Origin of the sequence: Corallococcus sp. RDP092CA (assembly GCF_041903675.1) — a bacterium.
GTDB lineage: Bacteria > Myxococcota > Myxococcia > Myxococcales > Myxococcaceae > Corallococcus.
The window spans coordinates 1-111353 of record NZ_JAYESI010000024.1 but is presented as its reverse complement, the minus strand read 5'-3'; the positions used below and the strand labels follow the sequence as shown (position 1 = coordinate 111353).

Annotated in this window: 100 protein-coding genes and 1 pseudogene (1 of these 101 running past the window's edge); 45 read left to right on the top strand and 56 right to left on the bottom strand. The window is 72.6% G+C overall.

All coding sequences use genetic code 11. The features are described from left to right. A protein-coding gene (gene infC / locus U8525_RS24320) for a translation initiation factor IF-3 (RefSeq protein WP_374268715.1) crosses the window boundary here: on the top strand, nt 1–357 show its end. It extends 387 nt beyond the left edge of the window; 357 of the gene's 744 nt are visible here — the last part of the coding sequence; its start codon lies off the left edge, out of view; it ends in the stop codon at nt 355–357. A gap of 353 nt (nt 358–710) precedes the next feature. Here the strand turns inward: infC and U8525_RS24315 are convergent, their stop codons facing one another. The 4 genes from U8525_RS24315 to U8525_RS24300 form a co-directional block, all read right to left on the bottom strand. Further along, nucleotides 711–2072: a DHA2 family efflux MFS transporter permease subunit gene (locus U8525_RS24315; RefSeq protein WP_374268714.1), complete on the bottom strand. Its 1362-nt coding sequence runs from the start codon at nt 2070–2072 to the stop codon at nt 711–713. Between the two features lie 240 nt (nt 2073–2312). Beyond that, nucleotides 2313–2846: a hypothetical protein gene (locus U8525_RS24310; protein WP_374268686.1), complete on the bottom strand. Its 534-nt coding sequence runs from the start codon at nt 2844–2846 to the stop codon at nt 2313–2315. A gap of 13 nt (nt 2847–2859) precedes the next feature. Next, on the bottom strand, nt 2860–3243 hold the full coding sequence (locus tag U8525_RS24305) for a hypothetical protein (RefSeq protein ID WP_374268685.1): 384 nt from the start codon (nt 3241–3243) through the stop codon (nt 2860–2862). A 7-nt stretch (nt 3244–3250) separates the two neighbouring features. Then, nucleotides 3251–4144 (bottom strand): hypothetical protein, encoded by an 894-nt coding sequence (locus U8525_RS24300; protein ID WP_374268684.1) that lies wholly within the window; start codon nt 4142–4144, stop codon nt 3251–3253. Between the two features lie 355 nt (nt 4145–4499). Between U8525_RS24300 and U8525_RS24295 the strand changes: the two genes are divergently transcribed. From U8525_RS24295 to U8525_RS24280, 4 genes are all read left to right on the top strand, one after another. Further along, a complete protein-coding gene (locus tag U8525_RS24295; protein ID WP_374268713.1) occupies nt 4500–6458 on the top strand; it encodes a M3 family metallopeptidase in 1959 nt (652 codons plus the stop codon). A gap of 316 nt (nt 6459–6774) precedes the next feature. Further along, nucleotides 6775–8421: a DUF1592 domain-containing protein gene (locus tag U8525_RS24290; protein WP_374268683.1), complete on the top strand. Its 1647-nt coding sequence runs from the start codon at nt 6775–6777 to the stop codon at nt 8419–8421. Beyond that, nucleotides 8418–9746 (top strand): DUF1552 domain-containing protein, encoded by a 1329-nt coding sequence (locus tag U8525_RS24285; protein ID WP_374268682.1) that lies wholly within the window; start codon nt 8418–8420, stop codon nt 9744–9746. The genes U8525_RS24290 and U8525_RS24285 overlap by 4 nt, the downstream gene beginning before the upstream one ends. An 87-nt stretch (nt 9747–9833) precedes the next feature. Further along, nucleotides 9834–10487 (top strand): CAP domain-containing protein, encoded by a 654-nt coding sequence (locus U8525_RS24280; protein ID WP_374268681.1) that lies wholly within the window; start codon nt 9834–9836, stop codon nt 10485–10487. Here the strand turns inward: U8525_RS24280 and U8525_RS24275 are convergent. The 3 genes from U8525_RS24275 to U8525_RS24265 are packed head-to-tail and all read right to left on the bottom strand — an operon-like array spanning nt 10481 to nt 12392. Then, nucleotides 10481–11500 carry a hypothetical protein gene (locus U8525_RS24275; RefSeq protein WP_374268680.1) on the bottom strand — a complete coding sequence of 340 codons (1020 nt, stop codon included), beginning with the start codon at nt 11498–11500 and terminating at the stop codon, nt 10481–10483. The two genes, U8525_RS24280 and U8525_RS24275, sit on opposite strands and share 7 nt — an antisense overlap. Next, on the bottom strand, nt 11497–12174 hold the full coding sequence (locus tag U8525_RS24270; RefSeq protein WP_374268712.1) for a tetratricopeptide repeat protein: 678 nt from the start codon (nt 12172–12174) through the stop codon (nt 11497–11499). The genes U8525_RS24275 and U8525_RS24270 overlap by 4 nt, the downstream gene beginning before the upstream one ends. Before the next feature lie 5 nt (nt 12175–12179). Further along, nucleotides 12180–12392, bottom strand: a complete 213-nt coding sequence (locus U8525_RS24265; RefSeq protein ID WP_374268679.1) for a hypothetical protein — start codon at nt 12390–12392, stop codon at nt 12180–12182. A 114-nt stretch (nt 12393–12506) separates the two neighbouring features. On the opposite strand from U8525_RS24265, the gene U8525_RS24260 reads away from it, so the two are divergent. After that, nucleotides 12507–13121 (top strand): CAP domain-containing protein, encoded by a 615-nt coding sequence (locus tag U8525_RS24260; RefSeq protein WP_374268678.1) that lies wholly within the window; start codon nt 12507–12509, stop codon nt 13119–13121. A 22-nt stretch (nt 13122–13143) separates the two neighbouring features. On the opposite strand, the gene U8525_RS24255 is transcribed toward U8525_RS24260, so the two are convergent. From U8525_RS24255 to U8525_RS24245, 3 genes are all read right to left on the bottom strand, one after another. After that, complete coding sequence (locus tag U8525_RS24255) at nt 13144–13977, bottom strand: dienelactone hydrolase family protein (RefSeq protein WP_374268677.1); 834 nt, start codon at nt 13975–13977, stop codon at nt 13144–13146. 186 nt (nt 13978–14163) lie between these two features. After that, complete coding sequence (locus tag U8525_RS24250) at nt 14164–14982, bottom strand: FKBP-type peptidyl-prolyl cis-trans isomerase (protein ID WP_374268711.1); 819 nt, start codon at nt 14980–14982, stop codon at nt 14164–14166. Between the two features lie 202 nt (nt 14983–15184). After that, nucleotides 15185–15445: a GlsB/YeaQ/YmgE family stress response membrane protein gene (locus tag U8525_RS24245; RefSeq protein WP_374268676.1), complete on the bottom strand. Its 261-nt coding sequence runs from the start codon at nt 15443–15445 to the stop codon at nt 15185–15187. A gap of 98 nt (nt 15446–15543) precedes the next feature. Between U8525_RS24245 and U8525_RS24240 the strand changes: the two genes are divergently transcribed. After that, nucleotides 15544–16650: a GNAT family N-acetyltransferase gene (locus U8525_RS24240; RefSeq protein WP_374268675.1), complete on the top strand. Its 1107-nt coding sequence runs from the start codon at nt 15544–15546 to the stop codon at nt 16648–16650. A 3-nt stretch (nt 16651–16653) separates the two neighbouring features. Here the strand turns inward: U8525_RS24240 and U8525_RS24235 are convergent, their stop codons facing one another. Next, nucleotides 16654–18114 carry an MATE family efflux transporter gene (locus U8525_RS24235; RefSeq protein WP_374268674.1) on the bottom strand — a complete coding sequence of 487 codons (1461 nt, stop codon included), beginning with the start codon at nt 18112–18114 and terminating at the stop codon, nt 16654–16656. Nucleotides 18115–18336: 222 nt separating this feature from the next. Between U8525_RS24235 and U8525_RS24230 the strand changes: the two genes are divergently transcribed. Continuing rightward, on the top strand, nt 18337–19392 hold the full coding sequence (locus U8525_RS24230) for a DapH/DapD/GlmU-related protein (RefSeq protein WP_374268673.1): 1056 nt from the start codon (nt 18337–18339) through the stop codon (nt 19390–19392). Nucleotides 19393–19435: 43 nt separating this feature from the next. After that, complete coding sequence (locus U8525_RS24225) at nt 19436–19816, top strand: hypothetical protein (RefSeq protein ID WP_374268672.1); 381 nt, start codon at nt 19436–19438, stop codon at nt 19814–19816. On the opposite strand, the gene U8525_RS24220 is transcribed toward U8525_RS24225, so the two are convergent. From U8525_RS24220 to U8525_RS24205, 4 genes are read right to left on the bottom strand one after another with little or no spacing between them, the layout of a single operon-like run. Continuing rightward, nucleotides 19813–20961: a Rieske 2Fe-2S domain-containing protein gene (locus tag U8525_RS24220; protein WP_374268671.1), complete on the bottom strand. Its 1149-nt coding sequence runs from the start codon at nt 20959–20961 to the stop codon at nt 19813–19815. The two genes, U8525_RS24225 and U8525_RS24220, sit on opposite strands and share 4 nt — an antisense overlap. Continuing rightward, nucleotides 20958–22589 carry a GH3 auxin-responsive promoter family protein gene (locus tag U8525_RS24215; protein WP_374268710.1) on the bottom strand — a complete coding sequence of 544 codons (1632 nt, stop codon included), beginning with the start codon at nt 22587–22589 and terminating at the stop codon, nt 20958–20960. Before U8525_RS24215 ends, U8525_RS24220 begins: the two co-directional genes overlap by 4 nt. A gap of 19 nt (nt 22590–22608) precedes the next feature. Continuing rightward, nucleotides 22609–23370 (bottom strand): hypothetical protein, encoded by a 762-nt coding sequence (locus tag U8525_RS24210; protein ID WP_374268670.1) that lies wholly within the window; start codon nt 23368–23370, stop codon nt 22609–22611. A 4-nt stretch (nt 23371–23374) separates the two neighbouring features. Beyond that, entirely contained in the window at nt 23375–26224 is a 2850-nt protein-coding gene (locus U8525_RS24205) for an FG-GAP-like repeat-containing protein (RefSeq protein ID WP_374268669.1), read from the bottom strand. Nucleotides 26225–26329: 105 nt separating this feature from the next. On the opposite strand from U8525_RS24205, the gene U8525_RS24200 reads away from it, so the two are divergent. Then, a complete protein-coding gene (locus U8525_RS24200) occupies nt 26330–27253 on the top strand; it encodes a fatty acid desaturase (RefSeq protein ID WP_374268668.1) in 924 nt (307 codons plus the stop codon). Further along, nucleotides 27253–27879, top strand: a complete 627-nt coding sequence (locus U8525_RS24195; protein WP_374268667.1) for a hypothetical protein — start codon at nt 27253–27255, stop codon at nt 27877–27879. Before U8525_RS24200 ends, U8525_RS24195 begins: the two co-directional genes overlap by 1 nt. A 51-nt stretch (nt 27880–27930) precedes the next feature. Here the strand turns inward: U8525_RS24195 and U8525_RS24190 are convergent, their stop codons facing one another. The 3 genes from U8525_RS24190 to U8525_RS24180 all read right to left on the bottom strand — a co-directional run bounded on the left by U8525_RS24190 (nt 27931) and on the right by U8525_RS24180 (nt 30011). After that, nucleotides 27931–28329 carry a hypothetical protein gene (locus tag U8525_RS24190; RefSeq protein WP_374268666.1) on the bottom strand — a complete coding sequence of 133 codons (399 nt, stop codon included), beginning with the start codon at nt 28327–28329 and terminating at the stop codon, nt 27931–27933. 84 nt (nt 28330–28413) lie between these two features. Continuing rightward, nucleotides 28414–28905 carry a CinA family protein gene (locus U8525_RS24185; RefSeq protein ID WP_374268665.1) on the bottom strand — a complete coding sequence of 164 codons (492 nt, stop codon included), beginning with the start codon at nt 28903–28905 and terminating at the stop codon, nt 28414–28416. Continuing rightward, complete coding sequence (locus U8525_RS24180) at nt 28902–30011, bottom strand: GRAS family protein (protein ID WP_374268664.1); 1110 nt, start codon at nt 30009–30011, stop codon at nt 28902–28904. Before U8525_RS24180 ends, U8525_RS24185 begins: the two co-directional genes overlap by 4 nt. Nucleotides 30012–30410: 399 nt before the next feature. Here U8525_RS24180 and U8525_RS24175 point away from each other — a divergent pair, with 399 nt between their 5' ends. From U8525_RS24175 to U8525_RS24165, 3 genes are all read left to right on the top strand, one after another. Continuing rightward, nucleotides 30411–33188 (top strand): TonB-dependent receptor domain-containing protein, encoded by a 2778-nt coding sequence (locus tag U8525_RS24175; protein ID WP_374268663.1) that lies wholly within the window; start codon nt 30411–30413, stop codon nt 33186–33188. A gap of 1 nt (nt 33189) precedes the next feature. Next, on the top strand, nt 33190–34479 hold the full coding sequence (locus tag U8525_RS24170; protein WP_374268662.1) for a hypothetical protein: 1290 nt from the start codon (nt 33190–33192) through the stop codon (nt 34477–34479). A gap of 142 nt (nt 34480–34621) precedes the next feature. Further along, nucleotides 34622–35134 carry a hypothetical protein gene (locus U8525_RS24165; protein ID WP_374268661.1) on the top strand — a complete coding sequence of 171 codons (513 nt, stop codon included), beginning with the start codon at nt 34622–34624 and terminating at the stop codon, nt 35132–35134. On the opposite strand, the gene U8525_RS24160 is transcribed toward U8525_RS24165, so the two are convergent. The 5 genes from U8525_RS24160 to U8525_RS24140 all read right to left on the bottom strand — a co-directional run bounded on the left by U8525_RS24160 (nt 35103) and on the right by U8525_RS24140 (nt 42535). Continuing rightward, on the bottom strand, nt 35103–36479 hold the full coding sequence (locus U8525_RS24160; RefSeq protein WP_374268660.1) for a PAS domain-containing sensor histidine kinase: 1377 nt from the start codon (nt 36477–36479) through the stop codon (nt 35103–35105). The two genes, U8525_RS24165 and U8525_RS24160, sit on opposite strands and share 32 nt — an antisense overlap. A 188-nt stretch (nt 36480–36667) precedes the next feature. Further along, nucleotides 36668–38080, bottom strand: coding sequence for a sigma-54-dependent transcriptional regulator (locus U8525_RS24155; RefSeq protein WP_374268659.1), 1413 nt, complete (start codon nt 38078–38080; stop codon nt 36668–36670). A 30-nt stretch (nt 38081–38110) separates the two neighbouring features. Further along, complete coding sequence (locus U8525_RS24150; protein ID WP_374268658.1) at nt 38111–40531, bottom strand: ABC transporter permease; 2421 nt, start codon at nt 40529–40531, stop codon at nt 38111–38113. A 16-nt stretch (nt 40532–40547) separates the two neighbouring features. Then, complete coding sequence (locus U8525_RS24145) at nt 40548–41291, bottom strand: ABC transporter ATP-binding protein (protein WP_374268709.1); 744 nt, start codon at nt 41289–41291, stop codon at nt 40548–40550. After that, complete coding sequence (locus tag U8525_RS24140; RefSeq protein ID WP_374268657.1) at nt 41291–42535, bottom strand: efflux RND transporter periplasmic adaptor subunit; 1245 nt, start codon at nt 42533–42535, stop codon at nt 41291–41293. The genes U8525_RS24145 and U8525_RS24140 overlap by 1 nt, the downstream gene beginning before the upstream one ends. Before the next feature lie 220 nt (nt 42536–42755). Here U8525_RS24140 and U8525_RS24135 point away from each other — a divergent pair, with 220 nt between their 5' ends. From U8525_RS24135 to U8525_RS24120, 4 genes are all read left to right on the top strand, one after another. Further along, nucleotides 42756–43433, top strand: coding sequence for a hypothetical protein (locus U8525_RS24135; protein ID WP_374268656.1), 678 nt, complete (start codon nt 42756–42758; stop codon nt 43431–43433). Nucleotides 43434–43471: 38 nt separating this feature from the next. After that, nucleotides 43472–43822 carry a hypothetical protein gene (locus U8525_RS24130; protein ID WP_374268655.1) on the top strand — a complete coding sequence of 117 codons (351 nt, stop codon included), beginning with the start codon at nt 43472–43474 and terminating at the stop codon, nt 43820–43822. 121 nt (nt 43823–43943) lie between these two features. Continuing rightward, on the top strand, nt 43944–45560 hold the full coding sequence (locus U8525_RS24125) for an AMP-binding protein (RefSeq protein ID WP_374268654.1): 1617 nt from the start codon (nt 43944–43946) through the stop codon (nt 45558–45560). A 129-nt stretch (nt 45561–45689) separates the two neighbouring features. After that, nucleotides 45690–46058, top strand: a complete 369-nt coding sequence (locus U8525_RS24120) for a response regulator (protein WP_374268653.1) — start codon at nt 45690–45692, stop codon at nt 46056–46058. Between the two features lie 9 nt (nt 46059–46067). Here the strand turns inward: U8525_RS24120 and orn are convergent, their stop codons facing one another. From orn to U8525_RS24105, 3 genes are all read right to left on the bottom strand, one after another. Next, a complete protein-coding gene (gene orn, locus U8525_RS24115; RefSeq protein WP_374268652.1) occupies nt 46068–46619 on the bottom strand; it encodes an oligoribonuclease in 552 nt (183 codons plus the stop codon). A 151-nt stretch (nt 46620–46770) separates the two neighbouring features. After that, complete coding sequence (locus U8525_RS24110) at nt 46771–47226, bottom strand: archease (protein ID WP_374268651.1); 456 nt, start codon at nt 47224–47226, stop codon at nt 46771–46773. 45 nt (nt 47227–47271) lie between these two features. Beyond that, complete coding sequence (locus U8525_RS24105) at nt 47272–47958, bottom strand: phosphoribosyltransferase (RefSeq protein ID WP_374268650.1); 687 nt, start codon at nt 47956–47958, stop codon at nt 47272–47274. 122 nt (nt 47959–48080) lie between these two features. Here U8525_RS24105 and U8525_RS24100 point away from each other — a divergent pair, with 122 nt between their 5' ends. Further along, a complete protein-coding gene (locus U8525_RS24100; protein ID WP_374268649.1) occupies nt 48081–49001 on the top strand; it encodes a ribose-phosphate diphosphokinase in 921 nt (306 codons plus the stop codon). 11 nt (nt 49002–49012) lie between these two features. Further along, nucleotides 49013–49765 (top strand): enoyl-CoA hydratase, encoded by a 753-nt coding sequence (locus tag U8525_RS24095; protein WP_374268648.1) that lies wholly within the window; start codon nt 49013–49015, stop codon nt 49763–49765. A gap of 85 nt (nt 49766–49850) precedes the next feature. Here U8525_RS24095 and U8525_RS24090 read toward each other — a convergent pair whose 3' ends face one another. Next, nucleotides 49851–52604: a M1 family metallopeptidase gene (locus U8525_RS24090; protein ID WP_374268647.1), complete on the bottom strand. Its 2754-nt coding sequence runs from the start codon at nt 52602–52604 to the stop codon at nt 49851–49853. A gap of 98 nt (nt 52605–52702) precedes the next feature. On the opposite strand from U8525_RS24090, the gene U8525_RS24085 reads away from it, so the two are divergent. Further along, nucleotides 52703–53737, top strand: a complete 1035-nt coding sequence (locus U8525_RS24085; RefSeq protein WP_374268646.1) for a lysophospholipid acyltransferase family protein — start codon at nt 52703–52705, stop codon at nt 53735–53737. A gap of 221 nt (nt 53738–53958) precedes the next feature. On the opposite strand, the gene alr is transcribed toward U8525_RS24085, so the two are convergent. Then, entirely contained in the window at nt 53959–55170 is a 1212-nt protein-coding gene (gene alr, locus U8525_RS24080; protein WP_374268645.1) for an alanine racemase, read from the bottom strand. A 300-nt stretch (nt 55171–55470) separates the two neighbouring features. Between alr and U8525_RS24075 the strand changes: the two genes are divergently transcribed. The 3 genes from U8525_RS24075 to U8525_RS24065 all read left to right on the top strand — a co-directional run bounded on the left by U8525_RS24075 (nt 55471) and on the right by U8525_RS24065 (nt 58258). Continuing rightward, nucleotides 55471–56331, top strand: a complete 861-nt coding sequence (locus tag U8525_RS24075) for a sigma-70 family RNA polymerase sigma factor (RefSeq protein ID WP_374268644.1) — start codon at nt 55471–55473, stop codon at nt 56329–56331. A gap of 84 nt (nt 56332–56415) precedes the next feature. After that, nucleotides 56416–57072 carry a metallophosphoesterase gene (locus U8525_RS24070; protein ID WP_374268643.1) on the top strand — a complete coding sequence of 219 codons (657 nt, stop codon included), beginning with the start codon at nt 56416–56418 and terminating at the stop codon, nt 57070–57072. A gap of 115 nt (nt 57073–57187) precedes the next feature. Beyond that, nucleotides 57188–58258, top strand: coding sequence for a hypothetical protein (locus tag U8525_RS24065; RefSeq protein ID WP_374268642.1), 1071 nt, complete (start codon nt 57188–57190; stop codon nt 58256–58258). Nucleotides 58259–58265: 7 nt separating this feature from the next. Here the strand turns inward: U8525_RS24065 and U8525_RS24060 are convergent, their stop codons facing one another. From U8525_RS24060 to U8525_RS24050, 3 genes are all read right to left on the bottom strand, one after another. Continuing rightward, nucleotides 58266–59009, bottom strand: coding sequence for a YIP1 family protein (locus tag U8525_RS24060; RefSeq protein WP_374268641.1), 744 nt, complete (start codon nt 59007–59009; stop codon nt 58266–58268). A gap of 181 nt (nt 59010–59190) precedes the next feature. Next, on the bottom strand, nt 59191–61500 hold the full coding sequence (locus tag U8525_RS24055; protein WP_374268640.1) for a serine hydrolase: 2310 nt from the start codon (nt 61498–61500) through the stop codon (nt 59191–59193). Next, nucleotides 61497–62993 carry a GDSL-type esterase/lipase family protein gene (locus tag U8525_RS24050; RefSeq protein WP_374268639.1) on the bottom strand — a complete coding sequence of 499 codons (1497 nt, stop codon included), beginning with the start codon at nt 62991–62993 and terminating at the stop codon, nt 61497–61499. The genes U8525_RS24055 and U8525_RS24050 overlap by 4 nt, the downstream gene beginning before the upstream one ends. 501 nt (nt 62994–63494) lie before the next feature. Here U8525_RS24050 and U8525_RS24045 point away from each other — a divergent pair. Together U8525_RS24045 and U8525_RS24040 are read left to right on the top strand one after the other, a co-directional pair. After that, on the top strand, nt 63495–63824 hold the full coding sequence (locus U8525_RS24045) for a helix-turn-helix domain-containing protein (RefSeq protein ID WP_374268638.1): 330 nt from the start codon (nt 63495–63497) through the stop codon (nt 63822–63824). An 83-nt stretch (nt 63825–63907) separates the two neighbouring features. Beyond that, nucleotides 63908–64273 carry a response regulator gene (locus U8525_RS24040; protein WP_374268637.1) on the top strand — a complete coding sequence of 122 codons (366 nt, stop codon included), beginning with the start codon at nt 63908–63910 and terminating at the stop codon, nt 64271–64273. Between the two features lie 11 nt (nt 64274–64284). Here U8525_RS24040 and U8525_RS24035 read toward each other — a convergent pair whose 3' ends face one another. Both U8525_RS24035 and U8525_RS24030 read right to left on the bottom strand, forming a co-directional pair. Further along, nucleotides 64285–64893: a hypothetical protein gene (locus U8525_RS24035; RefSeq protein WP_374268636.1), complete on the bottom strand. Its 609-nt coding sequence runs from the start codon at nt 64891–64893 to the stop codon at nt 64285–64287. A gap of 102 nt (nt 64894–64995) precedes the next feature. Further along, nucleotides 64996–66486: an ATP-binding protein gene (locus tag U8525_RS24030; protein ID WP_374268635.1), complete on the bottom strand. Its 1491-nt coding sequence runs from the start codon at nt 66484–66486 to the stop codon at nt 64996–64998. Nucleotides 66487–66766: 280 nt separating this feature from the next. Between U8525_RS24030 and U8525_RS24025 the strand changes: the two genes are divergently transcribed. Further along, nucleotides 66767–67153 carry a serine/threonine protein kinase gene (locus U8525_RS24025; RefSeq protein ID WP_374268634.1) on the top strand — a complete coding sequence of 129 codons (387 nt, stop codon included), beginning with the start codon at nt 66767–66769 and terminating at the stop codon, nt 67151–67153. Here U8525_RS24025 and U8525_RS24020 read toward each other — a convergent pair. The 5 genes from U8525_RS24020 to U8525_RS24000 all read right to left on the bottom strand — a co-directional run bounded on the left by U8525_RS24020 (nt 67150) and on the right by U8525_RS24000 (nt 71267). Continuing rightward, complete coding sequence (locus U8525_RS24020) at nt 67150–68142, bottom strand: glycosyltransferase (protein ID WP_374268633.1); 993 nt, start codon at nt 68140–68142, stop codon at nt 67150–67152. The genes U8525_RS24025 and U8525_RS24020 overlap by 4 nt on opposite strands. A 2-nt stretch (nt 68143–68144) precedes the next feature. Continuing rightward, on the bottom strand, nt 68145–68546 hold the full coding sequence (locus tag U8525_RS24015; RefSeq protein ID WP_374268632.1) for a hypothetical protein: 402 nt from the start codon (nt 68544–68546) through the stop codon (nt 68145–68147). A 12-nt stretch (nt 68547–68558) separates the two neighbouring features. After that, nucleotides 68559–69233, bottom strand: a complete 675-nt coding sequence (locus tag U8525_RS24010) for a hypothetical protein (protein WP_374268631.1) — start codon at nt 69231–69233, stop codon at nt 68559–68561. After that, entirely contained in the window at nt 69230–70228 is a 999-nt protein-coding gene (locus tag U8525_RS24005) for a hypothetical protein (protein ID WP_374268630.1), read from the bottom strand. Before U8525_RS24005 ends, U8525_RS24010 begins: the two co-directional genes overlap by 4 nt. A 76-nt stretch (nt 70229–70304) precedes the next feature. Continuing rightward, a complete protein-coding gene (locus tag U8525_RS24000; protein ID WP_374268629.1) occupies nt 70305–71267 on the bottom strand; it encodes a hypothetical protein in 963 nt (320 codons plus the stop codon). A gap of 395 nt (nt 71268–71662) precedes the next feature. Here U8525_RS24000 and U8525_RS23995 point away from each other — a divergent pair, with 395 nt between their 5' ends. The 4 genes from U8525_RS23995 (at nt 71663) to U8525_RS23980 (ending at nt 76009) form a co-directional block, all read left to right on the top strand. Beyond that, nucleotides 71663–72709, top strand: a complete 1047-nt coding sequence (locus tag U8525_RS23995; RefSeq protein ID WP_374268708.1) for a pirin family protein — start codon at nt 71663–71665, stop codon at nt 72707–72709. 216 nt (nt 72710–72925) lie between these two features. Then, nucleotides 72926–73837: a DUF6310 domain-containing protein gene (locus tag U8525_RS23990; protein ID WP_374268628.1), complete on the top strand. Its 912-nt coding sequence runs from the start codon at nt 72926–72928 to the stop codon at nt 73835–73837. Between the two features lies 1 nt (nt 73838). After that, on the top strand, nt 73839–74591 hold the full coding sequence (locus tag U8525_RS23985; RefSeq protein WP_374268627.1) for a DUF5953 family protein: 753 nt from the start codon (nt 73839–73841) through the stop codon (nt 74589–74591). 194 nt (nt 74592–74785) lie between these two features. Continuing rightward, nucleotides 74786–76009: a glycosyltransferase family 4 protein gene (locus U8525_RS23980; RefSeq protein WP_374268626.1), complete on the top strand. Its 1224-nt coding sequence runs from the start codon at nt 74786–74788 to the stop codon at nt 76007–76009. On the opposite strand, the gene U8525_RS23975 is transcribed toward U8525_RS23980, so the two are convergent. Then, the gene (locus U8525_RS23975) at nt 75940–77133 is read right to left on the bottom strand and encodes a glycosyltransferase (protein WP_374268625.1); all 1194 of its coding nucleotides are present in this window, start codon (nt 77131–77133) and stop codon (nt 75940–75942) included. The two genes, U8525_RS23980 and U8525_RS23975, sit on opposite strands and share 70 nt — an antisense overlap. A gap of 394 nt (nt 77134–77527) precedes the next feature. Here U8525_RS23975 and U8525_RS23970 point away from each other — a divergent pair, with 394 nt between their 5' ends. From U8525_RS23970 to U8525_RS23950, 5 genes are all read left to right on the top strand, one after another. Next, nucleotides 77528–78460, top strand: a complete 933-nt coding sequence (locus U8525_RS23970; RefSeq protein ID WP_374268624.1) for a hypothetical protein — start codon at nt 77528–77530, stop codon at nt 78458–78460. Nucleotides 78461–78484: 24 nt separating this feature from the next. Then, nucleotides 78485–79507, top strand: a complete 1023-nt coding sequence (locus tag U8525_RS23965) for a Gfo/Idh/MocA family protein (protein ID WP_374268623.1) — start codon at nt 78485–78487, stop codon at nt 79505–79507. Next, the gene (locus U8525_RS23960; protein ID WP_374268622.1) at nt 79498–80331 is read left to right on the top strand and encodes a hypothetical protein; all 834 of its coding nucleotides are present in this window, start codon (nt 79498–79500) and stop codon (nt 80329–80331) included. The genes U8525_RS23965 and U8525_RS23960 overlap by 10 nt, the downstream gene beginning before the upstream one ends. Next, nucleotides 80328–81803 carry a YcaO-like family protein gene (locus U8525_RS23955; RefSeq protein ID WP_374268621.1) on the top strand — a complete coding sequence of 492 codons (1476 nt, stop codon included), beginning with the start codon at nt 80328–80330 and terminating at the stop codon, nt 81801–81803. Before U8525_RS23960 ends, U8525_RS23955 begins: the two co-directional genes overlap by 4 nt. Nucleotides 81804–81937: 134 nt before the next feature. Next, a complete protein-coding gene (locus U8525_RS23950) occupies nt 81938–82375 on the top strand; it encodes a tetratricopeptide repeat protein (protein ID WP_374268620.1) in 438 nt (145 codons plus the stop codon). 129 nt (nt 82376–82504) lie between these two features. Here the strand turns inward: U8525_RS23950 and U8525_RS23945 are convergent, their stop codons facing one another. The 7 genes from U8525_RS23945 to U8525_RS23915 form a co-directional block, all read right to left on the bottom strand. Continuing rightward, nucleotides 82505–83299, bottom strand: coding sequence for a hypothetical protein (locus tag U8525_RS23945; protein WP_374268619.1), 795 nt, complete (start codon nt 83297–83299; stop codon nt 82505–82507). A 38-nt stretch (nt 83300–83337) separates the two neighbouring features. Further along, nucleotides 83338–84405 (bottom strand): nicotinamidase, encoded by a 1068-nt coding sequence (locus U8525_RS23940; RefSeq protein ID WP_374268618.1) that lies wholly within the window; start codon nt 84403–84405, stop codon nt 83338–83340. 21 nt (nt 84406–84426) lie between these two features. After that, the gene (locus tag U8525_RS23935; protein ID WP_374268617.1) at nt 84427–86295 is read right to left on the bottom strand and encodes a hypothetical protein; all 1869 of its coding nucleotides are present in this window, start codon (nt 86293–86295) and stop codon (nt 84427–84429) included. 4 nt (nt 86296–86299) lie between these two features. Next, the gene (locus tag U8525_RS23930; RefSeq protein ID WP_374268616.1) at nt 86300–87103 is read right to left on the bottom strand and encodes a protein phosphatase 2C domain-containing protein; all 804 of its coding nucleotides are present in this window, start codon (nt 87101–87103) and stop codon (nt 86300–86302) included. Nucleotides 87104–87282: 179 nt separating this feature from the next. Next, nucleotides 87283–87972, bottom strand: a complete 690-nt coding sequence (locus U8525_RS23925) for an NUDIX domain-containing protein (protein WP_120555557.1) — start codon at nt 87970–87972, stop codon at nt 87283–87285. An 86-nt stretch (nt 87973–88058) separates the two neighbouring features. Next, entirely contained in the window at nt 88059–89060 is a 1002-nt protein-coding gene (locus U8525_RS23920; RefSeq protein WP_374268615.1) for a diacylglycerol kinase family protein, read from the bottom strand. Nucleotides 89061–89146: 86 nt separating this feature from the next. Further along, nucleotides 89147–90151 carry an SDR family NAD(P)-dependent oxidoreductase gene (locus U8525_RS23915; protein ID WP_374268614.1) on the bottom strand — a complete coding sequence of 335 codons (1005 nt, stop codon included), beginning with the start codon at nt 90149–90151 and terminating at the stop codon, nt 89147–89149. A gap of 279 nt (nt 90152–90430) precedes the next feature. Here U8525_RS23915 and U8525_RS23910 point away from each other — a divergent pair, with 279 nt between their 5' ends. From U8525_RS23910 to U8525_RS23895, 4 genes are all read left to right on the top strand, one after another. Beyond that, entirely contained in the window at nt 90431–91975 is a 1545-nt protein-coding gene (locus U8525_RS23910) for a PEGA domain-containing protein (RefSeq protein WP_374268613.1), read from the top strand. Nucleotides 91976–92018: 43 nt separating this feature from the next. Beyond that, a complete protein-coding gene (locus tag U8525_RS23905; protein WP_374268612.1) occupies nt 92019–93446 on the top strand; it encodes an IgA Peptidase M64 in 1428 nt (475 codons plus the stop codon). A gap of 141 nt (nt 93447–93587) precedes the next feature. Next, nucleotides 93588–95567 carry a lamin tail domain-containing protein gene (locus U8525_RS23900; RefSeq protein WP_374268611.1) on the top strand — a complete coding sequence of 660 codons (1980 nt, stop codon included), beginning with the start codon at nt 93588–93590 and terminating at the stop codon, nt 95565–95567. Between the two features lie 168 nt (nt 95568–95735). Next, nucleotides 95736–98084 (top strand): lamin tail domain-containing protein, encoded by a 2349-nt coding sequence (locus U8525_RS23895; protein ID WP_374268610.1) that lies wholly within the window; start codon nt 95736–95738, stop codon nt 98082–98084. On the opposite strand, the gene U8525_RS23890 is transcribed toward U8525_RS23895, so the two are convergent. Beyond that, nucleotides 98085–98618, bottom strand: a complete 534-nt coding sequence (locus U8525_RS23890) for a hypothetical protein (protein ID WP_374268609.1) — start codon at nt 98616–98618, stop codon at nt 98085–98087. A 218-nt stretch (nt 98619–98836) separates the two neighbouring features. Next, entirely contained in the window at nt 98837–99742 is a 906-nt protein-coding gene (locus tag U8525_RS23885; protein WP_374268608.1) for a LysR family transcriptional regulator, read from the bottom strand. Nucleotides 99743–99843: 101 nt separating this feature from the next. Between U8525_RS23885 and U8525_RS23880 the strand changes: the two genes are divergently transcribed. Then, nucleotides 99844–100557: a type 1 glutamine amidotransferase domain-containing protein gene (locus tag U8525_RS23880; RefSeq protein ID WP_374268607.1), complete on the top strand. Its 714-nt coding sequence runs from the start codon at nt 99844–99846 to the stop codon at nt 100555–100557. A 15-nt stretch (nt 100558–100572) separates the two neighbouring features. On the opposite strand, the gene U8525_RS23875 is transcribed toward U8525_RS23880, so the two are convergent. Further along, entirely contained in the window at nt 100573–101412 is an 840-nt protein-coding gene (locus tag U8525_RS23875; protein WP_374268606.1) for a class III extradiol ring-cleavage dioxygenase, read from the bottom strand. Nucleotides 101413–101541: 129 nt separating this feature from the next. Here U8525_RS23875 and U8525_RS23870 point away from each other — a divergent pair, with 129 nt between their 5' ends. After that, the gene (locus U8525_RS23870) at nt 101542–101967 is read left to right on the top strand and encodes a hypothetical protein (protein WP_374268605.1); all 426 of its coding nucleotides are present in this window, start codon (nt 101542–101544) and stop codon (nt 101965–101967) included. 191 nt (nt 101968–102158) lie between these two features. Here the strand turns inward: U8525_RS23870 and U8525_RS23865 are convergent, their stop codons facing one another. Continuing rightward, nucleotides 102159–102566 (bottom strand): FixH family protein, encoded by a 408-nt coding sequence (locus U8525_RS23865; protein ID WP_374268707.1) that lies wholly within the window; start codon nt 102564–102566, stop codon nt 102159–102161. A 111-nt stretch (nt 102567–102677) separates the two neighbouring features. Here U8525_RS23865 and U8525_RS23860 point away from each other — a divergent pair, with 111 nt between their 5' ends. Further along, a complete protein-coding gene (locus U8525_RS23860; protein WP_374268604.1) occupies nt 102678–103226 on the top strand; it encodes a hypothetical protein in 549 nt (182 codons plus the stop codon). A 5-nt stretch (nt 103227–103231) separates the two neighbouring features. Next, nucleotides 103232–103888 (top strand): SCO family protein, encoded by a 657-nt coding sequence (locus U8525_RS23855; RefSeq protein ID WP_374268603.1) that lies wholly within the window; start codon nt 103232–103234, stop codon nt 103886–103888. A 200-nt stretch (nt 103889–104088) separates the two neighbouring features. Here U8525_RS23855 and U8525_RS23850 read toward each other — a convergent pair whose 3' ends face one another. The 3 genes from U8525_RS23850 to U8525_RS23840 all read right to left on the bottom strand — a co-directional run bounded on the left by U8525_RS23850 (nt 104089) and on the right by U8525_RS23840 (nt 107406). Continuing rightward, a complete protein-coding gene (locus U8525_RS23850; protein WP_374268602.1) occupies nt 104089–104559 on the bottom strand; it encodes an NUDIX hydrolase in 471 nt (156 codons plus the stop codon). Continuing rightward, nucleotides 104556–105875, bottom strand: coding sequence for a DUF2380 domain-containing protein (locus U8525_RS23845; RefSeq protein WP_374268601.1), 1320 nt, complete (start codon nt 105873–105875; stop codon nt 104556–104558). The genes U8525_RS23850 and U8525_RS23845 overlap by 4 nt, the downstream gene beginning before the upstream one ends. A gap of 196 nt (nt 105876–106071) precedes the next feature. Further along, entirely contained in the window at nt 106072–107406 is a 1335-nt protein-coding gene (locus tag U8525_RS23840) for a hypothetical protein (protein ID WP_374268600.1), read from the bottom strand. A 343-nt stretch (nt 107407–107749) separates the two neighbouring features. Between U8525_RS23840 and U8525_RS23835 the strand changes: the two genes are divergently transcribed. Beyond that, nucleotides 107750–107956, top strand: a complete 207-nt coding sequence (locus U8525_RS23835; protein WP_374268599.1) for a hypothetical protein — start codon at nt 107750–107752, stop codon at nt 107954–107956. Nucleotides 107957–108239: 283 nt separating this feature from the next. Here U8525_RS23835 and U8525_RS23830 read toward each other — a convergent pair whose 3' ends face one another. From U8525_RS23830 to U8525_RS23820, 3 genes and pseudogenes are all read right to left on the bottom strand, one after another. Then, nucleotides 108240–108995 carry an immunity 52 family protein gene (locus U8525_RS23830; protein WP_374268598.1) on the bottom strand — a complete coding sequence of 252 codons (756 nt, stop codon included), beginning with the start codon at nt 108993–108995 and terminating at the stop codon, nt 108240–108242. Between the two features lie 13 nt (nt 108996–109008). Continuing rightward, on the bottom strand, nt 109009–110790 hold the full coding sequence (locus U8525_RS23825) for a Tox-REase-5 domain-containing protein (protein WP_374268597.1): 1782 nt from the start codon (nt 110788–110790) through the stop codon (nt 109009–109011). Nucleotides 110791–110931: 141 nt separating this feature from the next. Then, a pseudogene (locus tag U8525_RS23820) lies at nt 110932–111353 on the bottom strand (serine/threonine protein kinase); the annotation flags it as partial.

Below are 111353 nucleotides of genomic sequence, written 5' to 3'. Positions count from 1 at the left end.
GTCATCCAGTTCCGCGGGCGTGAAATCACGCACAAGGAGCTGGGCAGCGCCATCCTCGACGACGTCATCAAGGACCTGAAGGACGTGGCGGTGGCGGAGCAGCTGCCGCGCATGGAAGGCCGGCAGATGTTCATGATCCTGGCCCCCACGCCCAAGGTCGCGCAGAAGGCGCGTGAGCAGGCGCGGCAGGCCGCGGCGGCCGCCCGCAAGTCCCCGCCCCCGAGCGCTGGCAAGAAGCCCCAGGCGGCCGGTGCTCCCGATGCGGAGGGGGCCTCCACCGCTCCGGTGGAAGCCGAAGGCGCCAGCGGCGCCGACGACACGGACACCGCGCAGGACTCCGCGCCCGCGACGACCTGACCGTCGCGAGCGTCCCGCGTCTCCCCTCGCCGGGAGACGCGTACACGGGCGGTTCCCCTCGGGAGGCATCCCGGGGAGACCGCCCGCGTTCGTTTCCCAGGGCCTGACACCGCCACCTCGGGCAGTACCTGCCCCGCCAGCCGGCCGCGACGGCGGCGGCCCCGCGCCATAGGGAAGAACGTCTCGCCCACCGCGAGCATCGCGCTGGCACCGGCACGCCCGGCGACCCGCGCCTGCCGGGCGGGGCACGTCAGCGCGCCTGGGGTCCGCGCGGCGGCTCGAAGCCAGAGGACCGCCTGCCCCTCCGGCGGGGGCTCGCGCGGAGGTCCTGGCGGCGGCGCCTGACAGACGCCTCAGCCGCGCGCCGTGGCCCGACCGCCGATGTGCTCTCCCGCGTTCGGACGCAGCCGGCGGAAGAGCGGCCCGGCCAGCGACGACACGAAGCCGATGGCGAGGAACGGCAGGAGGAAGCGCTCCGGCGTGAGGCGCACGTCCCCGCCGCCGCGCGCCACGTGCAGCATCAGGCCGCCGAAGCTGATGCCCACGCTCAGCGCCATCTGCTGCGTCACCACCGCGACGGTGGAGGCGTTGCTCACCGCCTCCCTGGGGAGGTCCGCGTAGGCCATCGTGTTGGTGGCGGTGAACTGCAAGGAGCGCATGAAGCCGCTGCACACGAGCGCGCCGATGATGACCGGGATGGGCGTCCCGTATCCGAAGAAGGCGGGCACCGCCGTCAGCGCGGCGGTCAGCAGGTTGGAGGCGATGAGCGTCTGGCGGAAGCCCACGCGGCGGATGAGCGCGGGCGCCACCGGCTTGCACGCGAAGGCCCCCAGCCCCGTCCCGATGGTGACGAGCCCCGCCTCCAGCGGTCCCCAGCCCAGCGCCACCTGGAAGAGCAGCGGCAGCAGGAAGGGCGTCGCCCCCAGGCCGATGCGCACCAGCGCGCCGCCCACCATGCTGGCGCGGAAGGTGTCCACCTGGAACAGGCGCAGGTCGAGCACCGGGCGCGGCGTGCGCAGCGCGTGCCACACGTAGGCGGCGAGCGCCCCCACCGCCACCAGCACGATGCCCACCTGCACGGGCCAGGGCACCAGGCCAATGCCCACCGTCTCCGCCGCGCCCATCAGCGCGGTGATGGCGACCACGGCGATGGCGAAGCCCCGGGTGTCGAAGGGGCCGGGGTCCGGCTGCTTCAGCGGCGGCACGAAGCGCGCCACGGCCCACATGCCCAGCACGCCCACCGGCACGTTGATGAAGAAGATCCACGGCCAGTCCGCGACGCCCAGGATGATGCCCGCGAGCGGCGGGCCCAGCAGCGGCCCCACCAGCGCGGGCATGGTGAACCAGCTCATCGCGGCCACCAGCTTCTCGCGCGGCGCCGAGTTGACGACGATGAGCCGCCCCACGGGCGTCATCAGCGCGCCGCCCAGGCCCTGCAGGGTGCGGAAGACCACGAGCTGCGCCAGCGTCCGCGAGAAGCCGCACAGCACGGAGCCCGCGAGGAACACGACCATGGCGGTCATGAAGACGCGGCGCGGCCCGAAGCGGTCGGCGATCCACCCGCTCGCGGGCGCGAGCACGGCCAGCGCCAGGATGTACGACGTCAGCGCCAGCTTGAGGTGGACGGGGTCGGTGCCGAACGCCACGGACAGGGTGGGCAGCGCGGTGGACAGGGCCGTGGAGTCCAGGAACTCCATGAACAGCGCGCTGGCCACCGCGATGGATGCCAGCCGGGAGCCTCGCGTGGAGGGTGTGCTGGAGATCGCGGTGGAGGCAGGCGCGCTGGAGACGGACACGTCCTTTTCTATGCGCACGCCGCGCCATGCCTGTCACGCCTGAGTGAAGGCGCGACCGCGAACGGCAGAAGCCTGCTTACTCCCAACGCGAAGCGACGGGGCCGCGCGTGGAGCTGACGCCTGGCTGCCCGCAGGGTGGCCAACCGGGCGCGGCGGCGCTCAGGGCTCCTCGGGCGGTTCGCGCCTCGCGGCGTCAGCCAGGGTGCGCGCCTCTTCGCGCAGCTCCTCCAGCCGGACGCGGTGGCGCTGGAGCAGCGCGTCCACCTGCTCGACGCGGGCCTTGTCTCCGCGCGCCTTCGCCTCCTGCCGCTCCCCTTCCAGCCGCGACACGTCGCGGCCCAGCAGCGTGGTGATGTGCTGCGTCTTCTCCAGCTTCCAGCGCGCCGTCTGGGGCCTCTCCTGCTCGATGGGGTCGTTCTGCTGCGGCGGTGCGTTGGCCACCTCCGGCTCCGGCGGCACGTCCCCGGGCGCGGGCGGCACCACCGTGGCGTGGGGCGGCGCGGGGTCCGGCGTCCGCGCCGGCACCGCGCGCTCCGGCGACACCGGGGCCGCCGTCACCGGAGCAGGGACCGCCTGGGGCACATCCCCCCCGGAGGGGGCAGGGGCCTCCCGGGCCGGCCACAGCAGCACGGCGCCGAGCGCGATCACCAGCGCGCTCGCGCCTCCCAGCATCACCCGCTCGCGGTTCCGCATCGTCCACGGCTCCCTACAACCGAAGGCGCCAGCCGTCACCCTGGCGCTCCACCCGGAAGAGGAACGGCTCCGCGCGCTCCGTCCCTCCCTGCGACACGCGCGCCCGCACGACCACCGCGTTCGGGTCGCGGCCATCCACCTTCGCGTCCAGCACCTCCACCAGGTCCAGGCCATGCTCGCGCAGGACCTTCACCGTCTCCTCGCACGCGGGGACGCCCTGCCCCGTCACCAGCAGGGGGCCCAGCACCGCGCAGTCCCCGTCCGGCAGGGCCTGGAAGAAGCGGCGCACCACCGCCTCGCCGGCCTCCGCCCCGGAGGACCCCGTGGACGTGCAGCCGAGCGCGGCGAGCCACAGCCCCGCCACCCCCACCGCGTGTCTCACCGCGCGTCGTCTCATCCGGCCTTCAGTAGCAGTTGGGCGCGAACAGCTCGTCGTCCACCGCGGACACGAACTGATCATCGCAGTAGCCGGACGCCAGCACGTGGCCGTTGCGCACGCAGCCGTCGTGGTTGGTGGCGTCCAGCGTGTACTGCGTGTCGCCACCGCAGCCGCCGCCGCAGCGGCCGAAGCAGTTGCCCATCACCTTGGGGCGCGACCAGTGGTCCGGCTCGCCGCACACCCAGGTGCTGCCGTTCAGGTAGTACTCGTCGCCGTTGCACGACGTGTGGTCCCCCAGCTGGGCGATCTGCTGGTTCTTCGGGTTGTCGAAGCCGCCCTTGTTGCAGTCGTGCTTCGCGTACGAGTACCAGTTGTACGTGCCGCCGCAGCTGCCCGTGTTCTTGCCGCCGCACTTCGCGTAGCTGCACAGCATGGTGTAGCCGCGGCCCTGCTCGCCCATCACCGTGCGCTTGAGCGCGACGCTCGTGGGCTGCTGCGCCCACAGGCCCACCGCGCGGCGCAGGTACATGGCCTCCGGCGCCGCCGCGTCACCCTGCGGCAGGCCCTGGTTCAGCGCCCCGTAGAACGCGCTCAGCGCCTGCCGGTCCGCGTCCACCACCTGCGTGTCCTGCACGTTCGCGTCCGCGAAGCCGTCCAGCGTGGACACGCCCGACGCCGGGTCCATCAGCCCCGTCAGCGTCATGCCGTGCATGCGCACCTCCACGCGGTACACGCCGGGCTCCACCTCGCGCGAGGCGAAGGACACCGTCTGCCCGTCGTGCGCCCAGCGGCCCTCGGTCAGCCCCGCCCCGGTGGTGAGCGACAGCCCCTCGGGAGGCGCCGGGGGCGCTTCCGTGCCGGCCCCGCCACAGCCCCACAGCAACAACGCCGCGACCGCACCACCCAGTGCCTTGCGCATCCGTGTTCACCCTCCGGCCAGGACAACTTCCAAGAATTCGAGGTGAGCGCCGGATTACCGGGGGGCTGGATGGGACACAAGGCGGGGTGCGTCAGGGGGGCCTCCAGGCATCCGGCCGGTGCCGGGGGTCGCCGGGCGTTCACGGCGAACGGGCGCGGAGGGGTGGGGATGTGGCATGACGGCCCCCGCGAAGCAGGTCGTTCCCCTTGTGGAGGAAGTCCCCTTGAGAATCCCCGCACTGACTGTGTTGGCGGCACTCGCCGCGACGGGTTGCTCCAACGGCAGCGTCACCCAGAACCGCGAGGCCATGGCCCGCCTGGCGGCCAACGCCGCGGCGAAGCCCCAGCTGGCGCCCATGAAGGGCTCGGAGGCCCTGGCCGGCGCGCCGGACGCATACAAGGCCCTGTGCAAGGCGGACCTGGAGCGAGCCCAGGCGCAGGTGGAGGCGCTGAAGAAGCTGGATCCGAAGACGAACGGCCAGGGCGTCCTCAAGGCCTACGACGAGGCGCAGACGGCCCTCATCAACGCGGCCAACCGCTCCAGCCTCACGCACGAGGTGCACCCGGACGCCGCCATGCGCGACGCGGCCCGCGAGTGCGAGCAGCAGGTGGACGCGGCCAACGTGGCGCTGTCCCAGGACCGCGGCGTCTACGACGCGCTGTCGCTGGTGGACCTGTCCAAGGAGGACGAGGCCACGCGCTACTGGATGGACCGCACGCTCCTGGACTTCCGCCGCGCGGGCGTGGACCGGGACGAGGCCACGCGCGCCAAGGTGAAGGCGCTCAACGAGGAGATCCTCAAGCTGGGCCAGCAGTTCGGGCAGAACATCGCGGAGGACACGCGCAGCGTGGCCTTCACGCCCAAGGAGCTGGACGGGCTGCCGGAGGACTACAAGAAGGCGCACGCGCCGGGCGCGGACGGCAAGGTGGTCATCACCAGCAACTACCCGGACTACTTCCCGTTCATGACGTACGCGAAGAACGCGAAGGCGCGCGAGAAGCTCTGGCGCACCTACCGTCAGCGCGCGTTCCCCAAGAACCAGGCGGTGCTCGCGCAGCTCATCGAGAAGCGCGACGAGCTGGCGAAGCTGCTGGGCTATGACTCCTACGCGGCCTTCACCACCGAGACGCGCATGACGCGCACGCAGCAGGCGGCGGCGGACTTCATCGACCAGCTGGCGCAGGCCACGGAGGCCCGCGCGAAGAAGGAGATGGCGGAGCTGCTGGCGCGCAAGAAGAAGGACGTGAAGGGCGCCACCGCGGTGGAGCCGTGGGACCAGGACTACTACGAGGACCGGCTGCGCGCGGAGAAGTTCGGCTACGACTCGCAGGCGGTGCGGCCCTACCTGGAGTACGCGCGGGTGAAGGACGGCGTGATGGGCATCACCTCCAGCCTGTGGGGGGTGGCCTTCCAGCCGGTGAAGGACGCGAAGACGTGGCACGCCGACGTGGAGGCGTATGACGTCGTCGACAACGGCAAGCCGCTGGGCCGCATCTACCTGGACATGCACCCGCGCGACGACAAGTACAAGCACGCGGCGCAGTTCGACCTGATCACCGGTGAAGAGGGCAGGCGGCTGCCGGAGGGCGTGCTGGTGTGCAACTTCCCGCGCCCCGGCGACCTGATGACGCACGACGAGGTGGAGACGTTCTTCCACGAGTTCGGCCACCTGATGCACGCCATCTTCTCCGGCCACCAGAAGTGGACGCCCATCTCCGGCATCTCCACGGAGCGCGACTTCGTGGAGACGCCGTCCATGCTGTTGCAGCAGTGGGCCGAGCAGCCGGAGGTGCTCAAGAGCTTCGCCAAGCACCACGAGTCCAACGAGCCCATCCCCGCGGAGCTGGTGGAGAAGCTGCGCGCGTCGAAGGAGTTCGGCACGGGGCTGTGGGCGCGCCGCCAGCTCTTCCTGTCCGCGGTCAGCCTCCAGTACTACTCGCGCACGCCGGGCTTCGACACGGCCGCGGTGCTGGCGGAGCTCCAGAAGAAGCTGTCCCCCTTCCGCCACGAGTACCGAGACGGCACCCACTTCGAGCTCGCCTTCGGGCACCTGGATGGGTACTCGGCCGCGTACTACACGTACCTCTGGTCCTCCGTCATCGCGAAGGACCTGGAGTCGAGGTTCCAGGAGAAGGGCTACCTGGACCGTGACACGGCCATGCAGTACCGCAAGACGGTGCTGGAGCCCGGTGGCTCCAAGCCCGCCGCGGCGCTGGTGAAGGACTTCCTCGGCCGGCCCTACGGCTTCGAGGCCTACCGCGCGTACCTCGACGGCGCCCCGAAGACGACGGGCACCGCGAAGGACTCGCAGTAGCGCGGGTCACCGCCCCGGAAGCGGGCCGCGTCTCCCTGCCCGCTTCCGGGACGCCGCGCCGCCTGACCCGCCCTGCCGGGCAGGGGTCGGCGCGCGGTGCCTCCCCGGGCCCGGGGCCCGGCCCGGTCGCGGAACACTTCTTCCCTTCCCAGTCCCTCGCGCAGGCCCGTCTCCACCCTGGAGATGGAGCCGTGCGTCGGCCCGTCGTCACGCGGCGTTGGTGAGGGACTTGCTTCGGAGCGCGCTCGCCGGGGTCCGTTCACGGCCCGGAGGAGGCGTGCTCAAGGTGATGGCCTGCGGTCGGAGATGGCGGAGGGTGGGCCTCGCGGCGGCGGCGGCGCTGACCGTGGGGTGCAGCGAGTCTCCCCCCAAGGCGCGGGTGCTGCCGGGACCGGACGCGCCCGACACCACGCCCGTGGATCCAGCGGACGCGCTGTGCCGCTCGGCGGCGCGCGACCCGGGCCGCGTCACGCTGCACCGCCTCAACCGGGCTGAATACAACAACACCGTGCGCGACCTGCTGGGGGACACGAGCGCCCCCGCGAGCGACTTCCCGCCGGACGACCACGGCTTCGGCTTCGACAACAACGCGGACGTGCTCAGCATGTCCCCGCTGCTGATGGAGAAGTACTCGCACGCGGCGGAGGCGCTGGTGGAGGCCGCGTGGGCGCGGGGCGCGTTCAACACGTGCGCGCTCGACCCGGCCCAGCCGGAGGCGTGCGCTCGCGAGGTGCTCAGGACCTTCGCGCGCCGCGCCTGGCGCCGCCCCGTCACGTCGGAGGAGGTGGAGCGGCTGGTCGCGTTCGTCACGCTGGCCCGCCAGCAGGGCGATGCGCCGGAGGTGGGCGTGAAGCTGGCGCTGCGCGCGGTGCTGGTGTCGCCGCGCTTCCTCTTCCGCGTGGAGCTGGACGCCGCCCCCACCTCCACCGCGCCGCACCCCATCAGCGACCTGGAGCTGGCGAGCCGCCTGTCCTACTTCCTCTGGAGCAGCATGCCGGATGAAGCGCTGCTCCAGCTCGCGGAGGGCGGCCACCTGCATGAGCCGGAGGTGCTGGAGGCGCAGGTGCGTCGCATGCTGGCCGACCCCAAGGCCCGCGCGCTGGTGGACAACTTCGCGGGCCAGTGGCTCTACATGCGAGCGCTCGACTTCTCCCAGCCGATGTCGCGCTACGGCTTCGACGAGCCGCTGCGCGAGGCCATGCGCCAGGAGCTACAGCTCGTCTTCCAGGAGTTCGTCACCGGCGACCACCGCCTCAAGGACCTGCTGGACGCGCCCTTCACCTACGTGAACGACCGGCTGGCCACGCACTACGGCCTGCCCAAGCCGGGCACCTCCGCGATGACGCGCGTGGAGCTGAAGGACCACCCGGAGCGCGCGGGCCTCTTCGGGAAGGGCGCGCTGCTCACCGTCACCGCCAACCCGGACCGCACGTCGCCGGTGAAGCGCGGCGTCTGGGTGCTGGAGCAGCTGCTGTGCAAGGCACCGCCGCCGCCACCGCCGGACGCGGGCGGGCTGGCCCCGGCGGTGGACCCCACGCTCAACATCAAGGAGCGCATGGCGCAGCACCGCGCGAACCCGTCCTGCGCGGGCTGTCACTCGCTGATGGATCCGCTGGGCTTCGGCATGGAGAACTTCGACCCGGTGGGCCGCTGGCGCACGCAGGAGGAGGGCGGCGCGACGGTGGACCCCAGCGGGGAGCTGCCCGGAGGCAAGTCGTTCAACGGCGTGGTGGAGATGCGCGCGGTGGTGAAGCAGGACCCGGACCTGTCCGCGTGCATGACGCGCCACCTGCTCACCTACGCGCTCGGGCGCGGCGCGGACGAGCAGGACCGCTGCACCGTGCGGGACATCTCCCAGCAGGCCGAGGCCCAGGGCGGCCGTCTCACCGACTACATCCTCGCCATCGTCCGCAGCGACGCGTTCCTGCAGCGGCGCGGCGAGGCGGAGGCACCCAAGCCATGAGCCGCACCCCCACCCTCTCCCGACGGACGCTCCTGCGCGGCCTGGGCGCGCTGATGGCGCTGCCCCTGCTGGACGTGATGCGCCCCAGCGCGGCCCGCGCCGCCACGCCGGCCCCGCGCCGCTTCGTGGCCTTCTACACGCCCTGCGGCATCCACATGCCCAAGTGGACGCCCGCGAGCGAGGGCGCGGAGTACTCGCTGACGCCCACGCTCGCGTCGCTGGCGCCGGTGAAGAGCGACCTGCTGGTGCTGAGCGGCCTGGACAACCTGCCCGGCAAGCCGGACGGCGACGGCCACCACGCCGCCGCGACAGCCGCGTTCCTCTCCTGCGTGAAGGCGCGCAAGACGGAGGGCACCAACATCCGCACCGGCATCTCCATGGACCAGGTGCTGGCGAACGCGGTGGGCAAGGCCACGCGCTTCCCGTCGATGGAGCTGGGCATCGACCAGGGCAAGGGCATTGGCAACTGCGACTCCGGCTACGCGTGCCCCTACGCGAACAACATCGCCTGGGCGGGGCCGTCCACCCCCGTGCCCAAGGAGACGAAGCCCCGCGCCGCCTTCGAGCGGCTCTTCGCGGACTTCGACCCGAACGTCACCCAGGCGGAGCTGGCCAGGCGCAAGGCGTACGGCCTGAGCATCATCGACGCCGTGCGCGACGACGCGAAGGCGCTCCAGGCGAAGCTGGGCACCACGGACCAGCGCAAGCTGGACGAGTACTTCACCGGCGTGCGCGAGCTGGAGCTGCGCGTGAACGCGCTGGACGGCGCGGGCCCCACGTGCGGCGCCGTCGCCGCGCCCGCGGACACCGTGGACGTGCGCGAGAAGACGAAGGCGATGCTGGACCTCATCGTGCTCGCGTTCCAGTGCGACCTGACCCGCACGTGCACCTTCATGCTGGGCAACGCGCGCAGCGAGCGCGTGTATTCGTTCCTGGGGCTGACCGGCGAGCACCACGCGTACTCGCACCACCAGCGGGCCCAGGCCAACTACGACGCGCTGGCCAGGATCGACAAGTGGGAGGTGGAGCAGTTCTCCTACCTCCTCCAGCGCATGAAGGGCGTGCAGGAGGAGGGCGGGACGCTGCTGGACCACAGCGTCGCGTACTTCTCCAGCGAGATCGCCGACGGCAACATGCACGAGCACAAGAACCTGCCCATCCTGCTCGCGGGCCGCGCGGGCGGCGCCATCGCCCCGGGCCGGCACATCCGCTACGGCGGCGCGCCGCTGGCGAACCTCTACATCGCCCTGCTCGGCATGCTCGGCGTGCCCACCGCGACCTTCGGCGACGACGGGACGGGGCCGCTCACCGGGCTGGGCGCGTAGGGCAGGAGAGCGCTCGGGCCCACCGGGCGCCGCCTGCCCGGTGCGGTTCTCCTGCACGCGGGGCGCCGGTGCGGAATGATTCCGCGCATGGCTCCTCCTGTGTTCCGTCGTGGGCTCGCCGTGGTGCTGCTGGCCCCGTTGCTCGGCTGTGGCTCCAGCGCGGACGCGCGGCGGCCCGTCTCCGCCTCCACGAGGAAGGCCGCGACCACCGCTGTCGCGCGCAAGGCCCCCGCGGCCACGCCCGCGCCCGGGGAGGGCGCTCGCAAGCCGGTGCCGTCCGCCGCGGAGCTGAAGCGCGACATGGTGGCCGCGCACAACGAGGCGCGGGCGAGGGCCGCGCGCCCCACGCCGAAGCCGGCGCTGCCCGCGCTCACCTGGTCCGACGAGGCGGCGCGCAAGGCGGAGGCCTACGTGAAGGAGTGCCGCTTCGAGCACAACCCGGACCGGGGCGGCTTCGGTGAGAACCTGGCCGCCGCGACGCCGGACACCTGGACCACCGCGCAGGTGGTGAAGGGCTGGGCGGACGAGGCCGCCGACTACGACCACGCCTCCGGCAGGTGCAAGGCCGGGAAGATGTGCGGCCACTACACGCAGGTGGTGTGGCGCACCACGAAGGCGGTGGGCTGCGCGACGCGGCTGTGCACGAAGAACTCGCCCTTCGGCGGGGACGTGAAGACGTGGCAGCTCTGGGTGTGCAACTACGCGCCGCCGGGCAACTGGGTGGGCGAGAAGCCCTACTGAGCCGCGAGCGTGACGACCTCGATGCCGCTCGCCGTGCCCACGGCGAAGCGGCGGTGCGCGGGGTCCAGCGCGAGGGGCGGCGGGGTCGGCAGGTGGCCGCGCATGCTGCCCAGCGCCCTCCCCGTGTCCAGGTCCTCCCAGCGCTGGACGACGCGGCCGGTGGAGCGAGACACGAGCTTCGGGTGCTCGAAGAAGTCCACCACGTGCTCCGCGTCCACGACCATCAGCGGGCCCGCGGGCTCCTCCAGCGTCACCTCCGCCAGCACCTTCCGCTCCGTCAGCGAGTACGTGCCCAGGAAGAAGGTGGCGTCGTCGCGGGACTCTTCAATCCGCGCGAAGACGAGCGTGTCCTTCGCGCCGAAGGCCACGGACGTGAGGAAGAGGCCGTTCTCCACGCCGTCCATCAGCGCGGCGCTGTCCAGCGACGCGGGCGCCTCCAGCGCGCGGGGCACGTCGAACACCGACGCCGCGTCCACCGGGTGCCAGATCCACCCCGCGCTCGCCAGGTGGCGCCCGTCCGGGCTGAACTGGAGCCGCGAGTGGAAGATGTCCGTCGGGAGGTTGTCGCGCTTCGTGAGGCGCTCGCCCGTGGCGGCGTCCTCCAGCTCCAGCACGCAGTACGACTCCGGGCAGTGCGCCAGCAGCGTGCGTCCGCTGGGGAGCGTGTGCAGGGCCACGGGATAGTCGTGGGTGTCCGCGTGGTAGAAGTCGCGCGTGAGCTGCCGGACCACCTCCGTGCCGTCGAGCAGCAGCCCCGTGGTCCCCAGCGACTCGTACAGCACGCTGTAGCGGCCGTCCGGGGACATCACCGACCGGTCGAAGCGGTAGGAGTAGCGCACGTGCGGGTCGAAGGTGGCGCCATCCAGGTGGTAGCGCACCAGCCCCCCCACCGGGTCCACGAGCGCGTCGCCGCTCCAGCACAGGGAGGACACGGCGCCCGGGGTCTTCAGGGTCTGTCTCTGGAAATCCATGGCGCCGGGGACGGGGGTGCCCTGCGCGGGCTGACGGCTCAAGCGGGGATCATCGTCAGGAGCTGCTGGGCCTTCGCGCGCAGCTCCTTGTCGTTCCCCTGGAGGACCTGCTCCGCGTGATGGCGGGCCCTGGCGGGCTCGCCCAGGCGCAGCGCCAGCGCCAGGTTGAAGTGCGTGGCGGGGTCGTCCGGGTGCGCCGCCAGCACCGGGGTCAGCACGCGCGCGGCGAGCTCGGGGCCCTCCTGGGGCACATGCTCCAGGTAGTGCACCGCCAGGTCGTTGGGCGCGCCCGTGTCCGTGGGCGCCCGCGCGACGGCCTCCTCCAGCAGCGCGCGCACCCGGCCGCGCTGGCCCGCGATGTCCAGCGCCCGCGCGAGCTGCCGGCGGGCCTCCACCGACTCAGGGTCGCGCTGGAGGACCTCCTCGAAGAGGGGCAGGGCCTCCGCCAGCCTGCCGGCGAGCAGCGCGGCCATCGCGTGCAGGCCGATGAAGTTGGGGTTCTCCGGCGCCAGCTGGCGCAGCCGCTGCGCGGCGGCCAGGGCGTTCTGCGTGAGGCCCCCGAGCAGCGACAGGTTGAAGATCTCCTCCCAGAGGACCGCGTCGTCCGGCGCCAGCGTCAGCGCGTCCCGCAGCTCCTGGAGCGCGAGCCCCAGGTCCCCCGTCTCCAGATACGCCCGCGAGCGATCCCACTGCGCGCGGTAGGACTCCATCGCCATCGTGCTCAACCCCGGAACATCTTGTGGAACAGCCGCATGAACATGCCCGACCTGGGAGCGGTCTCCGGGCGGCCGGACTGCTGCTGCTGCGCCTCCGACTGGAGGTCCAGCTTCATCTTCAGCTTCTTGAGGTCCGGGTCGATGGAAAAGGTGCTGAACTCATCGTTCCCTTCAAGGGCTGTCTGGATCTTCCGCGCGCGGGATTCGTCCTGGCTCATGTCGCGTCTCCTGACCGGACCCCGACCCTACCACGGGGCCCTCGTCCCACCTCATCCCAGCGGCCCTCCTGTCCGCTTGCCCGCACACCCACCCGCGCGAGGATAATCCCTCCCATGCGACGCCCCTCCCTCCTCCGGTCCCTGTCTTCCGTTGGGCTGCTCAGCCCGTTCCTCCTGCTCGCCTGCATCCCGGACGGGGACTCGGACGACGCGACCGCGGACGCGGGCCGCCAGGAGGATGGGGGCACCGACACCGATGCGGGGACCGTGGAGCTGACGCAGTTCGCCCGGGACATGCTGGAGGCCCACAACGCCGCCCGCGCCGCCGCGCAGCCCACGCCGTCGCCCGCGCTGGAGCCGCTCACGTGGGACCCCACGGTGGAGGAGACCGCGCGCAAGTGGGTGGAGCAATGCCAGTTCAAGCACAACGACGACCGGGGCAACGCGGGGGAGAACATCGCCGCCGCCACGCCGGACTATCTGAACGCGAAGGCCGTGGTGAAGGGCTGGGTGGACGAGGCGGCGGACTACGACTACTCGAAGAACACCTGCAAGGCGGGCGAGCAGTGCGGCCACTACACGCAGGTGGTGTGGCGCAACACCCGACGCCTGGGGTGCGCCACGAAGCGCTGCACCGTCAACTCGCCCTTCAGCGGCGCGTCCACCTGGGACTTCTGGGTGTGCAACTACGCGCCCCCGGGCAACTACGTGGGCCAGCGGCCGTACTGAAGGCCGCCGGCCCCGCGCGACCTCAGCGCTTGAGCGTGCGCGCGAGGAACGCGGACGTCTCCGCCCAGGCGGACGCGGCGGCGCGCTCGTCGTAGCGGGCGCCGGAGGGGTTGGCGAAGGCGTGGTCCGCGTCGTACTCCACGATGCGGCTGCGCACGCCGGCCTCGTCCAGGGCCTTCTCGAAGGCCTGCACCGTCTCCGGCGGGATGGACTTGTCCTTCGTGCCGAAGAGGCCCAGCACCTGCGCCTTGATGGTGGAGAGCTGCTGCGGGTCCGTCACCGGGGGGCCGTAGTAGATGACCGCGGCGCTCAGCTCCGGGATGGCCATGGCGGTGCGCAATGACCAGCCCCCGCCGAAGCACCAGCCGATGCTGCCGGTGCGCGGGGCCTGGATGCGCGGGTCGCCCTTGAGGAACGCGTGCGCGGCCAGGAGCGTCTTCGTGGCCTGGTCCGGGTCCACCGCCTTCACCAGCGCGAGCGCCTCGTCCGGCTGGGTGCCCACCTTGCCGTGGTAGAGGTCCACCGCGAGCGCCGCGTAGCCCTCCGCCGCCAGCCGGTCCGTCCAGGCCTGGACGTGCTCGTTGAGGCCCCACCACTCGTGGATGACGAGGATGCCGGGCAGCGGGCCCTTCGCGTCGGGCGGCAGGCTCAGGTAGGCCTTGGAGCCGTCGGCCAACTCCACCTGCTGGCCCTTGCGCTCGGGGGCGGCGTCCGTGCGCAGGGTGTGCATGGCCTTGAACTCCTCCTCGGAGACGGCGCCCGTGGCGGACGGCGTGCGCGACACCTCCGCCGGCCTGCCCGTCGCGCAAGCGGTGAGCATCAGCGCCGCCGCCAGCCCCCACGTGAGCCTCTTCATGTCCGGCCTCATCGTCCGTGTCCTTTCGGGGCCCGGGCTGTCCGGGCCGCTTCGCGTGCCTGCCGGGCGTAGCGCGGTGGGGGGCCTGGCGCCAGCGCGCTGAGACGCGAAGAGGGCCGGCGCGAGGGGGGAGTCCCCCGCGTCCGGCCCTCGCTCTTCAGCGCTCCCGCGTGGGGGAGGCGGTGACTACTTCGTCGCCGGGGGCGGCTTGGCGGCCGGGGGCGGCTTCGCGCCGGGGGCCGGGGGGGTGCCCATCATGTTCGGCATGCCCGGGGGCGCCTCGGGGGGCTTCACGATCTCGAGCAGCTCCACCTCGAACACCAGGGCGGCGCCGCCGGGGATGTTCGGGGGCGCGCCGCGGTCGCCGTAGGCGATGTCGGAGGGGCACACGAGCTGCGCCTTGCCGCCGACCTTCATCTTCTGGAGGCCCTCGGTCCAGCACTTGATGACGCCCTGGAGCGGGAACTGCGTGGGCTCACCGCGCTTGTAGGACGAGTCGAACTCCTTGCCGTCCGCGAGCGTGCCCTTGTAGTGCACCTTCACGATGTCGGTGGCCTGGGGCTGGGGGCCCGTGCCCGCCTGGAGCTCCTTGTAGATGAGGCCGGACTCGGTCTTCACCGCGCCGGGCTCCTTGGCCTTCTCCTCCAGGAACGCCTTGGACTTCTCCTTCTCCGCGTTGGCCTTGCGCAGCGAACGCTCGCGCGCGAGGTCCTGGAGCTTGGGACCGTAGGTCTCCAGGTCCACTTCGGTCTTCTGGCCGGTGACCTGCGCGGTGAGGCCGGCCTTCACGAACTCCAGCTCCTGCGGGGTCATGTCGAACACGCTGATGCTGCGGCCGATGGACAGGCCCAGCGCGTACAGCGTCTTCTGCTCCTCGGTCTGGGGAGCGCCGGCGGTGGCCGCCGCCGTGGAGGTGCCGGTGGCGGAGGTCTCGCCCGGCTTCGCGCCCTGGCCCTGGCAGGCCGTGAGGCTCAGCATCGCCGCGATCAGGATCGTCTTCTTCATCATGATGTCGTCGCCTTTCCTTTGGCTTCAGCGGCGGCCGACCGCCCCCCGCTGCATGCCTGGGGCGCGGTGTACTACAGAAAGTGCCCGGCATCCTCTTGGGAACCGTGCTTTCCCCGGAAGGGGGTCCATGCAGGCAGGACACCCGGCCGCCGGGCCCCCCAACCCGCCAGAAGGCCCCGGATTCCCGGCGGTTGAAGCGCTACCGGGAGCGTCCGCCGAAGGCCGCCTGGGAGACCAGGAGCAGGACGACGGCGCCCAGGATGGCGCCGAGGAACCCGGTGGGCTCCGGGTCGCGCCAGTTGGTGCCCCGCCAGATGGACGTGAGGAAGCCGCCCACGAAGGCGCCGGCGACGCCCAGGACCGTGGTGCCGATGCAGCCCATGCGCTGGTCCCCTGGCAGCACGGCCCGGGCGATGAGCCCCGCGAAGAAGCCAAAGATGATCCACCCCAGCAGCCCCATGACGACCTCCTCATTCCGCGCGTGAAGGCCCGCAATGTGGCGCACGGCGGGCGGGGGCGGAAGTCCATCCTGGCGTCGCATAGGCTGCCACGCGCCCCATGAGCCCCCTCCGCCGAGCCACCCGGGATGACAACGCCGCGCTGCTGGACCTGTTCGGCGACGTGCCCATGACCGGGGACCTGGTGCTCAGCACGCAGCGGTCGCCGGATTACTTCGGCCTCTTCGCCATGCAGCGCGGTGAAGCCGAGGTGTGGGCCCACGGCGAGCCGCCCCGGCTGGACGGCATGGGCGCCATCCACGTGCGGGACGGCTGGCTGGACGGCGCCCCGTGCCGCGTGGGCTACCTGGGCGACCTGCGCACCCGCTTCTCCGCGCGCCGCGCCCGGGGCCTGGCCCGGTTCTATGGGCCCGTCCTGGAGGAGACCTCCCGCCGCCACGGCGTGGACGTGTTCCTCACCGCCGTCATGGCCTCCAACGCCGCCGCGCTCCAGGCCCTGGTGCGGCGGGGCGCGGCCCGGGAAGCGCAGCCGCACTACCACCTGCTGCGCGCCTTCTCCGCCGTCTCGCTCCAGTTCGTGCTGCGCCGCAAGCCGCGCCCCAGCCGCTACACCGTGCGCCGCGCCACCGCCGCGGACGTGCCCGCCATGGCCGCGCTGCTGGACGCGGACCACCGCGCGCGCCCCTTCGGCTACCGCTTCGACACCGGGGAGCTGGAGCACCGGCTCGCGCGCTGGCCGGGACTTCGCGTGGAGGACTCGTTCCTCGCGTTCGACCCCGCCGGGCACCTGGTGGGCTGCACCTCCGCGTGGAACCCCGACGCCGTGAAGCGCTACCGCGTGCTGGCGTACCGGGGCGGCATGAAGTGGGTGCGCCGGGGCTTCAACGCGCTCGCCACCGTCACCGGCGCGCCCCGCCTGCCCGCGCCCGGCGGCGACTTCCGCTACTTCTACCTCTGCAACACCAGCATCCCCTCCGAGGACCCCGCCGTCCTGCGCGCGCTGCTGGACGCCGTCTACGCCGCGTTCCACGGCCAGGGCTTCCACTTCTTCACCGTGCAGCAGGACGCCGGGGACCCGCTGTCCCCGGCCTTCGACGGCTTCCTCCAGCGGCGCCTGGACTTCCACCTCTACGCCGTCACGCCCGCCTCGCGCCCCCCGAGGACCTTCCCCGGGGGACGCACCGGCTTCGAGATCTGCCTGCCCTGACGCTCACACCACGCGCGTCTTCCAGCGCCCGCGCCGGAACAGGACGATGCCCAGCACGGACATCACCGCGAAGGCCACCGGCACCGACCAGTACGCGCCCACCACGCCCAGGCCCACCGGATGGGCCAGCACCCACGCCAGCGGCAGCTCCAGCGCCCAGAGGCACCCCAGGTCGATGAGCGTGGGCGTGCGCGTGTCCCCCGCGCCGTTGAACGCGGAGGTGATGACCATGCCGTACGCGCACGACAGGAAGCTCAAGCTGAAGATGCGCAGCGCCGTGGCCCCCGCGTCCACCACCGCCGCGTCCGTCGTGAACGCCCCCAGCAGCGGGTGCGCGAAGACGAAGAACCCCACGCCGATGCTGCCCAGCACCACCAGGTTGTATCTGCCCGCGAGCCACACCGCCTTCGCGCCCCGGTCCGGGTCCCCCGCGCCCATGCTCTGCCCCAGCAGCGTGGACGCCGCGTTGCCCAGGCCCCACGCGGGCATCAGCGCGAACAGCGTGATGCGGATGGCGATGGTGTAGCCCGCCAGCGCCGTGCTGCCGAACGACGACACGATGCGCACCAGCACCACCCAACTGGAGGTGCTCACCAGCGTCTGCACCATGCCCGCGCCCGACAGCCGCAGCATCGCGAGCATCGTCGCGGGCTCCAGCGACAGGTGCTCGCGTCGCACCTGGAGCCGGCCGCGCGACCGCGTCAGCCGGAAGAGCTGGTACCCCACGCCCGCGGTCCGGCCCAGCGTGGTGGCCCACGCCGCGCCCACCACGCCCAGCTCCGGGAACGGCCCCCAGCCGAAGATGAGACACGGCGCGAGCACGATGTTGAGCCCGTTGGCCAGCATCAGCACGCGCATCGCGATGGCCGCGTCGCCCGCGCCCCGGAAGATGGCGTTGATGAGGAAGAGCAGCAGGATGCTCACCACGCCGCCCATCATCACGCGCGTGTAGCCCACGCCGTGCTCCAGCACCCACGGCGAGCCGCCGAGCGCCGCCAGCAGCGGCCGCGCGAAGACGATGCCCGCCACGGCCAGCACCGAGGAGATGACCACGCCCAGGCCAACCGCCTGCACCGCCGTGCGCCCCGCCCGCTCCGCGTCCTTCTCTCCGATGCGGCGGGCCACCATCGCCGTGGCGCCGATGCTCAGGCCCATGCCGGCCGCGTAGATGAGGGTGAGGATGGATTCGGTGAGCCCCACCGTGGCCACCGCCTCCGCGCCCAACCGGCCGACGAAGGCGACGTCCACCACGGCGAACACCGACTCCATGCACATCTCCAGCACCATGGGCACGGCCAGCAGGAAGATGGCTCGCCCGAGCGGCAGCCGCGTCAGGTCCTGCTCCGTGCCGTGCAGGGCCTCCTTCACGAGGGACCACGGCCCCTTCTTCACGGTGTCGGGGCCTCCCACGGCCACAGGCTCGGGGGCCTGGGCGTTGCGGTCCGCCAGGGGTGTCTCTTCCACGGGTGAGGCCTTTCGAGAGCGAGGGGGGTTCCTACCGCGAAACGCCCACACGTGGCGCCCAGCGACGCGGGTTCCTACGCCATCCGACTCCCACTCCTGACATCCGAGGATGCCGCACCCACCCTCGTCGAGCCGGCGAACGAGCGTCGGCTGCCGGACGGCATCGTCGTGCCTTCGTACAACATGCCCTTCCGAGAGCCAGGAGTAGCTTTCCGCATCCCAATGAGTTCCTCATCCGCGACCGCTACGTTCCAGCCCACCGCGGTGGGTCCTCATTTCACCCTGGCTTCGTCCGCGCGACTGCTGGGCACCACGCAGGTGGGCCCCGGAGCCATCATCTCCCGGGGCGCCGTCGTGCGCTCGGTGGGAGGCTCCGTGATGTTGGGCGCCTTCTCCACCCTGCGCGAGGACGCGGTGGTGGTGGGCACACCGGAGCGCCCCTCGGCCATCGGCGAGAAGACCGTGCTGGGTCGACGCTCGCTCGTGATGGGCGCGCGCGTGGGGTCGCTGTGCGACATCGGCGACGGCGCCATCCTGATGCCGGGGGTGACGTTGGGCGACCGCTGCCTGGTGGGCGAGGGCGCCGTGCTGCCGCCCGGCATGGCGGTGCCGGATCAATCCGTGGTGCTGGGCCGGCCGGGGCAGGTCCTGCGGATGCTCTCCTCCGAGGACCTGACCTACCTGCAACAGCGCTGGGGCGGCGACCTGTCGCTCCCCGCCGCTCCATTGACCCCCTTCTCCGCGCGCGACCGCGCCGAGGACGCTCCCATGGGACAGCTTTACGCCTTTCGCGACCGACATCCCTTCGTCCACCCCACCGCCACCCTCTTCTCCTCCGCGGAGGTCTCCGGCGACGTGGTCATCGGCGCGGGCGCCATCATCGGGGCGGGCGTGAAGATCACGGGCGACATGAACGGTCCGGTGCGCATTGGCGCGCGGGTGCAGATCCTGGAGAACACGGTGCTGCACCTGCAACCGGACACGATGCTGGTGCTGGACGAGGGCGTGGTGGTGGGCCCGGGCTGCGTGCTGCACGCGTGCAACCTGGGCGCGGGCACGGTGGTGGAGCCCGGCGCCATCCTCTGCGAGGGCAGCCACCTGGGGAAGGGCTGCCACGTGGCCGCGGGCAGCCTGGTGAAGGCGCGCGCGGTGTTCCCGGACTACGCGCTGGTGGAGGGCTTCCCCGCGACGCAGGTGGGCACGCGCACGTCGCCACCGGAGCCGCCGCGCTGGGTGATCCGCCCCGAGGACCTGCCGGGCCTGCGACGCATGGGGTGAGTGGATTTGCACGGGCCGCGAACCCTTTGGCATGGTCGCGGCCATGGATGCGTTCAATGCCATCATCGAGATCGCGGGCCCGCTGCTGCTGGGCCTGGCCAGTGGCGCGCTCTTCCGGCAGGTCGTGCAGCCGCGCATCCTCGCGCAGCTGGGGGACCGGGTCCGGAGGGTGACCTCCGCCACCAGCACGTGGTCGCTGGTGGTGCAGATCTGCGTCGCGCTGGTCCTCGCGGTGGCATGCCATGCGTCCAACGCCATGGCGACGCTGATGTGGCTGCATGAGCACCTGCCGTCGCCGCCATTCCCGCTGACCCTGGAGCTGCTGCACTGGGTCTTCCTGGGGGCGACCTTCTTCTCCGGGTACTGCGTGGCCCTGATTCCCACCTCGGGCACCGAGGAGGAGCAGGCCTCCGGCACGACCTAGACCCAGAAGACCACGTCGCGCTCCGCGTCCTCGGGGCCGGGGCCGTGCGCGCCTTCGCGAAGCCAGCGGCGGTACGCCTCGATGTCCGCGTGGTGCAGATCCGCCTCCGTGCCCGAGTACACGCCGCCGCCGGGGCCATCCGTCAGCCCCTGGCGCTGCGTCTCCATGATGCGGACGTCCTGCTGGATGACCTGCCGCGTGTACCAGCGCACCAGCGGCGTCAGCGCCCGCCCCACCCACGCGCCCGGCACGTCCACCGGCAGCCGGTAGCTGATGGCCGTGTACACGAGCGTGTCCGTGGGCCCGATGGGCGTGCACTGTGAGTTGATGGCGAAGCCGCTGTCACCCCACTGGTAGTCCACGCGCGTGACATTGGGGACGATGAACTCATCCGTGTGCACGAGTGGCAGGCCGCGCGGGTTGAACAGCCGCCCCAGGCCGGTGAGCGCGTCCTCCTCCTGGTGGTAGGTCATGCGCACCCGGCCCGCGTGGCGCTTCACGGTGGAGGGGACGCGTTTGCGTGTGGGATTGCGGAACCAGCCCCGGTGCACGAAGGACGTGTGCGGCACGTCCATGAAGTTCTCCACCAGGTTGGTCACGCCGTTCGCGAAGCGCGTCACCATGAAGTAGACGGTCCAGCCGCGCTCGTTCCAATAAGGGACTCGGAAGGGCTCGGCGCGGGCGCGCGTCACGTCCACGCCCAGGTAGACGTAGACGAGCCCGTCCTGCTCTCGCGTGGGGAAGCGCGCGAGCCGGCCCAGCTCACAGGGCGCGGGCTTGAGCCCTTCGCGCGCGCAGGCGTTCGCGTCCAGCTTCTCACCCCGTTGGGGGGGCCCCAGCGCGGGGATCTCCACCACCGCTCCGGACGCGTCGTAGACCCAGCCGTGATACGGGCAGCCGAGCCGGCCGTCGAACACGTCGCCCTGGGACAGGCGCGCGTTGCGGTGGAGGCAGCGGTCGCGCAGCGCGGTGGGGGCGCCGTCCGGTCCCCGGAAGAGGACCAGCCCCGTGCCGAACACGGTGCGCGCGACGGGCTTGTTCGCGGGCAGCTCCGTGGAGAGACACGCCACGTACCAGAAGTCCCTCAGCGCGCCGCAGCGGGCGAGGTCCGCCTCCGCTTCGAGGTCCACCGTGGGCTTCGTCATCCCGTCCCTCTCGCGAACCAGTCCGTCCAGCCGGGCTGACGGTGCAGGTCCACGGGCTTGATATCGCCCGCGCGCTGGCCGAGCTGGATGCATCGGGCCTCGTAGCGTCGGGGTCCCTGGGTCACCCGCACCGCGCGCACCGGACCGAGCTGTCCCAGCTCCCGTGCGTAGCGGTAGTGGTGGCCTTCGCACAGGGCGCGCTCCACTGTCGTCGCCATGGCGTCAATGGGTTGATCCGTCTCCAGGAACAGGCGGTAGGCAGGCGGGGTCCCCCACTCCGGCGCGAGCATGGCGAAGGCGGGACGCGTGGGCCCCAGCGCTGCGTCCAGCACCGCGCCCACTCGCGCGGCGGAGAGCTTCTCGCCCACGAGGTCCGAGACGGCGTCCGCTCGGCCGAGGAACCGCAGGCAGGGCGTCGCGTGCACGAAGCCCTCCACGCGGACGAGGTCGCCCAGCCGGTAGCGCAGCAGTCCGCCGGACGTGGAGAGGAGCACCGCGTAGGTGCGGCCCGCCGTCAGCTCGTGCGCCAGGAGCGGGCGTGCTTCAGGATGCTCCGGCTCCATGAACTCGATGAAGTGGCTGCGGACCGCGAGCACCGGCGCGGGCGCTTCGAACAGGGGCACCGTGATGACGCCCTCCGTGGCGAGCAGGCCCTTGCCCTGGACCTCGACGCCCGGGAAGCGGCGGCATGCGCCCGCCACGGCGCGCGCGGCCTGAGCGTCCGTCCACATGCTCAGGAGCGCGAGCCCTGGCCACAGCGCGCGTGTGGAGGACAGGCCGTCACGCAGCCGCTGGGCGCTCGGGATGTCTCGCACGCCCTGGAGCCCCTGCACGAGCGCTGTCCAGGCAGGGTCCTGGGCCACGGGGATGCCGTCCGCGTCCTGCTCGGGAGGCCGCAGGGTGCCGCGCTCCAGGTCCTCGGCGAGCCGCTCGCCGTGCCGCTCCAGCGCGTCCATCAACAGCGTGAGGAAGCTGGGGTTCCAGACGCTGATCAACGACAGGTTCGGGCACCGCACGAGGTACCACAGCGTCACGTAGCGGCACGGCTCGACCTGCGGCGCCTGGCCCACCGCGCCCGGTACGGCGAAGACGCGCGAGAGCAGCGGCTGCAAGGGACGCGGGAACCACGCGCTGTCCTCCGCAGAGCCCACCGGGATGCCGCCCTCGGTCCGGTGCTGTCTCCGGCCCAGCGGGGAGATGGACCAGTAGCTGGGGCCCTCGCGCACAGCGGGGCGGCGCAGGAAGACCTCGTGCAGCATGGGTGCGAGCGCGCGCTGGAACTCGCGCAGCAGGCCCCGTGTCACCGGCACGCGCTTGGACGCGCCCGAGGACCCGCCGGACAGCTCGAAGCGCAGCACGGGCTCGCGAGTGAGGACCCGCGCCTCTCCTCGCGCGATGCGCTCCACGTCTTCCGCCACCGTGTCCGGCGTGGTGATGGGCACCGCGTCCTGGAACTCCCGAGCGGTGCGGATGCGGGCGAAGTGCGCCACGCGGGCCGCCTGCTCCGTGCCCTCCACCGCGCGGAGGATGCGCGCCATGCACTCCGCCTGCGCGGCCGCCGGCTCCCGCAGCGCATGACGGAAGCGCAATGCGGACGGAGTCAGCGCGGCCATCGTGGCGGACAGCATCGCGCGGGACGTCAGCACGTCACGTCCCCACGCGGATCCGCGAGGCACCCCGCTCCCGGCGGGCCCAGCGGCGCAGCTGCCCCCAGGCGCTTCGCGCCAGCGCCCTCGCCAGGTCCCAGCCGCGGATCTCCACCAGGCACACCAGCTCCTCGCCCTCGGCGTGGCCGGGGTTGCGCTCCGCGAAGTAGGCGATGTGCGGGTGGGCCGCCGCGTCGCGGTCGAGGGGCGAGACGCCATCTCGCACCCGGTAGTGAGCCCCGTCGAAGCGCAGCGTGCCTCGCGCGGCGTCGTACTGCGCGCCGAACCACCGCGTCGCCAGCGCCCGCAGGAACTCCGCGCGTCCCTCCGGCGGCGTCCAGTCCCGGCGCGGGTGCGTGCGCGGGAAGTAGTTCACCGCCAGCAGGTACGTCTTGTACCCGCCCGACAGCAGCAACCAGTACAGCGGCCGCCACGGCCGGCGCAGCTTGCGCGCGAGCAGCAACCGCCCGAACACCACCTGCAACGTCTTGTGGCCCCACCAGTCCGGATGGATGACCGTGTCGCCCGAGTACAGCACCTCCACCCCTCCCTCCTCCGCCACCCGCACCGTGCTGAACCCCACCAGCTCCCGCGTGCGCCGGGCGTGCAGCAGGAACACCCACTGCTTCGCGTCCAGGTCCGCGTGGAAGCGCTCGGCGCTCACGCCCACGTAGCAGCACTGCATCAGCGCGAGCATCCGCGCCCGGGTGTCCGCGTCCAGGTCCTCGCGCCGCACCGTGGTGCCCTTCATCGCGGAGAGCATCGCCTCAGGGCCCTCCCCGCAGCGCGGTGGGCGCGGGCGGCTGGCGCACCTCCTGGTAGCGGTCCGCCTCCAGCGTCACCTCCTGCGGCTGCGCGCCATACCAGTGGATGACCGCCTTCACCGGCCCCGCGTGATGGCCCAGGCCGAAGTGCAGCCTCGGGTCCGCGGACGCGGAGAAGCCCCCCATCAGCCCCACCTCGCGCACCTGCTCCACGCGCCTGCCATTCTCCTCGTAGGACACCACCACGCGCGTGCCCACCGCGCTGCGGTGCGTGCGCTGGCCGTCCCCCACCAGCGACAGGCCCACGAAGTGCGCGTCCGGCTCCACGTCCGTGGCGCTGGCGCGCAGCGTGTTGCGATAGAGCGACACCGGCGCGTGCTGGTTGGTGATGAGCACGTCCAGGTCGCCATCGTCATCCAGGTCCGCCATCAGCACGCCTCGCGAGTTGTCCGGCGCCTCGATGCCCACCTCTTTCGCCACGTCCACGAAGTGCCCCGGACGCGCGTCGCCCAGGTTGAGGTACACGCGGCGCGCCTCGTTCGGATAGAGCACGCGGCCCCGGATGTCGCCCCACTTGTCCGCGTACGTGTGCACCTCCGGGCCGGACTGCATCAACTTGTGATTCACGTACCAGTAGTCGTTGCGCTGCCCCTCCGGGATGCGCCACCGCGGCGCGTCCAGGCGCGCGTCCACCATGCCGTTGGCCTGCACCAGGTCCGGCCAGCCGTCGTCGTCCAGGTCCCCCGCCGCCGCGCCCCAGCCGAAGCGCCGCTCGTTCAGCGCGCCCCGGAAGGTGGCCTCGTCCTGGAAGCGGGGCACGAAGGCGTCCTCGCCCGGGCCCACCATCCACAGCAGGCTGCCCTCCGCCTGGAGCGAGTGGTGCACGTTGGACACGTACACGTCCAACCAGCCGTTGCGGTCGAAGTCCGCCACGCTCGCGTTCATGCCCTTGTACGTGTCGCGGCCAATCTCCCCGAAGCGCCTCCCCACGAGGTGACGGAAGCGCCGGCCGCCCTCGTTCAGGTAGATGTCGTCCGGCCCGAAGTCGTTGGCCACGTACAGGTCCGTCCAGCCGTCCTGGTTCAGGTCCACCGTGCTCACCGCGAGCGACCAGTGCGTCTCCTTCAGGCCCAGCGCCTCCACGTCCTGCTTCTCGAACGTGCCGTCGCCCCGGCCCCGGTAGAGCACGTTGCGTCCGCCGTTGTTCGCGTTGTGCCAGCCGTCGTGCATGAAGCGCAGCATGCGGCGGTCGCCTGCGTACCCGGGCTCCGGCAGCTTGAAGAGGTTGAGCGGCGGCGCGGGCTCCGGGTAGTCCGGCAGGTGCGTCGTCATCGCGTTGAGCACCAGCAGGTCCAGGTGCCCGTCGCGGTCGTAGTCCAGGAACGTGAGCCCCAGGCTCACCGCGTGGTCCGTCACGCCCGCGGCCTCCGTCACGTCCTCGAAGCTCGCCGTGCCCGTCTCGCGCAGCAGGTTGCGCAGCAGGCGCACCGGCCCGAAGGCCACCGCCACCGCGAGGTCCTGGTCCCCATCCCCATCCCAGTCCACGAACGTCCCGCCGCCCGCCAGGCCCTCTTCCTTGTAGCGGGTGGCGAAGCGCTCCAGCGCGGGCACGGGGACGCGCTCGAAGCGCAGGCCGCCCAGGTTGCGGTACAGGCCCGCGTGGTGCTCCGGCGTGCCCAGCGGGTGCGTGAGGAACAGGTCCAGCCTGCCGTCCCCATCGAAGTCACCGGTGGCCACCGCGTCGCCCACCGCGACCAGCCACTTGGCGACGTGGGCCACGCGCGGGTCCAGCTCCTCCAGCGTGTGGCCCATCGTGGAGGCCAGGCCCGCCTGCGCGACGTCCTGCGCGTCCAGGTGGAACGCGAGCGGCGCCGAGCGCTCCCCCTGCGCCTCCGTCACCGCGTAGCCCGTGCCCAGCACCGCCCCGAGCCCTCCCACCACCCCCAGGCGCCGGAGCATGTCCGGGGCGAGGAGCTGGCGCAGCGACGCGCCCCGGGTGCGCCACAGCTCGCGCGCGTGCATGAACACGAAGCGGCAGGTGGCCACGGTGAGCGCCGCGTAGAAGAACGTGTAGACGCTCTCCTTCAGGTGCAGCACCAGGTCCACGCAGGTGATGGCCAGCGCCACGAGCACCTGGGCCTTCGGCGTCGCCGGCGACGTCGCCGGGTCCGTGAGCATGTAGAAGACGAAGATGAAGAACGACGGCGCGCCCAGCGTGCCCAGGAACAGCACCTCCGGCGGCAGGTGGTGGCGGAGGATGTACGCGCGCAGCGCCGTCTGGAGCGCGTAGAAGGCCAGGAAGCTCACCACCAGCCAGCCGCGCCCCACGCGGAAGAAGAACAGCACCAGCGCCGCCATCACGATGAAGGCCGACAGCGCGACCTCCCCGTTGGCCCACTGGTAGGCGGGCGCGGCGGTGATGAGCTCGCGCGTGGTGAGCAGCGACACGGCCACCGCGAACATCGACGGGTTGAAGACGTGGCGCCCCTGGAAGGTCAGCACGTACTTGGAGCCGATGGCCAGCCACACCGGCAGCCACAGCAGCGTGCTCGCGTGCGAGTAGTTCAGGAGCAGCGCCAGCGAGCAGCACGAGATGTACGCGGAGAGCGGCAGCTCCTTGCGCCGCTTGAGCACCCAGCCGAGCGCCGCGTCCAGCAGCGTGCCGGAGATGACCAGGAAGGCCATCTGCCCGGGGCTGCGGTTGAAGCCGAAGAAGGTGAAGCCCAGCACGCCGTAGAGCGTGAGCAGCGCCGCGAAGGGCAGCCTCGGGTCGCTCCAGCGGGGGAAGACCCAGCCGCCCCACTCCACGCGCGTGCCCGCCAGGGCCGGCGTCCTCGGCACATCCACACTCATGATTGACCGTCCCGATGCACGCGCGGAGCGTGCCGTGCCCGTCTCCAGGTGTCCAATCCGCTCGGGGCTTGCGTCCGGCGCCCATGCGTGGAGTCCTGGCGCACGATGTCCTCTCCCCTGCCTCGCCGCGCGGCGGTGCCTCGCGAGCTGCTCGTCCCCGCCACCCCGGAAGGCCTGCTGCGCCTGGCGGCCGTGGAGTGGGCGGGGATGGCCGTGGGTTGGGCGGTCATGGCGTGGGCGCCTCCGGTGCTCGCGCCGCTGGCGGTGCTCGTCGTCGCGGGACGGCTGCATGCCCTGGGCGTCCTGCTTCATGACGCGGTCCACCTGCCTCCGCGAAGGCGCGATTGGCGACTGTGTCTGCTGGAGACCGTCGCGGGCCATCCGATCGCGTCCACGCTGGCGGCGATGCGCTACCACCACCTGCGCCATCACCGCGACGCGGGCCTGCCCACGGATCCATACCGCAAGCCTCCCGACGGAGGCCGGCTGCGCACGGCGTGGCGGTGGCTGCTGCTGCTGGGCGTGATTCCCGGCTGGGTGCTGCGGGGGCCGGTGGGGCTCTGCGCGTGGGCGCTGCCTTCGCTGCGCACGGCGTATGCGCGCGTGTTCCTCCAGGACCGCTCCGGGCGGGTGCTCTCACGCGACGCGGAGGTGGCGGCGTGCGCTCGCGCGGAGGCGGGACAGGTGCTGTTCCACCTGGGCGTGCTGGCGCTGGCGGCGCGGTGGCCCTCCGCGGTGCTGTGGGGGTACGGGGTGCCCTTGCTGGTGGCGGCGGGGCTCAACGCGCACCGGCTGCTCGCGGAGCACACCGCCACGCCCGCGCGGGGACGGCGGCTGGAGGATGTGTTCGCGTGCACGCGCGACCATGGGCTCGGGTGGTGGGGGTGGCTGGGCCTGGCGCCCCGGCACGTGGGGATGCACGTGGTGCATCACCTGCACCCGCAGGTGTCCCTCGCGCACCTGCCCCGGCTCCGCGCGTGGTACGTCGAGCGGTTTCCCCACCACTATCCCCGGTCGCGCTCCTCCTGATGCTCACTTCGACGACGCGGGTGCTGCTGGTCGTGGCGCTGCTGGCGTGCGCGGGCGCGGCGGTGGCGTTCCGGCGCAGGCAGAACGCGCGGGGCGGCCGAGGCGGGCGCATCTCCGGGCCCAAGCTGGCGTGGCTGCTGTACGCGGTGTTCCTCTGGTTCGGGGTGTGCCCGCTGGTGGCGCTGGATGCGTCCGTGCCGATGGAGGCGCGCGTCGTGCTGGGCGCCTTCGCGGTGTCCATGTGGCTGCGCGGCGCCGCGGAGCTCTACATGCTCTATGTGTCGCGCAACTGGCGACCGCCGTATGGCGTGGGCCACGACCTGGGGTGCATCGCGCTGGTCGGGGCGGGGCTCGTCTACACCGGGGAGAAGTGGGCCGGGGCGCTCGACCGGCGCGATGTCTGGGCGCTGGCGCTGGTGGGCCTGGTGCTGACGAGCCTGGTCGTGGAGGTGGCCTACGCGGCGCTGTTCCACCAGGCCGTGGAGGGACGCACCACCGGCGAGGACGGCGTGTGGTTCGCGGACGCGGAGCAGGCGCGGTTCCAGCGCATCAACCGGCTGACGCTGGCGCTCAACGTGCCGCTGTATGGGGCGCTCGCGGTGTGGCTGGTGCTGGGGTGGGGGTAGCGACACCACGACGGGCTGAGGCCCTGGGGCAGCGCCGCGGGGCCGCTCGGCTCAGCCTTGCAGCGACACGCCCAGCTCCGCGTCCCCGTGCAACAGCCAGGTCCTCGCCGCGGACTCCTGCCAGAAGCGCCGGAGGATCTTGTCCGTCCCGCTCCCCGAGGCCACCCGGTTCAGCTGCAACGCGACGATCTGGTTCTGCACCAGCTCCGCCACCCGCGTCACCCCCGAGCGCAGCCCGTACTCCTGCACCCTCCGGATGAGGTCCGCCGCCTCCGGCGACGCCGGCCGGAACGTGCGCAGGTCCGCTTCAATCTTGATCGGCTGCCCCGCCACCGCATCCGTCGCGGCGCGAAGGTCCTCGACGAAGCGCTTCATCTCCTCCAGCCGGATGTAGCCCTCCAGCGCGAAGCTCACGATGGATTCCACCCGGTCCACGTCGATTCGATACATCGAGGCCCCCTTCGTGAGACTGCGTCAAACCTTCTCCCCCATCCGTCGGCGACGTGCCAACGTCCGGGAGGGTGGGGCCCCTATTCAGGACTCCACGCCCAGCTGCTCCAGGAGGAGGGCCAGCCCCCGCGCCGCCGCGGCCCGCCGCACCTGACGCCGGTCTCCCTCGAACAGGTGCCGCTCCACCACCGCGGCCCGCCCCCGCCGCTGCACCGCGATGAACACCCGCCCCACCGGCTTCGCCTCCGTCCCTCCCCCGGGCCCCGCGATGCCCGTCTCCGCCACCGCCCAGTCCGCCCACGAGCGCTCCAGCGCCCCCGCCGCCAGCGCCCCCGCGACCTCCGCGCTCACCGACCCGTGCGCCTGCAGCAGCGCCAGCGGCACGCCCAGCTGCTCCCCCTTCGACTCGTTCGAGTACGGCACGAACCCGCGCTCCACCACCGCCGAGGCCCCCGGCACCTCCGTCAGCGCCGCCGCCATCAGCCCTCCCGTGCACGCCTCCGCCAACGCCAGCCGCACCCCCACCTCCCGGCACCTCGCGATGACCCTCGGCGCCAGCGCCTCCAGGTCGCTCACGCGCCCTCCCCCGGCACCGCCGCCAGCACCGACACCAGCACGTCCCCCCGGAAGGTGATGCCCACCGTGCCCTCCTCCTTGCGCAGCCCCACCGCCGGATGCACGTCGCGGGGACACAGCGCCTCCAGCCCGCCTCGCGGCGTGAAGCCCACGCGCTGCAACCGCTCCCACCAGGCCGAGGCCAGCTCATGGCGCTCGCACCGCTCCGACTCGTTCACCGTGCCCACGATGTCGTCCACCTCCCGGCCGAAGAACCGCTTGATGGCGCGCCGCTCCGCGCCCGGCATCTCCAGCGTATCCAGCAGCTGGAACACGCGGGAGAAGTGGCTCCACGCGTTCTTCAGCCGCTCGCGCACCGGTGCGCGGTGGTGGTCCACGTGGGGCTCGCACAGCACCACGCCCACCGGCCCCAGCGACGCCAGCCGCGCCAGCACCGCGTCGCGCGCCTCCGTCCCGCGCGGCTCCTGCTCCGCGATGTGGTGCAGCGCGAACGCCGCGTTCACCACCAGCGGCCGGCGCACCGAGCGCAACGCCGCCCACGTCGCCGCGTCCAGGTCCTCCACCGGCGACTCCAGCTTCACGAACTCGAGCGACAGCCCCACCTCGTCCGCCACCGCCAGCACCGCGTCGCGCGCCTCCACCAGGGCCGCGCCGCCCGGGTCCACCCCCACCACCGTCAGGTGACGGGGCAGCGCGCCCGCCTTCGCCAGCGCCCGCAGCAGGTTGCACTCCTGCCGCCCCTGGCCGATTCCCACGTCCAGCAGCGTCGCCTCCGCGTGGCCTCGCAGGAAGTCCGCGAGCAGCGCGTTCGCCACCGCGTCCGCCGCCGAGGCCAGCGGCAGGTGCTTCATCAGCCGCCGGAACAGCTCGATCTGCGGCGCGCCCCCGTCCACCTCCGAGGCCCGGTACGGATGCAGCGCCCCCGTCGCGCCCTCCAACCGCCGCGACAGCGCCGTGGCGAACACGGCGTAGTTCTCGTCCTCGGGGATGCGCTCCGCGTCCAGCAACCGATAGAGCTCCGCCAGCGCCTCCACCGCCTCCACCGTTCGCGCTGACAACGCATGGTCCATCGCCCGGAGCAGCAGTTCGTCCTTCGGCGTACGCATGCGCCCTCCCCCCGGAAGCCCTGGCCGTGGCTTCCGCTCGACATGAAAAAGTGTAATGACCTCCCAGCCCGTAGCTCCAGGGGGCGGCACCTCGGGACAGCGGGGCGTGCGCGTTCGCACAGCGGGCCACCCCCTGGGGTGGACTGGCGCGGCGCGGGGGCCGTGGCAGGGTCCTCGCGAGCGCCGGGCGACTCCTGGCCGCGCATCCCCCAGGCTGGGTGCCAGCAGGCGCCCCCGAGCTCGCCCGCCGGTCCGCACCGACTTCCGCCCCGGGCCGGGGAGGTCACGGGCGCCTCGAGCCGAAGCCATGAATGCATGCGGTGTCCGCGCCGGACCGGAGCGCTCCGGCGCCAGCCCGGGTGTCACCTTCGCGGGGGGCCGGTGTTGAAGCGCTCGCCCATGGTCCTCCCCCGTGCCGTCCACCTGGTGCTGGCGCTCGTGCTCCTGGCCTGCGCGACCGCTCGCGCACAGGGCGTCCCCTCCGCCACCAGCGAGCCTCGCGCCGTGGAGGTGGACGTCCACGCCACCGACGCGGGCCAGACCCTCTCCGCCGAGGACGCCGCCCGCCTGGGCCTGTCCCCCGACGCGGGCGACACCCCGCTCGCGCCGCCGGTCCTCACCGCGGACGCACCCGCCGCGTGGCCCGAAGGCCTGGAGGGCACGCCGGGCGAGGTGGAGCTGGAGCTGCTGGTGGACGTGGAGGGCCGCGTCGCGGAGACGCAGGTGGTGCGCGCCGCCTCGGAGCCGCGCCTCACCGACGCGGCGCTCGCCGCGGCCCCGGGCCTGCGCTTCACCCCGGCCACGCTGGCCGGCACGCCCGTGGCGGTGCGCCTGCCGTTCATCTACCGCTTCACGCCGCCCGCGCAGGTCCCCGCCTCCAGCACCCACGTCACCGGCGAGGTGCGCGCGCGCGGCACGCGCCGCCCGCTGACCGACGCGGCGCTCTTCCTGGACGGCGCGCCCGAGCCCGCCGCCACCACGGACGCGCAGGGCCGCTTCGCGGTGGACGTGACGCCGGGCACGCACGCGCTGGAGGTCCGCGCGCCGGGCCACGCGACGACGACGTTCACGGAGACGCTGACGCAAGGCCAGACGCTCCAGGTCATCTACCGGCTCCAGCCGCGCGAGGTGAACCCCTACGAGACCGTGGTGCGCGACGAGCGCCCGCGCACGGAGGTCACCCGCATCAGCCTGCACGAGCAGGAGCTCCGCGAGGTGCCCGGCACGCTGGGCGACCCGTTCCGCGTGGTGATGCTGATGCCGGGCGTGGGCAGCCTCGCGTCCGGCATCAGCTACCCGGTGGTGCGCGGCAGCCAGCCCGCCGCCACGGGCTTCTTCCTGGACGGCGTGCGCATCCCGATGCTGTACCACCTGCTGCTCGGGCCCGCGGTGGTGCACCCGGACTTCATCGACACCGTGGACTTCTATCCAGGCGCGCCGCCGGTGCAGTACGGCCGCGTGCTGGGCAGCGCGGTGGAGGGGCGCCTCAGCCGTCCGCGCGAGGACCGGCTGCACTTCACCGCGTACGCGGACCTGCTCAACGCGGGCGGCTTCATCGAGCAGCCCTTCGAGTCCACCGGCACCAGCGTCAGCCTGGCGGGCCGCTTCAGCTACTCCGCGCTGCTCCTCTCGCTGGCGGCCAATGCCTTCCAGCGGGCGGACGCGGAGCACCTGCGCGCGGGCTTCTGGGACTACCAGGCGCGCGTCGAGCAGAAGGTGGGCAAGGGCCGCCTGCGCCTGTTCGCGCTCGGCAGCTCCGACGACGTGGGCATCGCACCGGAGCTGCGGGACGCGGCGGACGGGGGCGGCGTCGTGTCTCGCTTCCACCGCATCGACCTGCGCGGCACGCACCCGGTGGCGGGCGGAGAGGGCGAGGTGGGCGTCACGCTGGGCTGGGACGGCCTGGGCCTCAGCGGCGAGCGGACCCGGAGCACCGGGGAGGCGCTGATCCGCGAGAAGGTGGGCGAGTACGGCCTGCGGCAGGCGAGCCTCGCCGCCCGCGCGGGCTGGCGCCGCGCGCTGACGTCCTCGCTGGAGCTGGCCGTGGGCGCGGACGTGGAGCACCGCCGCTCCGCCACCACGCTCACCGGCACCGCGAGGCCGCCGGGCTGGCGCCCCTCCGACGACGCGGATCCGCTCAAGCGCCCCAGCGCGCTGGCCACCTTCTCCGGCGCGTATGCGTCCGCCACGTGGAAGCCGTCGGAGCGCTGGACCGTGACGCCGGGCCTGCGCGTGGACGCGTACCACCTGGTGCCGGGCATGACCTTCACCGCGGTGGAGCCGCGCCTCGCCGTGCGCCACGCGCTGACGGACAGCCTCACGTTGAAGGGCGGCGCGGGCCTGTACCACCAGCCCCCCACCGTGCTCGTGCACGTGCCCGCCATCGACACCGCGAGCCTGCGCTACGGCCTCCAGTCCGGCGCGCAGCTCGACGTGGGAGCGGAGTGGAGGGCCTTCGAGGGACTGGAGCTGAGCGCGGACGCGTACTTCAACCCGCTGTCCCGCGCGGTGGAGTTCGACCTGCTGGACGTGGCGGAGAACCGCCGCCGCCGGGGCAGCCTGGGCGAGGCCCCCGCCACCACCGGCTACGCCTACGGCTTCGACCTGATGGCCCGCCACCCGCTGGGCCGCCACTGGTTCGGCTGGGTGTCCTACAGCTTCCTGCAGAGCAGGCGGAAGGCGCGCTTCTCCCGCATCGGCGACGACAACCGGGTCCTGGAGACGGTGGAGGGCACGCTGCCCTTCGCCTTCGAGCAGGCGCACACGCTCAACGCCGCGCTCAGCTACAAGTTCGGCAACAACTGGACCGTGGGCACGGTGGTGCACTTCAACACCGGCCGCCCGGAGACGGGGCAGATCACCTCGCAGACGCAGCGCTGGGTGTCGGACGGCGACGGGGTGAACCATTGGGTGCGGCAGGACCTGGACCGCACCCAGCGCCTGGCGCCGTTCTTCCGCGTGGACGCGCGCGTCGCGAAGTCGTGGGCCTCCCAGGACTTCACCCTGGACGTGTCGCTCGACGTGCTCAACCTCTCCGCGCAGCAGGAGGTGGTGGCCTACGAGTACCGCGCCGGGTCCGGCGACGACCCCGACACCCCCCGGGGCGCCAGTCCCATCCGCGCCCCCATCCGCATCCCCGTCATCCTCCCGCTCCTCGGGCTCAAGGCGACCTACTGACATGCGACGCGCACTCGTCACCTCCCTGGCGCTCGTGGCCTCCGCCGTCACCGGCTGCGACCGCTACCCCGAGGACCCCATCTTCGCCTACGGCCGCGCGCTCCGGCGGGACGGCGCCCCCCGCTCCGGCGAGCCGCTGACCCTCGAGCGCCTCGTGGACGCCCAGGAGGGCGCCTTCGAGCCCTTCGGCGCCGTCACCCCGGAGGCCTCCGGCGACTTCACCCTGGAGGTGCTCTACGGAGACGCCGTCGTCGAGACGAGCAACTCCAGCAACCGCAGCCGGTTCCGGCTGTCGCTGCCGCTGGACGCGGACGGCAGCGGGACCTCGCTCGCGTTCTCCTTCCAGGACGACGTGGAGCTGCCCACGCTCAAGCCCTGGGACGCGCACCCGGTCGTGAGCATCGGCGAGGAAGGCCCGAGCGTGGCCTTCCCTCCCGCGCCCCCGGCGCCGCCCGTGCCGGAGACGGGCGATACGCTGGAGCTGCTCGACGGGGAGAGCGGCCAGTTCATCCCCATCCTGCCCACCTCGCCGGAGCCCCTGCTGTGGGTCACGTCCGGCGATGCGCTGCTCTGGCGCGAGACAGGCACGGCCTCGCCGTGGACCCCGAGCCCGTACGTGCTGGAGGACTTCGCTAGCCCCCGCGTCCAGCTGCGCGCCGCCAGCGTGGGGAGCTGGCTGTTCTCGCCCCTGGGCGGCGAGTCGGGCTCCGTGGAGTTCCGCCAGGAGTGGCGCACCGGCGCGGCGCCCCTGCCCGCCGGGGCGCTGCGCCCCCTCAGCCGAGGCGCCACGTGCGTGCCGTCCTTCCCCGATGTCTGTCCATGGACGGATGGCCAGCTCACCCCCGTGGACTTCTTCGAGAAGGAGACCGACCCCCGGGCGTACAGCGTCGTCATCACCCTGCCCCAGCCGGGCGTGCCCCGCCGCGCGGTGGTGCGCGGGCTGTCCTACCTGTGGGGCACGGGGGGCAGGGATTGGCTCGTCCTGGAGGGCAGCGCGGACGGCGAGCAGTGGCAAGCCCTGGCACGCGTCTCGGTGCGGGACCTGGGCCCCCTGGAGCGCGACCTGTACGTCTCCCAGCTCGACTACTACATCGAGCCCCCCGGCGGAGACTCCCCCTACGGAGACGGCCCGCTCCCCCTGGGCACGCGGGCGCCCGTCTTCCGGGACGTGCCCCTCTCCAGCGCCGGGCCCGTGCGCTTCGTGCGGATGTCCGTGGAATCCCTCACCTACGACGGCACCTCCCCACCCGCTGAGTTCTATTCCCTCTCCGAGCTGTCCATCTTTGAATAGTCTTTGTGGGAGTCAATCCAACCCATGGAAGTTGCTTGGGTTGTGGAAGGCCGGGAGTCCATCCCAACCAAATAAATCAAGAAATAAAGGGCGACCCGTTCTTCTCATGCAGCACCGCTCATTCGTGCCCGAGGAGGGCCCCATGATTGCGCTGACCTGGACGTATGGGCAGCTCCTCAAGGGACTGACGGAGCGGGTGCGCCGGGTGCTGCTGGTGCAGGTGCTCATCCTGGCGCCGAGCTTCGGGGTGCTGGAGCTGAACCCGCTGGGTCCTTCACACCGGGGGCTCTCCCTGACACGGCTGGCGCTGTGGGGCTGCGCGGTGGGGCTGTTGTGGGTCCTGCACCGGTATGCCTTCGGGCGCACCCGGATGGCGTCGTGGCAGCGGGTGCTGTGGGTGACGGGGCTGTGCTGGCTGGGGCAGTGGATGGGCGTCTTCGTCGCAGTGGAGGCGCTGCCCCGCTCGGTTCAGCAGTGGTCCGGGGCGCGGTGGATCCACGTGGGGCTCAGCGTGCTGTTCTTCTGGGCGGCGACCGCGGTGCTCTACCGGCTGGCCGCGCCCCTGCCGGAGCCCGAGGCGGCCCCCGCCACGCCCACCGGGCCCGAGGCCGCCAAGAAGCGCCTCACGCGCGCGGAGCGTCCAGCGGGAGCCTGAGCCTCGCGCGGCAGCCCCGGCCGTCGGTGCGGTTCTCCAGGCGCAGGCTGCCTCCGTGCGCCTCGGCGATCTGCCGGCTGAGCGCCAGGCCGATGCCGCTGCCCTGGGGCCTGGTGGTGAAGAAGGGCACGAAGAGGTTCGAGGTGTCGGCGAGGCCGGGGCCCTCGTCCTCCACCCAGACCTCCACGGCGCCGGGCGCGTGCACGGCCCAGGAAACCCAGACACCGCCCGCGCCCTCGACCGACAGGACCGCGTCCACGGCGTTACGCACCAGGTTGATAAGCAATTGCTCCAGTTGGTCTCCGTCTCCGGACACGGTGAGGCCGGGGCCCGGGCGCACGGCGACGGGGCGGCGCGGCTCCAGGGCCACCACGCGCCGCACCCAGGGCTCCACCTCCACGGGTCCCAGGGTGGGGGGCGGCAGGCGCGCGAGCCGCGCGTGCGCGGACATGAAGCGCGACAGGGCCTCCGCGCGGCGGGCGATGATGCCCAGGCCGTGACGGGTGTCCTCCTCCCAGTCCTCGGGACGCGGCACCTGGGCGAGGGTGCCTCGCAGGGCATCCGCGATGGAGTGGATGGGGGTGAGGGAGTTGTTGATTTCGTGGCTGAGCACGCGGACCAGCCGGCGCCAGGCTTCGCGCTCCTCCTCGCGCAATGCCAGACGCAGGTCGGTGAGCACGACGAGCTGATGGGGCTGGCCGCCCTCGCGGAAGGTGCCGCGCCACAGCTCGTAGGGGCCGCCGTCCTGCTGCGCGAAGACGCGGGTGAGGCGGCGGGGGGCGGGGCCCTCCAGCAGCTCGCTCCAGCCGAGGGCATCCGCGCGCTGCCCCAGGAGCTGCGCTCGCGGCAGGCCCACGAGCCGGGCACCCGCGCGGTTCACCAGCTTGAGGGTGCCGGAGGCGTCGAAGGCGAGCACCGCGACGTCGATGGCCTCCATCACCTGCCCCAGCAGCGCGCCGGCCTCCAGCGCGCCCAGGCGCTGTTCGCGCAGGGTGTCGCCCAGGGCGTTGACCTCCAGGAGCACCTCTCCGAGCGGATCTCCGGCGCGCCCGCCCCGGCCGCGCACGGAGTAGTCCCCTTCACGCAGGGCGGCCAGCAGACCCGCGACGGTGTGCAGGGGCCGCACGACGCGCTCGCGGAGCGCCAGACACGCTCCGGCGTGGACGCCCACCACGAGCACGGACAGCGTCCAGCGCACCTTGGCGGTGAAGTCCCCCGTCCAGAGGAGCACGAGCGTCACGAGCACCGCGGGCAGGCCCGCGAGGACCGCGAGCCACAGGATGCGCAGGTCGTGTGGCACGCGGGACTTCTGTTCGTGCGCGTCCTGCGCGTGCGCGAGGTTCATGGCACGCGAGGCTTGCGGTGCCGAGACCTGACGCTCGTCCGCCTGAGCCGTGGCGCTCGGGCCTTGCGGCGACGACACCTGCGCTGCCTCCGCACGCGGCGCGGCGCTCGGGCCTTGCGGCGACGACACCTGCGCTGTCTCCGCACGCGGCGCGGCGCTCGGAGCGTGCGGCGACGAGGGGCCGCGTTTCACCTGGCGCCCTTGATGCCGTAGTACTGGAGCCGCCGGTAGAGCGCGCTGCGCGACAGCCCGAGCGCCTTCGCCGCTTCACTCACGTTGCCGTCGTGCCGGCCGAGCGCGCGCTCGATGAGGTAGCGCTCCACCTCCTCCAGCGTCATCTCCTCCAGGCGCGCGCTCCCGGTGTTCGCGGGCCCCATCCGCTTGAGCAGCAGGTCCTCCGCCTCCACCCGGTCCCCCACCGACATCAGCAGCGCGCGCTCCACCGCGTGCTCCAGCTCGCGCACGTTGCCCGGCCAGGGATACGCGATGAGCGCCTCCATGGCCCCCGGCGCCAGGTGGATGTCGGGACGGCCGTAACGCTGGCCCTGCGCCGCCAGGAAGTGCGCCGCGAGCAGCGGGATGTCCTCGCGCCGCTCCCGCAGCGGCGGCAGCTGCACCTCCACCGTGTTGAGCCGGTAGAGCAGGTCCTCGCGGAAGCGCCCCTCCGCCACCGCCCGGCCCAGGTCCACGTTCGTCGCGCTCACCACGCGCACGTCCACGCGCCGCGTCCGCGACGAGCCCACCGGGTGCAGCTCCCCCGTCTGGAGCACCCGCAGCAGCTTCGCCTGCTGCGTCAGCGGCATGTTCCCAATCTCATCCAGGAAGAGCGTGCCGCCGTCCGCCAGCTCGAAGCAGCCGATGCGGTCCGCCTTCGCGTCCGTGAACGCGCCCTTCACGTGACCGAAGAGCTCGCTCTCGAAGACGCCCTCGGACAGCCCGCCGGAGTTCACCGCGACGAAGGGCCGGTCCGCGCGCGGGCTCGCCGCGTGGATGAGCCGCGCCACCACCTCCTTGCCCGTGCCGTGCTCGCCCGTCACCAGCACCGGCGCCGAGGCCGGCGCCACCCGCTCGATGAGCCTGCGCACCGGCTGCATCGCCCGCGACTCGCCGACCATGGGCGAGCGTCCGCCCTGCTCGCGGCGCAGGTGCTGGTTCTCCTCCTCCAGCCGCCGGCTTCGCCGCAGCGCCCGGGACCACTCCAGCTGCGTGCGCAGCGTGGCCAGCAGTCGCGTGTTGTCCCAGGGCTTCTGCACGTAGTCGCGCGCGCCCAGGCGCATCGCCTCCACCGCGCCCTCGACGCTGCCCCACGCCGTCATCACCACCACGGGCAGCAGCGCGTCCCGCGCGCGCAGCTCGCCCAGGAGGTCCAGGCCCTCCCGTCCGGACGTGGTGTCGCGCGCGTAGTTCAGGTCCATCAACACCAGGTCCACGTCCTCCGCGTCCAGCGTGGCCTTCACGCCCGCGGGGGACTGCGAGCTCACCACCGTGTAGCCATCGCGCTTGAGCAGCAGCCGCAGCGCCTCCAGCACGTCCGGCTGGTCGTCGGCCACGAGGATGCGGGTGGGGCGGGGAGCGGGAGGTTCGGACACGGGGGACACCACGGGGCGCGACTGTGCCAGAAAGAAAGGACGTCAGTCCGCCCGGAGCGAGCTGATGGGGTCCACGCGCGTCGCCCGCCGGGCAGGCAGCCACGACGCCCCCAGCGCCACCCCGGTCAGCAGCAGCGCCACCCCGCCGAACGTCCACGGGTCGTCCGCCGACACGCCATACAGCAGCGACCCCAGCAGGCGCGCCAGCCCCAGGGACAGGCACAGCCCCACCGCCACGCCCGTGAGCGACAGCCGCAGGCCCTGCGCCAGCACCAGCCGCAGCACGTCGCCTCGCGCCGCGCCCAGCGCCATGCGGATGCCCAGCTCCCGCGTGCGCTGCGACACCGAGAAGGCGATGACGCCCGACAGCCCCAGCGCCGCGAGCAGCAGCGCGACGCCCGCGAACAGGCCCATCACCAGCGCGGACAGCCGCCGGGCCCCCGTGGCCTCGTCCAGCCGCCGCGTGAGCGGGGACACGTCGAACAGCGGCAGGTCCGCGTCCACCGCGCGCACCTCCGCCTCCACCTGGGCCCGCACCGCCTCCGGGTCCCCCGACCTCACGCGCACCACGAGGCCCATGGAGACGGACGGGAGCTGCGACAGCGCGTAGTACCCGGCCGGACGCGCCGGCACGTCCAGGCCCCACTCGCGCAGGTCGTCCACGACGCCCACCACCGTGGCCCACTGCATGTCCTGGCCGTGCAGCTTCACCCGGTGCCCCAGCGCGTCGCCCCGGGGCCAGAAGAGGTCCGCGAAGGAGCGGTTGATGACCACCACCCACGGCGCGTCCGGCGCGTCCGAGTCCTCCAGCAACCGGCCCTGCCGCAGGTGGACGCGCAGCGCCTTCAGGTAGCCGGGAGTGGCGGCGCGGAGCTCCACCGCCTTCCACAGCTCGCCCGGCTGGCGTGGGCGCCCGTCGATGTCGAAGCTGTTGTCCATGGCGCCCCCCAGCGGGAGCACGTTCGTCAGCCCCGCGGACTCCACGCCCGGCAGCGCCTGGAGCCGGGGCAGCAGGGCCTGCTGGAAGGCCGCCTGCTTCGCCCGGTCCGGGTACTGCACCCGGGGCAGCGCCAGCTGGCCGGTGAGCACGCCGTCGGGCACGAAGCCCGCGTCCACCCGCTGGAGCGCGAGGAAGCTCCTCACGAACAGGCCCGCGCCCACCAGCAGCACCAGCGCGAGCGACACCTGCGCCACCACCAGCGCGGCGCGCAGCCGGCCCGTGCGGTGGCTGCCCGTGGCACGGGCGCCTTCACGCATCGCCGCGTGCAGGTCCACGCGGCTGGCCTGGAGCGCGGGCACCAGCCCGAAGAGCACGCCCGTGAGCACCGACACCGCCACCGTGAAGAGCGCGGAGGCCACGTCCAGCCTCACGCTCCGGGCGCGCGGCAGGCCCTCGCCCACCGTGGCCACCAGCGCGTCCGTGCCCCACAGCGCGAGCAGCAGCCCCACCGCGCCCGCCACCAGCGACAGCACCAGGCTCTCCGTGAGGAACTGCGCCACCAGCCGCGTCCGGCCCGCGCCCAGCGCCGCGCGGATGGACACCTCGCGGGCCCGGGACACCGCCCGCGCGAGCAGCAGGTTGGCCACGCTGGAGCACGCCACCAGCAGCACGAAGCCCACCGCGCCCCAGAGCAGCCACAGCGTCTCGCGGACCCCGCCCACCACGTGGTCCTCCAGCGACGTCACGCTCATGGACCACCCCGCCTGCCGGTACTGGTCCACCAGGTCCGGCGTACGCGCGTCGCCCATGCGCGCCAGGTCCGCTCGCGCGCCGTCCAGCGTCATGCCCGGCTTGAGCCGCGCCAGCACGCTCAGGAAGCGGTTGCCTCGGCGGGACTCCTCCTGCTGCTCCGGCGTCGGCGCGAAGGGCAGCACCGCCTCCGTGTCCTCCGGATAGACGTGGCCCGGTGGCAGCACGCCCACCACCGTGCGCGGCACGCCGTCCAGCCGCAGCACGCGCCCCAGCACCTCCGGGTCCCTGGCGAAGCAGGTGCGCCACGCGGCGTCCGTGAGCACCACGACGTGATCCTGCCCCGGCGTCTCCTCCTCCGCGGTGAAGCCCCGGCCGAGCACCGGCGCGACGCCCAGCGTGGGCAGGAACGACGCCGTGGCGATGACGACGCGCAGGCGCCGGGGCGCATCCCCTCCCGTGAGCGTCATGTCGTCGGGCCGGAAGGCCGCCAGCGACGCGAAGGCCCGCGTGTGCGTGGTCATGTCCCGGTACTCCGGCACCGAGTTGGACACCTCCTTCAGACCGAAGGCGTCGAAGTTCGGAGCCAGCAGCACCAGCCGCTCCGGCTGCGCGAAGGGCGGCGGGGTGAGCAGCACGCCCTTCACCACGCTGAACACGGCGCTGTTCGCGCCGATGCCCAGCGCCAGCGTCAGCACCGCCGCCGCCACGAAGCCGGGAGCGTTCCTCAGGGAGCGCCACGCGTAGCGCAAGTCGCCGAGCAGGTGTTCCATGGCCGAGTCCCCCGCTTCAGCGGAGCTGTTCGTCCTGCACGACGCGGCCGTCGAACAGGCTCACCGTGCGCGTGGCGATGCGCGCGTGCGCCGGGTCGTGCGTCACCATGCACAGCGTGGAGCCCGCCTTGTGCAGGTCGGACAAGAGCTGCATCACCGCCTCGCCGTTCTTCGAGTCCAGGTTGCCCGTGGGCTCGTCCGCCAGGAGGATGAGGGGGTCTCCCGCCACGGCGCGCGCCACCGCCACGCGCTGCTGCTGGCCGCCGGACAGCTGCCCCGGCAGGTGCCGCGCCCGGTGCGCCATGCCCACGCGCTCCAGGGCCCGCTCCACGCGCTGCCTGCGCTCCTGCGCGGGCAGGCCCCGGTAGGTGAGCGGCAGCTCCACGTTCTCGAAGACGGTGAGGTCGCCGATGAGGTTGAAGCTCTGGAAGATGAAGCCGATGTGCTGGTTGCGCACCTTCGCCCGCTCCGTGGGCGACAGCTCCAGCACGCTCCTGCCGTCCAGCAGGTAGCTGCCGCGCGTGGCGGTGTCCAGCAGCCCCAGCACCGCGAGCAGCGTGGACTTGCCGGAGCCGGACGGGCCGACGATGGCCACCCACTCGTTCTCGCGGATGGTGAGCTGGATGTTGGAGAGGGCGTGCGTCTCCACCTCCTCCGTCTCGAACACCTTGGTGAGCCCGTCGAGCTGGAGCAGCGCCCGGCCCGGCACCGCGCCCGGGACCCCGGCCTTCGCCTCGCGGTCGTTCGTCATCGTCGTCATCATCGCAGCCTCACGCGCTCCACCGCATCCCACGCGGTCATGTCCGACAGCACCACCTGATCGCCTTCCGAAAGCCCCTGCACGACCTCCACCTCGTTCACCGAGCCCCGGCCCAGCCTCACGGGGATACGCACCGCCTCGTCGCCTCCAGGCAGCAGGCGGAAGAGCGCCAGCGTGCTCTCCGCCTGGGCGCCGGCCGGGCGCCCCACGGACAGCACGTCGTCCAGGCGCTCCAGCTCCACGGTGCCCTCCACGGTGAGGTCCGGCCGGGCGCCCCTGGGCAGCGTGTCTGGCAGTGACACCTCCACGCGCACCGTGCCCTGGCTGGCCGCGGGGGCCACTCGCGCCACGGTGCCCTCCACCACGCCGTTGCGCGTGTCCACCTGCGCCTTCAGGCCCGGGAGGATGTCGCGCGCCTGCGTCTCCGCGATGCGCAGCTCCGCCTTGAGCCGCTCCGGCTTCACCACCTTGGCCAGGAGCACGCCGGGCGTCACCCACTGACCCAGCTCCAGCGGCAGCTCCTGGAGCACGCCGTCCTCGCCCGCGTGCACCTTCATGGACTCCACCTGCCGCCGGCGGAAGCGCGCCACGGCCTCGAGCCGCTCCACCTGCTCCTGCTGTGAAGCCAGGCGCTGGCGCAGGCTCTGGGACATGACGTCCAGCCGCTGGCGCTCCAGGTCCAGACGCTGGCCGGCCTCCTGCGCCTTCTCCTGCGCCTGGCGCGTCTCCAGGTCACCCACGAAGGCCTTCTGGAAGAGGGCGGTGCTCGCCTGGGCGCGGCGGGCGGCGTCAGCGGCCTCGGCGGTGAGGGCGGCCACGGTGGCCTGCTGGGACAGGCGCTGCGTCTGGAGCAGCTCGCGCAGCTCCAGGAAGTCGCCCTCGGCGCTCGCGAGCTGGCGCTCGGCCTCCAGGGCCTGGAGCTGCACGTCCGGGTTGGACAGCTCCAACAGCAGCGTGCCCGCGGTGACGGTGGCGCCGGGCTTGACGTGGATGCGCTCCACGCGGCCGGCGGTATCCGCGGTGAGCCAGCGGATGGACTCCGGCACCAGCGAGCCCGTGCCCTTCACCTGCCGCACCAGCGGGCCGCGCTTCACCGTGTCCAGCCACACCGAGGCCCTGTCCACGGTGGGCGCGGCGGGGCGCAGCCGGGACAGGCCCACGGTCACCGCCACCAGCGCGGCGAGGCCCAGGGCGGCCAGGAGGTAGGGGCTGCGACGCGGTGCACGGGCCTTCGGGATGTCCACGGCCCTTCGCTAGAGCGAGCCCCGTGCCAGGGCCCTCCCGCCCCGCCAAGTCCGCGGAAGTGCAGGAGCAGGGGCTCCGGGCCCGGGCGGCACTGACCGCTTGCGCGATGGGCGCGTCCCAGGAGCGGACACTGGAAAGCTTCAGTGGGTGTTGAATAGCGCCGGCTCGCGACCGTCTGGTGGATCGATTCACCTCCCACACAGCTTCGAGAGACTCCCCATGCGCTCCACCGCCCCGCGGGTGCGCGCCGGCATGCTGCTGGCCGCCACCCTTCTGCCCTTCTCCGCCTTCGCCGATGCCCTGTCCCTCCAGCTCACGGAGGTGGGCAGCGAGGTGGACGTCAGCGGGCTGTCCGCGAGCACCGTGGCGGAGCGCACGCGCTACGGCATCAACGAGGCGCTGAAGGACGCCACCACGGAGGCCATCCTGCTGGAGCCGCAGCAGGAGGGCTCGCCGGACGTGACGGTGAGCGCGAGGGTGACGCGCTCGGGGGAGAAGTACCGGCTGACGTACCGACTGAGCACGACGCACTCGCCGGTGCGCACCAAGACGCTGGCGTATGAGTTCGTCAACCCCAGCCTGAGCGACAAGGGCGCGGTGGTGATGGCGCAGGCGGTGCTGGACGAGGCGAAGAAGCTGGAGGTGGCGGCGGCGCAGGAGGTGCCGGTGGCCTCCAGCGCGGACCCGGGCGAGGTGCCCCTGGCCCGGGCGGACGCGCCGATGGCGGGGATGGGGCAGGACTCGACGGGACGCGAGCTGGAGCGCGAGGAGCCGCGCCGCCGGGGGGTGGCCGGACGACGCTGGACCTGGGCCTCGCGGCAGGCTTCAACAGCCCCTCGGGCATCTTCGGGGGGGAGCTGGAGTATCGGATCACGCCCATCCTGGGGCTCAACCTGAGCGCGGGCGCGGGCGCGTGGGGCTTCCGGCTGGGGCCGGTGGCGCGCCTGTATCCGCTGGGCGAGGTGCGCACGAGCCCGTTCCTGGAGGCGGGCATGAGCTTCAACATGGGCGGGACGTCGACGACCACGCTCACGTTCGGCGATGAAACCGAGGTGTACAGGACGGAGAAGCTGATGACGCCGGTGGCGACGCTGGCGGTGGGCATGCGCCAGTCGATGGGCCCCCTGTACCTGGGCGTGCGCGGGGGCTGGGGCTTCCGCCTGCGCGAGGACAACTGGCGCACGTCGGACGGCCGAGACCCGAACCTCCTCGACGACCTCGACATCGCCGCCAGCCAGCACGGCGGCCTCCTGTTCAGCCTCACGCTGGGCGTCACGCTGTTCTGAGGCGTCGCACGCGGATGGCCGGGCTTCCGGTCTGGACCTCGCTGCCCAGGAGGACCAGGAAGCGGATCAGCGCAGCAAGGCCGAGACCTTTTCCCACCAGCAGACGCTAGGCTCGCGCGCCATGCCGGCCTCCCTGCTTGAAGTGTTCCTGGACCATGCCCGCCACGTGCCCTCGCGCCCGCTGCTCTCCTTCGAGGGGGCGACGTACACGCGTGGACAGCTGGCGGAGCGGGTCACCGCGTTCGCTCGGGGCCTCAAGGCCCGGGGGCTGGCTCCGGGTGAGCGCGTCGCCCTCTTCCTGGAGAACAGCGACGCGTTCGTCATCACCTGGCTCGGCGTCCAGGCCGCGGGCTGCGTCGCCGTGCTCGTCAATACGGCCTACCGCCAGGTCGAGCTGGCCCACATCCTCTCCGACGCGGAGGTGAAGGTCTGCGTCACCGGCACCGCGGGCGCCTCGGAGCTCGCGCCGCTGCGCGACGCGCTGCCCTCGCTCCAATGGCTCATCACCGTGGAGCCGCCCCCGCCCGGCCTCCCCGCGTCCCTGCCCACAGTCGCCTTCGACGCCGTCGTGGACCAGGGCGCCGCGGCCACCGCGTCGCTGCCCCTGCCCCGCGCGGAGGACCTGGCCGTGCTGGGCTACACGTCCGGCACCACCGGCCGCTCCAAGGGCGCCATGCTCCAGCACCGACAGCTGCTCGCCAACGTGCGCGCCGTCACCGAGGCGTGGCGCTGGACCGACGCGGACCGGCTCCTGCTCACCCTCCCCCTCTTCCACACGCACGGCCTCATGGTGGGCCTGCACGGCACCCTCTTCACCGGCGCCAGCGTGGACCTGCGCCGCCGCTTCGTCGCGTCCGAGGCCCTCACCGCCCTGCACGACGACCCGTCCCTCACCCTCTTCTTCGGCGTGCCCACCATGTACGGCCGCATCCTGGAGGAGTCCCGCCGCACCGGCGTGACGCCCCACCCGCTGCGCCTGTGGGTCTCCGGCTCCGCCCCCCTGAGCCCCCAGCTCTGCCTGGACATCGAGGCGCGCTTCGGCGCCCGCATCCTAGAGCGCTACGGCATGACCGAGACGCTCATGAACACCACCCAGCCCTACGACGGCGAGCGCCGCCCCGGCACCGTCGGCGTGCCCTTCCCCGGCCAGGAGGCCCGCGTCGTGGACGTGCGCTCCCGAGAGCCCCTGGGCCGCGGGGAGACGGGCGAGATCGAGGTCCGCGGCCCCCACGTGTTCACCGGCTACTGGCGCCGCCCGGACGCCACCACCGAGGCCTTCGACGCCGAGGGCTGGTTCCGCACCGGCGACCTGGGCGAGTGGGACCCGGACGGCTTCCTGCGCATCACCGGCCGGGCCCGGGAGCTGATCATCAGCGGTGGCTTCAACATCTACCCGCGCGAGGTCGAAGAGGTCCTCACCCAGCACCCGTCCGTCGCGGAGGCCGCCGTGCTGGGCCTGCCCGACCCGGACTTCGGCGAGCAGGTCGTCGCCGTCGTCGTCCCCCACCCCGGCGCCCCCACGGACGCCCAGGCCCTGGTGGACTGGTGCCGCGAACGACTGGCCGCCTTCAAGAAGCCCCGCCGCGTCGTCTTCACCGACGCCCTGCCCCGCAACGCCCTGGGCAAGGTCCAGAAGCACATCCTCCGGGAGCGCCTGACCGCCTCCCAGGGCACCTCCACCGCCACCTGCCCAACAGAGCCCACACCGGCCCCTGGCCGAAATCCCACGCGGACCTAGCTTCTGCCCCAAGAGAAACCGGAGCCTCCGCGTGAAGTCCCATTCCACCCGCAATCCGTCCCATCCCCTCCCGGCCTCGCGGGCCGCGGGGGTGTCTGGCGGCGCGTGGACGGTGGAGGGACGCCGCGCATGAAGCGGTTGCTCATCGTGGACGACGAGCTCGCCATCGTGGAGGCGCTCGAGGACATCCTGTCCCTGGAGGGCTACGACATCGTCACCGCGTACAACGGCGACGAGGGCCTCCAGCGGCTCCTGGCCTCCAAGCCGGACCTGGTGCTGCTGGACCTGATGATGCCGGTGATGGACGGCGGCGAGCTGCTGCGCCGCATCCGCGCCCACCCGGACCTGTGCGACCTGCCCGTGGTGGTGATGAGCGCGGGCCGCCTCACGGACGAGGAGCGCCGCGCCAGCTCCCACTTCCTCGCCAAGCCCTTCGAGCTGGACGACCTGCTGGGCACCATCGCGAAGCAGCTCCCCCGGGAAGCGCCTCGCGCCTGAAGCGGGCCCTCAGCCCGGCGTCGCGCGGAAGAGGACGTCCCGGTAGTACTGCAGCTCGCTGATGCTGGAGCGCAGGTCCGCGAGCGCGGTGTGCCCGCTGGGCGGCTTGCGCGGCTCCACCAGCGCCGGGTACCAGGCGCGCGCGATGACCTTGAGGCTGGTCACGTCCACCATGCGGTAATGCAGGTAGCGGTCCACCATGGGCATGTGGTCGATGAGGAAGCGCCGGTCCGTGTGGATGGAGTTGCCCGCGAGGATGCCCTCGCCCAGGTCGCAGTAGTCCGCGATGAAGGACGTCACCTCGCGCTCCACCACGCGCAGGGACGACGTCGACGCGCGCACCTTCTCCAGCAGGCCGTTCTTCGTGTGCATCTCGCGCACGACGGGCTCCATGCGCTGGAGCATCTCCTCCGGCTGCCAGACGACGCGCTCGAACTCCCCCATGGGGCGCAGGTCCGGGCCGGTGATGATGATGCCCACCTCGATGATGCCGCAGGTGTTGGGGTCCAGGCCGGTCATCTCCAGGTCGAGCCACACAAAGCAGGGGTCACGGGAAGGCATGTCCGGCGGGTTCCTGGTCGCGAAGAGGGAGATGTCCCTATAGCAGCCCGGCGCCCCGGCGCATCCACTCCGTGGACGAATCCTCCCGCCGCGCCCGCACGGCCCCCGGCGCGGCGAGCGTGGAGCGCGGCGGGCGGGCCCGCCCACGGCCCTAGAAGTCCACCAGCGCCTCGGCGGTCCACACGCCCTCCGGCCCCTGCCGCACCTGGACGCGGGTGAGCGACGCGCCGGTCACCGCCACGTTGGCGCCGTGGCGTGCCTGCCCCGCGCGCTCGCCGAAGCCGTGGCCGAAGAGGTTCAGCCCGTCCAGGCGCACCACGAAGCACTGGAAGCGCAGGCGCCGGCCGGCCATCGCGCCCACCACCTCCCGCAGCCAGTCCGCGAGCAGCTGGTCGTGGTCCGCCGACTGGCAGGCCACCTCCAGCTCCTCGTGGGCCTCCACGCTCCGGGGGTCCGTCACCAGCGCGCAGAGCCCCAGCGCCGCCATCTCGAAGGCCTGCTCCATGGAGCGGCCCACGCCCCGCACCCCCAGCAGCTCGTCGTGCGTGAAGTGCTCCCAATGCGTCCGGGGCCTGCGGTCCTCCGCATGCACGGTTTCCACGTCCATAGGTCCTCCTCGCGTCCTCGTCGTTTCCCGCTCCTCGCGCGGCCGTCAGAACCACCACCCGCCCGCCACGTCCGGCGCCACGCCCTCCGCCCGCGGGGGGCGGGCCTCCCGGGCGCGCGTGAGCCAGCGCCGCAGCGCGTCCTGGGTGAGCGCGGGGAAGGCGTCGTACGCGTCGGAGACCTCGCGCAGCGCGGGGTCCAGCCCCAGCGCGTGCACCGCGTCCGCGCGGCTCCGGACGAGCTCCAGCGCGCGCGGCGTCGCCACGCCCACCGCCACGACACGCTGGCGCGCACCCTGCTGCCTCAGCGCCAGGAGCGCCGCGGCCACGGTGGCGCCCGTCACCATCCCGTCATCCACCAGCAGCGCCGTGCACCCGCGGACGCGGGGCGTGAGGCCGCCCCTCAGCTGCCGGGCCTGCCGCTCCACGTCGTCCACCTCCTCGTGGACGAAGCGCTGGAGCGCCTCCGCCGGCGCCCTCGCCTGCCGCGCGGCCTGGGGGTCCAGGTACAGCCCGCCGCCCTCCGTCACCGCGCCCAGCGTGAGGCGGCCCCCCGGCTCGCGCAGCCGCCGCGCCACCCACAGGTCCAGGGGCGCCTCCAGCGCGCGGGCCACCTCGTACGCCACGCGCAGCCCGCCGCGCGCCAGGCCCAGCACGCACACGTCCCCGGAGCGGTAGGGCGCGAGCACCCCCGCGAGCCTCTGTCCCGCCTCCGCCCGGTCCCGGAACCGCATTGCCAGCCTCCACTCCCCGAAGGTGTCCTTCCCCCGGGGGAGTGTCGGCGGAGGCCCGGACAGCGGCTCTCCTGGTGGCATGCCCGGGAGGCCAGGGCACCACGAGCGACTCCCGCGCTAGGGTGCGGTCCATGATGCCCATCGCCCTCGTCGTCGGCAGTGCCAGTCCCCACCTCGGCCGTGCGCTCGCCCAGGCGTTCGGCGCGGCGCCCGTGGGGGTGAAGCGGGAGCGCTTCCCGGATGGAGAGCTGCACATCGAGGTGCCCCCGGAGGAGGTGCGCGGCCGCCGCGTCGTCATCCTCCAGTCCTCCACCCCGCCCGTGGGGGAGAACCTGATGGAGCTGCTGCTGCTCGCGGACGCGTGCTGGCGGGCGGGCGCGGCCTCGCTGGAGGCGGTGATTCCCTATGTCGGTTACGCGCGACAGGACCGCCGCGCCCGGCCGGGCGAGCCCCTGGGCGGCCGCCTGGTGGCCGACATGGTGTCCCACGGCCGCTTCACGCGGGTGTTCACCGTGGACCTGCACAACCCGGCGCTGGAGGGCTGCTTCGGCGCCCCGCTGGAGCACCTGTCCGCGCTGCCGCTGCTGGCGGACGCGCTGCGCCCCCACGTCACCGACACGTCCGTGGTGGTGGCCCCGGACCTGGGCGCGGTGAAGCGGGCGGAGGCGCTGGCGAAGCTGCTCGGCCGGCCCTGGGCGGTGGTGCACAAGGCGCGGCTGAGCGGCAACGACGTGGAGACGCTGGGCCTGCTGGGCCACGTGCGCGGCATGCGCCCCATCCTGGTGGACGACATGATCTCCACCGGCGGCACGCTGGCGGCGGCGGCGAAGGAGCTGAAGGGCGAGGGCTGCGCGGACGACTTCATCCTGGCCACCACGCACGCCCTGCTGGTGGGCCCCGCGCTGGAGCGCCTGCGCGGCGTGCCCGTGAAGCGGCTGGTCAGCACCGACAGCGTGGAGCCCCGGGAGGACCTGCCCTTCCCCCACCAGGTCGTGACGCTGGCCCCGCTGCTCGTGCGCGCGCTGCGGCCCGACGCGCGTTAGGCTGTCCGGCCATGTCCGATACGCTTCTGACGCAGCTCGACGCCGGGGTCTTCTCCGTCACCTTCCACCGGCCGGAGAAGAAGAACGCCTTCACCCACGCCATGTACGAGGCCGCCACCGCCGCCCTCCAGGAGGCGGAGCGCCGCGACGACGTCCGGGTGGTGCTCCTGTCCGGCGCGGGCGGCGCGTTCACGGCGGGCAACGACATTGGCGACTTCCTGGAGCACCCGCCCACGGGCGAGGACAGCGCGGTGTTCCGCTACCTGCGCGCCCTGGCCGGCATGGCCAAGCCCGTGCTCGCGGCGGTGGAGGGCGCGGCGGTGGGCATCGGCACCACCATGCTCCTGCACTGCGACTACGTGGTGGCCGGGGAGAAGGCGCGCTTCAGCATGCCCTTCGTCAACCTGGGCCTGTGCGCGGAGGGCGCCAGCAGCCTGCTGCTCCCGCGCGCGGCGGGCTTCGCGCTGGCGTCGGAGCTGCTGCTCTTCGGTGACCCGTTCGACGCGGCCACCGCGCTGCGCGCCGGCATCATCAACAAGGCCGTCCCGGAGGCGCAGCTGAAGGACGTGGCCACCGAGCGCGCCCGCGCCCTGGCCCAGCGCCCCGCCCAGGCCCTGAAGGTGACCAAGGCCCTCATCCGCGGCCCCCTGCGCGAGCAGGTGGAGGCCACCCTCAAGCGCGAGGGCGCCGAGTTCGTCCAGCGCCTCGCGTCCGACGAGGCCAAAGAGGCCTTCATGTCCTTCATGTCGCGCGGCCGGAAGTAGTCCGGGCCGCGCCCGGCGCGACGCGGGCAGCGCCGCCGGGGCCGCGTGCACGTGCGCGCGGCCCCGGGGTCGCCTCGGGGGCGGCCTAGCGAGGCGCGGGGGTCGCCTGCGGCGCCTTCGCCCGCTTGCCGGACAGGAAGGCCTCGATGCTCGCGCCCTGGGCCTCCTTCAGCGCGATGCACTGGTCGACGATCTCCAGCACCTGCCGCAGCACGCGCTCGGAGCCGGGCACCTTGTCCACGCGCGGCTCGAAGAAGGCGGCCACCTCCTGGCGCTTGCCCGCGTCGCAGTAGCCGGCGGCCATGTACGGCAGCCGCGAGCCCATGCCCTCCGGCATCAGGCCCGGCTTGTCGCCGGTGCCCACCAGGGTGTCGAAGTTCGCCTTCAGGAACTCCACCGCGGTGTCGCGGGTGCGCGGGTCCCGGGACGCGCCCATCAGGAGCCACAGGTTCTCCCGCACGTCCTGCTTCGGGTCGAGCAGCAGCTCCAGGTTCGCCTTCACGAGCCGCGGATCCAGGGTGTGGACCAGGCCGCCCAGCAGCTCCTGGCGCTGGTGGCGGCTCTGCTCCTCGCCCAGGGCCTTCATCAGCTTCGCGTGCAGGGCCGCGTCCCCGTGCTCCATCGCGATGGAGAGCACCGCGCCCACCACGTCCGGCGCCACCGCCTTGTGGTCCTTGAGCCACTGGTCCGCCAGCGCGCGCGCCTCCGCGACGAGCTTCGGGTCGTTGCCCTCGTTGCCGGCGAGCTCCAGCAGGCGCGGGCGCAGGAGGCGCACGTCCTCGCTCTCCCCGGCGCGGGGCTTGAAGCCCAGCTTGCGCGCGCGGGGCCCGAAGGTGTCGCGGATGTAGCGGGCGCGCTCCGCGTCCTGCGCCGGGGTGAGCAGCCGCGACGACACCAGGTCCAGCAGGTCCAGGCCCGCCTCCAGCACCAGCCGGTCCGGGTCCTCCGCCACGCCCGTGAGCAGCGGCAGCGCGTCCGCCGCGGGCATGAGCCCCGCATGCGCCAGCGCCAGCGAGTCACTCAGCAGCACCACCCGCTCCGCGCGCGACAGCTTCTTCAGGCCGGACTTCATCAGCCTCGCGTGCGTGTCATCAGCCAGGCGCACGCGGTAGTAGCCCGCGCCGTCCGCGTTGGGGAACACCCACGCCGGGCACGCCTTCGCCTCCGGCAGCGCGACCTCCGCCTTCGCCTCCGTCATCAGCGTGCACGCGGTGGCGTCCCCGCGCGCGCCCGGGTACTTCACGCACACCGGCACCTTCCAGGACTGCGCGTCCGGCGCCTTGGAGCCCAGGCGCACGTAGCGCTGCTGGGTGAGGGCCACGCGCGGCGCGCCGCCGTCGCACAGCAGGGTGGCGGTGATGAAGGGCGCGCCCGTCTGGTCCAGGAAGCTGTTCATCACCTGGGCCACGTCCTTGCCGGACTCGGCGGACAGCGCGTCCAGGAAGTCCTTCGCGGTGGCGTTCCTCCCCGCGTGCGCGCGCAGGTAGCGCTGGATGCCCTTCTGGAAGACGTCGCGGCCCAGCCACGCCTCCGCCATGGACAGCACCGCGCTGCCCTTGCCGTAGGTGATGCCGTCGAAGGCGTTCTGGATGTCCCCCGAGTCCTGGATGGGCTGGCGGATGTAGCGCGCGGCCACCAGGCTGTCCACCCGCAGCGCGTCGTTGCGGTCCTGCACGCGCTCCACCGGCGCGTCCCAGGTGGGCTGGTACGCCTCCACGATGCGCGGGGTCATCCACGAGGCGAAGGACTCGTTGAGCCACAGGTCGTCCCACCAGGCCATGGTGACCAGGTCGCCGAACCACTGGTGCGCCAGCTCGTGCACCTGCGTGTTCACGAACGCGCGCTGGCGCCACACCTCGTCCTCCTCCGGCTTCGCCAGGATGAGCTGCGAGTTGAACGTCACCAGGCCCGGGTTCTCCATGGCCCCGCCCATCAGCGGCACCGCGAGCACGTCCAGCTTCTCGTAGGCGTACGGGATGCCGAAGTACCCCTCCAGGCGCTCCAGGATTTCGGGCGTCACCTTCGCGGCCCACGCGCCCTCGCTGGCCCGGCCGCGCGGCGTGATGATGCGCGTCTTCACCTGCTTCTGCCCCGCGTCGCGCGCGGGCAGGAAGTCGAACGGGCCCACGCCGAAGGCGATGAGGTAGCTGGGCAGGGGCTGCGTGGGGGCGAAGCGGTAGATGTGCCAGCCGTCCGCGCCCTTCTCGTCCGCGAGCTGCGGCGTGTTGGTGACGGCCACGTTGCCCTCCGGCACGTGGAAGGTGAGCTGCCACGGCACCTTGAAGCCGGGCTCGTCGAAGGACGGGAAGGCGCGGCGCGCGCCCAGCGGCTCGAACTGCGTGTAGATGTACCAGTCGCCGCCCTCGTTGACGCGGAAGGCGCCGGACGTCTCGCGCTCGGACGCGATGCCCGTGTACGCGAGGTGCAGCTTCGCGCCGCCCACCGCCAGCGGCGCGTCCAGCGTCAGGCCGAGGAAGTCCTCTCCGGCGGAGGAGGCCTTGAGCGTCCGGGTGACGCCGCCCTGCTCCAGCGTGGCCTCCTTCACGATGAGGCCCTTGCCGTGCATCCAGATGACGTCCGTGGCCTTGGCCACCTCCAGCATCACGTCGACGGTGCCCTCGAAGGCCTCCGCCTTGGGGTCCATCTTGAGGACGACGGCGTACTTCGTGGGCCTCACGTCGTCCGGCAGCCGCAGCGCGGGCGGCGTGGGCGCGGCGGGCGCCTGGACGACAGGTGGCGCTTCAACGGCGCCGGGAGCGGGGGCGTTGCCCTGTCGGGCACCGCAGGCCGCGAGGAGGGTGGCGGTGGCCAGGGCCACCGGACGGAGCAGGTTGGGCATGGCCGCGCAGTGTGGACCAGAGCCGCCTGGCAAGGTAGCCACGCGCGAGCGGTGCGTGGCCTTGCTGTCAGGTCCTGTTCGCGGTGGAGTGCGCCGCCGTGTCCGCCCCCCTCGCCCCGCATCCGCTGCCACCGCAAACCAACACCCCGCCCGAGGAGAGAAGGCCGCCGGAGCACCTGCGCCGCATCATCGGCTCGCCGCCGGGCCCCATCGTGGCGTTCCTGACGCGCGGCGTCTGGGCGCTGCTCACGGCGATGTCCCCGAAGGCGCGGGACGCGCTCGCGCGCTTCGTGGCGGGCCTGGCCTACACGCTGGGCATCCGCCGCAAGGTGGCGCTGGACAACCTGGCGCAGGCGATGCCGGAGAAGAGCGAGCAGGAGCGCCGCGACATCGCGCGGGGCGCGTACCTCACCATGGCGCGCGTGGTGGTGGAGTCGCTGCCGTCCGGGGACCGGATGACGCGCGACTGGGACCAGCAGGGCATCGTGGGCGAGGAGGCGTTCGCGGCGCTGAAGGCGCACGTGGCCACGGGCAAGGGCGCGCTGCTGGTGACGGCGCACTTCGGCAACTGGGAGCTGGTGGGCCAGATGCTGATCCGCTGGGGCATCCCGCTCAACGCGCTGGTGCGTCCGCTCAAGGGCGCGCTGAACACGCGCATCGCGGAGAACCGGCTGAACGCGGGCGCGGGGCTCATCTACCCGAAGGGCGCCATCCAGGAGATCACGGACGCGGTGAACCGCGGCGAGTCCGCGTACATGCTGCTGGACCAGGCGCTGCCCGCGAAGTCCGCCGTGTTCGTGCCCTTCTTCGGCCGGCCCGCGTCCACGACGCCCGCCATGGCGGTGGCCGCCGAGCGCACGGGCGTGCCGGTGTTCGTGGTGATGGGCGTGCGGCCGCCGGGCCCGGGCGCCCGCTACACGCTGGAGGTGGAGGGCCCCATCCTCCCGCCGAAGCCCGGCGAGTGCGCGGACCCCATCACCGAGCACACCGCGCGCGTCACCGCGGCGCTGGAGCGCGCCATCCGCCGGCACCCGGAGCAGTGGCTGTGGCTGCACCGCCGCTGGAAGGTGCAGCCCCCGGCGCCCGCCACCGCGCCGGCGCCCGGTCTCACCGAGGGCCCGCCCCCGAAGTAGCGCGCGGCGGCGCACGGGCCGCGAGCGCGTTGGCGCGGGCCGCCGCATGAGCGGTGCCGGTGGCCATGCCGGCGCCGCTCACCGCGCAGGACGGCCCGGCGCGGTGCCGGTGACCATGCCGGCGCCGCTCACCGCGCAGGACGGCCCAGCGCGGTGCCGGTGACCATGCCGGCGCCGCTCACCGCGCGGGCCGCACCGGAGGCGCGCCCCGCGCCGCCCCGCTACTCCACGACGACGCGGCGCAGGTGCGCCCCCAGGCGCGTCACCAGCTCGTAGTGGATGGTCTGCGCCCAGCCGGCCAGGGCCTCGGCGGACACGACCTCCTCGCCGTCGCGGCCCAGGAGCGTGGCCGTCACCTGGCGCTCGTCGGCGGTGGCGTGCGTCACGTCCACCATCAGGTGGTTCATCATCACGCGGCCCAGCACCGCGCACCGCCGCCCGTTCACCAGCACGTGCGCCTTGCCGGACGCGAGGCGTGGGTAGCCGTCGTAGTAGCCCACCGGCAGCACCGCGATGCGCGTGGGCTCCGGGCAGCGGTACGTGCAGCCGTAGCCCACGTAGGCGCCCGCCGGCAGCCACTTCACCACCTGGCTCCTGCACCGCCACGACAGCACCGGCTTGAGCACCGGCAGCTCGCCCAGCACCAGCCGCGCCGACAGCCGCGTCTCCGGCGAGGGCCACAGGCCGTACAGCGAGATGCCCACGCGCGCCGCCTCGTAGCGCGCCGGGGGCAGCACCAGCGCCGCGGCGCTCGCGGCGATGTGCCGCTGCAGCGGCCTCGCGGGCTTGAGCTGCTCGGCCAGGTGCTTCAGCGCCGTCTCGAACGCGTCCAGCTGCGCCAGCGCGTAGGCCTGCTCCGTCACGTCCTCCGTGTTGGCGAAGTGGCTGAGCACGCCCACCGGCTCGAACACGTCCGGCGCGTCCGCGAGGAACCGCGTCTCGCGCGGCAGTTGGTCCAGCGTGAAGCCCTCGCGGCCCAGGCCCGTGTCGATGTGCACGTGCACCCGCAGGGGACGGGGCAGCCGCGCCGCGCGCAGGGAAGGCACCGCGTCCGCCCAGGAGCGATCCGCCACCACCACGTCGATGCCCTCGCGCGCGAGCACGACGGCCTCCTCCGGGGCCACCGCGCCCAGCACCACCACCTGCCGCGCGGGCAGGCCGTGCGCGGCCTCGTGCGCGCGCACCGTGAGCGCGTCCCGCGGCGCGATGAAGTAGAGGACGTCCACGCCCGCGTGCACCAGCGGCAGCACCTGGGCCAGGCCGTGGCCGTAGGCGTTGCCCTTGAGGACCGCCCCCAGCGCCCGGGGCGTGGGACCGGAGGACTCCAGCGCGCGGAACGCCGCCACGTTGTGCCGCAGGTGGGACGCGCTCACCTCCAGCCACGAGGAGTACACCGCGTCACCCGGCCCACCACCGACTTCTTCCACGTTCACACCTCCGCGCCAGCAACGTCCCGCCCAGGCTCTACCAGCAAAGCGCGGGCCATGGGCGACCGTGGCTGGAGGGCCGCGGGGGCCTGGACGCCGCTCGGGCGGACGAGGGCGGCCGGGGCGCCCCGCACGGCCAGGGGGGGCGTGCGCGGGTGGACACGCATGGCGCGGGATCGTGTGCCGGGGGACACCTGACGGGTGGGAGCCGCCGCGCGGCCTGACGGGTGAGACGGCGGCGCGACAGGGGCCGATGGTAGTGTTCCGCCCGTGGTCTCTCCGGAATTGCCCCTAGCCCAGGCCTTCATGACCGCCCGAGGAAAGACGGAGCCCGCGGGCGCGCTCTCCGTCCTCCAGGAGCGGCTGGCCCAGGCCCTGGACGCGGCCCAGCGGTCCTGGCCGGGCATCGCGCTGGAGGGGCCGCGCTTCGCCGCGCACCTGGCGCGGCTGGTGCCCGCGGGCGGCCACGAGGACGCCTGGGGCAAGCTGCACATGGCGGACGTGTACCTGGCCCGGGCGGCGGCGGACGGGGTGCCCGCGGCGCTGGCCACCTTCGAGGAGCGCCTGATGCCGGAGGTGGACGCGGCGGTGGCGCGGCTGAAGCTGCCTCCAGCCGGCCTGGATGAGGTCCGCCAGGCGCTCCGGCAGCGGATGCTGGTGGGCAGCGCGGAGGCCCCGGCGCGGCTGGCGGCGTACCCCGGCACGGGGCCGCTGGCGGGCTGGGTGCGCGCGGCGGCGCTGTGGCTGGCGCTGGACTGGCAGCGGCAGCGCTCGGGGCAGGCGCAGTCGGAGGACGGCGACCTGTCCATGCTGGTGGCGCCCGGCGACGATCCGGAGCTGGCGTACCTCAAGCAGACGTACCGCGCGGAGTTCAGCGCGTCCTTCCAGGCGGCGCTGGCGGCCCTGTCCGCGCGGCAGCGCAACTTCCTGCGGCTGAAGTACCTGGACGGGCTGGGCATCGACCAGCTGGGGGCGCTCTACGGCGTGCACCGCTCCACGGCGGCGCGCTGGGTGGTGGGCGCGCAGGAGGAGCTGCTGGAGGGGACGCGGCAGCGGCTGACGGAGCGGCTGCGGCTGACGCGCTCGCAGCTGGACAGCGTGCTGCGGCTCATCTCCAGCCAGCTGGACGTGAGCCTGAGCCGGCTGTTGCGCACGCCCCCCGAGTGACGCGGCGCGCGAGGGCCCGTCCCCTCGCCTGGAGTCCGAGAATCCGGGCGGGGCATCGCGGCCAGTGCGTTAAAGAGAGGGGAGATGCGAACGCTCTTCATCGGAGATGTGCACGGCTGTTCCGCCGAGCTGGACGCGCTCCTGAAGGCGTGTGACTGGAAGCCGGGTGACCGGGTGGTGCTGGTGGGAGACCTGGTGGCGAAGGGGCCGGACTCGGCGGGCGTGGTGCGGCGGGCGCGCGAGCACGGCTTCCTGGCGGTGAAGGGCAACCACGACGCGCACGTGCTGCGCTGGCACGGCGGCCACGCGGCGAAGGGCAAGAAGCTCAAGCCGGAGCACCGGCAGGTGCTGGACACGCTGACGGCCGCGGACTGGGCCTGGCTGGAGACGCTGCCCGCCTACCTGCGCTTCCCGGAGCTGAACGCGCTGGCGGTGCACGCGGGGCTGGTGCCGGGCGTGCCGCTGGAGGAGCAGAAGGAGGAGTTCCTCTTCAACCTGCGCAGCATCGCGGCGGACGGGACGCCGTCGAAGCGGCTGGAGGCGGGTGAGCCGTGGGGCAGCCGCTGGAAGGGGCCGGAGCTCGTCATCTTCGGCCACGACGCCATGCGCGGCCTCCAGCAGCACCCCTTCGCGGTGGGCCTGGACTCCGGCTGCGTCTACGGCGGCAAGCTCACCGCGTACGTCCTCCCGGAGGGGAGGTTCTGCTCCGTGCCGGCGGCCCGCGCGTACATGACCCTGTAGCCACGGGCGAACCGCTCCTCCAACCTCTCCATGTGGGCTCCGGGATGCCTTCCACACACACCCGAGGCTCTGACATATTCCTTTGAGGCCGTCTTTTTCCGGGAGGAGTTCAACCATGGTCCGCACCTCGAGCCTCTTCAGCGCCCTGCTCCTCGTGAGCGCCTGCCAGAAGCCCCCGGAGGACTCCCCGGCCACGCCTCGCGCCGCGCCGCAGGCGGCGCCGGTGAAGGTGGCGCCGTACTCGCTGTCGGTGCTCCAGGACGCGGCGCCGTCAGGCTGTACCTGGCTGCGACTGGAGTCAGACGGCAGACGCAGGGTCCTGGTCACCGTGGACGCGGCGTGTGAGGGGCTGCAGCTGGCGTGGAGCCCGGACGGCAAGCACGCGGTGGTGCGTGATCCGGCCGGCAGCGCGCGGGGGCCCGGGCGGGTGTGGAGGGTGGACCTGACGTCCGGCCAGGGCGCGGCGCAGCTGCTGCCCGAGGAGGGGCTGACGGGCGCCGTGGGGTTCGACTCGGTGGGGCGGCTGGTGGCGTTGACCACGCACACGGGCGCGCTGGTGCGGCGCGACGACGACTTCCTCTTCGAGGGCCGGCGCATCCCCATCCCGGAGCTGGCGGAAGGACCGGGGCTCGCGCACGCGTACCGGCTGGAGGCGGGGGCGTGGAAGCGCATCGAGACCGTGGCCACGCGCACGGACGCGGACGCGGTGTTCGCCCTGGCCACGACGGAGATGCTGGCGTCCTCCACGGTGGCCGGGGATCCGGACGCGCTGGTGGCGCAGGCCCTGGACGAGGACAGCCAGGACGCGGCCCGGCTGGATGCCGTCGTGCCGCGCCGGGGACACGACGTGTTCGGCGGCTGGGCGCGCGTGGAGTCGCGGGGCGGGCCCCTGTTCGCGTGGCGGACCGTGGGCGAGCAGACCGCGCTGATGATGCCGGTGCGCTGGGAGCTGGAGGACGGCCACCTCGCGGAGCCCGAGGGGCTCGCCCTGCCCGCCCAGAGCCCCGTGCGGGTCCTGGCGCGCGGGGACCTGCTGCTGCTCGCGGGCGAGACGCAGGCGCGCGTCTACGACGCGGGCACGCGGCGCCTGGCGGCGACCTTCGACGGGCTCCGGGCCGCGCGCTTCTGGCCGGAGCCGGCGGCGCGGGTGCCGCACGGGGCGACCGCGGCCTCCGGGCAGCGGTAGGAGCGCCTCAGAACTGCCCGGTGCTCTTGAGCGCCGCGAACATGATGGCGCCGTAGATGCCGCCGCAGAGGCAGCAGGAGAGCACGGGCACCACGAGCGAGCCCGCGACCGCCGTCCCCCAGCTGGTGCGGTGCAGCGTGCGGTACGTGAAGACGCGCAGGCCCATGGCCCAGAAGGGCGCGGCGTACAAGGCGACGAAGGGGATCAAGCCGACGATGTACGACGCCTGGGAGACCGCATACGCGCGCAGGGTCACGGAGTAGCCGCGCTTCACGCCGCCCATGCGGAGGATGAGGTGATCCAGGCCCGCGTGCACCAGGGCGATGCCGGTGTTGAGCAGGGGCGTGAGCACGGCCCAGGCCACCATGCCCACGGTCGCCCACAGCTTCACGGTCTTTGGATCCGCGCCGCCCGTGTCCGCCTCGGGGATGAAGCTCATGACGAAGCCGATGAGCACGGCGTAGACGAGGCCCGTGGGCAGGAAGCCGGCGATGGCCGACAGAAACACGAAGCCCAGGGAGCTGCCCACGGACCCGTCGGGGTTGACGCCCCGGAGCATCTCGGTGGGCCGCACCAACATGCCGAAGCACGTCTGCCAGAACGCCTTGAGGATCCCCAGCTCCCCGCGCCGGTCCCACGGCAGCTGGCCCAGGGGCTCACGCTCGTGGCAGGTGGCGCAGACGGCGCCCTCCGGCCCCTGACGCAGACAGCGGGCACAGGCGAACGCGCCACAGCGGGGGCACGTGGCCACGCTCCGCCACTCGGGGTGCAGGGCACAGACAGGGTCGGCGCCGCCGAAAGCCGGAGGCACCAGCAACGAGGCCCCGCACCGCGCGCACGTCTCCGCGCCGGGTGCGAAGGGGGCCTGACAGGAAGGACAGGAAGGCGTCATCGCCGCGCATCCTCGCACGGCTCGCGCCCCGCCTCGCGTGCTACGGCTCCGGCGGGGACTCCGAGTCCGCCGGCACCGTCGGGGACAGGCTCCCGGCCTTGTCCTGGGTCGGCGCGCTTCCCGCTGGAGCCACGCCCCCAGGCGCTCTCGGGGCCCGGACCTGACGGGCTCGCTTCGCCTGGGCCTGCGCGTTCTTCGCCGCGACCGCGTCGCCCAGGGCCCGCTCGCGCCTCGCCAGCGCGTCCCACAGCTCCGGCGCGTCCGGGTGCAGCGTCACCGCCGCTCGCAAGAGGCCTCGCGCCACCCTGGGCGAACGCGTGTCCAGGAGCCGCTTCAGGAAGCCCGAGGGCGACAGCACCAGCGACCCTTCCGGCGTCTCGAAGGCCTCGCGCACGTGGGGAATCGCCTCCTGCTCCCGGTCCGCCTCCAGCAACCCCATCGCCTGCGCCAGGTGCGCGTCCATCGACTCCGGCTGGAGCTCCGTCGCGCGGTCCAACCAGCGCATCCGGTCCATGGGCTTCCGCCTCGCCCGGTCCGCCAGCGTCAGCAGCTCATCCGTGTAGTCCGGCCGCACCGCGGGGGCGCGCGTCGCCGCGTCCTTCAGCGAGGGCCACACCCGCTCCGGATCCTTCACCGCCTCCAGGCGGGTGCGCTTCAGCGCCGGCACCTCCGCGCGCCTCCACCCCGCGACGAAGCGGGCCACGTCGCTCCGCACGGACGGGCTGAAGCGCTGCGCCTCCGGACACTTCAGGGTCTCGCACGCGGCCAGGTAGTCCGCGAAGAAGCCCGCCGCGCCCTGCGTCCGGTACGTGCGCAGCCGCTCCGCGCCCATCGCCTTCTCCACCGTGGCCGCCATGCGCGCGCCCACGCGGATGAAGACCGACTCGGCGCGAGGCTCGTGCGCGCCGCGGATGCGCTCCATCGCGCCCCGGGGGTCCCGGGCAATCGCCGCCCGGTCGAAGAGCGCCGACACCTTCGCGAAGGCCCCCGGCAGGTCCGCCTCCGGCGGCAGCGCGCCCGGGCCGCGCGTGGCCCAGTCGTGGTACGCGAGCCCGTAGCTCGCCAGCCGCCCCATGCCCTCGTAGACCACCGCGTCCACGGGGTCCGTGAAGTGGCCGCCCCGGGAGGGGGCGCCGCCGTCCAGCACCGCCTCCATCAACCGGATGGACAGCCGGCGCAGCCGCTTCGCCTCGTCCTCCACGTTGGTGGCGAGCGCGATGGCCGCGTCCTCCGCCGGCAGCATCACCAGCAGCGTCGTCGTCTCCGGCTGTCCGCCCGCGTGCGCGACGACGTAGTGGCCCCGCAGCGGATAGGTCGCGAAGCCCATGCCGTAGTCGGTGATGTGCCCGTCGCGGGTCACCATCGTCGCCTGCATGCGGCCCATCGTCTCGCGCGTCACCAGCGCGTCGTCGAGCACCGCGCGCGCGAAGTTCAGCAGGTCCTCCACCGACGCGCGCGTGCCGCCGCCGCCGAAGCGGCTGGTGACGTCCAGGAAGCGCGACGGCTTCAGCGTGCCGCCCGCCACCCGGTAGCCCACCGCCTGCTGCGCGTCGCGCGTGCTCAGCTCGTCCAGGTCCGCGTGGCTCATGTTCGCGGGCCCGAAGACGTGGTCGCGCAGGTACTCGCGGTAGGACTGGCCGGACGCCGTCTCCACCGCCGCGCCCAGCAGGTTGAAGCCCCACGTCGTGTAGAGGTAGCGCGTGCCCGGCTCCGACACGAGCGGCCGGTCCGAGAACAGCGCGATGGCCTCCTTCGTCGTCACCGGCTTCGTGTTCTTGCCGGCGCTCGGGCTGTCGTAGGTGGGCACCCCGCCCAGGTGGCCCAGCAGCTGCCGCACCGTCACCGGCCACTGCTTCACCGGGTACTCGGGCACCAGCGTGTGGATGTCCGCGTCCAGGTCCAGCTTGCCCGCCTGCGCCAGCTGCATCACGGCCACCGCCGTGAAGGACTTGGTGATGGACGCCATGCGGTACGTGGTGCGCACCGTGGCCGGCAGCTTCTTCGCCACGTCGCGGTAGCCGTAGCCGTTCATCCACCGCTGGCCGCCCCGCATCACGCCCACGGACAGGCCCGCGGTGGGGCCCACCTTCAGGTCCGCGCGCACCAGCGCGTCCAGCGTGCGCTGGAGCTCCGGCGAGAACCCGGAGGCCTTCGCGTCCGGCTCCGGCGCGACCTTCGCGCTCGACTCCGGCGGGGACACGGGCTTGTCACCCGGCGCGGACGGCGCGGCCTCCCGCTTCGGCGCGACGGCGGGCGCCTGCGTCACCGACGCGGGCTCCTCCGCGGGCGCCTGCGCGAACGCGGGCCCCGTCTCCAGCAACACCCACAGCGCGACGAAGAGCCGCTTCATGGCACCGCCTCCGCGGTCTGGCCGCTCGCACCGGCGTCCGATGCCGCTTCGCGCGACGTCGTGAGCGCCGGTGCCGGCACCGCGCCCTCGTTCGCCCATCCCGCCAGCAGCGCGTCCGAGACCAGCTGCCCCAGCAGGTCCAGTCCCTGACCGCGCGGATGCACCAGGTCCTCGTGCATGAACCCCGCCTGATTGAAGCGCGCGAGCGAACCCTCGCCGCCCATCGCCGTGTAGAGGTTGAAGAAGCCGCAGCCCTCGGCGAGCGCCACCTCGCGCTCGACCTGGATGGTGGCCTTGAGGAACGGCCGCTGCGTCAGGGGCTTGCCCTGCTCGTGGCCGTCCTGCACCGCGTCCAGGGGGCCCACCACCAGGCACGCGCTGGCGGGCGCGGCGGCGCGGGCGCGGCGCAGGAGCGCGGTCAGGTCCTGGCGCACGGTGGGCAGGTCCGTGCGCTTCCACTCCAGGCGCTTGGACTCATTGCCTCCCAGGAAGAAGAGCAGCAGCTTGGGGTCGCGCTGCGCGAGCTGCGCCTTCAGCGCGTCCTCCTCCAGCCGGCCGTACAGCGTGGCATCCGCGGACGGCACGCCGAGCATGTCCAGCACGATGCCGGGCCCGTCCTTCTGGAGCACCACGCCCTGCACGATGGCGCCCTCGCGCTCCGCGGTGATGTCCAGCCACTTCGCGCCCGCGGGCAGGTCGAAGGACGTGGTGCGGCTGGCGCCGTCCCCCTGGGGCTCCGTGCGCGCGAGCACCGCGCCGTCCACGGACACGACGAGGCGGCCCGCGTCCTTCACGTCCTTCCACCACAGCGTCCCGCGCGGCTCGCCCTCCAGCTTGAAGCGGCCGCGGGCGCGGTGCTCGGTGGCCAGGTGGTACACGCCGGTGATGCCGAACGGGTGCGGCGGCGCCTTCAGCTCGCCCAGCGTGCGCGGCTGCCAGCCGCTGCTCACCGCGGCCGTGCGCGTGCGCCCGCCGTAGGGCGCCATGCGGTCCACCAGCAGCACGCCCCGGCCCGCGCCGCCGAAGCCCACCGCCAGTTCCTCGCGGACCACGTCCACGATGCGGTCCCCCGCGATGAGCGAGTTGCCGAACGCGGCGACCACCGTGGGCGCCTTCGCCGTGCCCTCCAGGAGCCCGTCCAGCGCGGAGTAGAACGGCGTCAGCGCGGACCGCGCGCAGCCCGCGTCCCCGGGCTCCAGGCACGGATCCTCCACCGCGCCCCCCGGAGCACGCAGCCGCGTGGCGAGCGCGTGCAGGTGCCCGGCGCGCTCGGTGGTAGGAGGCAGCGCGCGAAACGCCGAGCGCCCCACCGGACGCGACGGGCTTCGCGGTGGCGCGGGCAGGTTCGCGGAAGCGGGCACCCCGTGAGAAGCACCCTCGCCCGGCTCCACGCGCGCGGCGGCAGTCACCCCGCGGGGAGCACCCGCGCCCTTCTCCACGTTCTCGGCGGCGGACGCGGGCACCCCGCGAGGAGCACCCGCGCCCTTCTCCACGTTCTCGGCCTCGACGGACCCGGTCTCTTCCGCAGCCTCGGGCCGCGCGGAGGGTTGCGCCGCCACGGATGCGGCGGGCGAAGCGCCCGGCTCCGACGGCGGCACGGCGTCCGCCGCGGGAGTCGACGTCAGGGGGAAGCGCTGAGGGGGTGTGCGGGACTCGCACCCGGGGAGCAGGGCCCCCGCCAGGACAGCGAGCAACCCCGCCCGCCAGCGCCGCCGCGAGACATCGGGAACCGTCATGTGGCCCGCGAGCGTAGACGAAAGCCCCGGGTCACGCATGTTCTGGACCCCACGCTCGGCCGCCTCGTAAGCCGCCCCGGCGTGGCCTCCTGGACACCGCTTCCGTCCTGCACCGCACGTCCCGGCCGGCCCTTCCCGGGGAAGAAGCGGTTTCCCGTCCCCCAGCGCCAACGCAGGGTCCGGCCGCGAACATGCTCCCTTCACATGGCGCAACGCGTCCCCAAATTATCCGCCGCAACCATGGGGAATCACAGGCTCATGACGTGGACGAAGCTCCACCGACGGTTTGGCGACCACCTGCGCCGCATGCGCAACAGCCGCGACCTCACGCAGGAAGCCCTCGCCGAACGCAGTGACCTGTCGGTGGATGCCATCCGCCGCATCGAGCGAGGCGCGTTCTCTCCTTCGCTCGACACGCTGGGCAAGCTGTCCATGGGCCTGGACGTGTCCCTCAAGACGCTCTTCCACTCGTTCGACCTGGAGCGCACGGACGGCGTGGCGGAGATCTGCGACTTCCTCGCGTGCCGCACCGGCTCCGAGCTGAAGCTCGCCTGGCGCGTGCTCCAGGCCATGTTCGACGAGCGCTGAAGGCGCGCGCACCGCGTTGCCGGTCGCACCCGGCAGATGTTCCCTGTCCCTCCGGACGCGCTTGCCCTATGCGTTCCGGCCGCATGAACCGCGTGACCCCCACCCTCCTCCTCGTCGTGGACGACAGCGACCTGCGCGACGCGCTCGTGGAGATCCTCCTCGCGGAGGGCCACGCCGTCGTCGCCACGGAGAACGGCGACGCGGCGCGCACCTGGCTGGACGCCCACCCGCCCCCGGCGCTGCTGCTCGTGGACCTGTGGACGCCGCGCAGGGACAGCTGGCGGCTGCTGGACGCCCTGCGCCGCGAGCCCCACCTGATGGACGTGCCCGTCGTGGCCATCAGCGCCAGCGAGGAGCGCCACCCCGCCATCCGCGAGGTGCTCGCCAAGCCGTTCGACCGCGAGGCCCTGCTCACCGGGGTGCGCCGGTTCCTGCCCCCGCTGCACTGAAGCGCCGGCCCTCAGCCGCCGGTCGTCTGTTGCCCCAGCGGCCCCGCCACCGCCGGGTCCAGCCGGAACGAGTCGAAGAAGCGGTCCGCGTCCTCGGGCGCGCGCCCCTCCGGGTGCAGGAGCAGCTGCTGGTACAGGCGCGGGCCCACCATGAAGAAGCGGCCCCGGAGCCGGCGCGGGCCGGACACCCCGCCCACCTCCTGGCCCGGGTAGCGGCCCTCCATCTGGAGCGGCTTCGCGGTGATGGCCGTCGCGCCCAGGGCCTCCAGCGCGCCCTGGCTGGCGCGGTCCACCACGTCGCGCGGGTTCACCTGCGCCACCGCCGCGAGCGGGAAGTCCGTATAGGAGACGTAGTAGGCGGTGTCGTCCTGCGTGCTCGCGGCGATGAACGTGTGCAGCGTCACCTCGCCCACGTCCGTGGGCTGCACGCGCCGCTCCTCGGTGACGGGGCCGGGGAAGGTCACGCTGAAGCCCCCCTCCCGCGACTGGACGACGGAGGACGGCGCCTCCCGCGCGGGGGCGGCGGGCGTGACGGGGGGCTCGGTCTGCGCGCGCCCCGCGCACCCTCCCAGCACCAGCAGGGCGGCCAGCGGCACGGCCCGGTAGGAACACTTCATCATCCAGACGGCTCCTGACATGGGGCCGCAAGGTACGCCCTGCCCCGCCCGAGCGCATCCCTGGCGTCACCGGAACCCCGCTTCAGGCAACGGTCGTCCCCGCCCTCAGTGCATCGCGCCGGAGCGCACCCGTGCGGGCTCCTCCTCGTCGGAGGAGGGCGCGGGCGGCTCCGGCGGGCCGGCGGACACCCGCGCCAGGAAGACGCGGAACACCGAGCCCCGGCCGGGCTGGCTCTCCACCTCGATGCGGCCGCCGTGCGCTTCGATGATCCGCCGCGACACCGACAGCCCCAGCCCCACGCCCGGCGCGCGCTGCTTCGCCTTGCCCGCGCGCTGGAACGGGATGAAGAGCCCCTCCAGCTCCTCCCGCGACATGCCGATGCCCTGGTCCGCCACGGCCAGCACCACGTGCTCGGCGTCCCCGCCCACGGACACCTCCACCCGGCTGCCCGCGGGGGAGTACTTGAGCGCGTTGCTCACCAGGTTGGTCAGCACCTGCTCCAGCCGGGCGGGGTCCGCGCGCACCAGCACCGCGGCGTCCGGCACCACCAGCTCCAGCATGTGCCCGGAGTCGCTGGACTGGTACAGCTCCACCACGGAGCGCGCCAGCTCGCGCGTGTCGCGCACCTCCAGCTGAAGCTCCAGCTTGCCGGCCTCGATGCGGGTCGCGTCCAGCAGGTCCCCCACCATCCGGTCCAGGCGCGCCACCTGCCGCCGCACCAGCGACAGCGTGCGCTGCATCCGCTCCGGCGTCACCTCCCCCCGGTTCGTCAGCGCCGTGGACAGCTTCAGCGCGGACAGGGGGTTGCGCAGGTCGTGCGCCACGCCGGCCAGGAACGCCAGCTGCTGCTCCTGCTGGTGGCCCAGGCTGTCCGCCATCTCGTTGAAGGTGTGGGCCATGTCGCGGATCTCCGACGGGCCCTCCTCGGGCGCGCGCAGGTGCCGCCCCCCCCGGCCGAAGCCGGCCATCGCGCTCCGCAGCGCCGTCAGCGGACGCAGCGCGAAGCGCCGCAGCCAGAAGACCACCAGCACCAGGGTCGCCAGCACCAGCAGGCCCAGCACCAGCCCCAGCACGTCGCCCATCTCGCTCCAGTGCGCCGCGCGCTGTCGGGCCTCCTGCGCCTGGTCCACGTTGATCTGGATGAGGCGCTCCAGCGACCGCAGCGCCGCGTCCAGCGAGGCCATCGCCGCCACGTCATGCTGGGCCGGAGACACCTCGGGCCCCAGCGGCGCGCGCTGCGCGGCCAGGTAGGCGTAGACCTGCTGCTGCGCCTCCGCCACCGTCTGGCGCTCCTCCTCGGTGGACGCCAGGCTGTGCATCTCCAGCAGCTGGCGGCGCAGGTCGGCCTCGAGCTGGAGCGGCGAGCGCCCGCGCGACGGGTCTGCCAGGGAGGTGCCCGGCGACGTCAGCAGCCGCGAGTGGACGAGCAGGTCCACCTCCAGCTCCTCCGCCTGCCGGACGCCTTCCACGGATTCACTCAGCGTGGAAGCCATGCGCTCCAGGGAGGTCGTCAGCACCGCGAGCAGGGTGGCGGACACCACGGTGAGGAGGACCAGCCCCCCCACCACGGTGGAAAAGAAGGCCCGCAGGCTCATGGCACCTCCCGGGCGAGCCCCCGGCCGGCGTCCTGCTTCGTCATGGTGGCGCATCCTCCCTCCGGGCCGCGCCAACCCAGGTGGTCGCCGCCCTCTTCCTGAGGAAAGCAACAAGCGTCCGATATCGTGGATTCGCACCCGGGATGCTGGCAGCCCGACCCCGACATGGCCCCCCAAAAGGAGCCGGCCTCCCGAGGCCCGGCCATGTTAGTCAGCACGGACACGCGGCCCGATGCGCACCCGGCGTCCGGGCGCTCGCCCTGCTTGAAGAGGTCACCCGATGGATCTGCTCGCCCCACCGGCCCGCACCCTGAACTTCGATGCCTTCTGGCGCTGGCTCCAGGAGCACACCAACTGCATCCTGCGCTGTGGCTCCCCCGACATGACGCTGTTCGACCATGACGACTTCCACTGGATGCTGATGGAGGAGGAGCGCCAGCACGTCCTCCAGCTCATCAAGGGCAAGTCCCTGGTGGGCGAGATGGTGATGGTGGGCCGTGAGATCTCCGAGGTCTCCATCTCCCCGGATCCGGACGCGGACCCGCAGGCGGGCCACTTCCTGGTGGAGCTGATGGGCGGCCCCAAGGAGGATCCGCAGGTGATGTACCACTTCATCATGGCCCACGGCATCGAGCCGGCCACCGGCCACCAGGGCTTCAAGCACTAGCGCGCGACGCGCTCGATGGCCTCCACCGCCGCGTGGACGCCGTTGACCCAGGCCGCGGGCCGAGCACGCGGCCCCGCCTGGAGCAGGGACGCGACCCTCGCCTCCAGCGCCGCCGCGTCCTCCACCCGCTCCGCCTCCGTCAGCCGCAGGGCTTGCCGGTCATAGAGCCGGGGCCACGCCCGGGCCACCAGCGGCGTCCCGGTGGCCCGGGCCTCCTGCACGGTGTTGTAGCCGCCAGCGCCCACCAGCACGTCCACGCCCCGCATCACCTCCAGCGCGGGCCAGACCGCCCGCCCGGAGCCCCGCGCCGTCGGGACGAGCCACCGCACCGCCGCCCGCCCCTCGAAGGCCGCGCGCAGCCGGGCCGCGCGCTCGCCCGCCTCCGCCACCTCCTCCGGGCGGCCGCAGCCCAGCACCGCGACGAGGGGCCGGGCGTCCCCGGCCTCCAACCCCAGCCGCCGCCGGGCCTCCTCGCGCGGCAGCAGCGCGTCCGCGTCCAGGAGCAGCCACGGCGCGGTCCGCGCCGCGCGCGGGTGGTGCGCGAAGGGCGCGTCCTCGCCGGGCACGACGAGCAGGTCGAACGCGTCCACGGCGCGGGCCACGTCGAAGCGCTCCACGTAGACGGGGTTCAGGTCGCGGTGCACCAGCACGCGCGGCGCGCGCACCGTGGGCAGCAGCGCCGCCAGCTCCCCCGCGAGCCCCCGGGGAAAGGTGTCCACCACCAGCACGTCCGGCGGGGCCTGCGCGAGCCACGCGCCCACCGCGGCCACGGTGGCGGCCTTGTCCGCCCCCGCGTCCACGCGGTGCACGGTGGCGCCGGGGCCCAGGAGCGGCTCCAGCGGCAGGCCGGGGGCGAACGGGCTGTTGGTGAGGACCTCCACCCGGTGGCCCCGGGCCACGGCCGCGCGGGCCAGGGCGGCGGCGCGCGTCAGGTGGCCCAGGCCTCCGCCGAGCGCGTAGAGGCGCCAATGCTGACGCCGCGCGGCCACGCTCAGCTCCCGCCCAGGTCCTCCTCGAAGGAGGCGTCGTCCTCGCGCCGCACGCTCTCGCCGTCGGCCTCGGTGAAGTCGTCGCGGTCGGGGCCCGAGGACGACGCGGGGCCGGAGCCGCGCCACGCGTCGCGGCCGTAGTAGCCGTAGTCCTCGTAGTAGTAGCTGGGGTCGTCCTCGTCGTCCTCGGAGCCGGACGCGTCGCGGTTCTCGTCGCCGTTGTCGGCGGCGCGCGCGCACGTCACGCAGACGACCTCCTCGCCGTCGAGCGCGCGCGCGTGCAGCGCGCAGATGGGCTTCTGGCAGCGCATGCACTGCGTGGACGCCCCGCGCTCACAGGGATGGGAGAAGAGGAAGCCGGAGGTCTCCAGGCACTGCTCTGCGGAAGCGAAGGAAGGGGACATGGCCTTGAAGGGTCAGGGCGCCGCGGCGCCCGCGGAGGACTGGAGGCGGAAGAGCAGGGCCGCGCGGAGGGGCAGGTCCAGCGAGCCGAAGCCGAGGCACGCGGCGGCCTCCGGTGACACCGGCTGCTTGGTGGCGAGCAGCGTCTTGCCGGACGGGTCGCGCAGGGACAGCTTGCCCTCGCGCACCTTCACGTGGACCTCCTCCGCGCCGGACGCGCCCTTCACGGACGCGCCGCCGCCGTCGTGGGTCACGGTGTAGAGCACCGCGCCCTGGGCATCCGTGAGCCTCCACCCGGCGCCCTCGCGCGCGAGCGTGTAGCGCGCGGCCGACTTCGCCGCGTCCTTCACCTGGAACACGTCCGGGCCGCCCGTGACGTAGGCCAGCACCGCGTCGTCCGGGCCGGACACCTTGAGCTCGCCGCCCTTCCACTTGTAGCGGGCGACCTCCTTGTCGTCGCCGTCCACCAGCTTGGCGCCGTCGTCCTTGGGCTTGAGCGAGAAGCGCTCGCGGTCATCGCCGTCCTTGAACTTGAGCTTGGCGCCCGCCTCGCGCGGCTCGGCGGCGGGAGCGGCGGTGGCGGCGCGGGCCTGGGTGGGCGGGGCGCCAGAGGAGGGGGCACCGCCCTGCGAGCAGCCCGAGCCCCCGAGCACTCCCAGGCCCACCAGGAACAGGACATGAAGCTTCACGGCATGGACCTCATCTTCCCGGGCTGCCCCTGGGAGCTGGAGTGGTTGAGCACCTGATAGAGGCTCAAGAGCATCATCGTCGCGGTGCGCGATGCATCTGTTTTCGACAGGTCCCGGGGCCAGGGCCGGCCCTGGGGCGCCCCGGACGGCTCCGGGGCCCTGGAGACCTGGGCCACCCAGTCCTCGTCCAGTTGGACGCGCAGCTCCAGCCGGTCCTCGGCCACGCGCAGCCGCTTCAGCGTGGCGCCGGTGGGCAGCCGCACGGCGCCCCGCGCGCGCTCCTCCAGGACCGCGAGCCCCGGGTAGCGCTCCGGCTCCACGCGCAGCGCCACCTCCAGGAGGCTGAGCGCGTCATGCCGGACCTTGTGCTTCATCCGGCCGCGCGCGTTGCGCCTCGCGCGATGGAGCTTCCGCACCTGCTCCAGCAGGGTCAGCCGCAGCCGCGTGCCGTCCGCGAACCGGCCCTGCAATGACAACCAGGGGTCGACGAAGTCCTGGCAGGTCCACTCCCCACGGTCCCCCAGGTGGACGCGCTTGCGCATCTCCAGGGTGGGCGTCAGGTCCAACGTCACCTCCACGGGCGCGTCCTCCAGCAGGTCCACCTGGAAGCGCCGCAGCAGCGTGGCCAGCAGCAGGCGGCGCTGCTCCATCTGGGGCTCCACCGGGAAGCGCGTCCACTTGAAGCCCCCCGGCACGTCCGCCTGGGACACGATGAGCGTGACCAGGCCTCCGAGGATCATCCCCGCGCACAGGAGGGTCAGCCAGGTGGGGAACTCCTCCTGCGCAGCCAGGGGCGGGCCCACGAGGGCGAAGGCCACGAGGCCGAGCACGGCGGCGACGATGAGCCCCATCCCGACCCACACGCCCCCGCGCGCCGGGCCCCGCGGGCGTTCGGGCCGCGCGGCCAGCCTCCGCAGGTCCTCCAGCACCTCCGACGCGGGCGCGCGCGCCTGGTAGACCTGGGTCTTCTGGAATGCCTTGAGGTCGAGCGCCACGGGAGGAGAGCCTCGTTCAGGGGGGGCCATTCCGCGGCGCACCGCGGACGAGCGTAGGAAGGCGCCCGCGGGCAGGTCAAACCGGCTGCTGTCGGCCCCGCGCCGGGGCCCTCCGGTGCGTGCCCCCCAGCACCTGGTAGAGGCTCAGGAGCATCATCGTCACGACGCGGGACGCGTCACTGGGTTGGAGGACGATGAGCTCCCTGGCGGAGGTGGGCTTCGGCCTGCGGACCACCCAGTCCCGCCCGTCCAGCCCCAGCACGGCGCGCATCGACACGCGATCCGCTGCCACGTCCAGCCGCGAGAGCGCGACCTCCGGGGGCAGCCGCACGGCGCGCTTCGCGCTCGCGGCCTGATCCTTCAGCCCGGGGAAGCGCTCCGGCTTCACGCGCAGCCCCACCTGGAGCAGCGTCTTGCCCTTGCGCTTGGTCTTGAGCTTCACCTTGCCGCTGCTGCCCCGACCGTAGCGCTTGCGCTTCTGGAGGTGCTCCACGGCGGACACGTGCAGGTGCGTGCCGTCCACGAACCGGCCCTGCAGGGACAGCCACGCGTCGGCGAAGTCCTCGCTGTCCCACCGGCCCCGCTTGCGCTTGCCCTCGCACTTGTACGTCTCATCCACCGGCGCCAGGTCCAGCTTCACGTCCACCGGCGCGTTCGCGTCCAGGTCCACCTGGAAGCGCTGGAGCAGCGTGGACACCAGGTCGTAGCGCCGGTTGTCCAGGTCCGTGCGGCGCGCCTGCGCCCGGAGGATGAAGAGCACGATGGCCGCGAAGAAGCTGACCACGCCCAGGACCAGCGGCATGCCCGCCAGCGCGTCCTGCCGGGCGACCGGGAGCTGCCCCACCACGAGGGACAGCAGCGCGCAGCCGCCGACGCTGAAGGCCATCAGGCCCCAGGCGGCCATCAGCAGCCCGCGCCGCTTCCCCTCCGCCTGCGCGTCCAGCGCCTCCAGCGCCTTCAGGTCCGCGAGCACCTCCGCCACCGGCGCGCGGGCTTCATAGACATACGTCTTCTTGAATTCGGAGGTGTCGAGCGCCACGGTGGAGGACCTTGTTCAACGGAGACGGGCAGGTGAGGGTACGGAGCCGGACCGGACAGGTCAAACCGACAGGGGGCCTCGTGGAGGCGACCGACGTCGACCGCCGAGGCGGTGGACGCCCCGCGACGCGCACCGGGCGGCTCCGCGCGCGAGCGCAGGGGCCCGCGAGGACGGCGGTCCAGCGGTTCCCCAGGCGTCAGCCACCGGGCGTGCAGGCAGGCCGGGCGCCGGAAAGGCGGGGGCGTTAGGTAGGATGGACGGCCCCAACGGCATGGAGCGCGAGGTGGACCGTGGATGAAGTGAGCCGGAGGGCGGCGCTGAAGCTCATCGCGGCGGCGGGGGTCACCACCGTCGCGGGGTGTTCACGCGGCTCGGGAAAGGCGGAGGAGCAGAAGATGGGTCAGCAGCAGACGCAGCAACCGGAGGCCGTGGTTCGGGTGGATCCGCTCGGACCGTCCCCCACCCCGTGGCGCACGCCGGACCCGTTCCTCTTCTGCGTGCACCATGACGACCGCTACCCGAAGGGCAACGCGCGCATGGGGCCGGAGGCGTCGCTCGCGGGCCGGGACATCGGCCAGGACTTCGCGGGGCGGGACGGCTGGAACATGTACCACGGCACCGTGGTGCCGGGCTTCCCGCAGCACCCGCACCGGGGCTTCGAGACGGTGACCATCGTGCGCAACGGGCTGCTGGACCACTCGGACTCGCTGGGCGCGGCGGCGCGCTTCGGCGGGGGCGACGTGCAGTGGCTCACCGCGGGCGGTGGCATCAACCACTCGGAGATGTTCCCGCTGCTCAAGCAGGACCAGGGCAACCACATCGAGCTGTTCCAAATCTGGTTGAACCTGCCGCGCGCCAACAAGATGGTGCCCGCGCACTTCTCCATGTTGTGGGACCACGTCATCCCGCGCCACGTGGCGAAGGACGACGCGGGCCGCGCCACGACCCTCACCGTGGTGGCGGGCAACCTGGGGGACGTGAAGGCGCCACCGCCGCCGCCCAAGTCCTGGGCCGCGAACCCGGACGCGGACGTGGCCATCTGGACGCTGAAGATGGAGCCGGGCGCGCGCTGGACGCTGCCGGCGGCGAAGCGCGGCACGAACCGGGTGCTCTACTTCTTCCTGGGCTCGGGCCTGAGCGTGGGGGGGCGCGCGGTGCCCGCGAGGAGCGCCGTCGAGCTGCGCGCGGACGTGGACGTGGTGCTGGAGAACGGCCCGGAGACGGCGGAGCTGCTGCTGCTCCAGGGCAAGCCCATTGGCGAGCCGGTCGTGCAGTACGGCCCGTTCGTGATGAACTCGCGGCAGGAGATCCAGCAGGCCTTCGCGGACTACCAGCGCACGGGCTTCGGCGGCTGGCCCTGGCCCAGCCACGACCCGGTGCACGCGCGCGAGGAGGGCCGCTTCGCGCGGCACGCGGACGGCAAGGTGGAGCGGCCGGCCTGAGCATGGCGCCAGCGAGGCGGGGATGGGCAGCGGCACGCCCACCATCCGCGCCGGAGGCTGCGCTGGAGCAGCGCCACCAAGGTCTTCGCGCCTTCGAAGGCCCTGGAGTCGCCCATGTACTTCCGCACCTGGCCGTCCGCCTTGAGGGCCTCCTTCTCCGGGAACCCGTCCAGCAGGGGCTCGGGTGCATGCGCGCCATGCTATGGCAGCCACGCCATGCGTTTCCGCACCTGCGTCGCGCTGCTGCTCCTCGTCGTCACGGCCTGCGCGACGACGGAGGCGCCCGTGTCCCAGAGCCACAGGCGCTCCAACCTCCAGCGCGCGGCGACGCTGCCCTGGAGGGACGAAGGACGGTGCGTGGTGCGGGAGGCGTCCCGGCCCTGGTCCGAAGTGGTAGAGCAGTGCTTTCCGGCGCTGGACACGCGGCGGGTCCGCTTCCGGGACGTCGCGCACCGGTGCCCCGTGGCCACGGCGGACGCGGCCAGCCTGGAGATGGTGGTCGGCGTCTGCCTGCTGACGCAGCCAGAGCTCGCGGTGGGGGCCGTGGTCGTCATTGGCGCAGTGGTGGTGGCGATCGCCATCAAAGAAGAGCTGGAAGCGTATGAGCTGCGGCATGCGTATCCGGATGAAGATGCGCCCCGGACGCGGCCTCTCAGGCGCCCCCTCATGGCGGAGCACAGCCCGGAGCCCGAGGGGAGTAGCTCCGGACGAGACTGGTTTCCTCCGCCAGGGCCTCCCAGCGCAATGGAGCCGAGAGAGCGGCGCCCGGAGTGCCGACCTCAGCCAGTGCCCCACCTGGGCGGCGATGCCCTGCACAACCAGTGCGCGGACCGGGTGCCGTCGAACGATTTCGCCGGGTCGGACGTGCTCATCAACGGCAAGCGCTTCGACGCGATGCAGCTCCATGCGGGTGTGCTGTGGGAGATCAAGACCGATAACTTCAACACGTTCACTCCTGCCCTCCGGAGAATCGTGATTGGAAAGCAGACGGACGCGCTGCGACGTGAACGCGAGATCGCGGAGGCTTGTGGCTACAAGTTCGTGGTCGGAGTCCGAAGCGCCGAGCACAGAGCCGCATTGCTCCCGCAGCTTCCGGGCCTCACCATCGTCGCCATGGACTGGTGCTGAGATGACGACTCCCTCCCTTCTGCTCATCGCCCATGCACCCGCGCTCGTTCCGGATGACGAACGACCAGCCCTGGCTGCTCGCGCCATGGAACAGGTGTTCCCGGCCCTGAACCTGTCATGGACGATCTCCGACGAGGGGCAGTTCATCCCGTTGCCGGAGCGCGATACCTGGATTGCCCAGGAGCTGCGGACAGGTGGAATCCATCTCGTGTGCAACGGAGACGAAGCATTCCTCGTGTCGCTGAGTGGCCAGGAAAGCTCTGCGGCTCTTTCCGCGGGTCGGCGAGCCCAGTACGAGGTTCACGCGGAATGGCCCTCGACTCCCTCCTCCCTTCCTCCGTCCGGGCCCGTGCTGTCAGCGGTGGCGGAAGTCACACGGGCCTTCTGGGGGCATGTGACCCCGCACGCCGCGGCGGTGGACATCGCGTTGCAGACAAGCCCGACGTTGGAAGGGCCACCCAGCCCCCCCAGAGGCCTGCCCCCGCTCAAGCTCCCCAGGGAACTCCGAGCGCCGGAGGTGCCGCATCACCTGGGCTGGATCAACTACTGGTCCGCCGCCGCCACGCGGCTCCTCGGGTTCCCGGACCCTTCTCGCGACGCGGAGCTGCTGACCCGTTCGCGCCGCACCCCGAGCGGTGGCTGGCTCGTCCAGCTCACCGACACGCCGCTGGACCTGGAAGACCCTGCCCACCTCGACGCCCTGCTGCGCGCCTACGCGCGCTTCGCGGAGATTGGCGGGCGCGACGCGCCTTGAGTAACTCAGGGCTCCTTCCGCTGGGCCGGACACCTTCCACGTGAGCGGCGAAGCCTTGGGGAGCGGGCGCGGCCGCGAGCAGCGCCACCATCACCCCGGGACTCAGGAGCATGCGCGGCATCCGGCCTGAGCTCCGGACCGCCGAGCGGTGGGCCCCGTTTGCCGCCAGCCCCGCGTCGCGGTAGCACCGGGCCGTGGGCTCCTCCGGCATCGTCTACGCGTCCTTCGATCGCTTCCCCGCGCCCAAGGGCGCCGCCGTGCACATCCGCGCCTTCGTGGAGGCCCTGGGCGCCGCGTTCGGCCCGGTGGACCTCGTGGCCATTGGCGACGCTCCGGACGCGCCCCCGCCGGCCCTGAGCCCCCACGTCACCTACCACCCGCTGGGCGCCCGCGGGAAAGACCTCATCGCCCAGGCGCTGACGTTCCGCTCGCACCTGGGCGCGTGGTGGCGGGGCCGGCCGCGCGCGAGGGCCGTCCACGTCCGCTCCATCTTCGAGGGCTACCCCATCGCCCGACGCAAGGCCGCCCTCACCGACGCGCTCGTCTACGAGGTCAACGGCCTGCCCTCCATCGAGCTCAAGTACCACCACCCCGACGTCGCCGATGACGCGGAGCTGATGCGCAAGCTGCTCGCCCAGGAGGAGGCCTGCCTCCAGGCCGCGGACCTGCTCGTCACGCCCAGCGCCGTCACCGCGGAGCACCTGGTGTCGCGCGGCGCGGAGCCGTCGCGCCTGCGCGTCATCCCCAACGGCGTGGACCTGGACGTGTTCCGCCACGCCCCGCCGCGCGCACCCGAGGCCGGCCGCCCCCTGCGCCTGCTCTACAGCGGCACCATGACCGCGTGGCAGGGCGTGCACCACGCCATCGAGGCCTGCCGCCTCCTGCGCCGCGACCTGGACGTGTCCCTCACCCTCGTGGGCCCGCTGCGCAAGCACGCGCGCCGCGCGCTCCTGGATCGCTGCGGCGACCTCGTGCTCCAGGGCGCGGTCCAGCTCCTCGAACCCCTGCCCCAGGAGGAGCTCGCCCGGCTGCACCACGCCTGCGACCTCGTGCTCGTGCCGCTGCCCGTGAACGACCGCAACTGCGTGCAGGGCTGCTGCCCCCTGAAGCTCCTGGAGGCCATGGCCACCGGGACGCCCGTCGTCGTCAGCGACCTGCCCGTGACCCGCGCGCTCGCGGAGGGCACCGAGGCCTACCGGATCCGCCCCGGCTCACCCAAGGCCATCGCCGAAGCCGTGAAGGACCTCGTCGCGAACCCCGCGCTCGGCGCCGCGCTGAGCGCCAACGCCCGCGCCCGCGTGGAGCGCGACTTCCCCTGGGGCCGCGCGCAGGAGGCCCTGGTGAACGCCTACGCGGACGACCTGGGCATCGCGCGCGTCAGCACCCGCGACAGCACCGCGGCCTCCGCGTCCGCCTGAAAGCCCGCCTCGATGCGCGCGCGCGCCGCCGCGCCCAGCGCCGCGCGCCTCGCCTCCGGCAGCCCCAGCACGTCCAGGCACGCCTGCCCCAGGTGGTTGAGCAGCGCCTTCTCCACGATGAAGCCATTCACCCCGGACTCCACCGCCTCCGGGATGCCGCCCGCATCGCTGGCGATGACCGGGAGCGCGCACGCCATCGCCTCCAGCAGCGCGTTGGGCATCCCCTCCCACAGCGACGGTTGCAGATACACCTCACACAGCCGCAGGTGCTCCGCGATGAGCGCCGGGGACTCCAGCGCGCCGGAGACGATGATGCGCGCCGCGTCCTCCGGATGCTCCGCGCGGTAGGCCACCAGGTGCTCCGCGTCCCGGGCCCGCACCTCGCCAATCACCAGCAGGCACGCGGGCCGCACGCGCCGCACCTCCGTGAGCGCGGACAGGAGGAACGGCAGCCCCTTCTTGTGGCGCAGCTCCCCGGAGAAGCCGAGCACCGCCTCGCCCGGCAGGATGCCCAGCCGCTCGCGCAGGGCGCCGTCCGCCGGCCCGGGTGAGAACAGCGCCGTGTCCACCGCGTTGGGGATGACCTCCACGCCCGGATCCCGGCCCAGCAGCATCGCCATCTTCCGGCCCAGGTCCGCGGAGGCCGCGGTGAGCACATCCGCCCGCTGCAACGTCCAGAGCAGGCGGGCGAAGTCCCCCGGCGGGAACATCAGCTGATCCACGTCGTTGCCCCGCGCGCTGAGGATGGACCTGAGCCCCGCGCTCTGCGCGAACACCACCGCGAGGAAGCCCGGCGGGTACAGGTAGTGCCCCCACACCAGGTCGTATCGCCTCCGCGAATGCAGGTGGCCGAGCACATCGAGCGTGTGCTGCATGGACAGGTCCGCGCTGCCGAACAGCCCCAGCCGGTGCAGCGTGACGCCCTTCGCGAAGGGCGACACATCCCCCGCGTCCGGCACCGTCTCCAGCGCCCCCGGCTGCGCCGTGCGCGTCCAGGCCACCACGTCCACGCGCGCGCCCAGCCGCACGAGCGCGCCCGCCGTGCGCGCGCCGCTTCGCGCGAGCCCCCCGATGTCAGGAGGAAAGCGCTCGGCGAGGAGGAGGACGCGGGGACCGGAAGCCATGCCCTGAATCTACCCGGCCGAGCACACCGGCAGGCGGGGAACCGCGCGGCGCCGCCCAGGAACACCGGCCACCGCCAACCGACAGTCCGCACGGCCCAGGGTCTGAGTTGAAAGCCCTCGGGCAGGTGCCGACTTTCCAGGAGCTTTCGCAGCGAGTGGGCGCCCGATGCGCCTCCAGTCCCGGGCTCCCGTCACCCCGGGGCGCCGCGAAGTGTCGTCGAGAGGGCACGGGCCTCAACGGTGGAGAGGGCTTCATCCATGGCGGGCAACGAGCGGTTGGGAGTGGCGAGGGTGGGCTTGGGCGGCGCGGTGGCGACCACGGCGGGGGCGGGGATGAAGCTCACGCGCCGCGGACGGGTGGAGCGCCTCCCGGAACGCAGCAGGAGCTGAAACCATGAACGCACCCGCGCATGCCGCGGCGACCCCCGGCCGGCTGGCGGAGCTCCGTCCGCTCCTGTCGGAGCTGGTGGACCTCAAACGCATCCACACCCCGGACCACCCGGACGGCCTCGCGGCGCACGGCTTCCGCCGCGCGTGGGCCGCGCTGGCCTCCGGCATGGATCCCCGCATCGTGGCGTTGCAGGAGACGGCGCGCGCGGTGGCGGCGGTGCGGCTGGGCGGCCTGGACATGGACGTCCTCCAGCGAGCGGGGCTGTCTCCGCTGGACGCGGCGCGAGCGCTGCACCGGAGCCTGGAGGCGGTGGCCGCGCCGCTGGAACCGCGCCTGCGGGAGCGGCTGTCCGTGGCGCTCTACCAGACACCCGAGGAGGCCTGTCACGTGCCGCCACCCTTGTTCGTGGAGCGGCTGGTGCGCCAGCCCCACGCCGGGGCCACGCTCCCGGGCCGGCCGCGCGACCTCCTCCCGCCGCGGGAGGGCCACGCGGACCACTGCTACGCGGTGGCGGTGGGCGCGGTGCTCGTCGCGCCGCGCTTCGGCGCGTCTCCGGCCCTGCCCTTCGTGGCGGGGCTCTCGCACCACCTCTTCAACGCGGTGCTGCCGGACGCGGGCCCCGGAGGGGAGGCGCTGCTGGGCGAGCTGCTGGAGCCCGTCAGGAGGCGCCTCACGGAGAAGGCCCTGGCCGCGCTGCCGGAGCGGCTGGCGGGCGTCGTGCGGCAGGCGCTGGCGCTCACCGGCAACGTGGACTCGGCGGAGGCGCGCGCCTTCAACGCCGCGGACGCGCTGGACCGGGCGCTGGAGCTGGAGGCCCACGCCCGCGCGGCGGGCCGCCCCCTGCCCCAGCCCCTGGAGGACCTGGCGCTCCTCCCCGCCGGGCCGCTCCAGACCTTCGGCGACGACGTCCTGCGCGAAGCCGCGGTGCGGCCCTGAACCTTCCTGGGAGAGGTGGTGACCATGTTCGAGGCGAAGTCGAAGGCCCGGAGCCTGGGCTGGGCGGTGGTGGGCTGTGGCCAGGTGGTGAGGGACTTCGTCATCCCCGCGCTCCAGGGCGCGAGCAACGCGCGGCTGGTGGCGTTGTGCGACGCGAGCGCGGAGGCGCTGATGCGCGCCCCCGCGAACGGCGTGAGCCGCTACACCGCGCTGGGGTCGGCGCTGGCGGACAAGGACGTGCAGGCCGTCTACATCGCCACGCCCAACGCCCTGCACGCGGCGATGACGGAGGCCTGCGCGGCGGCGGGCAAGCACGTGCTGTGTGAGACGCCCATGGCCCTCACGCCGCGCGACGGCCTGCGCATGGTGGCCGCGTGTCAGCGAGCGGGCGTGCACTACGCCACCGCGTTCGACCAGCGCCACCACGTGGCATACCGCCGGCTGCGCACGCTGGTGAAGGAGGGCGCGCTGGGCACCATCACCCAGGCGCGCATCCACTCCGCCTGCTGGCTGCCCGAGGACCCGGCGCCGGACGACTGGCGCCTCGACCCGGAGCAGGCCGGCGGCGGCGCGATGTTCAACCTGGCGCCGCACGGCCTGGACCTGCTGGAGGTGGTGCTGGGCGACGAGTGGGCGTCGCTCATGGCCCTGACGCAGCGGCGCGTGCACGGCTACTCCGTGGACGACGGCGCGGTGCTGGTGGGCCAGCTCAAGAGCGGCGCGCTGGGCGTGTTGCAGGTGGCCTACAACTGCCCGGACACCTACCCCCGGCGCACGCTGGAGATCATCGGCACGAAGGCGCGCGCGCTGGCGTCCAGGACGCCCGGCGTCCCCCTGTTCCTCACCGACGCGAGGACGGGCCAGGAGACGCGGATCATCCTCCCGCCAGAGGAGGACAGCAGCCCCTGCCTCCACCAGTTGGAGGCCTTCTCCGCGTGCGTGCTGGAGGGCCGTCCGCAGCCCTACGCGCCGGAGCGCGACGTGCGGCTCATGGGGCTGCTGACGCAGGCGACGCGGGGCGGGAGGGCGTTTCCGCCATGCCACTGACCCGCTACGCCTGCACCCACTGCGGCACGTGGCAGCCGGGCTTCCCGCGTGGGCAGCCCATGAGCTGCCCCACCTGCCTGGACGCGCGCAACGCGCTGCCGCGCGACGGCTGGGACTTCCAGACGGCGGGACAGGTGTCGGAGCGGCTCAGCACGCGCTGGGAGGAGACGCTGCCCGGCATCTGGGGCTTCACCTGCACGCCGCCCTTCGGCATGGGCTCCACGGGGTGGCTCCTGCGCAGGCCCGAAGGCAACGTGGGCTTCGAGGGCGCGCCCTGGTACTCGCGGTCCGCGCTGGAGTTCATCGAGGTGCAGGGCGGCCTCCCCGTGCTGTCCGCGTCGCACCCGCACGGCTTCGGGGCGCTGTGGCAGCTGCAGGAGCACTTCGACCCGCTGCTCGTGCTGCACCGGGACGCGGTGCCCTACAGCAAGGCCTTCCAGGTGCGCTGGCCGGTGGATGACGAGCACGCGCTGGCGCCGGACCTGACGCTGCACTGCGTGGGGGGCCACTACGAGGGCCAGACGGTGCTGTACGACGCGCGGACCCGCTCGCTGTTCTGCGGGGACGCGCTGAAGGTGGACCTGGACGCGCGGGGCAGGCCCACGGCGCTGTCGTGCCACAAGGGCCTCCACGCCGCGATCCCGCTGAGCCACGGCGAGCTGCGCCGCTACCGCGCGGTGCTCAAGCGGCTCCCGTTCGAGAACGTCTTCACCTCGTTCGAGTTCGCGCGCGGTGTCACCCGCGAGCACGCGCTGGCGCTGTTCGACCGGCTGCTCGCGGGCATGCCGCACACCCGCCCCCTTCCCCTGGAGGAGCTGTCATGAGCATTGCCCGAGCCCTGGATGCCTATCACCGCGCCATGACCACCGGCGCCCTGCAGCTGTTCCGCATCGACGCCATCGACCGGCTGGGGATCCCGGTGGCCTCCGCCAGCCTGCGCCTGGGGAACGAGCCGGGCGCGGTGCTGCACGGCAGCGGCTACGGCCGCACGGACGAGGAGGCGCGGGTGGGGGCGCTGGGCGGGCTGGTGGAGGGGACCTTCTGCGCGCTCGCCATGCATCGCATGCCCCGCGTTCACGGCAGCTACGCGGCGCTGGTGCGCGCGCGAGGCCCCACGGCGGTGGCGGATCCGCTCACGCTGGGGCTGCCCGCGGGCAGCCCGTATCAGCCGGACCTGCCGCTCGTCTGGGTGGAGATGCAGCGGCTGTCCACGGGCGAGCGGGTGCTGGTGCCGGAGGAGTACGTCGCCATCCATCCCGGGCAGCTCCAGGGGCGCGCGCCGCTCATCGCGCCCATCACCCACGGCCTGGGCGCGGGGCTGACGCGGCCCCAGGCGCTGGCGCACGGCCTGCTGGAGCTCATCCAGCGCGACGGCAACGGGCTGATGTCCCACGCCATGGACCAGGGCGTGGCGCTGGACCTGGAGGGTGTGGACCTGCCGCCGGACGTGCGCGAGCTGCTGGAGCGCTACCAGCGCGCGGGCGTGGAGGTGCTGGTGAAGCTGGCCAGCACGGACTTCGGCCTGGTGAACCTGTACGTGGTGGGCCGGGACCCGGGCGCGGGGCAGCGGCCGCTGATGGTGACGGCCTGCGGAGAGGCGGCCGACCCGGACCGGGACCGGGCGCTGCGCAAGGCGCTGCTGGAGTACGCCTGCTCGCGAGCGCGCAAGGTGTTCATGCACGGGCCGCTGAGCGAGGTGGCCCGGGTCGCGCCCCAGGAGTACATGGACCGCTTCGTGCCGCTGGTGGACCTGGAGGCGGAGGAGCCGCGCGCGCTGAACGCGATGGTGGAGTGGGCGCGGTTGCCGGCCTCCGAGCTGCGCGAGCTGACGGCGTGCACGCTGGGGGTCCGTCAGAAGGTGCGCTTCGAGGACCTGTCCCGAGCGCCCGCGCTGGAGGACCCGTCGCTGCGGTGCGACCACGTGGTGCGGCAGCTGCACGCGGCGGGCTTCGACATCCTGGTCGCGGACCTGTCGCCGCCGGGGCGGCAGGTGCACGTGCTGAAGGCGCTGGTGCCGGGCCTGGAGGCGGAGACGATGACGCACAGCCGCCTGGGCGAGCGCAACGTGGCGAGGCTCCTGGAGCGGAGGGATCCGCTGGTGGGCCTGGGAGCGCCGCCGCCAGGAGCGCGGCCGGTGCGGCTGACGCCGGAGGCCGAGCTGCGGCTGGGAGGACCGGTCTGGTTCAACGCGCGGCTGGCGGAGGCGCGCGTGGGGCGGCTGTATGCGCTTTATCGGGAGCCGGGCCGGCACGCGGTGCCAGCGGCGCTCGCGAGCCGCCGCTTCGGGGGACAGTGACCCACGACACGGGGCGCAGCGGGCCGGCGGCGCCGGGCATCAGCCAGCCCGGCCCCGCGGGTTCGTGCGCGAGGGCTGTCTCCCACTACACTGCTCCGAGGGCCGCGAGTGTCTCCCCCGGCCTCGGAGCAGCGATGACGTCGATCTCGGATGAAACCCACCAGCGCATCACGGACCTCTGCGCCCGGGGAGACTCCGCCGCGGGCGATGGCGACTTCGAGCAGGCCCTGAACCACTTCAAGGCCGCCCTCGCCCTGCTCCCCGAGCCGACCCACGACCACCCGCAGAACACCTGGGTGCGCGCCGCCATCGGCGACATGTACTTCCAGCTCGAACGCTTCGAGGAGTGCCGCGAGCACTTCCGCGAGGCCGTCCGCTCGCCGGGCGGGCTCGGCAATCCCTTCATCCACCTGCGGCTCGGCCAGTGCGCCTTCGAGCTGGGAGACGAGGCCCGCGCGGCCGACGAGCTGGCCCGCGCGTACATGGGAGGAGACGAGGAGATCTTCGAAGGCGACGACGCGAAGTACCTGGAGTTCATCCAGTCGCGTCTGCGGCCCCCCGAGGACGCCTGAGCATGCGTGCGGCACCAGCGGCCAGCGGAGGGCCGCCAGCGGCTCGGAGGCCTCCTCCGGGCGTGACGCCGGCCCCTCCGGCGCGGCGGCGGCGTCGCGCCCGGGTGGCCGGCACGGGATACTCCCCCGCTAGGCCCCGAAGCCGCCCAGCGCCGTGCGGCTGAAGCTGGCCGCGCCCTGGCTGACGCGCACCGCGGACTGGCTGAACACCTGGAACGCGGCGCGGATCTCCTGGGCGCTCTGCCCCGGCGTGAGAATCCAGCGGTCCGCGATGCCCATCTCCTGGAACACGCGCCGGAAGTCCGTCACCCCGTCGTCGATGCCCATCGCCGCGACGATGTGGTTCTCCACCCGGTGCAGGTCCTTCACCAGCGCCGCCACGTCCTGCGCCCGCGCCTTCTGGGAGGCCTGATCCGCGCCATCCGTGATGAGCAGCGTCACCGTGCGCACCGGCACCCCGTTGCCGCTGAACTCCTGCGCCTTCGCCAGCACCGTGCCCAGCAGCACCACCGCCTGGTCGTACAGCGGCGTCCCGTTGTCCGCCGAGTAGTTCTTGGAGTGCATCCGCACCACGTCCTCCAGCGGCCGGAAGGGATTGAGCACGTGGCCATTCAGGTAGCGCGTGTGGAACAGCACACCGTCCTTCTGCTGGCTCGCCAGCAGCGCATCCAGCACCAGGTTGTGCCCGTCGCACACCGTCTTCTCGTGCCCCGAGTGCGCGATGCTCCCGGAGTCATCCGGCATCACCGTCACCAGCACCACCTCGCTCGCCTGCACGTCGTCCACGTGGATGCCCAGGCCCGCCTGGATCTGCGCGCCCAGGTCCACCACCGTGAGCGTCTGAAGCGCCGCGGCGCTCAGCACGCCCTCCGCGTGCGCGTCCTCGAAGAGCTTCGTGACCCCCGTCCCGTTCGCCTTGCTCATGTCCGTGTCTCCCTTCGTGTGAGTGCCCAGGTCAGACGTCACGCCAGGTGCAGGTCCGGCCAGCTCGCGAGCGGGTCCGTCGACTTCACCAGGTGCATGCCCGCGTCCGCGAAGCGCTTGAGCGCCGCGTCCGCCTGCGGCGTGAAGTCCGCCGCGAAGCCGCCCTTGCCGTCCGGCACCGTCACCGACGACATGCAGTCCGTCAGCAGGTACACCTTGCGAGCCAGCGCCGCGTCCTGCGCGACGATCTCTCCCAGCAGGTCGTCGATGCTGCTCTTCACGCAGTGGCTGGCGGCCTGGCCGCCAATCACCACCGCGTCCGAGGTGAGCAGCGTCTTCAGGAACTGCGTGTTGCGCTGCGCGAGCGGCTGGCCGTCATGCCGCATCAGCACCTCCGGTCGCAGCACCGAGTAGTTCTCCGTCAGCGGGTTGCCGCCCTTCACCTCCACCCACGACTGCACGCCGCGCGCATACGAGTGGAACAGCCGCGCCTCCTGCACCACGCCCGACAGCGCGTGCCCGTCGCTGCCCAGCAGGCAGTGCGGCGGCCACAGGTAGAGGGTGTACTTCCCCGCGCGCTCCAGCTCCTCGCAGTAGAACTTCACCTGCTTGAGCAGCCACGGGTAGTTCCCGCCGCACAGCCACTTCGCCACCGCCGGGTTCGGCCTCGCCTGGCCGCGCTCGAGCTGCTCGCGAGTCACCTCGCGGTACGGCTGGAGCGGCTGGTCGTCCTGGTCCACCCAGAAGGACGGGAAGAAGATCTGGTAGGCGAAGTGCGTGTCCAGCGTCGCGGTGACGTTCGTCAGCGTCCCCAGGTTCCGGTAGATGAACTCCGCGATGCGGCGGTTGTCGTCGATGGCGCCCCGCCCGCTGCGCCCCGCCACGTACAGCGAGCCATCCGGGAAGCAGAAGTCCTTCTGCACGTCGATGAGCAGCAGGTGCAGGTTGAAGCGGTCCGTGGCCGCCGCCGTCACGCCCTGCGCCGCCTTCCACGCTCCGGCGTCGCGCTGGAGCTTCCCGGCGTTCGGGCCGTAGCCGTACTCCGCCGCGTGGTTGGAGTCGTAGAACCCGGGCAGCGGCAGTTCCTTCGCGGTCGTCTTCGTCATGTCCAGCCCCCTGTCTGTGTTTCAGTTCATCCGCAACACGGTGAGGTCCTGAGGCCCCACCACCGTCAAGCCCTCGCGCGACAGCAGCAGCCCGCAGCCCGCGTCCACGAACGGCTCCGCGTCCGGGAACTCGCGCGCCGCCTCCAGCCGGCCCTGCCGGTGCTCCACGCGCACGAGCCCCGCGTCCGTGGCGCAGAAGAGCGCGCCCCCCACGGCGCACTTCCCGCGCAGCGTCCCCAGCCACGAACCGTCCCCCGCGTCGGCCCGGGCGCTCGCGCGCACCGCGCCGGCCGGCCCCAGCAGCACCGCGTGGTGCACCGTGCGCCCGCCGGCCTCCTCCGCGAGCAGCAGCCACACGGTGTCCCCGTCGAACACCGCCTCCGCGTCCAGCAGCTGCCCGGAGGGCCACGGCAGCGCGAGCCCGTCCCGCAGGCCCTTGCGCTCCACGTTGAACAGGAAGGCGCCTCGCAGCCCCGCCGCGCGGTGGAACCCCAGGCCGAACCGGGGGCCCACGAACAGCCGCGTCTGGCCTTGCAGCACGTCGCCCCACCGCTCGGCGCCGTAGGTCCCGTCCCGCCACAGCCCGCCGCCCGCCGCCCAGAACCGGTGTCTGGCATTGGCCGCGAACACCGGCCGCTGGTCGCAGACATCCACGCCCAGGTACTCCGGCCCCTGGCCCGGCGGGAACACCGCCACGCGCCCCCGCTGTCCCAGCAGCGTCACGTCCCCCTGCACCTCCCAGCGCAGCGACGGGTCCAGGGCGCCGCGCATCACCGTGCGGCCGTCCTCGCGCCGGTACGCGCCGTCCGCGTGGTAGACGAAGCGCACCGTCCCGTCCTCCGCGCTCGCGTGCAGCAGCACGCCCCGGGTCGTGAACTTCCGCTTCGCGGTCACCTGCCCGCGCACCGCCGACACCGGCGTGGCCGCCACCGTCGCGTGCGGCTGGCACGTGGGGCACGAGGCCCGCGCGTGCTCCAGGCCGCACGACGCGCACGCCGTGAAGCGCAGCCCCTCCAGCACCGGCAGCGGGAAGGCGTCGCGCCGGTCCTCCACGAACACCTGGTGGAACAGGTGCAGCAGCGCGTCCGGCAGCGTGGCCCGGGGCAGCGCGGGCCTGGGGTACTGCACGTCCGGGTGGAGCACCGTGACGCGCTGGAGCAGCCGCCCCACCGCGTTCAGCCGCGCCGCCTGCGCCTTCGGCTTGTGGATGCCGCCCTGCGGCCCCACGCACAGCAGCGACTGCATCACGGTGACGGCGAAGGCATACCAATCACTCTCCACCGTCGCCGGCCGAGCGGGCGTCAGCGCCTGCGCGCCCGCGTCCAGCCGCAGCGGGTCCAGGAACCTCTCCGTGAACACCGGACACAGGAAGGCGCCGAACTGGAAGCTGTCCGCGTCGATGAGGTACGCGTCCGTGCCCACCGTCAGCACGTTCAGGTCGTTGAAGTCCCCCACCACCACGCCCGCCGCGTGCACCGCCCCCAGCACGCGGTGCAGCCCCGCCAGCACCGTCACCGCGTCGGCGGCCTTGCCTCCCGCGCGGCGGAACGCCGGCTCGCTCCAGCGGCGCAGCGGCGCCACGCCGTCCAGCTTGCGCATCGCGTAGCCCAGCACCTCCGCGCCCTTCTTGTCCGTGGCCAGGGCCTGCGGCGTCACCACGCGCGCCGGAAGGCCCGTGGGGAACGCGCGCAGCTTGCGCTGGTGCTCCGCGAGCCGGGCCTTCGCCGCGGCCTGCTCGGGCGCGAGGCCCTGGTAGTCCGGGTGCTCGGGCCGCTTGAAGACCTTGAGCGCGCGGCCATCCCCCAGGTCATACACATCCGCCTCGCCGCCCTTGCCCAGCGCCCGCTGCGGCTCCAACCGGACCTTCCTTCCCTCCAGCCAGACGTCCATGGCCTCACGCCCTCCCCATCCGGCGGCGCAGCACCACCAGCGTGGTGTCGTCCGTCAGCAGCCCCGGCGTGCGCAGCAGCCGCCGCTCCGCGAAGTCCGCGCGCACCGACTCGCGGTTGAGCTGCGCCAGCCGCCGCCGCACCGCGTCCGGGTTGGTGAAGTACCGGTCGTCCGTCCAGAACCGCGACAGCGGGCCCACCGGCTCGTCGCGCTCCGGCAGCCGCGCCCGCGAGAGGCCCAGCAGGTCCCCCACCCCGTCCGTGCCCACCAGCAGCGCGTGCACGTCGTCCGTGGGCACCAGCGCCCGGGGCTCCAGCCGCACGTCCTCTCCGCGCAGCAGCGCGTACGCGAGATACGGCGGCGCGTTGCCCGGGAACGGCCCCAGCGCGTGCACCTCGCCGTTGAGCATCCACACCCCGTCCCCCGACGAGAAGACGAGCGTGTGCGTTGTCGTCACCACCGCCCCCACCAGCGTGAAGAGCAGGTCCCCCAGCACGTCCCGCCCCAGCGTGGACGCCAGGCCCTCCATCAGCTCCAGCAGGTCCGCGCGCAGCCCCGGCAGGAAGTCAGCGCCGTCCACCGCCTCGCCCCGCTGAAGCCTCGCTTGCGCCGCCTGCGCCAGCCGCCGCGCGCCCAGCTGCGCCCCCAGCTCACTGCACGGCTGACTGCCACAGCCGTCCGCCACCACGACCACCAGCCCGTGCTCGCTCCGCCGGACGCAGGCCGCGTCCTGGTTGTTGCGCCCCGACCGCGCGTGCTCCCGGCCCTGCACCGAACCCACCGCGACATCGAAGGGCAGCGTGGACATGGCTCTCCCGTGGCCCTCGAAGGGCACGCACGACATGGGAACCTGCTGGCGAGCGGGCGGCCCGCGCCGCCCGTCTTCGTGTATCTACGACACCAACATAGTGTCCATATGACACGAAGTCAAGGTGACGTGGGACGGCCTGTCAGCGGGCGCCGAGGGCATGACGGGCGGTGGGGGGGTCAGAGCTCGAAGTTGAAGCCGGCCTTCTCGAGCTGCTTGTACTTCTTGTGGTCGAACCGGTAGAGGCGCGCGGCGCGGTGGGAGACGTCCTGCTCCACCTCGTCCAGCTCCTCCAGGAGGTCCATGGCGAGGATCTTCTTGCGGAAGTTGCGCTTGTCGAGCTCGCGCTCCAGCACCGTCTCGTACAGCCGCTGGAGCTGGGACAGCGTGAACTTGGGCGGCAGCAGCTCGAACCCGATGGGCTGGTAGCGCACCTTGCCCTTGAGCCGTTGCAGCGCGGTGGTCAGCACGTCCGCGTGGTCGAACGCGAGCTTCGGCGTGTCCCAGACGGAGAACCACGCCGCCTCGCGCGCGTCGGTGGACGCCTGGAGGTGGTGCTGCGACAGCTTCACCAGGGCGAAGTACGCCACGGTGATGACGCGGCCCCGCGGGTCCCGGTCCGGCGCGCCGAACGTGTAGAGCTGCTCCAGGTGGCTGGTGCGCAGGCCGGCCTCCTCCTCCAGCTCGCGGCGCGCGGCGTCCTCCAGGGACTCCTCCATGCGCACGAAGCCACCGGGCAGCGCCCACCGGCCCTGGTAGGGCTCCACGCCGCGCTGGATGAGCAGCACCTTGAGGTCCTCTTCATCCAGCCCGAAGACGACGCAGTCCACCGTCACCGCCGGGCGCGGGTACTCGTAGGTGTGGCTCACGCGGGGAAACCCTCCGGCCCGCATCGTGTCCAGAGGACACGGTGCCAGCAAGCGCCTTCGCGCGCGGAGGGTCCGGGGGACCGCGGCTAGACGGCGACGAGCCGGCCCAGGCGGCGCCAGTCGACCAGGTTGACGTTCTCCTCCGCCAGGTCGAACTCCAGCGAGCGGCGCATGCCCAGCACGTCGCCGCCCATCTGGAAGGGCACGTCGCGGTCGAAGTCCATCCGCAGGCGCTCCACGAAGAAGTCGTGCATGCGCGGCATGGGGTGCTCGCCGCGCCACAGGCGGAACATGTTGCGCGTGGCCTCCAGCACGCCCGCGCCGTACACGCGCACGGACAGCCGGTGCGGCACCGCCTGCGCGAACGGGAACGCCTTGAAGCCGAAGCCCCACTCCGGCGTCGTCGCCGCGCCCGCCACGCCCGCGGGGCCCTGGTACAGCAGCTGCCCCGCGCCGCCGTTGGGGATGGGCTTCACCGCGCCCGTCGCGTCGACGGTCAGCGCGGACGCGCCCAGGTTGTAGACGGAGACGTTCGGGTTGCCCTCGCCGAACAGGTGGCGCGGCACCGTGCGCGTGAACATGGCGCCCAGGTAGCCGCGCAGGCCGGACTGCGCGCTCTTGAGCGGACCGGCCGAGGCGAGCTGGTTCTTGAAGTCCTGGATCATCTCCGCGTCCCAGCCCGTGCCCGCGAAGGGCGCCACCTGGCCCTCCACCCGCACCAGGGAGAAGGGACGCAGGGGCGGCAGGCGCTCGCCGTACGCGGCGATCTGCTTCAGCGCCACCTGCGGACGCGGCGCCCCGGTGACGCGGGCCCAGGCGTTGCCCGTGCCCAGCGGCAGCACGCCGATGGCCGGCAGGGCCACCCCCTGCGAGCGCAGCTCGTTGAGCAGGCCGGTGATGGTGCCGTCCCCCCCACCCGCGAGCAGCAGGCTGGGCGGGTCGTGGCGGAGCTGGTCCACCCACTCCCGAGCCTCTTCCAGCGAACGGGTGAGGGCCACCCGGGCCCGGGGGAGCAGGTCTCGGACGAGCCCGCCCATCCCCTCGGTCCCTTTACGCGCACGCAGATTGACGAGGACGGCGATGTTCATGGCGGGCGCGACTCTTCCCCAGTTCATGTCATGGCCCCGTCACGGAGAAGCGCCCCGGCATGGGGACGCCCGTGGGAACATGGTCATCACGCCCCCAGGGCATGGGCCAGCCGCGCCTCCAGGTGGCGCTCGGCCGCACGCCGGCGCAGCGTCACCGCCGCGGCGGCCAGCCCGCCGGCCACCAGCAACCGCCGCAGCCATGTTTTTCCGGTGCCGTGGTAACCGCCGGACGCCGTGGCCCCCTCCGCCATGGGCCGGAAGACGTTGCCGGGGGTGGGGCCCTGCCGCGCGTCCTGGAAGTGCAGCGCGTCCGTTCCGACCCGCAGGGTGCGCTCGAACGCGCGGGGGAACAGGCCGTGCATGGCCGCGAAGCTCTTGCCGGCGGGGCCGACGATGACCTCGGCCTGGGGGTGGCGCAGCACGCGGAGGACGGTGCGGGCCACGCGCTCCGGCGTGTAGACGGGCTCCACGGGGCGGACGCGCCAGCCGGTGTAGTTGGCGGTGTGGCGCCACAGGGGCGTGTCGATGGCGGCGGGCAGCACCGTGCACACGTCGATGCCCGTCCCGAGCAGCTCCTGGCGCAGCGACGCGGAGAAGCCGCGCACCGCGAACTTGGAGGCCACGTAGGCGCTCAGGTACGGCGCGGGCACGGCGCCGAAGGTGGAGGACACGTTGACGAGCGTCCCGTAGCCCTGGCGGCGGAACTGGGCGAGCGCCACGCGCGCGCCGCTCACCGTGCCGAAGAAGTTGGTCTCCATGAGCTGACGGAACGCCTCGTCCGGCGTCTCCTCCAGGCTGCCCAGCATGTAGACGCCCGCGTTGTTCACCCAGCCGTCGAAGTGGCCGAAGGCCGCCACCGCGGCCTCCGCCAGCTTCCGCACGGCCGCCGCGTCCGCCACGTCCGTGGGCACCACGCGCGCCTGGACGCCGTGGGACTCGCACTCGGCCGCCAGCTCCTCCAGCGGGTCCTCCCGGCGCGCGGCGAGGACCACGTGGGCGCCCTTCTTCGACAGGAGCAGCGCGGTGGCCCGGCCGATGCCGCTGGAGGCGCCCGTGATGACGATGACCTTCTGCTTCCAGATGCGATCCATGGAGTGGGGTCCTTTGCTGGCGGGCCCGCCGGCCCGAACGTTCGACCTGGGTTCGTGGACGAAAAGGTGGGGATGACGCCCGGCGTCGCACCCGGGACGCCAGCGACTCACCCGGAGGGCAGCCGACGAGGCAGGGGCCCCGGAATCCGGACGGGCGTCCACGCGCGGGACCGCGGGGCAGGCGACGGGGCTCGCTGGCCTGGAGGGTGGGCAGTCCGGTAGAGGACGGAACGCGGCCTGCATCGCCGGTCCAGCCATCCCTTCCACACCCACGTGCCCATGCCCTTCCGTCCGAAGCCATCCGCGTTCGCGCTGATGCTGTGTCTGCTGTGCGCCACCGCCTCGCGGGCGGCGCCGCCCCACCGGCTGGTGGTCTCCAGCGGCGACTGCCGGGACGCGGAGCTGAGCGGCCAGTCCAAGGCGTTCTACGACGCCCTCCGCGCCCGCCCGGAGCAGCGCGTGCTGAGCGCCCCCGAGTTCGCCGAGCGCCTCTTCCCCGCCCCCTCGCGCTCCTTCGAGGACCTCCAGCGCCAGCTGGACGCCGCGCAGGACCAGTTCTACGAGGGCCGCAACGCCCGCGCGACCCAGCTCCTGGACGACGCGCTGAGCGACATCCGCCGCCTGCCGCCGGGCGAGCCGCGCTGGAAGCTCTTCGCGCACGCGCAGCTCCTGCACGGGCTCAACCACCGGGCGCTGGGGAAGACGAAGGACAGCGACGCGGCCTTCCTCCAGGTGCTGCGCCTCCAGCCGAGGTACCAGCTGGACCCGGACCAGTACGCCCCCTCCATCCGGCAGGCCTTCGAGAAGCTGCGCCGCGACCTGGCCCGGACGCCCAAGGTGAAGCTGTCCCTGAAGTCCACGCTGCCCGCGGCGGACGTGTACCTGGAGGGCCTGGGCATGGGGCAGACGCCGCTCACGCTGGAGCTGCCCGCCGGGGCGTACAACCTGACCCTGGTGAAGGGAGACACGGTGAGCTTCCCCCGGCAGGTGCAGGCGCAGGGGGCGGACACGCCGCTCCTGGTGGACCTGGCCTACGAGGGGTCGGTGACGGCCGCGCCCTTCCCGTGCCTGTCCGCGACGGACGGCAACGAGGAGCGCACCTGGAGCCACGCGGTGCGCCTGGGCGGCACGCTGGGGGTGGAGGAGGTCATCGTCGTGCGGCTGGAGCACCCGAGCAGCGGGCCCAAGTGGTTCGCCGCCACGGTGCTCAACGTCGACGGCGGGCAGAAGCTGCGCGAGGGCGGCTTCAAGACGCAGGGCCTGGACGCGCCCGGAGAGGCGCTCTCCGCGCTGGTGGACTTCGTGACCACGGGGCGCTCGCCCTCCAACCTCGTGGTGATGAACAGCGCCAACGGCAAGGCGCCCTGGGACGCGGGCAGCGCGCGGGGCACGGCGGCCCCGTCCGGCGCGGGCGTGGACCTCACCGCGCCCAACCTGCTGTCGGAGGACGGCGCCAGCGGCGCGGCCGCTCCCGGCAGGGGCCTGCGCACGGCGTCGTACGTGGCGGTGGGCGCGGGCGCGGCCGCGCTGGGCGGCGCGGGCGTGGTGCGGCTGCTGGCCCAGAAGGACCTGAACGGCCTGGAGGACCGCCGCGCGGCCAACGGCGGTCGGCTGGTGAGCACGGATGCCCGGGCCGTCGCGCTGCGCGACGCGCTGGTGGGCAAGAGCCACCTCATGACGGGGCTGCTCGTGGGCGGGGGCGCGGCGGTCGTCACCGGGGCGGTGCTCTACCTCGTGTCCTCCCCCGCGAAGGCGCCGCCCGTGGCGCTGGGGGTGACGGCGGACGGGACGGGCGCGGCGGCGAGCGTGTCCGGATCGTTCTGACCGTTGCTGGCCGGGAGGCGAGGGGCGCGTAGAGTCGCGCCTCATGCGCGCTTCCCTCCTGCTGTTGCTGCTCACGGCGAGCACCGCCCTCGCCGCGCCCCGGACGTTCCGCGTCGACTACTTCCACACCGGCAACGCCACCGAGGAGCGCTTCAGCCTGGAGCGGCTGGTGGTGGAGCCGCTGCCCTGGCCGGGCCACCCGGCGCGGGCCCTCGACGAGACGAACCTGGGCAAGTACCTCTTCGAGGTGAGGGAGCGGCAGACGAACCGGCTCCTGTACTCGCGCGGCTTCGCCTCCATCTTCGGCGAGTGGGAGCTGACGGACGAGGCGAAGCAGGCCCACCGCACGTTCAGTGAGTCGCTGCGCTTCCCCACGCCGGACCGCCCCGTCCAGGTCATCCTGAAGAAGCGCGACGAGCAGAACGCCTTCCGTGAAGTCTGGTCGCTGGTGGTGGATCCGAAGGACCCCTTCGTGGATCCGTCCTCGCCGCCCGCGCCGGGCCCGCTGCTCAAGCTGCTGGAGAACGGGCCGCCGCAGGACAAGGTGGACTTCCTCATCCTGGGAGACGGCTACACGGAGGCGGAGCGCGCCAAGTTCGAGAAGGACGCGCGCAAGCTGGTGGACACCCTCTTCAGCTTCTCCCCCTTCAAGGAGCGCAAGGCGGACTTCAACGTCTGGGGCCTGATGCCCGCGGCGGCCGAGTCCGGCATCTCGCGGCCCTCCACCGGCGTCCACCGCCGCCCGCCCCTGGGCTCCACCTACGACGCCTTCGGCGCGGAGCGCTACATCCTCACCTTCGACAACGCCGCGCTGCGCGACACCGCCGCCTTCGCGCCCTACGAGTTCATCGAAATCCTGTCCAACGGCAACACCTACGGCGGCGGAGGCATCTTCAACCTCTTCAGCACCGTGGCCTCCGACAGCCTCTGGGCCCCCTACGTCTTCGTCCACGAGTTCGGCCACCACTTCGCGGGGCTGGCGGACGAGTACTACACCTCCGCCCCCGTCTACGGCACCGCGCCCGCGGAGCGGGTGGAGCCCTGGGAGAAGAACGTCACCGCCCTCCACGACCCCGCCCAGCTCAAGTGGAAGGACCTGGTGGCCCCCGGCACCCCGCTGCCCACGCCCTGGAACCAGGCCACCTATGACGCGCATGCCCTGCAGGTGCAGCAACGCCGGCAGAAGATTCGCGCGGAGCGCAAACCCGAGGCGGAGATGGACGCGCTCTTCACGGAGCAGCGGAGCTGGGAGGAGAAGTTCCTGGGCACGCAGAAGGTCTCCGGGAAGGTGGGCGCCTTCGAGGGGGCCCACTACGAGGCCAAGGGTTATTTCCGCCCCCAGACGGACTGCGTGATGTTCACCCGGGACCGGGTGCCCTTCTGCGCGGTGTGTCAGCGCGGCATCAGCGAGGTCATCGACCTGTACGCGGGTCCACCGTCCAGGCCAGGTCCAGGGCGGAGGAGTCCCTGACTTTCTTTGATTTCCAGGCACCGCAATGTCCCGTCAAGTGACAGGGACGTGGCAGGTGGTCTGGCAAATGGACGCCCCTCTGTCTTCGGGTGTAAGGGGGACCGCACCTGCAATCTGGACCCCCATTTGGGAGGCATTCACATGCTGAAGCAGAGCCTGAAGCGGAGCTGGCTGCCGGCGCTCGTGACCACCGTGTTCGTCACGGTCGGCACGGGTTGCGGCGACGAGTGTGTTGATCAGTTTGACTGTCGGGACAAGGGCACGCCGCCCGCGGGCCAGGCGTATGCCTGCGTGGAGAACAAGTGTGAGCTGCGCACGGTGAACACGCCCCCGGAAGAGGACGGGGGCACTGAGACCGACGCGGGCACCGGGACGGACGCGGGCACGGAGACCGACGCCGGCACGGAGACGGACGCGGGCACGGAGACGGACGGCGGCACGGAGCCCCAGGCGTGCAGCCCGGCCTGCGCGCTGACCGAGTCCTGCAACATCGAGACGAACACCTGCGAGCCCTCCGGCGTCACCACGCCGCCGGCGGATACGAGCGCGCAGATCGCCGCGTTCATCGCGGCCCCGGCGGGCGCGCAGACCGCGCCGCTGCCCGTGAGCGGCGCGTTCGTGACCTTCATCAAGCCCGAGGTGGCGGGCAGCGCGGCCACGGAGGCCGCCGGCTTCTTCCTTCAGGCCGAGGCCAACGGCCCGGCGATGTTCGTGCGCGGCTCCGCGTCCCCCACGTCGGTCGCCGTGGGTGACCGCGTGACGCTGAACGTCACGGAGAAGGAGATCATCAGCGGCCTCAACGTGGCGAAGACCGTCACGGACCTGACCGTGGTGAGCAAGAACCACGGCGTGTGGAACCTGGACACCGCGACGCCCCCGGGCCTGAAGGTGGACGCGAACGCCGTCAGCACCTTCGAGGACGCCGGCACGACCGCCGCCTACGAGAGCCGCCTGGTCACCGTGTCCGGCAAGCTGGAGGCGGGCGCTGGCAGCGGCGCGGCCTTCACCGCCTTCCCGCTGGACACCGTGGGTGAGCCGACCGCCAGCCCCCTGCGCCTGCGGATGCCCACCACCCTGTCCACGGACCTGGACCTGGTCGCCGGCTGCGACGTGACCGTGCCCACCGGCATCGTCTGGCGCTTCACCGCCCAGCCCCAGGTGTCCGTGTTCGCGCCGGAGCAGCTCACCATCACCTCGTGCCCCGCGCCGAAGCTCACCGAGGCGCGTCCGCTGAGCTCCACGGAGGTGCGGCTGACGTTCGACCGGAAGCTCAACGCGGCCAGCGTGCAGGCGGAGGACTTCGGTCTCACGCCGTCCGTGGCCGTGTCGGCGGCGACCGCCACGGGCAACCAGGTCTCGCTGACCACGGCGGAGCTGACGGGTGGCACGGAGTACACGGTGACGGTCAACGGCGAGGTGACGGACCTGGCTGGCAAGGCCGTGGACGCGGCCGCCAAGACCGCGACGTTCACCGGCCTGACGCCTCCCCCGACGGGCCCGTCGCTGGTCATCAACGAGATCGACTACGACAACGTGGGCAGCGACAACGCGGAGTTCCTGGAGATCTACAACCGCGGCACCGAGGCGGCGGACCTGACCAACGTCGAGCTGCTGTTCGTGAACGGCGAAGCCCCCAGCAACGCGCGCAAGGAGTACCTGCGCTTCGAGCTGAAGAACACCAAGGACGCGGCTGGCAACACGGTCACGTCGCTGCCCGCGGGCGGCTACATCGTCGCGGCATCCGATCCGTTCTTCGCCTCGGCGAACCTGCCGGCGGGCACGCTGCGGCTGGTCCTCAAGTCGGCCTCCGGCGCGAACACCGACATCATCCAGAACGGCACCGGTGACGGTGCGGGCCTGCTCGACACCGTGGCGGGCACGCTCCTCGACAGCGTGTTCTACGAGGCGGGTGGCTCCCCCGTCCCGAGCGCCGTGTTCACCATCGCCACGGCGGCGGGTGACAAGACGCTGAACTTCGAGGAGGGCGCGCGCACCACCGCCGCGGACTCGAACGCCACCGTGGGCTCCCTGCAGCGGACCCCGAACGGCAATGACACGAACAACAACAACGCGGACTTCGCGTTCGTGACCACGGTGACCCCGGGCGGCCCGACGCCGTAATCGCCGCGCCAGAGCCCCTGCTGTGACAAGGGCCGCGTCCACTCCTGGTGGGCGCGGCCCTTCTTCTTGATGACAGGGGGATGTGTCACGCTTGGAGCCATGGGGATGCACCGCCCGTCATCGCGGTGGGCCGCGCTCCCTTTCCGGCACCTGGACCGGATGGCTTCCATGTCCCTCGCTCGCATCGTCGCGCCCGTCCTCGCCCTGCTGCTCGCCGCGTGTCCCAGCTCCACGCCCTCGGCTCCGAGCGGGACTCCTGACAGCGGCGTGTCCACCGACAGCGGCGTGCCTTCCGACGGCGGCATCCCCGACGATGGCGGGACACCTGACGCGGGTGACGAGTCCGTCGATAGCGGTGTGCCTGGCGACGCGGGGACACCCGAGGATGGCGGCACCTCCAGCGACGGCGGTGTGTCGAACGATGCCGGCTCGTCGGGTGACGGCGGCGTACCGGGCGACGGCGGTATGTCGAACGATGCCGGCTCGTCGAGTGACGGCGGTGTGTCGAACGATGGCGGTGTGTCGAACGATGCCGGCTCGTCGAGTGACGGCGGTGTATCGAACGATGGCGGCTCACCGTCCGATGGCGGCACGTCCACCGATGCGGGGGTGCCGGATGGTGGCGGCGTTCCGACGCTGACCGTGAGCACCCAGGGGCTCGGGGATGGGCGCGTGGGAGAGCCCTATGCCATGACGCTCACCGCCGCCGGCGGGCGGGCGCCGTTCACCTGGAGCTTCACCGGGACACTGGCCGCGGGGCTCACCCTCTCCGCGAACGGCGCGCTGTCCGGCACGCCCACCGCCGCGGGCTCGACGCTCTTCACCGCCATCGTGCGCGACGCGGACGGCCAGACCGCGTACGCGCGGCTGATCGTGAGGGTGCAGCCGCCCCTCTCGCTGTTCACCGTGGGCCACTGGAACCTGGAGTGGTTCGGCGCGCCCAACCAGGGCCCGGTGAACTCCACCTCCGACGGCGGCGTGCCCGACGACCTCCAGGTCGCGGGGGCCCGGGACGTCATCCTCGACGCGGGCGCCCACGTCTGGGGCCTGGTGGAGATGGTGGACACCGCGGACTTCAACACGCTCATCGCGGGGCTGCCCGGCAGCTACAGCGGCTTCCTCGCCAACAACACCACCTACGTCCTCAGCGGCACGTCGCAGTACTCCGCTGGCGAGCAGAAGCCCGGCATCCTCTACGACCGCTCGCTCACCTACCGCAGCGCCCAGGTCATCCTCACCGCGCAGGCCGCGGACTTCGGCGGACGCCCGCCGCTGCGCGTGGACTTCACCACCCGCATCCACGGCGAGGACGCGCCGCTGGTCGTCATCGTCACGCACATGAAGGCCTTCGAGGACCGGACGTCCTACGACCAGCGCCAGCGCTCCGCGGTCGCCCTCAAGAACTACCTGGACCAGTGGCTGCCCGAGGCCCGCGTGCTCGTCATCGGGGACTGGAACGACGACCTGGACCACTCCATCTCCAAGGAGAGCGGCGTCGCGCTGCCCTCGCCCTACCTGAACTTCCTGGACGACCCCACGCACTACACGTTCCTCACGCGGGAGCTGACCGACGCCAACGCCCGCACCACCACGGAGTACGACGACGTCATCGACCACACGCTCGTCACCGACGAGGTGGCCGTGCTCGCCGTGCCCGGCGGGGTCCAGGTGCTCCGGCCCGACACGTCCATCCCGGACTACGCGCGCACCGTCAGCGACCACTACCCCGTCCTCACCCGCTATGACCTGAGCGGCGTGCCCGGCCCGCGCGTGCGGCTCACCGCGCCGCTGAGCGGCACGTTCGTCGTGGGCTCCCCGCTGACGGTCACGTGGCGCTCGCTGGGCGTGGACACCGTGCGCATCGAGGCCACCTACGACAGCGGCGACACCTGGAAGGTCGTGGCCGCTTCGGTGCGCGCGGACGCGGGCACCTTCACCTGGACCGTGCCGGACGTGGAGAGCGACCTGGTGCGCGTGCGCGTGGTGGACACGGCCAACGCGTCGCGCTTCGACATGAGCCCCGGCCGCATCTGGTTCACCCGCACGGAGCCCCGCGTGCTCATCAACGAGCTGCTCGCCAACGAGCCCGCGCTCCCCGGCGGCACCGCGCACGAGTTCGTGGAGCTCTACAACGCGGGCGCCGTCCCGGTGGACCTGTCCGGCTGGAGCCTGTGGGACGCCCTGGCCCAGCGCCATGTCTTCGCCCCGGGCACGGTGCTCGCGCCGGGCCGGCCCCTGGTCGTCTTCGGCGGGCCGGAGGGCTTCGCGCCCGGCACGCCCGACACCGTCGCGGCCTCCACCGGGACGCTGGGCCTCAACAACACGTCGGACGTGGTGCGGCTCATGCGCACCGACGGCGGCAGCGTGGACAGCGTCGAGTACTTCAGCACCGTGGACGCGGTGTCCATCAACCGCTCCCCGGACCTGACGCCGGACGCGCGCTTCGTGCTGCACAACACGCTGACGCCCGGGTTGCGGTCCTCGCCTGGCCGGCGCGCGGATGGGGGCGCGTTCTAGTCAGCGCAGGGGCGGAGACTCGGGGTCGGGCCTGGGCGCCGGCTGCGCGGGCACCGCGTCCACGTCCCGGGCGATCCACTCCTGGCCCTGGTCCTCGTAGGTGACGCGGATCTCATCGCCCTCGGACATGTCGCGCAGCTGCGCGTTCGCGTCGCCGCGCTTGATCCGCGTGGCTTCGTCCACGCGGACCTCCTGCTCCTGACCGTGGCCGTCCACGAAGAGCAGCTCGTCGTCGCCCACCCAGGACACGCGGCCCGCGGCCCAGCCCATCGGACGCGACGGCTGACCGGAGCCCCCCGTTCCCTCCGAGGTCGGCGCTGGCGCCGTGCCCTTCGCCTCCGCGCCCGCGGCCTTCAGGGCCTTGGGGTCCACGTTCTCCCTGGAGGCCATCAGCCCTCGCAGCACCTCCGAGCGGCCCTCACGGTGCTTCGCGGAAGGGCCGCCGGGCCCCGGCTCGCCGTTGCACGCCCACAGCCCTCCGAGCCCCACCAGGCCCAGCACCAGCAGGCCCGCCGTCCCGCGCGTTCTCCGCATTGGCCACGTCCTCCCGCGTCGTGCGAAGGAGCCCGCTTCCCGACGGAGACCCCCTCCGTGGCGGCATGGGCTCGCTTTCCCCAAGGGAAAGATGGGGACACCCTGCCCCGCCGGGAACCACGACCGTCCGTGCCGGAGCCCGGCCGCGCGCCCTCACCTCCCTGGAGGGAGGACAGGCGGACGTGCGCTCCCTCCGCGCCCAGGTCCTTTGAAAGCGCCTATCCGGCCAGGAGCCAGTCGCGCACCGCGAGGAAGCGGGCCGTGGGTGCGGCGGCCCTGCGCCACGCGACGTAGAGCGTTCCCTGGGGGCGCCGCGCGGAGCGGCGGCCCGGCTCCGGCGTGAGCGTCACGACCCGCCTCTCCCGCACGGCGGGCGCCACGAGGTAGTCCGGCAGCACGGCCAGCCCCACGCCCGCCTCCACCAGGGCCAGCATCTCGTCCAGGTTCGCGACGCGGCACACCACCCGCGCGGGCAGGGGCTCCTTCGGCCCGAAGGCAGCGCGCCACCACGGCGCCAGCATGGCCAGGTCCGCGTCGAAGGCGATGAACCGGTGCGCACCATAGTCGCGCGCCCCGCGCGGCGTTCCCCACCGCTCCAGGTACGAGGGCGCTCCCACGGCGACGAACTCCTCCTGGGCCACCGGCCGGACCTCCAGGCCCGGGGCCTCCGGCAGCAGCCCGAGGATGCCCAGGTCCAGCGCGCCCTCCAGCAGCAGGCGGGACACGCGGCTGGGCACGTCGAAGCGCACGTCCAGCCGCAGCTCCGGGTGCCTCGCCAGGAGCCCCGGCAGGCGCGGCCGGAGCCAGTACCGGAAGAAGGGCCAGGGCCCACCCAGGGACACCTCGCCGCGCACCGCGCGCTGGGCCTCGGAGGCCTCCTCCACCGCGGCGTCCAGCGCGGGCAGGTGTTCGCCCAGCCGCGCGACGAGCGCCGCTCCCGCCGGGGTGAGCCGGGCCCGACGTCCCACCCGCTCGAACAACGCCACGCCGACGTGCCGCTCCAGCGCCTTGAGCTGCTGGCCCACGGCGGAGGCGGTGATGCCCAGGCGCGCGGCGGCGGCCGCGTGCGTGCCCGCGCGGCTCACCTCCCACAGCGTCCAGAGCGCTTCGCGATTGCCAAGCATGGCTTCAGCTTATGTGAAGGAGCCCTCGGTTTTCTTGGGGGCGGCCGGGACGTATGCCTCGCCCATCGCCCCGGGGAAGGGGCTCGAAAAGGAGGCGTCCCATGGAAGCGCTCACCGCCGTGAAGGTGCTGCTCATCGTCACCAGCCACTCGCAGTTCGGGAGCACCGGAGAGAAGACGGGCTTCTGGTTGGAGGAGCTCGCCGCGCCGTACGAGCAGTTCGTGAAGGCCGGGGCCCAGGTGGACATCGCCTCGCCGCTGGGCGGCAAGGCGCCCGTCGACCCGCGCAGCGAGAAGGCGCAGACGGAGGACACGCGCGCCTTCCTCGCGGACGCCGAGGCGACGAGGAAGCTGGCGAACACGCAGGTCCTCGCGCAGGTGAAGGACACCTACGACGCGTACTTCGTGGTGGGCGGGCACGGCGTGATGTGGGACCTGGCCCAGCACGCGCCCACGCACCAACTGCTCGCCGCGGGCTACGCGCGCGGCGCGGTGGTGGCGGCGGTGTGCCACGGCCCCGCGGCGCTGGTGGGCGTGAAGGGCCCGGACGGCAAGCCGCTGGTGGCGGGCAAGCGCGTGGCGGCCTTCAGCAACGCGGAGGAGCAGGCGGCGAAGTACGACGCCATCGTCCCCTTCCCGCTGGAGACCCGGATGCGCGAGCTGGGCGCCCGCTACGAGTCCGGTCCGCTGTGGAAGAGCTTCACGGTGCGCGACGGGCGGCTCATCACCGGGCAGAACCCGGCGTCCTCCGCCGCCACCGCGCGGGAGGTCCTCCAGGTCCTGCGCGAGAAGAAGGCCCCTGCCTCCAAGGGCTGAGGGCCCCTCTCGGCGTCAGCCGAACTGGAAGCCGGAGATGCGCGTCCCCATCATGGAGCCGGACCAGGCGGTGGTGCCCCGGTCCTCTCCGGCGGCGCCTGCGGCGACCATCAAGGGGAGCAGGTGCTCCTCGCGCGGATGGGCGAGCCGCGCGAACGGGGCCTGCGTCCACTGCGTGAGCTTCTCATCGCGCATGGCGGCGGGAGAGGTGGCGGCGTCCTGGACCCACGCGTCGAACTTCGCGGAGACCTCGTATGCGCGAGGGTCCCCGAAGGCGCGCAGGTTGTGGAACGTCATCCCGCTGCCGATGATGAACACGCCCTCGTCGCGAAGCGGCGCGAGCGCCCGCCCCATGGCCAGGTGCTCCGCGGGCTCCAACCCCTGCTTCAGCGACAGCTGGACGCAGGGGATGTCCGCCTCCGGGTACGTCAGCTTCAGCGGGATGAAGGTGCCGTGGTCGTAGCCGCGCGCGGGGTCCGCCGCCGAGGAGAAGCCCGCCGAGGCGAGCAGCTCCCGCACCCGCGCGGCGAGTCCCGGGTGGCCCGGCGCCGGCCAGGGGATGCGGTACGACTCCGGTGGGAAGCCGTAATAGTCATACAGGATGGGCGGCGCGGCGGACGTCATCACCGTGGGCACGGGCTCCTCCCAGTGGGCGGAGATGACGAGCAGCGCCTTGGGCGGCGTCGCGAGGCGCTGGCCCACCTGACTCAAGTACGTCGCGAGGGCCTGGACCTCCGCCTTCGGAAGGCCCAGCTCCACGAATGGCCAGGGACCACCGCCGTGCGGGATGAAGACGACGGGCAGGCGCGAGGAGGACTTCGGGGAAGCGCTGGAGGTATCGGCGGCGGTCGTCATGGGGCCCTCGACGCCATTCAACTCCACGGGCGGGCCCGGGCACCACCGCGCTCCGGATGGAGACGCGAGGTCTTCTGTTATGAACCAGCGCGAGGGACAGAGGGGCGGTCCCGCCGCGATGGGGGATGCATGAAGAGCATCATCGGGGGACTGCTGGCCGCATTCGGCATCGTGGGCGTCGGCGTGGAGCTCGACCACCTGCGCGAGGGCACGGCGCGGAGCTCGGTCACAGGGTTCCTGCTCGCCGCCCTCTTCATCCTCGGGGGACTGGCCCTCATCCGCTCCGCGAGGCGCGCGAAGCAGCCCCCCGGGTTGGGGGAGTCGGCGCGGCCGGCCCTGAGCGGGCGTGACCTCGAACGCATGGTGCTCACCTGCGCGCAGGCGCGCGGCGGCCGCGTCACCATCGCCGAGGTGGCGGCGAGCACGCAGCTCTCGTTCACTGAAGCCAAGGAGGTGCTCGAAGGGTTGTCCCGCGCGGGCGCCTGCACCGTGGACGTCACGGAGAACGGTGCGTTCATCTACGAGTTCAGCGGCTTGATGCCGCGCGAGCCCTGAGCTTCCGAGCTGCCATCGCCTGAAGGGCACATCGCCGGCCCGCGCGACGCGCTCCGGATGGGGCTCCGCGAAGTTGCTGCCCGGGCAGACGCCTCACGCGGCATGCAGCCCGGGCTCCGTGCCTGCGGCGCCGCGGAACGCCCCGCCGCCACTGCCAGCCGGCAAGCCCGGGGGCGGCCGCTCACGCCCGCCTACCGTCCCAGCTTGAGGGTCACGGCCGCGGAGTCCTCCACCGTCCCCTTCAGCGTGAAGCGCAGCTCCCAGGCTCCGGGCATGAAGAGGTCCATGTCGGACACCTCGAAGGTCCCGGGGGCTCGCGCGGTGACGCGTGGGACGTCGGAGACGCCGTGGCCCATGGCGGGCATCCAGGGCTGGACGGACAGCACGACTCCAGACACCGGCTTCCCCGACGCGGCGTCGGTGACCCGCACCTGAAACACCTGAACACCTCTTCGCAGGGGTGTCATCGGAGAGAGGACCTCGACGCGGAGCCGGCCGGATGCACTCACCACCGTGCCGACACTGACAGCCGCGCTCACCTGCCCCGCATCGCTCCCAGCAGCTGGCGCGGCGGAGAGCGTCGCGCCCAGCAACAGCATTCCCATCAGCAGTGTCTTCATCACCGCCGTGTAGCGGAAGAGACCGGTCAGGGTTCTGCGACAAGGTGTCGCATCGCGCAGGCGCTCTGGATGCGAGAGGGTGCACCTGCAATGACCGCCCATCCCTCCGCTTCAGCGCAGCCCCGCTCATGGGTGTTCGGGGTGCTGGGAGCCGCGGGGCTGACCGTGTCCGTGCTCGCGTGCGCGGCGCTCGTCCTGGTGCTGGACTTCGCCTGGTCGGAGGCGCCCTCCACGAACGCCTCGTGGGAGCTGGAGGTACCGCCTCCTGTGTATGGCCCACTGCCCGCGCTCACACTTCACGGTGACCGAGGTCAGCCGCTGGAGACCGGAGCGCTTCATGGACAGCTCACCCTGATCCAGTTCGCGTTGGCGCCGGAGGCGCAGCGTCTCCCATTCCTGGGGCAGGTCCAGGCACAACTGGAGGCTGACGGCGTCCCGGTTCGGCTCGTCCTCGCGACGCCGAGCACCTCCACGATGCTCCACCCGGATTGGCGGCGGCTTGGGGACAGCGGGCGCCTCCTGTTGCTGGTGGATCAACGCCTCCAGGTCCGAGGCGTCTACGACTCGAATCAAAGCCCCTCTCCCTCTGAACGCATCGTCACGGACGCGCGCTGTCTCCGCTCCTGCCGCCTCCCATGAAGCCCATGTCCACCCCTGTCTCCGCATCACGCAGGCCCATCTCCTGGCTCGCGCTCGCGGTGGCGCTGAGCTTCGCGCTGCTGTTCATCGCGTGGCCGCTCGCTCAACGCGAACGCGCGCGCATCGCCGCGCGGAACCTGCCCCTGTATGGGCCGCTCCCGCGCTTCGAGCTGACCGCCCAGACGGGGCGTCCCTTCTCCGACGCCGACATGCGGGGCCACCTCTACGTGGCGGACTTCTTCTTCACCCGCTGCCCCACCGTCTGCCCGCTGCTCACGGAGAAGATGCTGAAGGTGCAGCGGCAGGCCCGGGAACAGGGCCTGGACCTGCGCTTCGCCTCATTCAGCGTGGACCCGCGCTACGACACGCCGGAGCGGCTGACCGCCTACGCGCGCGACCACCGCATCGACACGTCCAACTGGACGCTCTTGACGGGACCACTGGATCAGGTGGAGACGACGGTGCTGGAGGGCTTCCGGGTGATGATGGGCCGCGACGCCGACGCGGGCGAGGACGACTTCTTCAGCGTCTTCCACGGCGAGCACTTCGTGCTCGTGGACGCCCGAGGACAGCTTCGCGGCTACTATCGGGTCACCGAGGGCGAGGGAGGCTTGGAAGCCCTGCTCCGGGATGTGGAGCTGCTGGCAGCGGCGGAGGATTAACGGTCCCGTCTCAGCAAAGGCGGTGAGCATGTCGTCACCACATTCGCGGACCCGCTCATATATAGGCGGGCATTCCAGCTCCTTTGCCACGAACGGCCGTCGGTCATCGGCTTCCCCCTTTGTTGAGTTCTGCGGGACGAAGCGGCGACGTCGCAACGTGGCGCTCCGTCTCGCCAACTGGCGGGTTTACCCGCTGTCGGTCAGGCTTCTTCGTCGGGGAGAAGCGTCCGGAGAAGATTGTCGTCGGGGCCGAGTGGACGCCAGCCAGCAGGGGGCGGATTGGCGAGGAGCGACGTCCTGCATTGGCGTGCGCGCTCCTTATGCGTGTCTGGAGTAAAGGCAATCCAGGGGCCAAGTGCCTTGGCAACCTTGAAGCGGTTGTCGTCATCCAGCACGGCTGGCCAACCCTCAGGGATGCTCCCCCACAGCTCGCGCACAAGTTGTCCACGTACCAAGCGGGTCACTCGTTTGCTTCGCACTGCTTCAGCTACCAATCCGTCGTACACCTGAATTCCGGCAACGTCGTCCGGACCCAGCTCCTCGGCCAGCGCCACCAACGATGCGGTGGGACGGGCCTCGGCAAAAGCCGTGAGTGAGTCGTAGCCCCGCTCGCGGATGCGCTCATACAAGCGGGCCTTCCAGTTCTCCCGCCATGAACGTCCGTCGTTCATCGGCTGCTCCCTTTCGTGAACGCGATTGGGACTTTGTAGACCTTCATACGCTCCACGACGATGTCCAGGACCTGATTCCGCGTCAACCTCCGACCTGCCGTGATCTCAGCTTCGTGCAGAGCCTCCATGATCATCCGGTTCCACTCACCGGGCCACATGCGTCCCAGCTTCCAGTTCCCCCCGCCGTGAATCGCCTCGTGGTGGGCCTGCTCCAACCGGACGCAGAACTGGTCGATGTCCATGTCGCCCGTGAAGCCGCGCTGCTCGAACCACTCGCGGTGCTCTTGCGGCAACACGTGGTGCTTGGGCGCGTCGGACATGCCCGCCCCGGCCCTGCCCGTCACCTGCATGCCGCGCACCTCGGGGCTGTCCCCCAGCGCGTCGCGCACGCCCTTGGGCAGGTCCTGATGCGCCTGGGCCATCGTGACCTGTCCGCCGTGAATGAGGACGGCCGCGCCGACGGCAGGAACGGAGATGACTCCCGCCTGCACGAGCCTTCGCATCAGCTCCACCCACTCGGCGGAGACCACCAGCCGCGAGCCTGCCATCACCCCACCCGAGCTCATCACGAGGCCGACGCCGAGCGTCGCAGGGGCCGAGGGTGGCACGCGCGGTAGGGCCATCTTCATGGTGGAAATCATGGTGACCATCTCCACCGCCTGCATCGCCGCGATGACCTGCCCGCCGAGCTTCAGGGTCGAGCGGGTCTCTCGCTGGAGCGTGTCGAACTCACGCGTCAGCTTCCCCATCAGCTCGGGCATCGCGAGGGTCGCGGCCTCGACCCGCTCCGGGTCCAGGGAAGCGAGGTCCGTCAGCGTGGGCTCCATGAGTCCCTGCACGCGGTGCAGGTCCGTGAAGAGCTTCTCGACGCTGCACATCGGGCAGTTTCGGAGAATGGCGTCCGCGAGGTGGAGGAAGTCCACCCAGGTGGCCAGGAGGAGGGTCCCGAATTGGGCCGCCTGGAGCCTTGGCCCCGCCATGCGGAGGAGGCCCAGTTCCATGTCCGTGTCATCGACTTCCGAGGCCGCATCCGTGAACGCAGTGGCGCTCCCGAGCGCACCCTTCATCCACTTCACCTGGCCGGAACCATGGTCGAGGTAGCGCGTGAAGGCGCCAGTGAGGCTGAAGCCCCAAAGGTCCGAAGGACGAGCCGCCAGCCTGGAGAGCGCAGCCTCGACGTCGCGCAGGGAGCCCTTCATCTCGTCCGTGGCATCGAGGACCGCTTGCCGCGTCGATGCAGCGCGCAGGGCCTTGCCCCCGACCGCGCTGTTTCCCACGGCGGTCACGTCGTCGCGGGGCCCCTGGCGACGCAACATCCGTTGGGACGTCTCGGGGCCCGAGATGGCGGACGGTGGAGAGTTCCGGGCGCGCGGGGACGCACCGCTCGGAGCCTCCACCCACGCGGGCGTAGGAGCCGCACGCGGCGCGTAGCTCAAGCTCCGACGACTCCCAGGCGCGTGCGGCACGGAGGCACATCCCGTGGCCAGCAACGCCACGGCCAGCAACAGGGCGTCAGCGCGCATTGTCCACCCCCAGGCCCACCGAGGCGAAAGCCCCCGGCCGCAGCGTCCCTTCCGACGTGGGGAGCAGCAGGGTGCCGCCCGTCCCCAGCGCGGAGAGCTTCCCGCCCAGGAATCGCCAGCGGACCTCGGTGGCCCCCAGGTAGCGCGCCCCGGGCTGTCCCATGCCCACTCCGAGCCCCTTCAACACCACTTCCAGGCTGCGCGCGAAGAGCTGCACCGCCACGCGCCCATCCACGTCGAAGCGCCCCCACGAGAAGGCCTCCACTCCCAGCGACAGCTTCAGGTGCTTGGAGAGGCCGCCGTAGCGGACCGCGTCCCACCCCACCTCCGCCTCGCCATAAGCCGAGTACCCGTCCGGGAAGGGCGCCTCCGCCAGCGGCACTCTCTCCGGCCCTGCGGCCCGGAAGCGCGCCAGCTCGTAGTCCGGACCGAAGAAGCCCTGTCGGAAGCCGCCGTGCTGCCTGCGCACCTCAAAGCGCAGCCGCATGTCCAGCGTGGGCGTCAACGCATCCGCGCCCGCGCCCACCACGGCTCCCCATGCGCCGCCCGCACCTGGCCGCCCGCCCCAACCAGCAATCAGGTGTGCCTCGAAGTCCGGCCGCACCACCACCACGGCGGTGCCGTCCAGGTGCGCCAGCGTCACCGAGGGGGCGCGCCCTCCGGCCCGCCCCCAGTCATGCACGGCGGAGAGCGCCAGCGTGTAGCGGCCCGGCTCGCGGGGCTGGCCGAAGAGGACGTGCTGCACGTCCAGCGCGACCTCCGCGCCCACGAGGCGCGCCCCCAGCACGTCCGAAGCAAAGGCTTGCGTGTAGAGAGGCCCCAGGGTGCCGGTGAGGAAGCCTCCGGCCGGGTGGTAGTCAGGATTGCTTCGGTTGGAGTAGCGCCGCACGAGGTGTCCCGACAGCAGGCTGTAGGACTCCAGCCCGCCGAACCAGACGCCCACGGACGCGTTGTCCGAGCCCAGCTTGAGGCCGCGCACCACCTGCCCGAAGTCCGAGAGGCTGTCCCAGTCCTCCCGCCGCACGAGGCCCGTGTCCTCCCCTCCACCCCACAGCCGCAGCCGCACCGGGGCGCCCAGGTTGAGGCCGAACTCCGCGCCTCCGTCGAGAATGAGCGTCGGCTCCACCTGGAGGAAGCCCTCGTCCGAGCCGATACCCGCGCGCGGCAGCAGGGCCCACGTCGTCGCGTCCAGCCGCAGCAGCGAGCGCCACGCAGTGGCCTGCTGGCGCTGCTGCTCCTCCACGGGCTGCACTTCCGGGACGTCCTCGGCCCATGCGGCCACCGGCAACAGCAACCACAGCCATACCGCCCGACTTCGTGTCATTCGCACACACGCCTCCCCGCAATGTCTCCAGCGAGGGGAGCAAAGGACACACGTCTGACGTTCCGCTCGGTTTGGGCTGGCCGCGGGTCGCTGCTCAGGGATGAGGAGAAAAGGGGGCCGGCCGCCTCGGACCAGCGAGTGCTAATGCCGCGTCAGGCGCAGGGCGCCAGAGCCCGGCTCCGTCGTCGTCTCGTCCGCGCTGCGCCTCGGGAAGGGCTCCGTATAGATGTCATCCGGGTTTCGAGGGTGTTCAGGCTGAAACCCTCGACGTGCTCCAGGACGGCGCCCAGGCCGCGCTTCATTTCACCAGGACCTTGCCCCGGTAGCAGTTGGGCGTCCGAGGATGCGCGAAGAGAACACGCTCGCCGCTCCGGCCGGTGCCCAGGTCCTGGAAGAGCTCGTAGGCCGTGTCTCCATCGCAAAAGAGAACCGCCCTCCGGCGAGCCAGGAGTCAGCACCACTGGACATGACGATGCGGCACGCCCACCTCTTGCCAGAGACAAAGGAACTCGACGCGCCCGCTTCACAGCATCGCGCCGCTCTGGCCTGACCGCGCCAGAGGGGCGCATGGGGGCACATGACAGCCCCCCACCAACGCAGCACCCCGGCAAGCCGTTGAGATGGCTGGCCTTGGAATGGCAGTAGCTACTGGATCGCGAAGATGAGCGTCACCTTCGCTAGGGCGGCAGGAAACCTCACGCAGGACGCGCAGTTACCCGTCTGTCGCCCTGGTTTCGCTCGGGCCGCCATCCCGTGCTGTTCCGGGGAGTTCCCTGGTGTGCCCCCTCAATCCACGCTGGAGGGGCACACTGGGGGCACATGGCAGCCCTGAGTCAGGAGGTGAGGACAGAGCGCAACAGGCCAGCCCTGGCCAGCAGTTCACTCACGCGCCTCGCCAGCGCGATGTGCTCGGGATTGCTCGCGGTCAAAGTTGTAGGGGTAAGGATGACGATCGCGCCCCTGTCCTCAACTGGCTCGATGCGAACAGGGGCAGGGAGCGGTGGCACCGTTCCGCGATGCCGCGACAGGTACGTGACCCATCCCACGAAGGTTCCCGTCGAGCCATTCTCCGACAGAACGTCACGAAAGTTCGTTGACGTAGCCACGGCCCAATCAGGCGCCCATGCAACCTCCATCATTCGGAGCAGAGCGGCCATCATCGGTGCGGTCAGGAGGCGTTCCGCATTGGGGCCCTTACGTGGCAGCTTCAGGACACATGAATTGGGCGTAGCCCCGCAGTAGTCCCCGCACTTGATGCGTAGCTCCGCGCTGTCGGCCCCCATTCCCCCATTGCCGAACCAGAAGCTGAAACCGAGATCCTCGAAAGCAGGTCCACCCTTCTCTCGATTAACTCCGCTTCGGAATGACTCCGTGAGCGTGGCCAAGTCGGGAGGCATGAGCGGATACTGGTGCGCATCCTTCTTAGACCTTGTGGGCTTGTACCAGCGCGACAGGAATGGGTCGCTCAGCGCCAACAGGTTGAGAAATGTTGCCGTCCGCTCGGCGCATCCTCGGGGTGATTCTTTCCGAGCTCCCCAGTACGCGCCGACGTAGTAACTGTCCGCGAAGGTTTCCATTTTATCGGACACGATGACCTTCCCCTCAGTGAGCCGGAGTGTGAAGAACTTTCACGCCTTCAACTCCCGCTTCCCGTAGTAGCGAGCGAATAGCAGCGGCGGCTTTCTCCTCCGCGACATGCCACTCGATCCAGCCCCCTGATCCCCGTGCCTTCTTGCTCTGTCGATCTGCCTGCTCGATAAGGTCCTTGGCCCCAGAGTGGCGGAACCAATCCTTGGGCTCCAGTCCCTCGAAGAACTTCGCATAGCCTGGCCCCTTGGCCTCCAGCAGCACCCCATCCTTGAACCCATCGAACTTCACGCCTCCACTCTTCGGGCCCACGCCACCGACCCAGTACGCCTCATCCGCCGAATGCCCGGTGATTTGCTCCTGGTAGCGCCGGGCGCGCGCGGACATCGACTCGCTCGCGGGCCCCCACTGCCCAGGCCCCTGGGCAGGCGCTCCTCCCTTCGAGGCGGTGTTGGCCCTCTGAAGGATGATGGCCGCCCCGGGCCCGCCGCTCAACACCGATGCTGCGCGCCCTGCTGGCACCGCGACGCGCTCCAGTACCAGCACGCCCTCCGCTGACAGCGAGAGCACCGGCACCGTGGCCTCCGCCCCCACCGCCAGCCCCTTCACGGCCAGCTCCACGTTGCGGTGAAGCAGTTGCACACCGAGGCGCCAGTCCGCGTCCAGGCGGCCCCAGCTGAAAGCCTCCACGCCCACCGTCATGCGAAGGTGACGGTGCAGCACCTCGTCCAGCAGCTCCGCGTCCCAGGCCACCGAGGCCTCCGTCTGCACGGAGTACCCGTCCGGGAAGGGCGCCTCCGCCAGCGGCAGGCCGGAGGTGCCCGCCGCCTGGAAGCGCGCCAACTCGTAGTCCGCGCCGAAGTAGCCCTGACGGAAGCCGCCGTGTTGCCGGCGCACCTCCAGCCGTGCCAGCAAGTCCAGCTGCGGCGTCACCACGTCCAGGCCGATGCCCGCCACCGCGCCCCAGGCCCCACCTTCTCCCGGACGCCCGCCCCACCCGGCGACGACGTGCACCTCGCGGCCCTTGCGCAGCCACAGCACCGCCGTGCCGTCCAGGTGCGCCAGCAGCGGCCGGCGCGACGTCTCGGACACCCGCGCGAAGTCATGGGCGACGGACAGCGACAGCGTGTAGTGCTTGCGCTTGCGCGGCTTGCCGAAGAGGACGTGCTGCACGTCCACCTCTACCTCCGCCGCCATGAGGCGCGCGGCCAGCACGTCCGAGGCGAAGCCCTCCACGTACAGCGGGCCCGCCATGGCCGTGAGGAGGGCGCCCGCTGGGTGGTAGTCCGGATTCGTCAGGTTGGAGTAGCGCCGCACCAGGTGCCCGGACAGCAGGTGGAAGCCCTCCATCTGCCCCACCCACAACGCCACGGGCGACGAGTCGGCCCCCAGCTTCAGCGCCCTCACCAGTTGCCCGAAGTCCGAGAGGGTGTCCCAGTCCTCTTTCCGCACCCGCCCCGCGCCTTCGCCGCCCCGGAGGCGAAAGCGCACCGGGCCTCCGAGGTTCGCGCCGAACTTCTCTCCGCCGTCCAGCACCAGCATCGGCTCCACCTGCATGAAGCCCTCGGCTTCGCCCCCGCGCTGGGGCCACAGCGCCCACGGCCCCGCCTCCACGCGCGTGAGGTAGTTCCAGGGCCGCTCCTGGGACGACGTCCGGGACACCTCCTCCGGAGTCGGAAAGGAGATGTCTTCGCCAGGAGGCGCGTCTTCCTCCACGGGCGGCACCTCTGGGACGTCCTCCGCCCACGCGGACACGGGCCACAGCAACCACAGCCATACCGCCCAACGTCTCGTCATTCGCATACACGCCTCCCAGCAATGCCCCCAGCGAAGGGAGCAAAGGACACACGTCTGACGTTCAGCCCGGCTTGAGGCCGGCCGCGCGTCATGACTCAGGATTGAAGGGAATGGGAGCCGGCCGCCTCGGGCCAGCGGGTGCTAATGCCTCGTCAGGCGCAGGGCGCCCGGTTGCGGCTCCGTCGTCGTCTCGTCCGCGCTACGCAGGGGTCGGGGCTCCGTGCGGATGTCGTCCTGACTCAGCGGTGGGAAGGCGGGGACGATGCCGCCCTCGTCCTCCATCAAGTCCAACTCCTCCAACTCCTCACCCCCCTCCATCATCGCCTCCTGGACTTCCTTCACCGCGTCCGCTCCCGAGTACGGCCCCAGCCGCGCCAGTTGCGCCCGCAGCTCCACCTCCAGCGCCGCCGCCGTCGGGTAGCGGGAAGCAGGGTTACGGCTCAAGAGCCGCAGGAAGACGGTGCGCAGGGGCTTGGACAACCCGCAGGCCGCCGCCTTCACGTCCTCCACCCGGTAGGCCATGGCGCACCGGAGCATGTCCTCCATGAAGGGCAGAGGGTGCG

What these genes read in the sequence shown, in the direction of transcription:
- U8525_RS24145 (WP_374268709.1), bottom strand. Translation starts at nt 41,291, where the DNA reads ATGACGACGATGACGAACGACCGCGAGGCGAAGGCCGGGGTCCCGGGC.
- U8525_RS24180 (WP_374268664.1), bottom strand. Translation starts at nt 30,011, where the DNA reads ATGCGTACGCCGAAGGACGAACTGCTGCTCCGGGCGATGGACCATGCG.
- U8525_RS23935 (WP_374268617.1), bottom strand. Translation starts at nt 86,295, where the DNA reads ATGGACGTCTGGCTGGAGGGAAGGAAGGTCCGGTTGGAGCCGCAGCGG.
- U8525_RS24285 (WP_374268682.1), top strand. Translation starts at nt 8,418, where the DNA reads ATGAGCCGCACCCCCACCCTCTCCCGACGGACGCTCCTGCGCGGCCTG.
- U8525_RS24195 (WP_374268667.1), top strand. Translation starts at nt 27,253, where the DNA reads ATGCTCACTTCGACGACGCGGGTGCTGCTGGTCGTGGCGCTGCTGGCG.
- U8525_RS24245 (WP_374268676.1), bottom strand. Translation starts at nt 15,445, where the DNA reads ATGGGGCTGCTGGGGTGGATCATCTTTGGCTTCTTCGCGGGGCTCATC.
- U8525_RS24225 (WP_374268672.1), top strand. Translation starts at nt 19,436, where the DNA reads ATGGATGCGTTCAATGCCATCATCGAGATCGCGGGCCCGCTGCTGCTG.
- U8525_RS24295 (WP_374268713.1), top strand. Translation starts at nt 4,500, where the DNA reads ATGAAGGGCTCGGAGGCCCTGGCCGGCGCGCCGGACGCATACAAGGCC.
- U8525_RS23875 (WP_374268606.1), bottom strand. Translation starts at nt 101,412, where the DNA reads ATGACGACCGCCGCCGATACCTCCAGCGCTTCCCCGAAGTCCTCCTCG.
- U8525_RS23845 (WP_374268601.1), bottom strand. Translation starts at nt 105,875, where the DNA reads ATGTTGCGTCGCCAGGGGCCCCGCGACGACGTGACCGCCGTGGGAAAC.
- U8525_RS23905 (WP_374268612.1), top strand. Translation starts at nt 92,019, where the DNA reads ATGCGCGCTTCCCTCCTGCTGTTGCTGCTCACGGCGAGCACCGCCCTC.
- U8525_RS24220 (WP_374268671.1), bottom strand. Translation starts at nt 20,961, where the DNA reads ATGACGAAGCCCACGGTGGACCTCGAAGCGGAGGCGGACCTCGCCCGC.
- U8525_RS24105 (WP_374268650.1), bottom strand. Translation starts at nt 47,958, where the DNA reads ATGCGGTTCCGGGACCGGGCGGAGGCGGGACAGAGGCTCGCGGGGGTG.
- U8525_RS24265 (WP_374268679.1), bottom strand. Translation starts at nt 12,392, where the DNA reads ATGAGCCAGGACGAATCCCGCGCGCGGAAGATCCAGACAGCCCTTGAA.
- U8525_RS24175 (WP_374268663.1), top strand. Translation starts at nt 30,411, where the DNA reads ATGGTCCTCCCCCGTGCCGTCCACCTGGTGCTGGCGCTCGTGCTCCTG.
- U8525_RS24065 (WP_374268642.1), top strand. Translation starts at nt 57,188, where the DNA reads ATGGTCCGCACCTCGAGCCTCTTCAGCGCCCTGCTCCTCGTGAGCGCC.
- U8525_RS23890 (WP_374268609.1), bottom strand. Translation starts at nt 98,618, where the DNA reads ATGCGGAGAACGCGCGGGACGGCGGGCCTGCTGGTGCTGGGCCTGGTG.
- U8525_RS24310 (WP_374268686.1), bottom strand. Translation starts at nt 2,846, where the DNA reads ATGCGGAACCGCGAGCGGGTGATGCTGGGAGGCGCGAGCGCGCTGGTG.
- U8525_RS23930 (WP_374268616.1), bottom strand. Translation starts at nt 87,103, where the DNA reads ATGTCCACGCTGCCCTTCGATGTCGCGGTGGGTTCGGTGCAGGGCCGG.
- U8525_RS23835 (WP_374268599.1), top strand. Translation starts at nt 107,750, where the DNA reads ATGCGCGAAGAGAACACGCTCGCCGCTCCGGCCGGTGCCCAGGTCCTG.
- U8525_RS24095 (WP_374268648.1), top strand. Translation starts at nt 49,013, where the DNA reads ATGTCCGATACGCTTCTGACGCAGCTCGACGCCGGGGTCTTCTCCGTC.
- U8525_RS24305 (WP_374268685.1), bottom strand. Translation starts at nt 3,243, where the DNA reads ATGAGACGACGCGCGGTGAGACACGCGGTGGGGGTGGCGGGGCTGTGG.
- orn (WP_374268652.1), bottom strand. Translation starts at nt 46,619, where the DNA reads ATGCCTTCCCGTGACCCCTGCTTTGTGTGGCTCGACCTGGAGATGACC.
- U8525_RS23885 (WP_374268608.1), bottom strand. Translation starts at nt 99,742, where the DNA reads ATGCTTGGCAATCGCGAAGCGCTCTGGACGCTGTGGGAGGTGAGCCGC.
- U8525_RS24125 (WP_374268654.1), top strand. Translation starts at nt 43,944, where the DNA reads ATGCCGGCCTCCCTGCTTGAAGTGTTCCTGGACCATGCCCGCCACGTG.
- U8525_RS23870 (WP_374268605.1), top strand. Translation starts at nt 101,542, where the DNA reads ATGAAGAGCATCATCGGGGGACTGCTGGCCGCATTCGGCATCGTGGGC.
- U8525_RS24075 (WP_374268644.1), top strand. Translation starts at nt 55,471, where the DNA reads ATGACCGCCCGAGGAAAGACGGAGCCCGCGGGCGCGCTCTCCGTCCTC.
- U8525_RS23945 (WP_374268619.1), bottom strand. Translation starts at nt 83,299, where the DNA reads ATGAGCAAGGCGAACGGGACGGGGGTCACGAAGCTCTTCGAGGACGCG.
- U8525_RS23985 (WP_374268627.1), top strand. Translation starts at nt 73,839, where the DNA reads ATGACGACTCCCTCCCTTCTGCTCATCGCCCATGCACCCGCGCTCGTT.
- U8525_RS24300 (WP_374268684.1), bottom strand. Translation starts at nt 4,144, where the DNA reads ATGCGCAAGGCACTGGGTGGTGCGGTCGCGGCGTTGTTGCTGTGGGGC.
- U8525_RS24030 (WP_374268635.1), bottom strand. Translation starts at nt 66,486, where the DNA reads ATGAGCCTGCGGGCCTTCTTTTCCACCGTGGTGGGGGGGCTGGTCCTC.
- U8525_RS24110 (WP_374268651.1), bottom strand. Translation starts at nt 47,226, where the DNA reads ATGGACGTGGAAACCGTGCATGCGGAGGACCGCAGGCCCCGGACGCAT.
- U8525_RS23900 (WP_374268611.1), top strand. Translation starts at nt 93,588, where the DNA reads ATGCTGAAGCAGAGCCTGAAGCGGAGCTGGCTGCCGGCGCTCGTGACC.
- U8525_RS24170 (WP_374268662.1), top strand. Translation starts at nt 33,190, where the DNA reads ATGCGACGCGCACTCGTCACCTCCCTGGCGCTCGTGGCCTCCGCCGTC.
- U8525_RS24090 (WP_374268647.1), bottom strand. Translation starts at nt 52,604, where the DNA reads ATGCCCAACCTGCTCCGTCCGGTGGCCCTGGCCACCGCCACCCTCCTC.
- U8525_RS23940 (WP_374268618.1), bottom strand. Translation starts at nt 84,405, where the DNA reads ATGACGAAGACGACCGCGAAGGAACTGCCGCTGCCCGGGTTCTACGAC.
- U8525_RS24040 (WP_374268637.1), top strand. Translation starts at nt 63,908, where the DNA reads ATGAACCGCGTGACCCCCACCCTCCTCCTCGTCGTGGACGACAGCGAC.
- U8525_RS23920 (WP_374268615.1), bottom strand. Translation starts at nt 89,060, where the DNA reads ATGAACATCGCCGTCCTCGTCAATCTGCGTGCGCGTAAAGGGACCGAG.
- U8525_RS23975 (WP_374268625.1), bottom strand. Translation starts at nt 77,133, where the DNA reads ATGGCTTCCGGTCCCCGCGTCCTCCTCCTCGCCGAGCGCTTTCCTCCT.
- U8525_RS24135 (WP_374268656.1), top strand. Translation starts at nt 42,756, where the DNA reads ATGCGCTCCACCGCCCCGCGGGTGCGCGCCGGCATGCTGCTGGCCGCC.
- U8525_RS24240 (WP_374268675.1), top strand. Translation starts at nt 15,544, where the DNA reads ATGAGCCCCCTCCGCCGAGCCACCCGGGATGACAACGCCGCGCTGCTG.
- U8525_RS24250 (WP_374268711.1), bottom strand. Translation starts at nt 14,982, where the DNA reads ATGAAGAAGACGATCCTGATCGCGGCGATGCTGAGCCTCACGGCCTGC.
- U8525_RS24035 (WP_374268636.1), bottom strand. Translation starts at nt 64,893, where the DNA reads ATGATGAAGTGTTCCTACCGGGCCGTGCCGCTGGCCGCCCTGCTGGTG.
- U8525_RS24255 (WP_374268677.1), bottom strand. Translation starts at nt 13,977, where the DNA reads ATGAAGAGGCTCACGTGGGGGCTGGCGGCGGCGCTGATGCTCACCGCT.
- U8525_RS23995 (WP_374268708.1), top strand. Translation starts at nt 71,663, where the DNA reads ATGGGTCAGCAGCAGACGCAGCAACCGGAGGCCGTGGTTCGGGTGGAT.
- U8525_RS23965 (WP_374268623.1), top strand. Translation starts at nt 78,485, where the DNA reads ATGTTCGAGGCGAAGTCGAAGGCCCGGAGCCTGGGCTGGGCGGTGGTG.
- U8525_RS24215 (WP_374268710.1), bottom strand. Translation starts at nt 22,589, where the DNA reads ATGCTGTCCGCCACGATGGCCGCGCTGACTCCGTCCGCATTGCGCTTC.
- U8525_RS23970 (WP_374268624.1), top strand. Translation starts at nt 77,528, where the DNA reads ATGAACGCACCCGCGCATGCCGCGGCGACCCCCGGCCGGCTGGCGGAG.
- U8525_RS23840 (WP_374268600.1), bottom strand. Translation starts at nt 107,406, where the DNA reads ATGACACGAAGTCGGGCGGTATGGCTGTGGTTGCTGTTGCCGGTGGCC.
- U8525_RS24055 (WP_374268640.1), bottom strand. Translation starts at nt 61,500, where the DNA reads ATGAAGCGGCTCTTCGTCGCGCTGTGGGTGTTGCTGGAGACGGGGCCC.
- U8525_RS24015 (WP_374268632.1), bottom strand. Translation starts at nt 68,546, where the DNA reads ATGTCCCCTTCCTTCGCTTCCGCAGAGCAGTGCCTGGAGACCTCCGGC.
- U8525_RS24210 (WP_374268670.1), bottom strand. Translation starts at nt 23,370, where the DNA reads ATGCTCTCCGCGATGAAGGGCACCACGGTGCGGCGCGAGGACCTGGAC.
- U8525_RS24260 (WP_374268678.1), top strand. Translation starts at nt 12,507, where the DNA reads ATGCGACGCCCCTCCCTCCTCCGGTCCCTGTCTTCCGTTGGGCTGCTC.
- U8525_RS24165 (WP_374268661.1), top strand. Translation starts at nt 34,622, where the DNA reads ATGATTGCGCTGACCTGGACGTATGGGCAGCTCCTCAAGGGACTGACG.
- U8525_RS23950 (WP_374268620.1), top strand. Translation starts at nt 81,938, where the DNA reads ATGACGTCGATCTCGGATGAAACCCACCAGCGCATCACGGACCTCTGC.
- U8525_RS24025 (WP_374268634.1), top strand. Translation starts at nt 66,767, where the DNA reads ATGGATCTGCTCGCCCCACCGGCCCGCACCCTGAACTTCGATGCCTTC.
- U8525_RS23955 (WP_374268621.1), top strand. Translation starts at nt 80,328, where the DNA reads ATGAGCATTGCCCGAGCCCTGGATGCCTATCACCGCGCCATGACCACC.
- U8525_RS24205 (WP_374268669.1), bottom strand. Translation starts at nt 26,224, where the DNA reads ATGAGTGTGGATGTGCCGAGGACGCCGGCCCTGGCGGGCACGCGCGTG.
- U8525_RS23990 (WP_374268628.1), top strand. Translation starts at nt 72,926, where the DNA reads ATGCGTTTCCGCACCTGCGTCGCGCTGCTGCTCCTCGTCGTCACGGCC.
- U8525_RS24120 (WP_374268653.1), top strand. Translation starts at nt 45,690, where the DNA reads ATGAAGCGGTTGCTCATCGTGGACGACGAGCTCGCCATCGTGGAGGCG.
- U8525_RS23880 (WP_374268607.1), top strand. Translation starts at nt 99,844, where the DNA reads ATGGAAGCGCTCACCGCCGTGAAGGTGCTGCTCATCGTCACCAGCCAC.
- U8525_RS24160 (WP_374268660.1), bottom strand. Translation starts at nt 36,479, where the DNA reads ATGAACCTCGCGCACGCGCAGGACGCGCACGAACAGAAGTCCCGCGTG.
- U8525_RS24230 (WP_374268673.1), top strand. Translation starts at nt 18,337, where the DNA reads ATGAGTTCCTCATCCGCGACCGCTACGTTCCAGCCCACCGCGGTGGGT.
- U8525_RS23960 (WP_374268622.1), top strand. Translation starts at nt 79,498, where the DNA reads ATGCCACTGACCCGCTACGCCTGCACCCACTGCGGCACGTGGCAGCCG.
- U8525_RS24280 (WP_374268681.1), top strand. Translation starts at nt 9,834, where the DNA reads ATGGCTCCTCCTGTGTTCCGTCGTGGGCTCGCCGTGGTGCTGCTGGCC.
- U8525_RS23860 (WP_374268604.1), top strand. Translation starts at nt 102,678, where the DNA reads ATGACCGCCCATCCCTCCGCTTCAGCGCAGCCCCGCTCATGGGTGTTC.
- U8525_RS23855 (WP_374268603.1), top strand. Translation starts at nt 103,232, where the DNA reads ATGTCCACCCCTGTCTCCGCATCACGCAGGCCCATCTCCTGGCTCGCG.
- U8525_RS24270 (WP_374268712.1), bottom strand. Translation starts at nt 12,174, where the DNA reads ATGGCGATGGAGTCCTACCGCGCGCAGTGGGATCGCTCGCGGGCGTAT.
- U8525_RS24190 (WP_374268666.1), bottom strand. Translation starts at nt 28,329, where the DNA reads ATGTATCGAATCGACGTGGACCGGGTGGAATCCATCGTGAGCTTCGCG.
- U8525_RS24150 (WP_374268658.1), bottom strand. Translation starts at nt 40,531, where the DNA reads ATGGAACACCTGCTCGGCGACTTGCGCTACGCGTGGCGCTCCCTGAGG.
- U8525_RS23910 (WP_374268613.1), top strand. Translation starts at nt 90,431, where the DNA reads ATGCCCTTCCGTCCGAAGCCATCCGCGTTCGCGCTGATGCTGTGTCTG.
- U8525_RS24045 (WP_374268638.1), top strand. Translation starts at nt 63,495, where the DNA reads ATGACGTGGACGAAGCTCCACCGACGGTTTGGCGACCACCTGCGCCGC.
- U8525_RS23825 (WP_374268597.1), bottom strand. Translation starts at nt 110,790, where the DNA reads ATGACGAGACGTTGGGCGGTATGGCTGTGGTTGCTGTGGCCCGTGTCC.
- U8525_RS23895 (WP_374268610.1), top strand. Translation starts at nt 95,736, where the DNA reads ATGTCCCTCGCTCGCATCGTCGCGCCCGTCCTCGCCCTGCTGCTCGCC.
- U8525_RS23865 (WP_374268707.1), bottom strand. Translation starts at nt 102,566, where the DNA reads ATGCTGTTGCTGGGCGCGACGCTCTCCGCCGCGCCAGCTGCTGGGAGC.
- U8525_RS24070 (WP_374268643.1), top strand. Translation starts at nt 56,416, where the DNA reads ATGCGAACGCTCTTCATCGGAGATGTGCACGGCTGTTCCGCCGAGCTG.
- U8525_RS24200 (WP_374268668.1), top strand. Translation starts at nt 26,330, where the DNA reads ATGTCCTCTCCCCTGCCTCGCCGCGCGGCGGTGCCTCGCGAGCTGCTC.
- U8525_RS23850 (WP_374268602.1), bottom strand. Translation starts at nt 104,559, where the DNA reads ATGAACGACGGACGTTCATGGCGGGAGAACTGGAAGGCCCGCTTGTAT.
- U8525_RS23915 (WP_374268614.1), bottom strand. Translation starts at nt 90,151, where the DNA reads ATGGATCGCATCTGGAAGCAGAAGGTCATCGTCATCACGGGCGCCTCC.